At 63.6% G+C, this 110,978-nt stretch carries 113 protein-coding genes, 1 tRNA gene and 2 pseudogenes (1 of these 116 running past the window's edge); 71 read left to right on the top strand and 45 right to left on the bottom strand.

Annotated elements, in window-relative coordinates; translation table 11 throughout:
• Positions 1-35: 35 nt before the first annotated feature.
• The 5 genes from pcaF to OJJ21_RS22445 all read right to left on the bottom strand — a co-directional run bounded on the left by pcaF (position 36) and on the right by OJJ21_RS22445 (position 6,103).
• Positions 36-1,238, bottom strand: coding sequence for a 3-oxoadipyl-CoA thiolase (gene pcaF / locus OJJ21_RS22425; RefSeq protein ID WP_297690061.1), 1,203 nt, complete (start codon positions 1,236-1,238; stop codon positions 36-38).
• Positions 1,239-1,288: 50 nt separating this feature from the next.
• Positions 1,289-2,296, bottom strand: a complete 1,008-nt coding sequence (locus tag OJJ21_RS22430) for a threonine/serine dehydratase (protein WP_297690063.1) — start codon at positions 2,294-2,296, stop codon at positions 1,289-1,291.
• A gap of 90 nt (positions 2,297-2,386) precedes the next feature.
• A complete protein-coding gene (locus OJJ21_RS22435) occupies positions 2,387-3,250 on the bottom strand; it encodes an alpha/beta hydrolase (protein ID WP_297690065.1) in 864 nt (287 codons plus the stop codon).
• On the bottom strand, positions 3,247-3,933 hold the full coding sequence (locus OJJ21_RS22440) for a haloacid dehalogenase type II (protein ID WP_297690067.1): 687 nt from the start codon (positions 3,931-3,933) through the stop codon (positions 3,247-3,249). Before OJJ21_RS22440 ends, OJJ21_RS22435 begins: the two co-directional genes overlap by 4 nt.
• A gap of 4 nt (positions 3,934-3,937) precedes the next feature.
• A complete protein-coding gene (locus OJJ21_RS22445) occupies positions 3,938-6,103 on the bottom strand; it encodes a lytic transglycosylase domain-containing protein (protein WP_297690069.1) in 2,166 nt (721 codons plus the stop codon).
• Positions 6,104-6,244: 141 nt separating this feature from the next.
• Between OJJ21_RS22445 and dapA the strand changes: the two genes are divergently transcribed.
• The 4 genes from dapA to OJJ21_RS22465 are packed head-to-tail and all read left to right on the top strand — an operon-like array spanning position 6,245 to position 9,400.
• A complete protein-coding gene (gene dapA / locus OJJ21_RS22450; RefSeq protein ID WP_297690071.1) occupies positions 6,245-7,192 on the top strand; it encodes a 4-hydroxy-tetrahydrodipicolinate synthase in 948 nt (315 codons plus the stop codon).
• Between the two features lie 5 nt (positions 7,193-7,197).
• On the top strand, positions 7,198-7,659 hold the full coding sequence (gene smpB / locus OJJ21_RS22455; protein ID WP_297690073.1) for an SsrA-binding protein SmpB: 462 nt from the start codon (positions 7,198-7,200) through the stop codon (positions 7,657-7,659).
• 28 nt (positions 7,660-7,687) lie between these two features.
• Complete coding sequence (locus OJJ21_RS22460; protein ID WP_297690074.1) at positions 7,688-8,359, top strand: sulfite oxidase-like oxidoreductase; 672 nt, start codon at positions 7,688-7,690, stop codon at positions 8,357-8,359.
• A gap of 36 nt (positions 8,360-8,395) precedes the next feature.
• Positions 8,396-9,400, top strand: a complete 1,005-nt coding sequence (locus OJJ21_RS22465; RefSeq protein WP_297690076.1) for a zinc transporter ZntB — start codon at positions 8,396-8,398, stop codon at positions 9,398-9,400.
• On the opposite strand, the gene OJJ21_RS22470 is transcribed toward OJJ21_RS22465, so the two are convergent.
• Together OJJ21_RS22470 and OJJ21_RS22475 are read right to left on the bottom strand one after the other, a co-directional pair.
• Positions 9,401-10,282 (bottom strand): hypothetical protein, encoded by an 882-nt coding sequence (locus OJJ21_RS22470; protein WP_297690077.1) that lies wholly within the window; start codon positions 10,280-10,282, stop codon positions 9,401-9,403. It lies immediately after the preceding gene.
• Between the two features lie 107 nt (positions 10,283-10,389).
• On the bottom strand, positions 10,390-11,904 hold the full coding sequence (locus tag OJJ21_RS22475; protein ID WP_297690079.1) for a M81 family metallopeptidase: 1,515 nt from the start codon (positions 11,902-11,904) through the stop codon (positions 10,390-10,392).
• Positions 11,905-11,995: 91 nt separating this feature from the next.
• Here OJJ21_RS22475 and OJJ21_RS22480 point away from each other — a divergent pair, with 91 nt between their 5' ends.
• Complete coding sequence (locus tag OJJ21_RS22480) at positions 11,996-13,585, top strand: ABC transporter substrate-binding protein (RefSeq protein ID WP_297690080.1); 1,590 nt, start codon at positions 11,996-11,998, stop codon at positions 13,583-13,585.
• Positions 13,586-13,620: 35 nt separating this feature from the next.
• Here OJJ21_RS22480 and OJJ21_RS22485 read toward each other — a convergent pair whose 3' ends face one another.
• On the bottom strand, positions 13,621-14,268 hold the full coding sequence (locus OJJ21_RS22485) for a uracil-DNA glycosylase (protein WP_297690082.1): 648 nt from the start codon (positions 14,266-14,268) through the stop codon (positions 13,621-13,623).
• Between the two features lie 18 nt (positions 14,269-14,286).
• A complete protein-coding gene (locus tag OJJ21_RS22490; RefSeq protein WP_297690084.1) occupies positions 14,287-14,967 on the bottom strand; it encodes an NYN domain-containing protein in 681 nt (226 codons plus the stop codon).
• A gap of 92 nt (positions 14,968-15,059) precedes the next feature.
• Here OJJ21_RS22490 and folK point away from each other — a divergent pair, with 92 nt between their 5' ends.
• From folK to era, 9 genes are all read left to right on the top strand, one after another.
• On the top strand, positions 15,060-15,584 hold the full coding sequence (gene folK / locus OJJ21_RS22495) for a 2-amino-4-hydroxy-6-hydroxymethyldihydropteridine diphosphokinase (RefSeq protein ID WP_297690266.1): 525 nt from the start codon (positions 15,060-15,062) through the stop codon (positions 15,582-15,584).
• Between the two features lie 116 nt (positions 15,585-15,700).
• Positions 15,701-16,102: a DNA-directed RNA polymerase subunit omega gene (gene rpoZ / locus OJJ21_RS22500; RefSeq protein WP_297690086.1), complete on the top strand. Its 402-nt coding sequence runs from the start codon at positions 15,701-15,703 to the stop codon at positions 16,100-16,102.
• Positions 16,103-16,231: 129 nt separating this feature from the next.
• Positions 16,232-18,397, top strand: a complete 2,166-nt coding sequence (locus tag OJJ21_RS22505) for a bifunctional (p)ppGpp synthetase/guanosine-3',5'-bis(diphosphate) 3'-pyrophosphohydrolase (RefSeq protein ID WP_297690088.1) — start codon at positions 16,232-16,234, stop codon at positions 18,395-18,397.
• A 33-nt stretch (positions 18,398-18,430) separates the two neighbouring features.
• A complete protein-coding gene (gene pyrE, locus OJJ21_RS22510) occupies positions 18,431-19,018 on the top strand; it encodes an orotate phosphoribosyltransferase (protein WP_297690090.1) in 588 nt (195 codons plus the stop codon).
• 11 nt (positions 19,019-19,029) lie between these two features.
• Positions 19,030-19,782, top strand: coding sequence for a pyridoxine 5'-phosphate synthase (locus OJJ21_RS22515; protein WP_297690092.1), 753 nt, complete (start codon positions 19,030-19,032; stop codon positions 19,780-19,782).
• Positions 19,779-20,189 (top strand): holo-ACP synthase, encoded by a 411-nt coding sequence (gene acpS / locus OJJ21_RS22520; RefSeq protein ID WP_297690095.1) that lies wholly within the window; start codon positions 19,779-19,781, stop codon positions 20,187-20,189. The genes OJJ21_RS22515 and acpS overlap by 4 nt, the downstream gene beginning before the upstream one ends.
• Before the next feature lie 111 nt (positions 20,190-20,300).
• Positions 20,301-21,059: a signal peptidase I gene (gene lepB, locus OJJ21_RS22525; protein WP_366093590.1), complete on the top strand. Its 759-nt coding sequence runs from the start codon at positions 20,301-20,303 to the stop codon at positions 21,057-21,059.
• A gap of 7 nt (positions 21,060-21,066) precedes the next feature.
• On the top strand, positions 21,067-21,819 hold the full coding sequence (gene rnc, locus OJJ21_RS22530) for a ribonuclease III (protein WP_297690099.1): 753 nt from the start codon (positions 21,067-21,069) through the stop codon (positions 21,817-21,819).
• Positions 21,816-22,742: a GTPase Era gene (gene era, locus OJJ21_RS22535; protein WP_297690101.1), complete on the top strand. Its 927-nt coding sequence runs from the start codon at positions 21,816-21,818 to the stop codon at positions 22,740-22,742. The genes rnc and era overlap by 4 nt, the downstream gene beginning before the upstream one ends.
• Before the next feature lie 4 nt (positions 22,743-22,746).
• On the opposite strand, the gene OJJ21_RS22540 is transcribed toward era, so the two are convergent.
• Complete coding sequence (locus tag OJJ21_RS22540; RefSeq protein ID WP_297690103.1) at positions 22,747-23,667, bottom strand: AEC family transporter; 921 nt, start codon at positions 23,665-23,667, stop codon at positions 22,747-22,749.
• A gap of 57 nt (positions 23,668-23,724) precedes the next feature.
• Complete coding sequence (locus OJJ21_RS22545) at positions 23,725-24,096, bottom strand: hypothetical protein (RefSeq protein ID WP_297690105.1); 372 nt, start codon at positions 24,094-24,096, stop codon at positions 23,725-23,727.
• Positions 24,097-24,221: 125 nt separating this feature from the next.
• Here OJJ21_RS22545 and OJJ21_RS22550 point away from each other — a divergent pair, with 125 nt between their 5' ends.
• From OJJ21_RS22550 to OJJ21_RS22575, 6 genes are all read left to right on the top strand, one after another.
• Complete coding sequence (locus OJJ21_RS22550; RefSeq protein ID WP_297690106.1) at positions 24,222-26,276, top strand: AsmA family protein; 2,055 nt, start codon at positions 24,222-24,224, stop codon at positions 26,274-26,276.
• Between the two features lie 8 nt (positions 26,277-26,284).
• On the top strand, positions 26,285-27,148 hold the full coding sequence (locus tag OJJ21_RS22555; RefSeq protein ID WP_297690108.1) for a YihY/virulence factor BrkB family protein: 864 nt from the start codon (positions 26,285-26,287) through the stop codon (positions 27,146-27,148).
• Positions 27,149-27,263: 115 nt separating this feature from the next.
• On the top strand, positions 27,264-28,988 hold the full coding sequence (ilvD, locus tag OJJ21_RS22560; RefSeq protein ID WP_297690268.1) for a dihydroxy-acid dehydratase: 1,725 nt from the start codon (positions 27,264-27,266) through the stop codon (positions 28,986-28,988).
• A 255-nt stretch (positions 28,989-29,243) separates the two neighbouring features.
• On the top strand, positions 29,244-30,764 hold the full coding sequence (locus tag OJJ21_RS22565) for a M81 family metallopeptidase (protein WP_297690110.1): 1,521 nt from the start codon (positions 29,244-29,246) through the stop codon (positions 30,762-30,764).
• 639 nt (positions 30,765-31,403) lie between these two features.
• Positions 31,404-32,369 carry a fatty acid desaturase family protein gene (locus OJJ21_RS22570; protein WP_297690111.1) on the top strand — a complete coding sequence of 322 codons (966 nt, stop codon included), beginning with the start codon at positions 31,404-31,406 and terminating at the stop codon, positions 32,367-32,369.
• Positions 32,370-32,416: 47 nt separating this feature from the next.
• Positions 32,417-33,052, top strand: coding sequence for a hypothetical protein (locus tag OJJ21_RS22575; protein ID WP_297690113.1), 636 nt, complete (start codon positions 32,417-32,419; stop codon positions 33,050-33,052).
• Here the strand turns inward: OJJ21_RS22575 and OJJ21_RS24440 are convergent.
• The 5 genes from OJJ21_RS24440 to OJJ21_RS22595 all read right to left on the bottom strand — a co-directional run bounded on the left by OJJ21_RS24440 (position 32,983) and on the right by OJJ21_RS22595 (position 37,828).
• Positions 32,983-33,423, bottom strand: coding sequence for a branched-chain amino acid ABC transporter permease (locus OJJ21_RS24440; protein ID WP_366093595.1), 441 nt, complete (start codon positions 33,421-33,423; stop codon positions 32,983-32,985). The two genes, OJJ21_RS22575 and OJJ21_RS24440, sit on opposite strands and share 70 nt — an antisense overlap.
• A gap of 225 nt (positions 33,424-33,648) precedes the next feature.
• Positions 33,649-35,799, bottom strand: coding sequence for a catalase/peroxidase HPI (katG, locus tag OJJ21_RS22580; RefSeq protein WP_297690115.1), 2,151 nt, complete (start codon positions 35,797-35,799; stop codon positions 33,649-33,651).
• Between the two features lie 149 nt (positions 35,800-35,948).
• Positions 35,949-36,509, bottom strand: coding sequence for a GNAT family N-acetyltransferase (locus OJJ21_RS22585; RefSeq protein ID WP_297690117.1), 561 nt, complete (start codon positions 36,507-36,509; stop codon positions 35,949-35,951).
• Positions 36,510-36,667: 158 nt separating this feature from the next.
• Positions 36,668-37,096, bottom strand: a complete 429-nt coding sequence (locus OJJ21_RS22590; protein WP_297690121.1) for a GFA family protein — start codon at positions 37,094-37,096, stop codon at positions 36,668-36,670.
• A 117-nt stretch (positions 37,097-37,213) separates the two neighbouring features.
• A complete protein-coding gene (locus OJJ21_RS22595) occupies positions 37,214-37,828 on the bottom strand; it encodes a TetR/AcrR family transcriptional regulator (protein WP_297690122.1) in 615 nt (204 codons plus the stop codon).
• A 181-nt stretch (positions 37,829-38,009) separates the two neighbouring features.
• Here OJJ21_RS22595 and OJJ21_RS22600 point away from each other — a divergent pair, with 181 nt between their 5' ends.
• The 3 genes from OJJ21_RS22600 to OJJ21_RS22610 all read left to right on the top strand — a co-directional run bounded on the left by OJJ21_RS22600 (position 38,010) and on the right by OJJ21_RS22610 (position 40,460).
• A complete protein-coding gene (locus tag OJJ21_RS22600) occupies positions 38,010-39,227 on the top strand; it encodes an MFS transporter (RefSeq protein WP_297690123.1) in 1,218 nt (405 codons plus the stop codon).
• A 32-nt stretch (positions 39,228-39,259) separates the two neighbouring features.
• Positions 39,260-39,937: a glutathione S-transferase gene (locus tag OJJ21_RS22605; protein ID WP_297690124.1), complete on the top strand. Its 678-nt coding sequence runs from the start codon at positions 39,260-39,262 to the stop codon at positions 39,935-39,937.
• Between the two features lie 97 nt (positions 39,938-40,034).
• Positions 40,035-40,460 (top strand): DUF427 domain-containing protein, encoded by a 426-nt coding sequence (locus OJJ21_RS22610; protein ID WP_297690126.1) that lies wholly within the window; start codon positions 40,035-40,037, stop codon positions 40,458-40,460.
• Between the two features lie 19 nt (positions 40,461-40,479).
• On the opposite strand, the gene OJJ21_RS22615 is transcribed toward OJJ21_RS22610, so the two are convergent.
• Genes OJJ21_RS22615 through erpA form a run of 5 tightly spaced genes read right to left on the bottom strand, consistent with a single transcriptional unit; the run spans position 40,480 to position 43,597 of the window.
• Positions 40,480-41,388, bottom strand: coding sequence for an FkbM family methyltransferase (locus OJJ21_RS22615; protein ID WP_297690127.1), 909 nt, complete (start codon positions 41,386-41,388; stop codon positions 40,480-40,482).
• Positions 41,389-41,398: 10 nt separating this feature from the next.
• A complete protein-coding gene (locus OJJ21_RS22620) occupies positions 41,399-41,809 on the bottom strand; it encodes a response regulator (RefSeq protein WP_297690129.1) in 411 nt (136 codons plus the stop codon).
• Positions 41,802-42,575, bottom strand: coding sequence for an exodeoxyribonuclease III (gene xth / locus OJJ21_RS22625; RefSeq protein WP_297690131.1), 774 nt, complete (start codon positions 42,573-42,575; stop codon positions 41,802-41,804). Before xth ends, OJJ21_RS22620 begins: the two co-directional genes overlap by 8 nt.
• A 28-nt stretch (positions 42,576-42,603) precedes the next feature.
• Positions 42,604-43,173, bottom strand: a complete 570-nt coding sequence (locus tag OJJ21_RS22630) for a cysteine hydrolase family protein (RefSeq protein WP_297690133.1) — start codon at positions 43,171-43,173, stop codon at positions 42,604-42,606.
• A gap of 40 nt (positions 43,174-43,213) precedes the next feature.
• Entirely contained in the window at positions 43,214-43,597 is a 384-nt protein-coding gene (gene erpA / locus OJJ21_RS22635) for an iron-sulfur cluster insertion protein ErpA (RefSeq protein ID WP_297690135.1), read from the bottom strand.
• A 188-nt stretch (positions 43,598-43,785) separates the two neighbouring features.
• Here erpA and argS point away from each other — a divergent pair, with 188 nt between their 5' ends.
• The 15 genes and pseudogenes from argS to OJJ21_RS22710 all read left to right on the top strand — a co-directional run bounded on the left by argS (position 43,786) and on the right by OJJ21_RS22710 (position 57,240).
• Positions 43,786-45,525 carry an arginine--tRNA ligase gene (gene argS, locus OJJ21_RS22640; RefSeq protein ID WP_297690137.1) on the top strand — a complete coding sequence of 580 codons (1,740 nt, stop codon included), beginning with the start codon at positions 43,786-43,788 and terminating at the stop codon, positions 45,523-45,525.
• A 4-nt stretch (positions 45,526-45,529) separates the two neighbouring features.
• On the top strand, positions 45,530-46,384 hold the full coding sequence (locus OJJ21_RS22645) for an SPOR domain-containing protein (RefSeq protein WP_297690139.1): 855 nt from the start codon (positions 45,530-45,532) through the stop codon (positions 46,382-46,384).
• On the top strand, positions 46,371-47,414 hold the full coding sequence (gene nagZ / locus OJJ21_RS22650) for a beta-N-acetylhexosaminidase (RefSeq protein ID WP_297690141.1): 1,044 nt from the start codon (positions 46,371-46,373) through the stop codon (positions 47,412-47,414). The genes OJJ21_RS22645 and nagZ overlap by 14 nt, the downstream gene beginning before the upstream one ends.
• A gap of 8 nt (positions 47,415-47,422) precedes the next feature.
• Positions 47,423-48,106, top strand: a complete 684-nt coding sequence (locus OJJ21_RS22655) for a site-2 protease family protein (protein ID WP_297690143.1) — start codon at positions 47,423-47,425, stop codon at positions 48,104-48,106.
• Between the two features lie 75 nt (positions 48,107-48,181).
• The gene (locus OJJ21_RS22660) at positions 48,182-49,063 is read left to right on the top strand and encodes a ScpA family protein (protein WP_297690145.1); all 882 of its coding nucleotides are present in this window, start codon (positions 48,182-48,184) and stop codon (positions 49,061-49,063) included.
• 6 nt (positions 49,064-49,069) lie between these two features.
• Positions 49,070-50,176 carry an SMC-Scp complex subunit ScpB gene (gene scpB / locus OJJ21_RS22665; RefSeq protein ID WP_297690146.1) on the top strand — a complete coding sequence of 369 codons (1,107 nt, stop codon included), beginning with the start codon at positions 49,070-49,072 and terminating at the stop codon, positions 50,174-50,176.
• Positions 50,169-51,236 (top strand): ABC transporter ATP-binding protein, encoded by a 1,068-nt coding sequence (locus OJJ21_RS22670; RefSeq protein WP_297690148.1) that lies wholly within the window; start codon positions 50,169-50,171, stop codon positions 51,234-51,236. The genes scpB and OJJ21_RS22670 overlap by 8 nt, the downstream gene beginning before the upstream one ends.
• Before the next feature lie 120 nt (positions 51,237-51,356).
• On the top strand, positions 51,357-51,605 hold the full coding sequence (locus OJJ21_RS22675; RefSeq protein ID WP_297690150.1) for a twin-arginine translocase TatA/TatE family subunit: 249 nt from the start codon (positions 51,357-51,359) through the stop codon (positions 51,603-51,605).
• A 62-nt stretch (positions 51,606-51,667) separates the two neighbouring features.
• Positions 51,668-52,135, top strand: coding sequence for a Sec-independent protein translocase protein TatB (gene tatB, locus OJJ21_RS22680; RefSeq protein WP_297690152.1), 468 nt, complete (start codon positions 51,668-51,670; stop codon positions 52,133-52,135).
• Entirely contained in the window at positions 52,132-53,004 is an 873-nt protein-coding gene (tatC, locus tag OJJ21_RS22685; RefSeq protein ID WP_366093604.1) for a twin-arginine translocase subunit TatC, read from the top strand. Before tatB ends, tatC begins: the two co-directional genes overlap by 4 nt.
• Positions 53,005-53,030: 26 nt before the next feature.
• Positions 53,031-53,351, top strand: a pseudogene (locus OJJ21_RS22690) (serine--tRNA ligase); the annotation flags it as partial.
• A 534-nt stretch (positions 53,352-53,885) separates the two neighbouring features.
• Positions 53,886-54,494 (top strand): annotated as a pseudogene (serS, locus tag OJJ21_RS22695) (serine--tRNA ligase); the annotation flags it as partial.
• Positions 54,494-55,249, top strand: a complete 756-nt coding sequence (surE, locus tag OJJ21_RS22700; protein ID WP_297690154.1) for a 5'/3'-nucleotidase SurE — start codon at positions 54,494-54,496, stop codon at positions 55,247-55,249. The pseudogene serS and the gene surE, both read left to right, overlap by 1 nt.
• On the top strand, positions 55,246-55,896 hold the full coding sequence (locus tag OJJ21_RS22705; RefSeq protein ID WP_297690271.1) for a protein-L-isoaspartate(D-aspartate) O-methyltransferase: 651 nt from the start codon (positions 55,246-55,248) through the stop codon (positions 55,894-55,896). Before surE ends, OJJ21_RS22705 begins: the two co-directional genes overlap by 4 nt.
• Positions 55,897-55,959: 63 nt before the next feature.
• A complete protein-coding gene (locus OJJ21_RS22710) occupies positions 55,960-57,240 on the top strand; it encodes a LysM peptidoglycan-binding domain-containing M23 family metallopeptidase (protein WP_297690155.1) in 1,281 nt (426 codons plus the stop codon).
• Here the strand turns inward: OJJ21_RS22710 and OJJ21_RS22715 are convergent.
• Positions 57,237-58,169 (bottom strand): ATP-binding protein, encoded by a 933-nt coding sequence (locus OJJ21_RS22715; protein WP_297690157.1) that lies wholly within the window; start codon positions 58,167-58,169, stop codon positions 57,237-57,239. The genes OJJ21_RS22710 and OJJ21_RS22715 overlap by 4 nt on opposite strands.
• 143 nt (positions 58,170-58,312) lie before the next feature.
• Here OJJ21_RS22715 and OJJ21_RS22720 point away from each other — a divergent pair, with 143 nt between their 5' ends.
• The gene (locus OJJ21_RS22720) at positions 58,313-59,746 is read left to right on the top strand and encodes an NAD-dependent succinate-semialdehyde dehydrogenase (RefSeq protein WP_297690158.1); all 1,434 of its coding nucleotides are present in this window, start codon (positions 58,313-58,315) and stop codon (positions 59,744-59,746) included.
• A 132-nt stretch (positions 59,747-59,878) separates the two neighbouring features.
• On the top strand, positions 59,879-60,643 hold the full coding sequence (locus tag OJJ21_RS22725; protein WP_297690160.1) for a hypothetical protein: 765 nt from the start codon (positions 59,879-59,881) through the stop codon (positions 60,641-60,643).
• A 3-nt stretch (positions 60,644-60,646) separates the two neighbouring features.
• Here OJJ21_RS22725 and chrA read toward each other — a convergent pair whose 3' ends face one another.
• From chrA to OJJ21_RS22755, 6 genes are all read right to left on the bottom strand, one after another.
• Complete coding sequence (gene chrA, locus OJJ21_RS22730; protein WP_297690162.1) at positions 60,647-61,969, bottom strand: chromate efflux transporter; 1,323 nt, start codon at positions 61,967-61,969, stop codon at positions 60,647-60,649.
• Between the two features lie 16 nt (positions 61,970-61,985).
• Positions 61,986-62,786, bottom strand: a complete 801-nt coding sequence (locus OJJ21_RS22735; protein ID WP_297690164.1) for a chromate resistance protein ChrB domain-containing protein — start codon at positions 62,784-62,786, stop codon at positions 61,986-61,988.
• A 134-nt stretch (positions 62,787-62,920) separates the two neighbouring features.
• Positions 62,921-64,036: a DNA-processing protein DprA gene (gene dprA, locus OJJ21_RS22740; RefSeq protein ID WP_297690166.1), complete on the bottom strand. Its 1,116-nt coding sequence runs from the start codon at positions 64,034-64,036 to the stop codon at positions 62,921-62,923.
• On the bottom strand, positions 64,011-64,655 hold the full coding sequence (gene plsY, locus OJJ21_RS22745) for a glycerol-3-phosphate 1-O-acyltransferase PlsY (RefSeq protein WP_297690273.1): 645 nt from the start codon (positions 64,653-64,655) through the stop codon (positions 64,011-64,013). Before plsY ends, dprA begins: the two co-directional genes overlap by 26 nt.
• An 8-nt stretch (positions 64,656-64,663) precedes the next feature.
• Complete coding sequence (pyrC, locus tag OJJ21_RS22750) at positions 64,664-65,968, bottom strand: dihydroorotase (protein ID WP_297690168.1); 1,305 nt, start codon at positions 65,966-65,968, stop codon at positions 64,664-64,666.
• Positions 65,969-65,979: 11 nt separating this feature from the next.
• Positions 65,980-66,987 (bottom strand): aspartate carbamoyltransferase catalytic subunit, encoded by a 1,008-nt coding sequence (locus tag OJJ21_RS22755; protein WP_297690169.1) that lies wholly within the window; start codon positions 66,985-66,987, stop codon positions 65,980-65,982.
• Between the two features lie 85 nt (positions 66,988-67,072).
• Here OJJ21_RS22755 and OJJ21_RS22760 point away from each other — a divergent pair, with 85 nt between their 5' ends.
• The 14 genes from OJJ21_RS22760 (at position 67,073) to OJJ21_RS22825 (ending at position 81,604) form a co-directional block, all read left to right on the top strand.
• A complete protein-coding gene (locus tag OJJ21_RS22760) occupies positions 67,073-67,621 on the top strand; it encodes a hypothetical protein (protein WP_297690171.1) in 549 nt (182 codons plus the stop codon).
• Positions 67,622-67,644: 23 nt separating this feature from the next.
• Positions 67,645-69,438 carry a tetratricopeptide repeat protein gene (locus OJJ21_RS22765; RefSeq protein WP_297690173.1) on the top strand — a complete coding sequence of 598 codons (1,794 nt, stop codon included), beginning with the start codon at positions 67,645-67,647 and terminating at the stop codon, positions 69,436-69,438.
• Between the two features lie 65 nt (positions 69,439-69,503).
• Positions 69,504-71,060, top strand: a complete 1,557-nt coding sequence (gene metG, locus OJJ21_RS22770; RefSeq protein ID WP_297690175.1) for a methionine--tRNA ligase — start codon at positions 69,504-69,506, stop codon at positions 71,058-71,060.
• Between the two features lie 7 nt (positions 71,061-71,067).
• Positions 71,068-71,871, top strand: a complete 804-nt coding sequence (locus tag OJJ21_RS22775; RefSeq protein ID WP_297690275.1) for a TatD family hydrolase — start codon at positions 71,068-71,070, stop codon at positions 71,869-71,871.
• 13 nt (positions 71,872-71,884) lie between these two features.
• The gene (locus OJJ21_RS22780) at positions 71,885-72,640 is read left to right on the top strand and encodes an MBL fold metallo-hydrolase (protein ID WP_297690177.1); all 756 of its coding nucleotides are present in this window, start codon (positions 71,885-71,887) and stop codon (positions 72,638-72,640) included.
• A 21-nt stretch (positions 72,641-72,661) separates the two neighbouring features.
• Positions 72,662-73,651, top strand: coding sequence for a mitochondrial fission ELM1 family protein (locus OJJ21_RS22785; protein WP_297690179.1), 990 nt, complete (start codon positions 72,662-72,664; stop codon positions 73,649-73,651).
• A 170-nt stretch (positions 73,652-73,821) separates the two neighbouring features.
• Entirely contained in the window at positions 73,822-74,508 is a 687-nt protein-coding gene (locus OJJ21_RS22790) for a MotA/TolQ/ExbB proton channel family protein (RefSeq protein WP_297690181.1), read from the top strand.
• Positions 74,509-74,520: 12 nt separating this feature from the next.
• Positions 74,521-74,979 carry an ExbD/TolR family protein gene (locus OJJ21_RS22795; RefSeq protein WP_297690183.1) on the top strand — a complete coding sequence of 153 codons (459 nt, stop codon included), beginning with the start codon at positions 74,521-74,523 and terminating at the stop codon, positions 74,977-74,979.
• 6 nt (positions 74,980-74,985) lie between these two features.
• Positions 74,986-75,711: a TonB family protein gene (locus tag OJJ21_RS22800; protein ID WP_297690185.1), complete on the top strand. Its 726-nt coding sequence runs from the start codon at positions 74,986-74,988 to the stop codon at positions 75,709-75,711.
• A gap of 37 nt (positions 75,712-75,748) precedes the next feature.
• On the top strand, positions 75,749-77,029 hold the full coding sequence (locus OJJ21_RS22805) for an imelysin family protein (RefSeq protein WP_366093612.1): 1,281 nt from the start codon (positions 75,749-75,751) through the stop codon (positions 77,027-77,029).
• Entirely contained in the window at positions 77,001-78,440 is a 1,440-nt protein-coding gene (locus tag OJJ21_RS22810) for a di-heme oxidoredictase family protein (RefSeq protein ID WP_297690186.1), read from the top strand. Before OJJ21_RS22805 ends, OJJ21_RS22810 begins: the two co-directional genes overlap by 29 nt.
• A gap of 14 nt (positions 78,441-78,454) precedes the next feature.
• The gene (locus OJJ21_RS22815; RefSeq protein WP_297690188.1) at positions 78,455-79,537 is read left to right on the top strand and encodes an imelysin family protein; all 1,083 of its coding nucleotides are present in this window, start codon (positions 78,455-78,457) and stop codon (positions 79,535-79,537) included.
• Position 79,538: 1 nt separating this feature from the next.
• A complete protein-coding gene (locus OJJ21_RS22820; protein WP_297690190.1) occupies positions 79,539-80,636 on the top strand; it encodes a DUF1513 domain-containing protein in 1,098 nt (365 codons plus the stop codon).
• Positions 80,637-80,881: 245 nt separating this feature from the next.
• Positions 80,882-81,604, top strand: a complete 723-nt coding sequence (locus tag OJJ21_RS22825; RefSeq protein WP_297690192.1) for a helix-turn-helix domain-containing protein — start codon at positions 80,882-80,884, stop codon at positions 81,602-81,604.
• A 130-nt stretch (positions 81,605-81,734) separates the two neighbouring features.
• Here OJJ21_RS22825 and OJJ21_RS22830 read toward each other — a convergent pair whose 3' ends face one another.
• Genes OJJ21_RS22830 through OJJ21_RS22840 form a run of 3 tightly spaced genes read right to left on the bottom strand, consistent with a single transcriptional unit; the run spans position 81,735 to position 84,095 of the window.
• Positions 81,735-82,088 (bottom strand): response regulator, encoded by a 354-nt coding sequence (locus OJJ21_RS22830; protein WP_297690194.1) that lies wholly within the window; start codon positions 82,086-82,088, stop codon positions 81,735-81,737.
• A gap of 56 nt (positions 82,089-82,144) precedes the next feature.
• Positions 82,145-82,792, bottom strand: coding sequence for a response regulator FixJ (gene fixJ, locus OJJ21_RS22835; protein WP_297690196.1), 648 nt, complete (start codon positions 82,790-82,792; stop codon positions 82,145-82,147).
• Positions 82,785-84,095 (bottom strand): PAS domain S-box protein, encoded by a 1,311-nt coding sequence (locus OJJ21_RS22840; RefSeq protein WP_297690198.1) that lies wholly within the window; start codon positions 84,093-84,095, stop codon positions 82,785-82,787. Before OJJ21_RS22840 ends, fixJ begins: the two co-directional genes overlap by 8 nt.
• A 237-nt stretch (positions 84,096-84,332) precedes the next feature.
• Here OJJ21_RS22840 and OJJ21_RS22845 point away from each other — a divergent pair, with 237 nt between their 5' ends.
• The 4 genes from OJJ21_RS22845 to OJJ21_RS22860 all read left to right on the top strand — a co-directional run bounded on the left by OJJ21_RS22845 (position 84,333) and on the right by OJJ21_RS22860 (position 87,904).
• On the top strand, positions 84,333-84,545 hold the full coding sequence (locus OJJ21_RS22845; protein WP_297690200.1) for a hypothetical protein: 213 nt from the start codon (positions 84,333-84,335) through the stop codon (positions 84,543-84,545).
• 221 nt (positions 84,546-84,766) lie between these two features.
• Complete coding sequence (locus OJJ21_RS22850; protein ID WP_297690202.1) at positions 84,767-85,417, top strand: RMD1 family protein; 651 nt, start codon at positions 84,767-84,769, stop codon at positions 85,415-85,417.
• A gap of 37 nt (positions 85,418-85,454) precedes the next feature.
• The gene (speB, locus tag OJJ21_RS22855; RefSeq protein ID WP_297690203.1) at positions 85,455-86,339 is read left to right on the top strand and encodes an agmatinase; all 885 of its coding nucleotides are present in this window, start codon (positions 85,455-85,457) and stop codon (positions 86,337-86,339) included.
• A 335-nt stretch (positions 86,340-86,674) separates the two neighbouring features.
• Positions 86,675-87,904 carry a type III PLP-dependent enzyme gene (locus tag OJJ21_RS22860; protein WP_297690205.1) on the top strand — a complete coding sequence of 410 codons (1,230 nt, stop codon included), beginning with the start codon at positions 86,675-86,677 and terminating at the stop codon, positions 87,902-87,904.
• 39 nt (positions 87,905-87,943) lie between these two features.
• Here the strand turns inward: OJJ21_RS22860 and OJJ21_RS22865 are convergent, their stop codons facing one another.
• Positions 87,944-92,596 (bottom strand): calcium-binding protein, encoded by a 4,653-nt coding sequence (locus OJJ21_RS22865; protein WP_297690207.1) that lies wholly within the window; start codon positions 92,594-92,596, stop codon positions 87,944-87,946.
• 230 nt (positions 92,597-92,826) lie between these two features.
• Between OJJ21_RS22865 and mazG the strand changes: the two genes are divergently transcribed.
• From mazG to OJJ21_RS22890, 5 genes are all read left to right on the top strand, one after another.
• Positions 92,827-93,651 carry a nucleoside triphosphate pyrophosphohydrolase gene (mazG, locus tag OJJ21_RS22870; protein WP_297690209.1) on the top strand — a complete coding sequence of 275 codons (825 nt, stop codon included), beginning with the start codon at positions 92,827-92,829 and terminating at the stop codon, positions 93,649-93,651.
• Positions 93,652-93,916: 265 nt separating this feature from the next.
• Positions 93,917-94,153, top strand: coding sequence for a CsbD family protein (locus OJJ21_RS22875; protein ID WP_297690279.1), 237 nt, complete (start codon positions 93,917-93,919; stop codon positions 94,151-94,153).
• A gap of 82 nt (positions 94,154-94,235) precedes the next feature.
• Positions 94,236-94,508: a CsbD family protein gene (locus tag OJJ21_RS22880; RefSeq protein WP_297690211.1), complete on the top strand. Its 273-nt coding sequence runs from the start codon at positions 94,236-94,238 to the stop codon at positions 94,506-94,508.
• Positions 94,509-94,551: 43 nt separating this feature from the next.
• Positions 94,552-94,866, top strand: a complete 315-nt coding sequence (locus OJJ21_RS22885) for a hypothetical protein (protein ID WP_297690213.1) — start codon at positions 94,552-94,554, stop codon at positions 94,864-94,866.
• Between the two features lie 15 nt (positions 94,867-94,881).
• Positions 94,882-95,292: a hypothetical protein gene (locus OJJ21_RS22890; RefSeq protein ID WP_297690215.1), complete on the top strand. Its 411-nt coding sequence runs from the start codon at positions 94,882-94,884 to the stop codon at positions 95,290-95,292.
• A gap of 69 nt (positions 95,293-95,361) precedes the next feature.
• On the opposite strand, the gene ssb is transcribed toward OJJ21_RS22890, so the two are convergent.
• Positions 95,362-95,853, bottom strand: a complete 492-nt coding sequence (ssb, locus tag OJJ21_RS22895; protein WP_297690216.1) for a single-stranded DNA-binding protein — start codon at positions 95,851-95,853, stop codon at positions 95,362-95,364.
• 110 nt (positions 95,854-95,963) lie between these two features.
• Between ssb and uvrA the strand changes: the two genes are divergently transcribed.
• The 5 genes from uvrA to OJJ21_RS22920 are packed head-to-tail and all read left to right on the top strand — an operon-like array spanning position 95,964 to position 102,065.
• On the top strand, positions 95,964-98,852 hold the full coding sequence (gene uvrA / locus OJJ21_RS22900; protein ID WP_297690218.1) for an excinuclease ABC subunit UvrA: 2,889 nt from the start codon (positions 95,964-95,966) through the stop codon (positions 98,850-98,852).
• Positions 98,853-98,873: 21 nt separating this feature from the next.
• Positions 98,874-99,278 (top strand): heme-binding protein, encoded by a 405-nt coding sequence (locus OJJ21_RS22905; protein ID WP_297690220.1) that lies wholly within the window; start codon positions 98,874-98,876, stop codon positions 99,276-99,278.
• A 12-nt stretch (positions 99,279-99,290) separates the two neighbouring features.
• Positions 99,291-99,875 (top strand): regulatory protein RecX, encoded by a 585-nt coding sequence (locus tag OJJ21_RS22910; protein WP_297690222.1) that lies wholly within the window; start codon positions 99,291-99,293, stop codon positions 99,873-99,875.
• Positions 99,862-101,217 (top strand): methylenetetrahydrofolate--tRNA-(uracil(54)-C(5))-methyltransferase (FADH(2)-oxidizing) TrmFO, encoded by a 1,356-nt coding sequence (trmFO, locus tag OJJ21_RS22915; protein WP_297690224.1) that lies wholly within the window; start codon positions 99,862-99,864, stop codon positions 101,215-101,217. The genes OJJ21_RS22910 and trmFO overlap by 14 nt, the downstream gene beginning before the upstream one ends.
• Entirely contained in the window at positions 101,214-102,065 is an 852-nt protein-coding gene (locus tag OJJ21_RS22920) for an NAD(P)H-binding protein (RefSeq protein ID WP_297690226.1), read from the top strand. Before trmFO ends, OJJ21_RS22920 begins: the two co-directional genes overlap by 4 nt.
• Here the strand turns inward: OJJ21_RS22920 and OJJ21_RS22925 are convergent.
• Together OJJ21_RS22925 and OJJ21_RS22930 are read right to left on the bottom strand one after the other, a co-directional pair.
• On the bottom strand, positions 102,062-102,889 hold the full coding sequence (locus OJJ21_RS22925; protein WP_297690228.1) for a squalene/phytoene synthase family protein: 828 nt from the start codon (positions 102,887-102,889) through the stop codon (positions 102,062-102,064). The two genes, OJJ21_RS22920 and OJJ21_RS22925, sit on opposite strands and share 4 nt — an antisense overlap.
• Positions 102,886-103,083 (bottom strand): hypothetical protein, encoded by a 198-nt coding sequence (locus OJJ21_RS22930; RefSeq protein WP_297690230.1) that lies wholly within the window; start codon positions 103,081-103,083, stop codon positions 102,886-102,888. The genes OJJ21_RS22925 and OJJ21_RS22930 overlap by 4 nt, the downstream gene beginning before the upstream one ends.
• Between OJJ21_RS22930 and OJJ21_RS22935 the strand changes: the two genes are divergently transcribed.
• Positions 103,082-103,660 carry a urate hydroxylase PuuD gene (locus tag OJJ21_RS22935; protein ID WP_297690232.1) on the top strand — a complete coding sequence of 193 codons (579 nt, stop codon included), beginning with the start codon at positions 103,082-103,084 and terminating at the stop codon, positions 103,658-103,660. The genes OJJ21_RS22930 and OJJ21_RS22935 overlap by 2 nt on opposite strands.
• 72 nt (positions 103,661-103,732) lie before the next feature.
• Here the strand turns inward: OJJ21_RS22935 and OJJ21_RS22940 are convergent, their stop codons facing one another.
• The 4 genes from OJJ21_RS22940 to yajC form a co-directional block, all read right to left on the bottom strand.
• Positions 103,733-104,107: an Mth938-like domain-containing protein gene (locus OJJ21_RS22940; protein ID WP_297690234.1), complete on the bottom strand. Its 375-nt coding sequence runs from the start codon at positions 104,105-104,107 to the stop codon at positions 103,733-103,735.
• 16 nt (positions 104,108-104,123) lie between these two features.
• The gene (secF, locus tag OJJ21_RS22945) at positions 104,124-105,080 is read right to left on the bottom strand and encodes a protein translocase subunit SecF (protein WP_297690236.1); all 957 of its coding nucleotides are present in this window, start codon (positions 105,078-105,080) and stop codon (positions 104,124-104,126) included.
• Positions 105,081-105,090: 10 nt separating this feature from the next.
• The gene (gene secD, locus OJJ21_RS22950; protein WP_297690237.1) at positions 105,091-106,701 is read right to left on the bottom strand and encodes a protein translocase subunit SecD; all 1,611 of its coding nucleotides are present in this window, start codon (positions 106,699-106,701) and stop codon (positions 105,091-105,093) included.
• Between the two features lie 68 nt (positions 106,702-106,769).
• Positions 106,770-107,120 carry a preprotein translocase subunit YajC gene (yajC, locus tag OJJ21_RS22955; RefSeq protein ID WP_297690239.1) on the bottom strand — a complete coding sequence of 117 codons (351 nt, stop codon included), beginning with the start codon at positions 107,118-107,120 and terminating at the stop codon, positions 106,770-106,772.
• A gap of 245 nt (positions 107,121-107,365) precedes the next feature.
• Here yajC and OJJ21_RS22960 point away from each other — a divergent pair, with 245 nt between their 5' ends.
• The gene (locus OJJ21_RS22960; RefSeq protein WP_297690241.1) at positions 107,366-107,578 is read left to right on the top strand and encodes a heavy metal-associated domain-containing protein; all 213 of its coding nucleotides are present in this window, start codon (positions 107,366-107,368) and stop codon (positions 107,576-107,578) included.
• Here OJJ21_RS22960 and OJJ21_RS22965 read toward each other — a convergent pair.
• Entirely contained in the window at positions 107,575-107,988 is a 414-nt protein-coding gene (locus tag OJJ21_RS22965; RefSeq protein WP_297690243.1) for a hypothetical protein, read from the bottom strand. The two genes, OJJ21_RS22960 and OJJ21_RS22965, sit on opposite strands and share 4 nt — an antisense overlap.
• A gap of 131 nt (positions 107,989-108,119) precedes the next feature.
• On the opposite strand from OJJ21_RS22965, the gene OJJ21_RS22970 reads away from it, so the two are divergent.
• Positions 108,120-108,356, top strand: a complete 237-nt coding sequence (locus tag OJJ21_RS22970; protein ID WP_297690245.1) for a hypothetical protein — start codon at positions 108,120-108,122, stop codon at positions 108,354-108,356.
• Between the two features lie 22 nt (positions 108,357-108,378).
• Here the strand turns inward: OJJ21_RS22970 and OJJ21_RS22975 are convergent.
• The 5 genes from OJJ21_RS22975 to plsX form a co-directional block, all read right to left on the bottom strand.
• Positions 108,379-108,455, bottom strand: a tRNA-Pro gene (locus OJJ21_RS22975).
• A gap of 153 nt (positions 108,456-108,608) precedes the next feature.
• The gene (locus OJJ21_RS22980) at positions 108,609-109,088 is read right to left on the bottom strand and encodes a MerR family transcriptional regulator (protein ID WP_297690247.1); all 480 of its coding nucleotides are present in this window, start codon (positions 109,086-109,088) and stop codon (positions 108,609-108,611) included.
• A gap of 28 nt (positions 109,089-109,116) precedes the next feature.
• Positions 109,117-109,446 (bottom strand): integration host factor subunit alpha, encoded by a 330-nt coding sequence (locus OJJ21_RS22985; RefSeq protein WP_297690249.1) that lies wholly within the window; start codon positions 109,444-109,446, stop codon positions 109,117-109,119.
• 132 nt (positions 109,447-109,578) lie between these two features.
• Positions 109,579-110,550, bottom strand: a complete 972-nt coding sequence (locus OJJ21_RS22990) for a beta-ketoacyl-ACP synthase III (protein WP_297690251.1) — start codon at positions 110,548-110,550, stop codon at positions 109,579-109,581.
• On the bottom strand, positions 110,547-110,978 hold the 3' portion of the coding sequence (gene plsX / locus OJJ21_RS22995; protein WP_297690253.1) for a phosphate acyltransferase PlsX. It continues 660 nt past the right edge of the window; 432 of the gene's 1,092 nt are visible here — the last part of the coding sequence; the start codon falls outside the window, past its right edge; it ends in the stop codon at positions 110,547-110,549. Before plsX ends, OJJ21_RS22990 begins: the two co-directional genes overlap by 4 nt.

Here is a 110,978-nt window from a genome sequence, read left to right on the forward strand (position 1 = left end):
CCCGGGGCGGCCCTTTCGATTCCGGATACTGCCGGTCAGACGCGTTCGATTACCATGGCGATGCCCTGGCCGACGCCGATGCACATGGTGCAGAGGCCATAGCGGCCGCCAGTACGCTCCAGATGGTTCAGCGCCGTGGTGACCAGACGGGCGCCGCTCATGCCAAGCGGATGGCCGATGGCGATGGCGCCGCCATTCGGGTTCACATAGGTCGCATCGTCCGGCACGTTGAGCTGGCGCAGGACCGCCAGCGCCTGGGCGGCAAAGGCTTCGTTCAGCTCGATCACATCCATGTCGCGGATCGACAGACCGGCCTTGGCCAGCGCCTTCTCGGTCGCCGGCACCGGGCCGATCCCCATGATGCGCGGCGGTACGCCGGCCGCAGCGGTGGCAATGATGCGTCCGCGCGGGGTCAGGCCATGCTTCTTCGCAGCCGCCTCGGAAGCGAGGATCAGTGCTGCGGCGCCATCGTTGACGCCGGAGGCGTTACCCGCCGTGACGGTGCCGCCCTGGCGGAACGGCGTCGGCAGTTTGGCCAGTGCCTCCAGCGAGGTATCGCGCGGATGTTCGTCGCGATCCACCACCACCGGGTCGCCCTTGCGGCTCGGGATGGTGACCGGGGTGATCTCGGCTTCGAACAGGCCGAGTTTGATCGCGTTCAGGGCGCGCTGCTGGCTGCGGAGCGCAAAGGCGTCCTGGTCAGCGCGATTGATCTGATACTGCTCGGCCACGTTCTCGGCCGTTTCCGGCATCGAATCGACGCCAAATTTCTGCTTCATCAGTTTGTTGACGAAGCGCCAGCCGATCGTGGTGTCGTGGATTTCGGCGGTCCGCGAAAAAGCGCTTTCCGCCTTGGCCATCACGAAGGGCGCGCGGCTCATACTTTCGACGCCGCCGGTGATCACCAGGTCGAACTCGCCGGTTTTGATGCCGCGTGCGCCAGCACCGGTCGCTTCCAGGCCCGAGCCGCACAGACGGTTTACTGTCGCGCCCGGCACCTTATCTGGCAGGCCGGCCAGCAGCAGCGCCATGCGGGCAACGTTACGGTTGTCTTCACCCGCCTGGTTGGCGCAGCCGAAGATCACATCGTCGATGGCCTGCCAGTCGACGGCCGGATTGCGCTGCATCAGCGCCTTGATCGGCACCGCGCCCAGATCGTCGGCGCGCACGCCGGACAGCGCGCCGCCATAGCGGCCGACAGGCGTACGGATGGCGTCACAGATGAATGCCTCGGTCATATGTCTCTCCCTAAGGTCTCTCGGCCGAGTGGAACAAACGCCGCCAGGTTTCAGACCGGCGGCGTGCGGGCGATGATGGCGGAGTAGAGCGCGGAGTCAACATTTCCGCCGGAGCAGACGGCGACCACCGTGCGGTTAACGCACGACACCTTGCCATTCAGAACCGCAGCCAGTGCGGCCGCGCCACCAGGCTCGACCACCAGCTTGAAGTAGTTGAACGCAGTGGCCATCGCGGTCTCGACTTCGGCATCGGTGGCCGAAACAGCGCCAGTGAGGTTGGTGCTCATCACGCCGAAGGTGATGTCGCCAGGATGCGGTGCCATCAGTGCATCACAGAAAGTATTACCCTTGCCGGCATGACTGACGATCTTGCCAGCCTTGAGCGACAGATCGATGTCGTCGAACTGATCTGGCTCGGCACAGTAGACGGCGATGCCCGGCAGGCGATCCTTGACCGCCAGAGCGATACCCGAAATCAGGCCGCCGCCCGAGGCGGGGGCCAGCACCGCATCCGGTTTGATATCGCGCTCGGCGCATTGCGCGGCGATTTCAAGACCGATGGTGCCCTGGCCGCAGATGATGTAAGGGTCGTTGAAAGGCGGCACCAGGGTCATGCCGCGTTCGTCGGAATAGCGGCGGCCGATAGCTTCGCGATCTTCGTTATGGCGATCATACAGCACGACCTCGGCGCCATAAGCGCGCGTGTTGTTGATTTTGATCTTCGGTGCATCGCTCGGCATCACGATCACCGCAGGTGTGCCGCAGAGTTTCGCGGCCCAGGCGCAGGCCTGGGCATGATTGCCGGACGAGAAGGCGACGATACCGCGCTTGCGCTCATCGGCGGTCAGGCGGCTGATCCGGTTATAGGCGCCGCGGAACTTGAAAGAACCGCTGACCTGCAGCGGCTCGGCCTTGATCAGCAGCCGCCCGCCCAATCGCTCATTCAGATACTGGCTTTCCAGCAACGGTGTGCGAACGGCGATGCCGCGCAACTGGCGGGCGGCATCTTCAACGTCGCTGACGGTGGGCAGGACAGGCAGTTTGGCAGGCGCGTTCATCGGTGGCTCTCTATGGCTGAATCAACGGATGCAGCCGGGCCCCGATAACCCGGCAGCGAAGGGCCGGATTATAGCATGCAGGCTGCAGGGTTACAGGTCTGCGAGGAAGGCGTCTATGGCCGTTTCGGCGGCCGGCTCGTCCAGCATGGGTACATGACCGACATCGGGCACGGTAACGGCAATCATGCCGGCATGCTCGCGTTTCATGCGGATGAAAGTATCGGCAGTCAGGATATCGGACAGCGCACCGCGCAGGGCCAGCAGCGGCAGGGAGCGCAGGCTGCGGAACATCGGCCAGAGATCGGGCAACGGCCGTCTGGCCTGTTCCCGCAGCGCGGCGGCGATCCGCAGGTCATAGTCCAGGGTCACGCCGTCACGGGCCTTGTCCGCGGTAAAGGTGCCGCGTGCAATACGCTGCCAGCCGGCCGCATCCAGTTTCGGATAGGCGCCGGCATAGCCCTTGCGCATATAGTCCGTGGCGGCCTCCCAGGTGGGAAGTTGCACGGGCTGGCCGACATAGCCGGCGATGCGCTGGCGGCCGTCTTCCTTCACGTCGGGACCGATATCGTTCAGGATCGCGCCAACCAGCAATGTGGGGGCAGCTGCGGCCAGTGCCATGGTCATGATGCCGCCCAGCGATGTGCCCAGCGCGATCACCCGCCGGATATGCGTCACGGCAAGCAGATGCTGGATATCGTCAAGATAGACCGATGGATTGTAATGCATCGGATCTGGATCATAGGCCGAACGGCCGCGGCCGCGATAATCCAGGCAGATGACCCGGCGCGTCGCCGCATGACGGGACGCGAATTCATGGAAATCGTTCGAGTTGCGGGTCAGGCCGGTCAGGCAGAGCAGGGGCGTGCGAGCGGCATGACGGTCGCCATAAACCCGGTAATACAGCCGCAGGTCATCCTGGGCGTGAAAATAGCGCTCGCTGAATCCGGTTGTCATGGCACTGCGCCGAGGATCACCGGCACCTCGCCCAGGCTGCGCACCACGACATCGGGCGGGTTAGGCAGGCGTTCCGGCGGCTGGTCGCTGCGATTGATCCAGATGGCGAAAAATCCGGCTCGCTTGCCGGCATGGATGTCCCAGCCGTTGCTGCTGTGAAAGGCAATCGCCGCAGCCGGCAGCACCAGCCGCTCCATGGCCAGGCGATAGATGCGCGGATCGGGTTTGTAGATGCCGACCTCTTCGACCGAAATCAGGTGATCGATCAGATCGGCGATGCCCGATGAGCGGCAGGCGGCTTCCAGCATTTCCGGGGAGCCATTCGACAGGATGCCGGTCACCAGGCCGGCGGATTTCAGCTGGCGCAGCATGGCCGGCACTTCAGGGAAGCAGGCCAGATTGAAGTAGAGATCGAGCAGCCGCTGGCGGAGTCCGGGATTGCGGATGCCGCGTTCGTCGAGTGCGTAATCCAGCGCATCGGCCGTGACCTGCCAGAAATCGGCATGGGCCCCCATCAGGCTGCGCAGCCAGGAATAGTTCAGCTGCTTGGCGCGCCAGGTATCGGCGAGCGGCTGCCAATGCGGACCCAGCTCGTCGGACAGGGCACGCGCTGCTGCGCTGACATCGAACAATGTGCCATAGGCATCGAAAAGACAGGCCTTGATACCCGCTGTCCCTGCCATTGGATCAGCAGGGCGAGGTGCTGCAGGCCTGCCTCGGCAGGCCGCGCATATCGATATAGATGCGGTCGATGGCGCCGGGCTGGCTGTGCAGAAGGCTGCGATAAACCTGCACGCCTTCCAGCACGCGCTGCACATAATTGCGCGTTTCCGAGAAAGGTATCAGTTCGATCCAGTCGATCACGTCCACATTGGGCTGGCGCGGATCGCCCCAATCGCGAATCCAGCGGCGCACCCTCGCTTCGCCGGCATTGTAGCCGACCAGCGCCAGCACGTAGTTGTTGTCCCAGTTCTGCAGCAGGCTTTTGAGGTAATGCGCGCCAAGCTGCACGTTGTAGCCTGCATTCTGCGTCAGCTGTCCCTGGTCGAAGCCAAGCTTGAGATCCTTTGCCACGCCTTTGGCTGTGGCCGGCATCAGCTGCATCAGGCCGCGTGCACCGGCAGGCGATACGGCAGTCTGGTTGAATTCGCTTTCCTGCCGCGACAGGGCCAGCACCAGGGCTGTTTCCGGATTGTCGACACGCAGCATCGGCTCGACCAGCGGATAAGCTTCGTTCACCAGAATCACGCCCTGCCGTGCCGAACGCTTGCTGGAGGCGACGGCGAGATCGACGCGGCGCAGGTTGCGCGCCAGTTGCGCCACCAGCTTGTGGTCTTCCGGCGTATTGGCGGTGTTGACCAGGCGGATGATGAAGGGGCGCAGCCGTTCTTCCATATCCAGTTCGACCAGAATCTGCGCGGCGCGCACCACTTCGCGGCGCTGGAAATGCCGGGTCTGCTCGGCGGTCGGCCGGATTGGGTCGGGCAGGTCCAGAGGGGTTTTCGCATCCAGTTCATGGACCCCGAGCTGGCCGTAGAAGGTGGTGCCATGCTGGGCGGCCTGGCTGTACCAGTGCCGCGCCTGCTCGGCATCACCCAGTGCGGTATATGTGCGGCCAAGCCAGTAGGCAGCGCGCGACAGACTCACCGGATAGCGCACGGCATCCTGCAGGGCGACGAAATGCTTGAGCGCGGTCTTCGGCTCCTGCAAAAGACGCAGCGCGATCCAGCCAGCCAGCCATTCGGCTTCGGCCATCGCCGCACCGCCCTTCACGCCATGGCCGGCCGCCAGACGATAGGCTTCCGAAATGCGGCCTTCGGCCATCGCCTTGCGGGCGCGGAAATGCCGCTCGACCCACCATTTCTCGGCGCGGCCGAGATCCTCGGGGGCGTTGTAAAGCAGGGCCTCGACCACATCGTCCATGCCGCGTTTGCGCTGCCAGCGCAGACGGTCATAATTCAGGCCGCCATCATCGCGCAGATGCGCCGGCAGGGCCGCCACCAGTTTTTCGGCACCGGAGACATTGTTGGCGAGTGCGATACGGGCCTCGGCCAGTTGGCGGGCCTCGGCGTTCAGGCGCGGCAGCATGCGGCGCGCCGCCTCGATATTGCCATCCCATAACAGACGATCGGTGCGGGCCGCATTATCGGCTGCGCTGAAGCGGTCGCCGAATTCGGCCCAGAGCGTCTTCTCGTCGCGCAGGGCGAGATTACCATCGACCCAGGCGCGGCGCATCACCGGGAAAGCTTCCTTCTCACGGCCGAGCCGCAACAGGCTTTCGCCCAGCCGGAGCAGGCCAAGGCCGGTTTCCGGCGGGTGGGCATCGAACCATGCGATAATGCGGCCATCGCCGGTCGAGCCGTCCATGGCTTCCTCGGCGCGCCGCAGCAAAGCTTCGCGCGCCGGCCAGTCAGGCTTGGTCTCGATGAAGCTGGTGATCTCCTCGAACCCGGCACCGCTATTGGCGCTCTGCAGCCAGAGCCAGCGGGTCAACTGGGCGATCATCGGCTCGCGCGCCGTGGCGGCGATCCGCCGGGCGGCATCGAACCGGAGTGCGGCAGCTTCCTGCAGGGCCTTGCGGCCGATCTCGCGGTCGCTGGCGCTGAGGATTTCATGCTGGGCCGGCAGCTTGGTCTGCTCGGGTCTGGCCGGGGGCGTGCCGCGCCGCGGTTTGGCTGAAGGCAGCGGAGCGGCGGAGGTGGTGGAAGCCAGCTCGGGTGTGGGCTTGGTTTCGGGGGTGGGCTGCCGGGCCGCGGCGGTGAAACTCCAGCCGAGCGCGAGTCCGGTCGCCAGAACCAGTTTCAGGCCCCGGCGCCAGACGTCAGAGGGACAATCGATACAATCCTGAGGCACGGCGAATCTTTCGCAATTCCAGATAGATGATAGCAGCCTGCCGGCCCGGGCAAAAGCGCGGCTTGCCCTTGATGGGGGCTGCCGGCGCGAGTAAGGTCGCGGCACATCCATCTGGTAACGCGCAAAGGTAAAGGAACTACCATGTTCAAGGGCTCGTTCGTCGCACTGATCACCCCTTTCAGGAAGGGGAAGGTGGACGAGAAAGCGTTCGGCGATTTCGTCGAATGGCAGATTGCCCAGGGAACCCATGGCCTGGTGCCGGTCGGCACCACCGGCGAATCCCCGACGCTCAGCCATGACGAACACAAGCGCGTGGTCGAAATCTGCATCGAGGCCGCCCACGGCCGCGTTCCGGTGATGGCCGGCACCGGCTCGAACTCGACCGACGAGGCGATCGAGCTGACCCTGCATGCCCAGGAAGCCGGCGCCGATGCGGCCCTGATCGTGACGCCCTATTACAACAAGCCGACCCAGGCCGGCCTGTATGCCCATTACAAGGCGATCCACGACGCGACCAAGATTCCGATCTTCATCTACAACATCCCGCCGCGCTGCGTGATCGACATGTCGGTCGAGACCATGGCGGCGCTGTCCAAGCTGCCGCGCATCAAGGGCGTGAAGGATGCCACCGGCAATCTGGAGCGTCCGCTGCTGCAGCGCATCGCCTCGGGCGTGAAGTTCTGCCAGCTGGATGGCGACGACACCACTGCGCTGGCCTTCAACGCGCATGGTGGCACCGGCTGCATTTCGGTGACCGGCAATATCGCACCGAAGCTGGTGTCGCAGATGCAGGAAGCCAGCCTCGCCGGCGATCATGCCAAGGCGCTGGCGATCCAGGAAAAGCTGATGCCGCTGCATAAATCGCTGTTCGCCGAGACCAGCCCCGGCCCGGTGAAGTTCGCGGCCGAGATGCTGGGCATCTGCACGGCTGAACTGCGTCTGCCGATGGTGCCGCCGAGCAAGGCGACCACCGATCGCGTCAAGGCGCTGGTGAAGCAGCTCGGCCTGACCGGCCCCGGCAAGAAGTCTGGGGCCAAGGGCGGCAAGTCCGCCGCCAAGGCTAAGGGCGGCAAGAAAAAGAAGAAGTAGTTTTCATGGCTCAGCAACCGCGCACGGTGGCCGAAAACCGCCGGGCGCGCTATGACTATCATCTGGACGAAACCTTCGATGCCGGCGTCGCGCTGGTCGGCTCGGAGGTGAAGAGCCTGCGCGATGGCCGCGCCAGCATCCAGGATGCCTATGCGGCGGAGCAGGGCGGCGAAATCTGGCTGATCAACTCGCATATCCCGGAATATCACGGCGCCAACCGCTTCAATCACGAGCCGCGGCGTCAGCGCAAGCTGCTGCTCAAGCACCGCGAGATCGACAGGATGATCGGCGCGCTGAAGCGCGGCGGCGTGACTTTGGTGCCGCTCACCATATATTTCAACGAGCGCGGCCGGGCCAAGGTGAAGGTCGCGCTGGCACGCGGCAAGAAGCTGCATGACAAGCGCGAAACCGAGAAGGAACGCGACTGGAAACGCGAACAGCATCGGCTGCTGAAGACCAAGGACTAGCTGGCAAGATCCAGACGGAGGCGAGGCGATGAGCGACGAGTACAAACCCGGGTTGCTCGGCCAGATCAAGGACAAGCTGATCGCTTCCAAGCAACAATGGGCCAAGGACGGCCGCCTGCTGACCGGCGAGACTTCCTCGTCCGACAAACGCCGTCTGCCGCCGGGCCAGCGACTGACCCGCGACTGGCCGGTGCTCGATCTTGGCGTGCAGCCGAATATTTTGCTCGACCGCTGGCAGCTCACCGCCGGCGGCCTGGTCGAGAAGCCGGTCAAGCTGGACTGGAACGACTTTCTAGATCTGCCGCAGAGCGACAGCGTCTCCGACATCCATTGCGTCACCGCCTGGTCGCGTTACGACAATCGCTGGTCCGGTGTGCTGGCGCGCGATTTCCTCAAACTGGTGAAGCCCCGGCCGGAGGCGAAGCATGTCGTGTTTCAGTCCTATGACGGCTACGCCACCAATGTGACGATGGAGATGTTTGCCGCGTCCGATGTGTTGCTGGCGCATTCGTGGGAGGGCGCGCCGCTGACCCGCGAGCATGGCGGCCCGGTGCGCATCGTGATGCCGCAATTCTATTTCTGGAAATCGGCGAAGTGGGTTAAGCATATCGCGTTTCTGGATCGCGACGCGCCGGGCTACTGGGAAGTACGCGGCTATCACAATACCGGCGATCCGTGGAAGGAAGACCGTTACGGCTGAGCCTGCTCAGTGGACGGGCGTGCAGTCGGGGGGCGCATGGACCAGCAGCGCGGATTGATTTACGGCCAGCAGCCGGGCCTGCGGTTTGCCATCATTCTCGATGGCGCCGGCGGCGCGCGCGAGGTCGGCTGGGACGAAGTCCGGCACTGGCGGCCGGCCCAGGGCGTGATCTGGGTGCATCTCGAACGCGACGATCCGACAGCCGCGAAATGGCTGCGCGAGGAGAGCGGCCTCGATCCCGTGGTCTGCGACGCCTTGCTGGCCGATGAATCGCGACCGCGTATCCAGGAAATGACGAGCGGCCTGATCGGCGTGCTGCGCGGTGTCAATCGCGACCCGCATGAGAATACGCTTGATCTCGTGCCGATCCATCTCTGGGCCGACGAGACGCGCATGATCTCGCTGCGCGACAAGGACCATTACCTGCATGCGTTGCGCGATATCCGCGAGGAACTGCGCGAGGGGCAGGGGCCGCTGCATGTCGGCCATCTGCTGACCAAGATCGCACGTCGCATCTTTAAATATATCGAACCGATCCTCGAACAGCTCGAGGATGAAGTGGATGCCTTCGATCATCAGATCGAGGAATGCGATGCACGCGAAGCCCGCAGTGAATTGAGCGATATGCGGCGGCGCGTGATTTCTCTGCGCCGCTACATGGCACCGCAGCGCGAGGCGATGTTCCGGCTGCAGGGCGCCAATGTCGGCTGGATCATGCCGCGCGACCGCCAGCGTCTGCGTGAACTGACCGACAAGGTGCTGCGCAGCGTGGAAACGCTGGATGCGCTGCGCGACCGGCTCACCATTCTGCATGAAGACCTCACCGCCTTGATGAGCGAGGAGATCGCGCAGACCACCAACCGCCTGACCGCGCTGACCGCGATCCTGCTGCCGCCCAGCCTGCTGGCCGGTTTGCTCGGCGTGAATGTCGCCGGTATTCCCTTTGCCGATGAGCCATGGGCCTTCGGTGCCATTTGCGCCACCACCGTGACGCTGATCGTTCTGGAAGTCTGGCTGCTGCGCAAGATGAAGTGGTTCTGATCAGCGCTTGCTGCCGGCACGGATAAGCGGATGCGCCAGGCCTTCGGCGATCAGGTCATGCGGATGCACCTGCCCGAAATACGTATTCGGCGTCCAGGCATCGGCCTGCGGGTCGTAGTCGAACCACGGCGCCAACCCGACAACAAGATGGCAGCGTGACTGCGACGTCAGTCCGCCGGCAAACACCCGGTGCGGCATGTTGGTGTCCCAGGACCAGGCGAAACCATGTCGCAGGTGATGGCGCTGGATGGTCGCCGAACCAGCCTGGGGCTCCATCAATTCCGTTTCGATCTCCAGCAGATATTCCGGCGCGGTCCAGACCGGAATGTTGATGCGCAGGTTGTGGAAGACGCTTTCGTCGCGGTGCCAGCCGTAGCTGTCTTTCAGCGCCTCGGCATTGTTGCCGGGGATTACGCTCAGCCGCGAGCGGATCACCGGCAGGGTGAAGCTCTGCATCAGCTGCCCCAGCGCACCGTGCCGGGCTGCCGGCGTCAGCATACGGAAGCCGTAACTGTCGTAATAGTCGCCTTTCAGTTTCGGCATTTGTGCCCGGCTCTGGTCGGTGGCATAGAAATATTGCCCGTTGCGCAGATGCGCCGATCCCAGCGTGGCGCCATGCGGATCGCCGGGAACATCCGGGTTATAGGTCAGCGACAGTGAGCCATAGGTGGGTTCGGCCACGTCATCGGCGGTGTTGCGGAAGCCGCGCAGGCGATATTCGGCGATGACCGCCCGGCAGGCCTGCTCCAGCGCCGGCAGGTCGAAGGCGAGGTCGTAGCGCTGCAGCAGGGAGCGGCGGGCCATAAACGGTTGGATCGCCGCATCCAGATCGAATTTCCGGCTGAGGTGGCTGAAGACGGTTTCGGCGGCCGGTATGGCCATATTCGTTATATGTTCCATTATTATTCCGTAAGATATTGATTTCCTGTATGGGCTCTATTTTAGCACCTCTTTATATTGTTGCCAATATGTTCCAATGAGTGGGCGCCTCATGGCGCCCAGGTCATCTCCGGATCGAGCGGATAGATCGGTCGCGGCACCTGGCGCCAGGGCACGTTCTGCAGCACCGGCGTGGTCAGGCCGGGCACATCGACTTCGATGATGCGGTCATCGGGGAAGAAGATATCGAAGCCAGCGCGGAAGTGGCCGCGCGATTTCACCACCAGGCTGCGCAGGCTGGCGATGTCGATACCGAAGGTTTCGAAGAACATCGGGTCCAGTGCCTGGTGCCGGTTGGTGGTGACCACCACCTGAATGTCGCCAACCTGCACGACCGCGGCCGGCCCCATATTCAGCGTGCGCCCGGCTGCCATCCCGCGCCGGCCGACGAACAGCCCGTCGCTCAGCGCCACCACCTTGCCCGGGGCCGTGAAGGATTCGGAGAAAGTGGTGGTTTCATCGCGATTGAAGCGGGCCATGAAACCGGCGCCGACACCGAGCCGTTGCGCCTCGGCCGCCAGGGCCGGATCGTAGACCGGCCCGATGGCGCAGCCGCTGACGCCGGCCTTGTGGAACGCGGCAAGGATATAGCTGGTATTGCCACGTCCGCCGCCGCCTGGATTGTCGGCCACATCGGCGAAGAGCAGGGCGGGTTTGGACGGATCGCGGCCGCAGGCCAGTGCCATCTCTGTGCAGCGTTCCAGGCTGGTCAGGTTGGTGATGAACCGCTGGCGCTGGCTCCAGGCATGGGCAGCGACATTGCGCGCCACCGTTTCGGCCTGCGCCTTGTCCGTCGCGGTGACGATCACCGACATGCCGTTCTTTGGCGTATCGCCGAGCGAAAAGCCCGAGGATATCGAGACATCGAGCACACCATTACCGACCTGCTTCTGGCCGTAGGCGATCAGATCGGCATAGGGACCCGATTTGGTGTTCTGGCTGGTCGAAGGCGGAATGAAGGGCAGCTTTACGAAGGCAGTCTGCGGCTTCATGCCGCCGAGCATCGCCTTCAGATGCCGCGCGCAATCGGCACCGCGTTCGGGCATGTCGGTATGGGGATTCTCACGATAGGCGATCAGGATATCGGCCAGATCGACCATGGCCTGGCTGACATTGGCGTGCAGGTCGAGCGTGGCCACCACCGGCACATCCGGGCCGACAACCTCCCGCACGGCGCGGAACACTGTGCCATCGGGATCGATATCCACGGTTGCTGTGGCGGCACCATGCTGTGACAGGAAGACGGCATCCACCGGGCCGGCGGCGCGCAGCAGCTGCCGCATGCGCTCGACCACCTCTTCGAAGAAAGCCTGGTCTACCGGCCCCGAGGCGCCGACGGCAGCCATCACCAGCGGCACCCGTTCCCAGTCGGCCAGCCGATCCATTTCGGCGGTGAATCCGGTCAGCGTGGTCGGGCTGCGCGGATTGGCGCTGGCGAGATCGGCCAGCAGGGCATCGCCCTCCAGCAACACGCTGGCCTCGAACTCCTCGCGTGTCGAAACCGGCGCATGGCCGTTGCTTTCCAGCATGAAGCCACCAATGGCTATGCGATACCTGCGCGGCATGGTTCTATGTCACCCTGTCTGATTGACACTATAAGCGAAGGCGTTTGTTATAAGTCCGACACGACGTCAAAAACCAGAAGGATAAAACGGCATGCTCCCAGTTTCCCGCCGCCTGTTCATGGGTGGAACGCTTGCCACGCTGGCTGCCGCCGGTATCGGCTCTCGCAGCATGGCGCAGGGGGCGCCGTCGCTGGTGATCGGCACCAAGCTCGAACTCAATACGCTTGATCCGCATTTCTTCAACGGCTTCCCGCAGGCGTCGTCGCATTCGCTGATCTTCGATGCCCTGCTGGGTGTCGACAGCGGACTGCGCATTATTCCGGCTCTTGCCACGGCCTGGCGCAACATCGATCCGCTGACCTGGGAATTCGATCTGCGTCAGAACGTCAAATTCCATGATGGCTCGGCTTTCACCGCCGATGACGTGATCGCCACGCTGGAGCGCGTGCCGAAGGTGCCGAACAGCCCGAATCCCTTCACCCAGTTCACACGGTCGATTTCCGTTACCGAGAAACTGGGCGATCACAAGATTCGCTTCAAGACGGCAACGCCTGCGCCGACCCTGCCATCGGATCTGGCGCGCGTCTTCATCATTTCCAGGAAGCATGTTGCCGCCAGCACGGCCGATTTCAATGCCGGCGCCAGCGGCGCGGCCATCGGCACCGGCCCCTACAAGGTGGCGGAATGGACCAACGGCCAGGTGCTGGTTCTGAATCGCAACGATGCCTACTGGGACGGCAAGCAGCCCTGGGCCAAAGTAACCGAGCGCGTCATCAAGGGCGATGCCGGGCGCATTGCCGCGCTGCTGTCTGGCGATGTTGATGCCATCGACGAGGTGCCGACCATCGACATTCCGCGCATCAAGCAGGACAAGCGCTTCGCCGTCACCAGCGGCGCTTCGGCCACCGTGCAGTATATCGCCATGGATGCCGCGCGCGACGTCAGTCCCTTCATTTCGGCCAAGGACGGTCAGCCGGCCCTGCTGGGCAATCCGCTGAAGGACAAGCGGGTACGCAAGGCGCTGTCGCTCGCCATTAACCGCAAACTGATCGTCGACCGCATCCTGGATGGCTCCGCCACGCCGGCCTCGCAGTTCCTGCCGTCGCGGTTCGATGGCACCAGCACGAAGCTGAAGGTTGATCCTTACGACCTTGAAAAGGCCAAGGCGCTGCTGAAGGAAGCCGGTTATGCCAACGGCTTCAAGATCACGCTGCATGCCACCGGCGACCGTTATCCGAAAGACAAGGATATCGCCCAGGCGGTGGGACAGTTCTGGACCCGTCTCGGCCTGCAGGTGAATGTCGAGGCGATGCCCGGCACCGTCTTCTTCAGCCAGGCGACCAAGCAGGAATACTCGGCCTTCATGGCACAGTACGGCACCGACGAAGCCTCGATCGGCCCGCGTGCGCTGGTACATACACCGGGCGGTATCTACGGCACCGCCAACCGTACGAAGTTCTCGCATACCGACATCGATGCGGCGATCGAGAAGGCACAGGCGGAAATGGACCCGGTCAAGCGCAAGCCGCTGGTGCAGGCCGCCATCGAGATCACGATGGAGGAGCAGGCCATCATCCCGGTCTTCCATCCCAACGCGGAAATGGCCAGCAAGGCCGAGGTGGTCGTCACGCCCCGGCCGGAGCGGCGGTTCAACGCGCTGATGATGAGGCCGAAGGCCTGAACAGCGCGGTGGCCGGTCGTCGGCCGGCCACCCGCCTAGTGCGTCACGCGGGCGATCTTGTCGAACACCGCGTGGAACATCGGGGTGGTGAGGCGGCCGGTATTGGTGTTGTAGCGCGAGCAGTGATAGCTGGAAAACAGCGTCGCGCCGCTCGGCAGGCGATGCTCTGCGCCATGACCGAAGGGCGCTGCCGCACGCTTGATTTTCAGCACATCCAGCACCGCGACATGGGCGATCTGGCCCAGCACCAGGATGGCCTTCAGCCCGTCCATGGCGGCAATCTCGCCGGCCAGGAAACTCTTCATACAGGTCTTGGTCTCGGCCGGCGTCGGCTTGTTTTCCGGCGGCACGCATTTCACCGCATTGGTGATGCGGCAGCGCACCAGTTGCAGGCCGTCATTCGGATCGGCTTTGAATTCGCCCTTGGCGAAACCGTATTTGATCAGCGTGCTGTAGAGCAGGTCACCGGCATAGTCGCCGGTGAACGGCCGTCCGGTGCGGTTGGCGCCCTTCACGCCAGGCGCGAGACCGACGATCAGCAGTTGCGGCTGCGCCTCTCCCCAGGGCGGCACCGGGCCGTTGAAGAAATCGGGGAAAGTGGCGCGATTGGCCATGCGGTATTCGACCAGGCGCGGACAGAGCGGGCAATCGTGGCCCGGCAGCGCGGGAATGACGGCAGTCATGGGGCAGGGGCGGCCGGATCAGCGCAGGTGCTTGCGTGGATCGGCCGTGTCGATTTCATCGAAATCGTCCATCGCCTGGGCCGGGCTGGAATGCGCCACATTGCTGCGTTCATTCCCGCCGCTGCGCAGCGTCGCATGCACGCCGGCCGTGCGTGACTGATCGCGGGCGGCCTGGTCGCGCATGATCTTCGGCATCAGGTCCTGCAGCTCGATGAAGGTATCGGCCTGGCGGCGCAGTTCGTCGGCCACCATCGGCGGCTGGGTACGGGTGGAGCTGACTACGCTGACGCGCACGCCCTTGCGCTGTACGGCCTCGACCAGTCGGCGGAAATCGCCGTCGCCCGAGAACAGCACCACATGGTCGATATGCGGCGCCATCTCCATCACGTCGATGGCCAGCTCGATATCCATGTTGCCCTTCACCTTCCGGCGGCCCATGGCATCGGTGTATTCCTTGGCCGGCTTGGTCACCATGGTGAAGCCGTTATAGTCGAGCCAGTCGATCAGCGGGCGCAGCGGCGAGTATTCCTGATCCTCGACCAGCGCCGTGTAGTAGAAGGCGCGCACCAGATGCGATTCCTTGCGGAAAGAGTCGAGCAGGCGGCGGTAGTCGATTTCGAAGCCGAGGCTGCGGGCGGCGGAGTAGAGATTGGCACCGTCGATGAAAAGCGCCACGCGCTCCTGCTGATAAAACTTCATCAGTTATTCCTTTTCTGTATGACTTTTGCTCGAAACACGCTTACGCGGTATGTGAGTTCTTATGAGGCCAGTGTTTAGACTCTGTGGTCGCGATGGCAAGTGGAAATGTTGTAACAAAATCGGGGGGCATATTTATCGCGCTTGGTGCCAACCTGCCAAGCATCGATTACGGTGCGCCGCGCGCCACGCTTGAAGCAACACTGTCGCTGCTCGCTGGCGAGGATATTGCGATCCTGCGCCGCTCCTCCTGGTGGCAATCCGGACCGCAACCCGCCTCCGGTCAGCCGGACTTCGTCAACGGCGTGATCGAGGTCGATACGGCACTGCTGCCGGCCGCGCTGCTCGCGCGAATGCACGACATCGAATCGGCCTGTGGCCGGGTGCGGCAGGATCGCTGGGAGGCGCGGGTGCTGGATCTCGACCTGATCGATTATCGCGGCCGCTGCGAAATCGGCGAGGCAGGCGGCCCCAGCCTGCCGCATCCGCGGCTGGCCGATCGCCTGTTCGTGTTGCTGCCGCTGCAGGAAATCGCCCCGGATTGGCGTCATCCGATCACCGGCACGGATCTGGCGACCCTGATTCCCATGGCTCATCCCTTGAGAATCAACAGGTTATGAGGAATTTCTTGGCCCGGGCGCGGCTTTTCTGCTTGAATGGAGCCTTGCAACCGCGCCGAAACGCCCTTAATAACGCGCTTCCGCCGTTTTTCATCTGTTTTGCCCGAGGGTAAGCCATGGCCCGCGTTACCGTAGAAGATTGCGTCACCAAGATCCCGAACCGCTTCGAGCTGGTTCTGATCGCTGCGCAGCGTGCCCGTGCCATCGGCACCGGTGCGCCGCTGACTGTGGATCGCGATAACGACAAGAATCCGGTTGTGGCCCTGCGCGAAATCGCCGATGAGACGGTGGATATCGAAGGTCTGCGTCAGCGCATGATCGGCGACATGCAGGACAGCCCGGAAGTCGATGAGCCGGAAGAGGACAACATGGCCGCCCTGATGCAGTCGGGCGAGTGGGCCGGTGTCCCGCAGGACAACGAAGACCTCGCCGAAGGCATGTCGATTGACGAAGTCGACGGCGACGACGCTGATGAAGCTGAAGCGGAAGCCGCGCCCGAAGCCCCGGCCGAAGAGTAATCGGCGCCTAATTAACGTTTTTCCGCCCCCTGGGCTTGTCCCGGGCGCAATTTAGCTCAAAATAAGTCTTTAGGAACAACCGTTTGCCGGAGGGCGGAGAACGGACCAAAGACGATGCGCCCGCGTGTCATGCGTCAAGTTGAACTGCTGGAGAAGGTTCTCGCCTACGATCCCACTGCGGACGAGGACCTGCTGAACCGCGCCTATGTGTTCTCGATGAAGGCACATGGGGCGCAGAAGCGTGCCTCGGGCGATCCGTATTTCTCTCATCCTGTCGAAGTGGCCGGCATTCTTGCCGGCATGAAGCTCGACGCCACCGCCATCGCCACCGGCCTGTTGCACGACACGCTGGAAGATACGGTGGCGACGCCGGAAGAGATCCAGAAAAATTTCGGCGCCGATGTGCTGCGCCTGGTCGATGGCGTCACCAAGCTGTCGCGTATCGAACTGCAGTCCGACCGCACGCGCCAGGCGGAGAATTTCCGCAAGCTGCTGCTGGCGATGTCGACCGACATCCGCGTGTTGCTGGTCAAGCTGGCCGACCGGCTGCACAACATGCGCACGCTGCATTTCATCAAGGACCCGGACAAGCGCCGCCGCATCGCCAAGGAGACGATGGAAATCTACGTCCCGCTTGCCGACCGCATCGGCATGCAGGATTTGCGCGAGGAACTGGAAGACCTGGCCTTCGCCGAACTGAACGGCGATGCGCGCGCCTCGATCATCGCGCGTCTGGACCAGTTGCGTACCGAAGGCGGCAGCCTGGTCGATCGCATTGTCGACCGCCTCAAGCGTACCCTGGCGGAAAGCGGTGTCGAAGCCTGGGTATCCGGGCGCGAGAAGCGGCCATTCTCCATCTGGGAGAAGATGCAGCGCAAGAATATCGCCTTCGAGCAGCTTTCCGACATCATGGCCTTCCGCATTGTCGTGGCCGATGTCGCCACCTGCTATCACGCGCTCGGCGTGGTGCATCAGACCTGGCCGTCGGTGCCGGGCCGTTTCAAGGATTATCTGTCGACGCCGAAACAGAACGGCTATCGCAGCCTGCACACCACGGTGATCGGTCCGGAAAACAAGCGTATCGAAATCCAGATCCGCACCAATGAAATGCATGCCATCGCCGATCTCGGTGTCGCCGCGCACTGGCAGTACAAACAGAATGGCGGCAGCCATGCGCCGGCGCCGGAAGCCGAGGCGCGGCAATACCGCTGGCTGCGCGAACTGCTGGAAATTCTCGAGCAGACCTCCGATCCGGAAGAATTCCTTGAACATACCAAGCTCAATATGTTCCAGGATCAGGTTTTCTGCTTCTCGCCGAAGGGCGATCTGATCGCCCTGCCGCGCGATGCCACGGTGGTTGATTTCGCCTATGCGGTACATTCCGATGTCGGCGATACCGCCGTCGGCGCCAAGGTGAACGGCCGTGTCGTGCCGCTGCGCACCGTGCTGCGTAACGGTGACCAGGTCGAGATTCTTCGTTCAAAGGTCCCGGCACCCAATCCGACCTGGCTGAATTTCGTCAAGTCGGGCCGTGCCAAATCCTGCATCAACCGCTTCATCCGCCAGCAGCAGCGCGGTCAGTATCACGAACTGGGCAAGGCCATCCTGGTCAAGGCATTCAAGGAGCACGACACCGCCGTCAACGACAAGGTGCTGGAGCCTGTCGTGAAAGTGCTGAAGCTGCGCAATGCCGATGATGTTTTCGTCGGTGTGGGCGAGGGCAACTTCACCGCGCGGCAGGTGGTGAACATCGTGTTCCCCGGCCAGAAGGGCGATGAGGCCGACAAGGCGCCGCCGCTGCCGCGACCGCATCGCCAGTCCGATCACGGCAAGGCCGGCGGCATCCCGATCCGCGGCCTGATCCCCGGCATGGCGATGCATTTCGCCGGCTGTTGCCATCCGCTGCCCGGCGACCGCATCGTCGGCATCGTTACCACCGGCAAGGGTGTCACCATTCACACCATCGACTGCGAGACGCTGGAGCAGTTCGCCGAGCAGCCGGAGCGCTGGATCGATCTGGCCTGGGATCCGCCTTCGGACGGCGAGAAGACTCACGGGCATGTCGGTCGCGTCAACCTGCTGATCAACAACGAACCCGGCGCACTCAGTGCGGTGACCACGATCATCGCCAAGCACAAGGGAAATATCACCAACCTGAAGATCACCAACCGCACCACCGATTTCTTCGAGATGTTCGTCGACATCGAGGTACGCGACCTGAAGCACCTGACCAACATCATCGCCGCCTTGCGGGCAACCTCGGCCATCAGTTCGGTGGAACGCGCCCGCAGTTAAAAATCGCTGACCCAGAAAAGAGACCGACAGACCATGAATCGTGAGGACGTGCTGCAGCATTACCGGGAATCCGGCGCCCTGCTCGAAGGCCATTTCCTGCTGACCTCGGGACTGCACAGCCCGGTCTACATGCAGTCGGCCCGCGTGCTGATGTATCCCGAACGCGCCGCCGCCCTGTGCAAGGCATTGGCCGACAGGCTGCGCGCCGAATTCGGCGCCAGGCCGGTCGATCTGGTCTGTTCGCCCGCCATGGGCGGCGTGGTGGTCGGCTACGAACTGGCGCGCCAGCTCGGCGTGCCGGCGATCTTCGCTGAGCGCGTCGATGGCAAATTCACGCTGCGCCGCGGCTTCGATATCCCGAAGGGCGCCCGCGTGCTGATGGCGGAAGACGTCGTCACCACCGGCAAGTCGAGCCGCGAATGCATCGATTGCATCGCCGAGCATGGCGGCGTGACCGTGGCGGCCTCCTGCATCGTCGACCGCTCAGACGGCGAGGTCGATCTCGGCGTGCCGCTGTTTGCGCTCTGCGGCTTCAAGGTGCCGGCCTATCGCGAGGATGAGCTGCCGCCCGAGCTGCAGAAGATTCCGGCGATCAAGCCGGGCTCGCGTGGCCTGAAATAGGAGTCCCTGCCATGACTGCACGCATGCTCCGTCTCGGCGTCAACATCGATCATGTCGCCACCATCCGTAACGCGCGCGGTGGCAAGCATCCCGATCCGGTACGCGCCGCTAAGATGGCGGCCGCGGCCGGCGCCGATGGCATCACCGCGCATCTGCGCGAAGATCGCCGACATATTTCCGACAGCGATATCGACCGCCTGATGGCCGAAATCAGCCTGCCGCTCAACCTGGAAATGGCCGCCACCGAAGAGATGCTGGCGATTGCGCTGCGCCACCGGCCGCATGCCGCCTGTATCGTGCCGGAGCGCCGCGAGGAACGCACCACCGAAGGCGGCCTGGATGCCGCCGGCCAGCACAATCATCTCAAACCGATGATCGCCAAACTGTCGGATGCCGGCATTCGCGTCTCGTTATTTATCGAAGCTTCTGAAAGGCAGCTCGATGCCGCCCGGGCGCTCGGCGCACCGGTGATCGAACTGCATACCGGCCGCTATTGCGAAACCGAGGGCGACGAACAGGCCGCCGAGCTGGAGCGCATCCGCAGGGCGGCCGCCCATGCCGAAACGCTTGGCCTGGAATGCCATGCCGGCCATGGCCTGAATTTCGATACTGTGGCGCCGGTTGCCGCGATCCCCACCGTGGTCGAACTCAATATCGGCCATTTCCTGATCGGCGAGGCGATTTTCGGTGGTCTCGATGGCGCCATCCGCCGCATGCGCGCGCTGATGAACGATGCGCGCGGCGTCGCTGCGAAATCGGCATGATCATCGGCCTGGGCTCGGACCTGATCGATATCCGGCGGATCGAGAAGACCATCGCCCGCTTCGGTGATCGCTTCCTCGACCGCATCTTCACGCCGGTGGAGAAGGCGCGCTCCGACCGCCGGCCGCTCACCCGCATTGAATCCTATGCCAAGCGCTATGCGGCCAAGGAGGCCTGTTCCAAGGCGCTTGGCACCGGCTTCCGTAAGGGCGTGTTCTGGCGCGATATGGGCGTGGTGAATCTCGCCGGCGGCAAACCGTCGATAGCGCTCACCGGCGGGGCGCTGGCGCGGCTGGAGAGCCTGTTACCTGCGGGTTACGAGGCTCAGATCGAGGTCTCCCTCACCGACGAACCGCCGCTTGCCCAGGCCATTGTCATCATCTCGGCCCGTCCCAAATCCCCTGTGTAATCAGGCCTCTAGCCAGCGCTTGACTTTGCCCGGCGGTTATCGGCTTGATGCCGGTCCGGCGGACCGGAAATGGCGCGTAAGGGATTGATTTATATGGATCGGGAGCAGGCGGTGGCGAAGTCTAAGACGCGTGGCGCAGACATCTGGGACAGCCTGCGCACGCTGGTCTACGCCGTGCTGATCGCCGTCGGTATCCGCACCGTCGCCTATGAGCCCTTCCATATTCCATCTGAATCGATGCTGCCGACCCTGCTGGTCGGCGATTATGTCTTCGTATCGAAATTCGCCTACGGCTACAGCAAGTATTCGGTCATCTTCAGCCCGCCGATCTTTGAGGGCCGCATCCTTGGTTCGGCGCCCAGGCGCGGCGATGTCGCGGTGTTCCGCTGGCCGCGCGATCCATCCATCGACTACATCAAGCGCGTGATCGGCCTGCCGGGCGACCGCATCCAGATGCGCGACGGTGCGCTGTATATCAATGGCGAGCCGGTGAAGCGCCGCCGCATCGAGGATTTCGAACGCCGCGACCGCTTCGGCAATGTGCAGGAGCGCGTCGAACAGTGGGAAGAAACCCTGCCCAACGGCGCGAAATACGTCACTCTCAATCTTTATAATTATAATGCCGGCGACAACACCGGCGTCTATACCGTGCCGGCCGGGCATTATTTCATGATGGGCGACAATCGCGACAACTCGCAGGACAGCCGCGTGCCGGTTGAAGTCGGCGGCGTCGGATATGTGCCGGCCGACCATCTGATCGGCCGCGCCGAAGTGCGCTGGATCTCGATCGACCAGAGTGCGTCCCTGCTCAAGCCCTGGACCTGGTTCAGTGCCCTGCGCTGGAATCGCATGTTCACCGGTATCGACTGAGGCCGGCGTGACTGCGGAATCCCGCAAACCGGCACTCGAGCAACTGCAGCAGGCGCTGGGCCACAAATTCGCTGACACCAAGGTGCTGGAAGAAGCCCTGGTGCATCCGTCGGCCAACCCGCGCCGCAGCCGCGCCAAATCGGCGCGCGCGAAAACCCCCGCGGAAACGCCACAGGCCGTGCGCGATTACAACCGTCTGGAATTCATCGGCGACCGCGTGCTGGGTCTCGTTGTCGCCACCCTGCTGGCCGAACGGTTCCCGCAGGCTGAAGCCGGCGAACTGGCGCTGCGCTACAACGCCCTGGTCAAGCAGGAAAGCCTGGCGCGTTTCGCCCAGTCGCTGGGGCTCGGCGATTTCATTCAGCTCTCGCGGTCCGAACGCGATTCCGGTGGTGCCGGCAAGCCGGCCATCCTGGCTGATGCCTGTGAGGCCGTGGTTGCGGCGCTCTATCTGGATGGCGGGTTGAAGGTGGCCGAGCGTTTCGTGCGTCGCTACATGGAGCCGATGCTGGGCGAGGTGACCAACGGCGCCGCCAAGGATCCGAAGACGGCCCTGCAGGAATGGGCTGCCGCGCGCGGCATGGCCGCGCCGCGCTATGAAATCGTCAGCACCGAAGGCCCGCCGCATGAACCGCGCTTTACTGTCGCGGTGAAGCTGGGGAACGGCGATCCGGCCAAGGGGCAGGGCGGCTCGAAACGGGCCGCTGAACAGGAAGCAGCCGGTCGTTTGCTCGACCGGCTCGTCACCGAGAAAGCATGACAGAAGAAACCAGAGTTACACCGGCGTCACCGCATTGCGGTTACGTCGCCATCGTTGGCGCCCCCAATGCCGGGAAATCGACGCTGCTCAACAGGATCGTCGGCGCCAAGGTGTCGATCGTTTCCAAAAAAGTGCAGACCACGCGCGCGCGCATCACCGCCATCGGCATGGAAGGCGATACGCAGATCATCTTTCTGGATACGCCGGGCATCTTCGAGCCCAGGCGCCGGCTCGACCGTGCCATGGTCAATGCCGCTTGGAGCGGTGTGGAAGAAGCCGATGTGGTGCTGCTGCTGATCGATGCCGAGCGCGGCTACGATGATGAAAGTCGCGCCATTGTCGAATCGCTGAAGGATCGCAAGCGCAGGAATGTGCTGCTGGCCCTGAACAAAGTCGATGCCGTGCAGCGCGAAAAGCTGCTTGGCCTGGCCAAGCAGCTGAGCGAGGCCTACGATTTCGACCGCATCTTCATGATTTCGGCGGAGAAGGGCACTGGCGTCGATGACGTGCGCGCCGATCTGGCCACCCGCATGCCGGCCGGGCCGTGGCTGTATCCGGAAGACCAGCTGGCCGATGTGCCGATGCGTTTCCTGGCGGCCGAGATCACCCGCGAGCAGGTCTATCGCAGCCTGCATGACGAGCTGCCTTACGCGATCACGGTGGAGACCGAGGACTGGAAGGACCAGAAGGACGGCTCCGCCCGCATCGATCAGGTGATCTATGTCGAGCGCGACGGCCAGAAGAAGATCGTGCTCGGCGAAAAAGGCCAGATGATCAAGCGCATCGGCGCCTTCGCCCGCAAGATCATGGAAGAACAGTTCGATCGCCGCGTGCACCTGTTCCTGTTCGTCAAAGTGCGCGAGCACTGGGGCGACGATCCCGAGCGCTACGAGGCCATGGGGCTCGATTTCCCGAAGCTGTGACGGCCTAGACGCCGAGCAGCAGCATGAACAGCGGCACGGTGACGAAGGCGAGGATCGTGCTGACCGTGACGATGGCGGCTGCCAGCGGCGCGTCGCCGCCCATCTGGCGCGCCAGGATATAGCTGGCGCTTGCCGTCGGCATGGTGCCCCACAGTACCATTACCTTGGTTTCCAGCGGTCCGAGGCCCCAGAGCCGGGCCGCGCCGAACAGCATCAGCGGATAGACCAGCAGCTTGAGCGCGCAGGACAGCAGCACGGCACGGCCGCCGCTGCGCGCCGCCTCCCACTGCAGCCCGGCGCCGACCGTGAGCAGGCCCATCGGCGCCGCCATGCTGCCCAGCATCTTGAACACCGGCTCGATGCCGCGCGGCAGCGTGATATCGGCGAGGTTCATGACGATGCCGATCAGGCAGGCAATGATCAGCGGATTTTTAGCCAGGAACAGGGCCTGACCCCTGAAGCTGGTGCTCTGGCCATGGGCGCCGTAGCGCGCCAGCGTCAGCACGCACAGCACGTTCAGCACCGGGATGGCGAGTGCGATGGCCACGGCAAACAGCGTGATGCCGGCGCCACCTTCCAGGGCTGCCACGGCGCCAAGGCCGACAAAGGTGTTGAAGCGGATCGCGCCCTGGAACACCGAGGTGAAGCCCGGCCCATCCACCCGCGCCAGCGGCCGCAGCAGGTAAACCAGCGCGGCCTGCAGCAGGATCACGGCCAGCAGCGCGCCCAGCATACCGGTGGGATCGAGGTTGCCCAGCCGTGCGCTGCTCAGGTTGTCGACCAGCAGGGCCGGGAAGAAGATGAAATAGGTCATCTTGTCGGCCAGCGGCCAGAAGGCGTCGCCGGGAAAATTATAACGCTTGAGCGCACCGCCGAGCGCGATCAGCAGGAAGATCGGAATGATGGCAAAGATGACGGTGAGCATGCGGCGGGACTCGGACGGGACACTGTCCGGGAGTCTAACCCAACGGTTCAGCCGAAACTAATGCTGTGCCAGCAGGATCAGCAGGTCCATGGCGCGGGTGGCGAAGCCGAAACCAAGATACAGCGCCAGCGCCCGCAATCCGGCATCGCGCCAGGCCTGGTACTTGTCGGGCATGGAATGGCGGCGCGCGGACGTCAGCGGCACAGCCGACACCGTGACCGTCACAGGCATCGGAACGGAGGCCTGCACTTCCTCGGGGATCAGGAATTCGGCAACGCGGGTGCGGTCGGGACCATAGATGCGGCGCCAGCGGAACGCCTCGGCCTCGGCCCGCTCGACATCGCCATGGGAGGCGCGCGGAATCCAGCTGTCGGCCAATCGCGTCAGCACGACATAGCGCGGAATAATGATCTCCGTCTGCACGCCCATGTAACGGAGTGTGTCAGTACACAATTAACGAATCTTAAACCCCGGTTAATTTTTCCGTGATGCCGGGATTTCCGATGGAACCAGAAGGACATAACAACGGTTTCCTTTTCCTACTGGAGATTGTCATGCCTAAGCCGGAGGAATTGGGAAAAACAGCAGAATCGCAGGAAAAAAACCGCCAAAGACCGGTTTGGCACTGGATACTGGGCGGCTTTGGCCTGGTCATTGCGATTCTGGGTGTTGCGGCGGCGCTGTTCGACTGGAACTGGCTGCGCAATCCGGCCCAGAGTTTCATCACCGCCGCCACCGGCCGGCAGACCGTGATCAATGGCCGCATGGATGGCGAATGGTCGCTGACGCCCCGTTTCGTTATCGAAGACCTTCATATGGCCAATGCCGACTGGGCCCGCGAGAAGGAGTTGCTCAGCTTCGAGCGTGTCGAGATCGTGGTCGATCTGCGCCAGCTGCTGCGCGGTCGCACCGTGTTGCCGGAAATCCGCCTGGTGAAACCGCAGATCGCCCTTGAGCGCCGTGCCGATGGCGAGGGCAACTGGACCTTTGCCGTGACGGCTGCGAAGGATGTGGCCGCGCCGGAAGATCGTACGGAGATGCCGCTGATCGGCCGGCTGCGCATCGAGAACGGTCGCTTCCGTTATCACGATGAAAAGGCCGGTGTGGATATCGATGCCGAAGTGGCGACGGTGTTCGGTGCAAATAACGAGGGCCGGGACCGTGTGCGCCTCGGCGGCCGCGGCACCATGCATGGCGAGCCGTTCCGGCTGCGGCTGACGGGCGGCTCACTGTTGTCGTTACGGGAAAACGATGAGCCATATCCCCTGACCGTTGAACTCACCGTAGACCAGACGGTGGGACGCATCACCGGCACCCTGGCCGATCCGATCAGGTTCGAGGGGCTGGATCTGGAGGTTGCATTGAGCGGCCCGGATCTCGGCAAGCTGCAGACCATCACCGGCGTGCCGCTGCCGATGACGCCGCCCTATGATCTCAAAGGCCGGCTGCAGCGCGATGGTGCCGTGTGGCGCATCGAGACTATGGCCGGACGGGTCGGCAACAGCGACCTTGGCGGCGCCATCATGATCGATGGCGGCCGTGAGCGGCTGTATATCGAGGCTGACCTGCGCTCGAAGGTGCTGGACTATCGCGATATCGGGCCGCTGATCGGTCTCAAGCCGGAAGAGGCTCTGCCGCCCAATATGGCGGCTGCAACGGCCAGCGAGAAGCAGGCTGCAGAATCCAGGGCCAGGGAGCCGGCCGAGCCTGTTGCCAGGGGGCCGCCGCCGCGCGTGTTGCCGGACGCACCGCTGGCGATCGAACAACTGCGCCAGGTCGATGCCAGGGTGAAATTCCACGGCGACAAGGTCGAGGCGCCGAACACGCCGCTCAGCGGGGTCGATCTCGACCTGCTGCTGGAAAACAGCGTGCTGCATCTGCGGCCGCTGAAGCTCGGCGTTGCCGGCGGCCTGGTCGATGCCGATATTCGCATCGATGCCAGAACCGATGCGGTGCTGACCCAGTATGACGTGAAGCTGAACCGCTTCCGGCTCGAGCGTTTCCTTGAAGCGGCCGGGTTGAAGGATACCGGCAGCGGCCAGATCGATGGCCGCATCCGGCTGGTCGGCTACGGCGATACGGTGCAGAAGTCGCTCGGCAGCGCCAATGGTGACATCCGGCTGCATATGAATGGCGGCACGTTGTCCAATCTGGCTCTGGAACTGGTCGGCCTCGATGTCGCCGAAGCGGCGCGGTTCTGGGCTGGCGGCGACCGTACTGTTCCGCTACGCTGTTTTGTCACCGATTTCAATGTCGAGCGGGGCGTGATGACACCGCGCGTCTTTGTGCTGGATACCACCGATACGACCGTGACAGCGGAAGGCAGCATCAGCCTGACCGACGAACTGCTTGGCCTTACGGTCAAAGCGCATCCCAAGGATGCCAGCATCCTGTCGGCGCGGACCCCCATCACTATCAGCGGCGCTTTCAGCCGCCCCAGCGTCGGCATCGATGCCGGACAGCTGGCGGCGCGTACCGCAGGCGCGATTGCGCTTGGTGTGCTGCTGACCCCGCTGGCGTCCATTCTGGCTTTCATCGAACCGGGCCTGGAAGGCGACAGCGATTGCGTCGCACTGCTGCAGCAGGGACAGGCAGGCAAGGGCGGATGAAGTCCCGCATGCTGAATACCGGCCGGCTGCTGTTCAGCGCCGGCCGCGCCATGGTCAACAGCCTGTCCTTCGAGCTCGCGGGCCATATCGCCTATACCGGCCTGCTGGCAATTTTCCCTTTCCTGATTTTCCTGGCGGCGCTGGCCGGTTTCCTTGGCACCTCCGCCGGCGGGCTGGCGTCGGTGCAGAGCATGCTCGACCTGCTGCCGCAGGATGTGGCCAGGACCCTGGCCCCCGTAATCCATGAAGTGCTCGATACGCGCGATGGCGGCCTGCTGACGCTCGGCCTGCTCGGCGCGCTCTGGGTCGCCTCCAACGGTATCGACGCGCTGCGCATCGCGCTCAATACGGCCTACGACATCGAAGAGGAACGGCCCTGGTGGCTGATCAAGCTGGGCAGCATCGGTGCCATCATCGTCGGCGGCATTGTCTTCCTGATGCTGTCGGTTCTGGTGGTGCTGGGGCCGGTGATCTGGAAGGGGCTGCTCTGGCTCTTCCCGCTCGGCGAGGCCGACCGCTGGGCCTTTGGCACCTTCCGCTACCTGCTGGCCGCCCTGGTGATGCTGGCCGGCCTGCTGGCGCTGCATCGCTGGCTACCCGGCAAGCAGCTTCCGGTGCTGGCGCTGCTGCCGGGGGTGATGGCGACCACCGCCCTGTGGCTGGCTGCCGCCAGCCTGTTTTCGCTCTATGTCGCCGAACTGGGCAGCTACAGCGCCACCTATGGCAGTCTCGGCGGCGTGATCATCACCCTGGTCTTCTTCTATGTCTCGGCCGTGCTGTTCATCTTCGGGGCCGAGCTGAATGCCGCCCTGTTGCGGCGCAAGAGCAAAAAACCGCCGTCGCCACCGGCCGAGGCTCTGGCCGACCGCTGATCCGCTGGATATGCTCCGGACCCTGTGTTTTTTGCCTCGAGGGAACGGACCAGCAATCATGGCAACCAAGAAAAAGAAGACGGCGGCGCGCGCAGCCACCAAGCGGCCGAGCGTGATGAAGGGCGGGAAGATCGACAAGTCCATGCTGCCGAGCCGGCATGTGACCGAAGGCCCCGAGCGGGCGCCGCATCGCAGCTATTATTACGCCATGGGGCTGACCGAGAAGGAAATCCACCAGCCCTTCGTCGGCGTCGTCACTACCTGGAACGAGGCCGCGCCCTGCAACATCACGCTGGGCCGTCAGGCCCAGGCGGTGAAGAAGGGCGTCAAGGCCAATGGCGGCACGCCGCGCGAATTCACCACCATTACCGTCACCGACGGCATCGCCATGGGCCACCAGGGCATGAAGTCGTCGCTGATCAGCCGCGAAGTCATTGCCGACAGCACCGAACTGACCGTGCGCGGCCACTGCTATGACGCCATCGTCGGCCTCGCCGGCTGCGACAAGTCGCTGCCCGGCCTGATGATGGCCATGGTGCGGCTCAACGTGCCCTCGATCTTCATGTATGGCGGCTCGATCCTGCCCGGCCGGTTCCGCGGCAAGGACGTGACGGTGGTCGATGTGTTCGAAGGCGTCGGCCAGCATGCCGCCGGCAAGATGAGCGACAAGGACCTGCATGAGCTGGAATGCGTCGCCTGTCCCTCGGCCGGCAGCTGCGGCGGCCAGTTCACCGCCAACACCATGGCCTGCGTGTCGGAAGCCATCGGCCTGGCGCTACCCGGTTCGGCCGGCGCGCCGGCGCCCTACGAGACCCGCGACCAGTATGCCGAGGCCTCGGGCAAGCAGGTGATGGAGCTGATCAAGCTCGGCATCCGCCCGCGCGATATCGTGACCCGCAAGGCGCTGGAGAATGCCGCCCGCGTGGTCGCCGCCACCGGCGGTTCGACCAACGGCGCGCTGCATCTGCCGGCCATCGCCCATGAGGCCGGCATCCGGTTCGATCTGGACGACGTCGCCAAGATCTTCAAGTCGACGCCCTATATCGCCGACCTCAAGCCGGGCGGGCGCTATGTGGCGAAGGACATGTACGAGATCGGCGGCGTGCAGGTGGTGCTGAACGAGCTGCTGAAGGGCGGCTATATCCACGGCGACTGCCTGACCGTCACCGGCAAGACCATCGAGCAGAACCTGAAGGGCGTCACTTTCCCGAAGAACCAGGATGTGGTGCGGCCGATCAGCAACCCGATCACGCCGACCGGCGGCGTGGTGGGGCTGAAGGGCAATCTCGCGCCGCGCGGCGCCATCGTGAAGGTGGCTGGCATGGCGCGGCTGAAACATGTCGGCCCGGCGCGGGTGTTCGATTCCGAGGAAGCCGCGTTCGAGGCGGTGCAGAAGAAGAAGTACAAGGACGGCGATGTGATCGTCATCCGCTACGAGGGTCCGAAGGGCGGCCCGGGCATGCGCGAGATGCTGTCGACCACCTCGGCCCTCTACGGTCAGGGCGCCGGCGACAAGGTGGCGCTGATCACCGACGGGCGGTTCTCCGGCGGCACGCGCGGTTTCTGCATCGGCCATGTCGGGCCCGAGGCGGCGGTCGGCGGGCCGATCGGCTTGATCAAGACCGGCGACATCATCACCATCGATGCGGTGAAGGGGATTCTCTCAGTGGATGTTTCCGCCAAGGAATTCGCCGCGCGCAAGAAGAAGTGGAAGCCGCGCAAGACCGAATACCAGTCGGGCGCGCTGTGGAAATACGCCCAGACCGTGGGCGACGCCCATGACGGCGCGGTGACGCATCCCGGCGGGGCCAAGGAAGTGAAGGAATACGCAGATATCTGAATCTGCATGGTCCTAATACCTGTCATGGCCGGGCTTGGCCCGGCCATCCACGTAGATGGGTTCGGGCCATCGTTGCCCTGCGTGGCGACGACAGTAAGGCGTGGATGGCCGGGTCAAGCCCGGCCATGACAACTGTGGTGTGGAGAGAAGGGCGCTCACTTGCGCCCTTTCTTTTTGCATGGACAGGATTTCCGCATCCTGTTTAAGCTTACGCAGCGTCCACAAAATAAAAACCCCAGCCCCCAGAGCATAACCATGACCTATCGCATTGCTATTGCCGGCTTCCAGCATGAGACCAATACCTTTGCGCCGACGCGCGCCACGCTCGACCTGTTCATCAAGGGCGAGGGCTGGCCGCCGCTGACCGAGGGCAAGGCGATCTTCGATGTGTTCGGCCCGATGAACATTCCCATCGGCGGCTTCATCCATGCCGCCAGGCCGAAGCAGTGGGAGCTGCATCCGATCGTCTGGGCCGCCGCGGCGCCGTCGTCCTACGTCTCCACCGAGGCCTTCGAGTATGTGGCGAAGAAGATCCTTGACGGCATCAGTGCGCTGAAAGGCCGCATCGACGGCGTCTATCTCGACCTGCACGGCGCCATGGTGACGGAAGCGCATGAGGACGGCGAGGGCGAGCTGCTGCGCCGCGTGCGCGCGCTGGTCGGCCCCGACATGCCGATCGGCGTCAGCCTCGACCTGCATGCCAATGTGACGCCGGAGATGGTGCAATACAGCGACGTGCTGATCGCCTACCGCACCTATCCGCATCTCGACATGGCGGTGACCGGCGCGCGCGTGCTGCACCATATGGAAGAGCTGCTCACCGGCGAGCGCAAATGCCAGGCGAAAGCCTTCCGCCAGCTGCCGTTCCTGATTCCGCTGACCGCGCAATGCACCTTCATCGAACCGTGCAAGAGCCTGTACGACCAGATGGGCGACATGGAGCACAGCGCCGCCTATCCGGGCCTCAGCAGCATGAGCTTCAGCCCCGGCTTCCACCCGGCCGACATCCACCATTGCGGGCCGAGCGTGATCGCCTATGCCGACACGCAGGCGATGGCCGACAAGGCCGCCGACGATTTCACCCGCGCCATCGTCGAGCGCGAGGCGGAATTCAAACTCAATCTTCTCTCGCCCGTCGATGCCATCGAACAGGCGCGCAAGCTGATCCTGGCCGGCGCCAGCAAATCCATCGTGCTGGCCGATGTGCAGGACAATCCCGGCACCGGCGCCACCAGTGACACCACCGGTCTGCTGGCGGCGCTGATTGCCGAGCATGTGCCCGATGCGACGCTCGGCCTGCTCTATGATCCCGAAGTGGCGATGATCGCGCACCAGGCCGGCGAGGGCGCCGAGATCGAGGTGAGCGTCGGCGGCAAGCTGCTCGATGTCGAGGGCGCGCGGCCCTACCGCAACCGCTTCAAGGTTGGAAAACTCGGCGACGGCAAATTCCTCTGCACCGGGCCGTTCTACAAGGGCACGCAGATGGCGCTCGGCCCGATGGCGCGGCTGCAATGCAATGGTGTGGACCTGGTGATCGCCTCGGCGCGGGTGCAGGCTGCCGACAAGGACCAGTATCGCCATGTCGGCATCGAGCCAGGCGAACGCCAGATCGTCGGCGTGAAAAGCACGGTGCATTTCCGCGGCGACTTCACCGACATCGCGCATGACATCCTCAATGTCGAAAGCCCCGGCGCCTTCATCGAACGCGCCGAGACGCTGCCCTACAAAAACCTGCGTCGCGGCATGAAGCTCAGCCCGAAGGGGCGGGCGTTCTAGCGCCGGCCAGCCGCCTGCATACAGGACGATGCGGGTTTGGGCCGGGCCCGTTCGGTGTCGAATGAGTCCCGTTCGGTGCTGAACCGTGCCCATTCAGTGCTGAAAGCGTCCCGTTCGGGTTCGTTTGAGTTCGTTGCGGTTCGTTTGGCGCCGTTTGATGCTCGTTTGCGTTCGTTCGGCTTCGTTCAGGTTCGTTGGCGTTCGCTGCGCTTCGTTCGCTTTCTCCTTGTCCGGGCGGGCATGATTGCCCGTGCCGCAGGCGTGCATACGAATGCATGCGGCTGGCGGCAGCCCAACAGGAACATATGTGGAACTGACGGGTAGATTTCAAGTCCCGGCCGCATTTCACTCCACCGTCATGCCCGGGCTTGACCCGGGCATCCATCCCGACCATCGGCGCTTCAGGCCTCTCCGGCATGGCCCGGACCCATCGGCAAATGGATGCCCGGGTCAAGCCCGGGCATGACGGGTGGGGTAGGCAAGGGGCGGCGCCGTCTTTTCAGCCGTCGTCCTCGGGCTTGACCCGAGGACCTGTCGCAGTCCGGCCTGAGATGCCCGGCTCAAGGCCGGGCATGACGTGTGTGGGTGGGCGCGCTAAACTGCCTGCAATCACAGACGCGCATCGAGGGAGGCGCCGCCGTGCAGGCGAGGGAGGTTTTCACCGCCGACGAGATCAGACGGCTGAGCCGGCGCTCCGACCTGATCGGCGCTGCGCTGGTGCTGCATGCCTGGGCGCTGATAACTGGTGCCATGGCGCTGGTCGTCTGGCTGCCCAATCCGCTCACCTTCATCCTGGCCGTGATGGTGATCGGCGGGCGGCAGCTCGGGCTGGCCATCCTGATGCATGATGCGGCCCATGGCCTGCTGTTCCGCACGCGGCGGCTGAACGAATTCGCCGGGCAATGGCTCTGCGCATTCCCCGTGGGCACCGACCTGCTGCTCTATCGCCCCTATCACCTGAAGCATCACCGCTTCACCCAGCAGGAAGACGACCCCGACCTGGTGCTCTCGGCGCCATTCCCGATCAGCAGGGCCAGCCTGAAGCGCAAGGTGTGGCGCGACATCACCGGGCGCACGGGATACACGCGGCGCAAACAGCAGATCATGGCGACATGGGGCCAGGCGGGACTCTCATGGCGCGAACGCCGGGCGCGGCTGCAGCAGGGCGGGCTGGTGGGATTCGCGATTGTGAATGCAGTGCTGTGGGCCGCGCTGACGGTCGCGGGCCTGTGGTGGCTGTATCCGGCTTTGTGGCTGCTGCCGCTGCTCACCTGGTATCAGCTGATCAGCCGCATCCGCAACATCGCCGAACATGCCGTGGTGCCCGACAACGACGACAGCTTACGCAACACGCGCACGACGCTGGCCGGCATCTGGACGCGCCTGCTGCTGGCGCCCTACTGGGTGAACTACCATCTGGAGCATCACCTGCTGCTCAGTCTTCCATGTTGGAAGTTACCTGCTGCACACCGATTGCTGATGGCGAAAGGCCTGCGCGACCGGATGGAAGTGCGCGACAGCTATGCCGAGGTGCTGCGCATGGCGACGAGCGCGGCGAGCGATGGCGGCGGCGCGACAGGCGCGGCGAAGCCGGTGCATATTTGAAAGCTTATGAAATTTAAAAAATAAACGACGATTTTAAAGAGAGACGGATGCAATCTGACCGTACAGGAAGGCTTACAATTCTCGCTGTTAGAGCCGATGCGCTGCGACGTGCTATGGAAGCAGTCATGAACGGTAGTACTCCAGACCATGCGAAGTGGGGAGCGTTTAAAAGCTATGCTCGAACATATAACAAAATGGCAGAGGAATACTCGTCACTATCGCAAACGAGCGGAACTGTTTTCAATGTAGAAGCAATGAAAGGGTCTATGGGTACAGTATGGCCAGTTCAGAAAGAGATTTTTGATATGGTCTATGCTGAGGTCTTGATGTTATCCGGTGTGCTTAGTGGCGCCACTACGGGCATAACCGCGTCCATATCAGAAATACAGGATTTGCTTGTCGCAAATTTAAGGCAGGTGATTTTTAGGAGGCCAGAAAAAGAATTCGAAGTTCAGAATGCAATTGAATCTCTTTTGATTGGGAGAGGATACCAAAAGCCGATCAGCTACGATCGTGAGGCAGGTAAGTTTAAATTCTCCGGAAGAGAGTATATTCCAGACTTTGTCTTTCATAACTTAAAGTTAGCGCTTGAGATTAAGCTCATACGTGAGCGTCAGCATGTATCTGCATGTATCGAAGAAATGAGCGCGGATATTGCCGTGGCTGCGACAAAGACCCGATAGATCGGAAAATTGGTCCCGAAAATCTCGAATGCTGCTCCGGTCAATTCTGGTGGTGCACGATATGCCACAGGAAAGTTCCCGTAGAAGACCTTGACCAGTTCGTCGAAGACAAACGCGACACCAAAGGTAAGCAGCAACTGCTGAGAATGGCCAAGGGAGTGAACCCGGCGAAGCATGTACCGCTCAATGAAAATTCCGATGATCGCGACCAAGAATGGTGCGATCAACAGAGCCCACCAGAAGCTGGTAACACGGCTGATGGAGAACGATAGGTAAGCGCCCAGCATGTAGAACGAGGCGTGTGCGAAATTTACGACACCCATCATGCCAAATATGAGCGTAAGGCCCGCAGATACCATGAACAGCAACAAGCCATAATTGCATAGATCCGTCCCTATTTCTTGTAATCCACCATTTGAGAGGGTGCTCTAACAGCTTTACCAAACCAGTATTAAATGCAGTACAAATATTATGTGTATCTTTGCGTAATCTGGAAATATGCCGCGCTGATTCAGCTAGTAGGGGCCGGTTGAAACAGCCCACTCGGAGCCGCAATGCTGCGGCCCCGAGTGAGGTAGGAAGGTGCTGCGGTTACCTCACGCCAGATCAAACCGATCCGCGTTCATCACCTTGGTCCAGGCGGCGACGAAGTCGCGCACGAACTTCTCCTTCGCATCGTCCTGGGCATAGACCTCGGCATAGGCGCGCAGCACCGAGTTGGAACCGAACACCAGGTCCACCCGCGTGGCGGTCCATTTCACCTGGCCGGTCCTGCGGTCGCGAATCTCGTAGAGATTCTTGCCCGCCGGCTTCCAGGTGTTGGCCATGTCGGTCAGGTTGACGAAGAAATCATTCGTCAGCGCGCCGACGCGGTCGGTGAACACGCCATGCTTCGCGCCGCCATGGTTGGCGCCCAGCACGCGCAGTCCGCCGACCAGCACGGTCATTTCCGGCGCGGTCAGCCCCATGAGCTGGGTGCGGTCGAGCAGCAGCTCTTCCGCGCTCACGGCATAGTCCTCCTTCTGCCAGTTGCGGTAGCCGTCATGGATCGGCTCCAGCACCGCGAACGAGTCCGCATCGGTCTGCGCGTCGCTCGCGTCGCCGCGGCCGGGCGCAAAGGGCACGGTGATGGTCTCGAAGCCTGCCGCTTTCGCCGCCTGTTCGATGCCCACATTGCCGGCCAGCACGATGGTATCGGCGAGGCTGGCGCCGCTGTCACGCGCAATGGCCTCCAGCACGCCGAGCACCTTGCTGAGCCGCTTGGGCTCGTTGCCGGCCCAGTCCTTCTGCGGGGCCAGCCGGATGCGCGCGCCGTTGGCGCCGCCGCGCATATCCGAACCACGATAGGTGCGCGCGCTGTCCCAGGCGGTGCTGACCAGCTCGGCGATGCTTAAGCCGCTGGCGGCGATGCGCGTCTTCACATGGCCGATGTCGTACTGCGTGCTGCCGGCCGGGATCGGGTCCTGCCAGATCAGGTCTTCCCGGGGCACGTCGGGGCCCTGATAGCGCACCTTCGGGCCCATGTCGCGATGGGTCAGCTTGAACCAGGCGCGGGCGAAGACATCCGAGAAATACGCCTGGTCCTTGGCGAAGCGCTCGGAGATTTTCCGGTAGGCCGGATCGACTTTCATCGCCATGTCGGCATCGGTCATGATCGGCATGCAGCGGATGCCGGGGTCTTCCACATCCACCGGCATGTCTTCCGGTTTGATATTCACCGGCTGCCACTGATGCGCACCGGCCGGGCTCTTTTTCAGCTCCCACTCATAGCCGAGCAGCAGCTTGAAATAGCCGTTGTCCCATTTGGTGGGATGCGTGGTCCAGGCGCCCTCCAGGCCGCTGGTGACGGTGTCGCGACCGATGCCACGGCTGGTCTTGTTGAGCCAGCCCAGCCCCTGGTCTTCCACCGGGCCGTCTTCCGGGCTGGGGCCGAGTTTCGCCGCATCGCCGTTGCCATGGGTCTTGCCGACCGTGTGGCCGCCGGCGGTGAGCGCCACGGTTTCCTCATCGTCCATCGCCATGCGGGCGAAGGTGAGGCGCACATCCTGCGCGGTGCGCAGCGGATCGGGCTTGCCGCCGACGCCTTCGGGGTTGACGTAGATCAGGCCCATCTGCACGGCGGCCAGCGGATTGGCCAGCGACTGGCGGTCGTCGCCGTCATAGCGGTCGGAACCCAGCCATTCCTTTTCGGCGCCCCAGTAGACGTCTTTCTCGGGGTGCCAGATATCGGCGCGGCCGAAACCGAAGCCGAAGGTTTTCAGGCCCATGGATTCATAGGCGATGGTGCCGGCCAGGATGATCAGGTCGGCCCAGCTGATGCGGTTGCCGTATTTCTTCTTGATCGGCCAGAGCAGGCGGCGCGCCTTGTCGAGATTGGCGTTGTCGGGCCAGGAATTCAGCGGCGCGAACCGCTGGTTGCCGGTGCCGCCGCCGCCACGGCCATCGGCCATGCGGTAGGATCCGGCGGCATGCCAGGCCATGCGGATCATCAAGCCGCCGTAATGGCCCCAGTCGGCCGGCCACCAGTCCTGGCTGGTGGTCATCAGCGCGGTGAGGTCGGCCTTCAGCGCGGCGACATCGAGCTTGCGCAGCTCGTCGCGATAGCTGAAGCCGCGGCCGAGCGGATCGGTCTTGGTATCGTGCTGGTGCAGGATGTCGAGGTTCAGCGCGTTGGGCCACCAGTTGGTGACGGTGGTGCCCGCGGCCGTGACCCCGCCGTGCATCACGGGGCATTTGCCTTCACTCATGGCGTCTCTCCTGTTTCGGTTGTCCGGGTCAGCCGGCCGCCGGCGGCGCGCAGGCCTGACTGTAGCGACGTTACTGCCGCGCTACTCAGAGAGGAAATTGATTATAATGGTGATTGTGATCGGTTTATCCGATCATGCGGCGAGACGGCTTACGCCAGCGTCTTCTCGAAAAACGCCAGCCGCTCCGGCAGGTCGTCGGGGTCGGTGTAATAGGGCGCGATGCGGGTGAAGCCGGTGCCGACGAACAGCCGCATCGCCTCGACCTGGCGCAGGCTGCAATCCAGCCGCAGGCGGCGATGCCCGAGCGCCCGCGCCGTGGCGATCATCCGTTCGGTCAGCAGGCGGCCGATGCCGAGGCCGCGACAGGTGAGCGGCACGAACAGCCGCTTCAGCTCGCACAGGCCATCGCCCAGGCCGCGCAGCGCCACGCAGCCCGCCGCCCGGCCGCCGTTATAGGCGAGCAGCAGCGCGCCTTTCTGTTGCGTCGCATAGGCGCCGGGCAGGCCGGCCAGTTCGGCCTCGAAATGCTGCGGCGCGAACCAGCGGTCGGTGAGGGCATCGTCCTCGGCATGGCATTCGCGGTGCCAGGCCAGGTTGGCGCGCATCAGCGCGCGCACCTCGTTGAGCTGCGTCGGCGTCGCCGCCGGCAGGATGGTGGCGGCCGGACGGGTGCCGGTACGAAGCAGCGTGGCGGGACGGACAACACTCATGATGCGGCACCAGCCTAGCACAGCGGGCGTAGCCCTGCGCTAATCCCGCGGGGTTAGGGCCTGCCCGGCGGTTACGGGGGTGCGTGCCGCCGGGCAGGGTGGGTTCGGCCCCGCATCGCTGCGGGACCGACAGGGGCCGTGGCCGCTTTGGCCGGCGGCTATTCCGGGATGGCGATGCCGCTGCCGCCGAGTTCGGCCGGGAAGTCTTTCAGCTTCGGCAGGCCGTCTTTCATCGGCAGCACGGTTTCGGCGTAGTTCACATGCACGCCGGGCGCGAAGGCCAGGCTGGGCAGGATGGCGGCATAGACATCGACGAGGCCGAAGCCGGGATGGCCGGTCATCACATGGCCGCCGCAGGCGGTGCAGAACTGGCGGTCGCTTTTTTCCGTCTTCATGAAGCGGGCGAGGAACTGCTGCCCTTTGGTCACCCGGACATTGCCGGGCTTCCACAGCGTGAAGGCATTCACCGGGCCGGCCGACCAGGCGCGGCAGGAGGCGCAGTGGCAGTAGCCCATGGCTTCGGGTTCGCCGGTGGCTTCGATCTCGACGGCGCCGCAGAAGCAGGCGCCCGTATGGGTCGTGGTCATGGATATGGTCCTGACAGTCGTTGCGTGGATGCGGTGAGGGGAACGGCGCAGCGCGGCTGCGCGGTCGTCACGTCGACATGCGGTCTGATCGCCTTTCCTGGTCCCCTGTCCTCATCGTCACGCCGGCGCGGGCCCTGAACCGCTTGCGGCCTGTCTGTGCGGCTGTTGAGTCTCGATGCCCGCCAGCACGGATTCGAAGGCGGCCAGCACCATCGCCTTGCGCTCCATCGCCCAGCCGACGAAGGTGCCGCCCTCCAGCGTGCTGAGCAGCAGCAGCGCGAGATGGCCGGGCGCGGCGCGCGTCGCCAGTTCGCCGGCGGCGCGGCCGTCCTCCAGCACGCCGCCGAGCCAGTCGAGATGCAGCTGGAAGAAGGCCTGGATCGGGCCATGCATGGCGATCGGCAGCGCCGACCGCTCGGCCGAGAGCGCGCCGCAATAGGGCAGCATGCCCTGTTCGAAGCCGGCGAGGAAAAGCTGGGCATAGGCGCGCAGCCGGGCGCCGGCGGTGGCATGCCGCGCGAGGATGCGATCGAGCGCCGCCCGGAAGCGCGTCACGTAATCCTCGGTCAGCTGCAGCACGAGGTCTTCCTTGGCCGGGAAATAGTAGTGGATGCTGGCCTTGGTGACGCCGATCCGCCCGGCCAGGTCGGCATAGGAGAAGGCGGCATAGCCGCGGGTGCGGATCAGCACCTCGGCTTCCTGCAGGATGATCTGGCGGGTGTGCGAATTCATGGTTGTCGACTTACCAACTGGTAGGTAAGAGAGTCGATGGGGATCGTGACACCCTCACAGGGTTGTGATGCCGGCGGCGGAGTCGCTCGTAACGTGCAGGGCCTGCAGCGGGGCCGGGCGACTGGACGGCGGCGCCGGACCCGCTATTCAGACTGAAGGGCCTGCAGTGAACCGAGGCGGCATGGACGACAGCGGCACAGGAGCACGACGAGGGCACGGCCGCGCGCTGGCGCTGCTGGTGGTGGCCGAGTTTTTCGGCACCTCGCTGTGGTTCTCCTCCAATGCCGCCGCCGTCGAGCTGCAGGCGCTGCTCCGCCTCTCGGCCGGCGATATCGGCTGGCTCACCAATGCCGTGCAGGCCGGCTTCATCGCCGGCACGCTGCTGATCGCGCTCAGCGGCCTGGCCGACCGCTTCCGCGCCAGCCGCATCTTCTTCGTGAGCTGCCTGGCGGGCGCCGCCGCCAATGCCGTCTTCCTGCTCGCCTGGCGCGATTTCGGCGCGGCACTGGCGCTGCGCTTCGTCGTCGGGCTGGCGCTGGCCGGCATCTATCCGATCGGCATGAAACTGGTGATCGGCTGGACGCGCGGCCATACCGGCGGCACGCTGGCCTTGCTGGTCGGCATGCTGGTGCTCGGCACGGCGTTGCCGCATGGCATTCGCGGCGCCGGCGCGGGACTCTCCTGGGAAGTCGCAGTCGGCGCCGCCTCGGGGCTGGCGCTGCTCGGCGGCGTCGCGGTGCTGTGGCTCGGCGACGGGCCGTATCTGACGCGCGGGCCGGCAAAAGCTCTCAGTGCCACGCTGAGCACCGGGGCAGTCTTGCTCGCCTTCCGCCGCCGCGATTTCCGCGCCGCCGCGCTCGGCTATTTCGGCCATATGTGGGAGTTGTATGCCTTCTGGACGATTGTGCCGTTTCTGCTGCTGCTGGCGCGGCCGCAGCTTGCAGCGGCCGAGGTGTCGCTGCTGAGTTTCTGCATCATCGGCATCGGCGCGGCGGGCTGTGTCCTCGGCGGCGCTCTGAGCGGCAAGCTGGGCAGCGCGCGGGTGGCGGCGCTGGCGCTCGCCACATCGGGCGTGCTCTGCCTGCTGTATCCGCTGCTGGCCGATGCGGCCGCAGCCTGGCCGCTGCTGCTGGCGGCGCTGTTGCTCTGGGGCCTCGCCGTGGTGGCGGACTCGCCGCAATTCTCGTCGCTGTCGGGCCGGGCTTGTCCGCCCGAGGCGGTGGGCAGCGCGCTGGCGATCCAGAATGCCATCGGCTTCGCCATCACCACGGCGGCGATCGCGCTCGCCACGCAGCTGCTGCCGGTGCTGGGCGCCTGGGTCGGGCTGCTGCTGCTGCCGGGGCCGCTGCTCGGTCTGCTCGGGCTGGCGCCCCTGTTGCGGCGCGCGGAAGTCCGCTAGATTCGGCCAATCATCGCACAGGAAATCCCGCCATGCTCACCGTCCACCACCTGAACAATTCCCGTTCGCAGCGCGTGCTCTGGCTGCTGGAGGAGCTGGCTGTGCCGTATAAAGTCGTGCGCTACGAGCGCGACCGCGCCACCATGCGCGCGCCGGCCGAGCTGCAGAAGATCCATCCGCTCGGCAAGTCGCCGGTGATCGAGACCGAGGAGGGCGACCGGTTCGCCGAAACCGGCGCGATCATCGAATACCTGATTGAACGCTACGACACCGGCCGCCTGCTGGTGCCGCCGCCGGGCACGCCGGAGCGCCGGCAATGGACCTACTGGCTGCATTACGCCGAAGGATCGGCCATGCCGCTGCTGCTGCTCAAACTGGTCTTCATGCGCATGCCGCATGGCGTGCCCTTCTTCCTGCGGCCGCTGGTGAAGAAGATCGCGCGCACGGCGCAGGCCAAGGTGACCGATCCGCAGCTCAGCCAGCACATGCTGTACTGGGCCGATGCGCTGCGCCAGGGCAACGGCTGGTTCGCCGGCAAGGCCTTCAGCGCCGCCGACATCATGATGAGCTTCCCGCTCGAGGCCGCCGCCGCCCGCATCGGCCTGGGCGAGGGCCACGGCCCGATCAAGGATTTCCTCGAACGCATCCATGCGCGGCCGGCCTTCCTGCGCGCGCTGGACACCGGCGGGCCGTACGAACTGCTGCGCTAGACTTTCTCCGGAGTGACCGAGGGTATTCGTCGCGGCACCGGTTGACCGGTCCGGGCGTTGTCCTAGCTCACCGGCAGTACAGCCGCAGGAGGGAGACATGACCACAGCAACGACCGCAGCCGGCGTGACGGCAACGGCGGAAGCCAGGGTGGGAGGGCGTGTGCGGCGCGAGCCGGGACCGGACCATCCGATCGCACTCGCCGACTATCCCGGCCGGGTGCGCGTCACCTTCAACGGCCGGCTGGTCGCCAACAGCGCGCGGGCCGTGAAACTGCAGGAAGCGGATTACCCGCCAGTCTATTATATCCCGCGCGCGGACTGCGCCTGGGCGTATTTCACGCCGGGCGATCATACCAGTTACTGCCCCTACAAGGGCGAGGCGGCGTATTTCACGCTGGCTGTCGATGGCCGGCGCGCGGAGAATGCGGTCTGGAGCTATGAGGATGCCTATCCGGCAGTGGCGCGGATCGCCGGGCTGGTCGCCTTCTACCCGGACCGCGTCGACCGCATCGACGCGGACTAAGGGATCGGCGTCCGGCGTCCTAGCGAATGGGCTTGAGCGGCATCGACCACGACTGCAGTGTCGCGGTCATTGCCGGCGGCGGCGCCACCTTGCGGTTCTGCAACTCGAAATATTTCTGCGGCGTATCGGCCGGCAGAAGGCCGCGCGCAATCAGCTCCATCAGCGCATGGACGCAGAGATCGAAACTGGCGAAACAGTAATGCGCGATCAGCGCCAGCTTGCGCAACTGGTCGTCGCTGTATGCCGCCAGTTCCAGCGGGTTCCTGACGTAGACGATATCGGCTTCGAGCAGCTGGTTGAACGGTTTGCGAAAATCGCCGTCGCGCTTGGTCGGCGCGATCGACCAGCGTTTCACATCCAGGAAGCAGTGCGGCGCGAAACCGTGCTGCCGCATCCACAGATCGACTTCGCCGAAACTCGGCTGGTTTTCGTACAGGCAGATGAACGAGACTTCGAGTTGCAGTGCCACGCAGTCCTTCAGCGTGCGGGTGCCGTTTTGCAGCACGCTCAGCTCCGACCCCTGGATATCCATCTTCAGCATGTCGATGGCGGGCAGGCCGGCGACATCATCCAGCCGCCTGGTGCGGATCGTCATGGTGTTGTGGATCTTGCCGAAATTTTCGAAGCCGTTGAAAAACTTCAGCGCCGTCGGATCGGGTTTGAGCAGCGAGGTCATGCCGCTGGCCTCGGCGGCGAGATACAGCGTCTGCTCGCTGCCGTCGGACAGGAAATCGGTGAAGACGGTCGCCTTGTCGCCGAAGGCCGCCCTGATCTTCTCGATCTGGCGCTCGTCGCCTTCGAAGGCATTCAGATGGCCGAGATTCTGGTCCAGCAGCTTGCGATAGGCCGGGGTTTCATTGATGCAGGACGCCCCGATATCCATGACATTGATCTGTCCGGTGAAACCCAGCAGGTCCTGCAGCGTCATCGTTTCGCCCCTAGCTCCTGATCCCCAGCGTCACCGCGATCTTCGTCTTCAGCTGGTCGGCCGAGAAGGGTTTGACGATATAGCCGTTCACCCGCGCGGCGCGCGCCGCCAGCACCAGCTCCTGGTCGGCATGGCCGGTCAGCATCAGGAAGGGCATCTGCGGGTGGTGCTCGCGCACCAGGCGCAGCAGCTCCAGCCCGTTGATGCCGGGCATGTTCCAGTCCGAGACGATCAGGTGAAACGGCTCGCGCGCCGCCGTGATCGCCTTCAGCGCTTCGGTGCCGTCGGGCACCGCCGTGACCTTGCGGATGCCGATACGCTGCAGTGTGGCGAGCGTCAGCTTGCGCGCGAAGGGTTCGTCCTCGGCCACCAGCAGCGACAGGTCGGCGAAGGTGAGCGGTGGCGGACCGGTTTCAGGCATCGCGGAGTTCGCACAGCACCGGCGTATGGTCCGATGCCTTGTCCTGGCCGCGCGGGCCGCGGTCGATCTCGCAGGATACCAGCCGGTCGGCGAGCACCGGCGAGAGCAGGAAATGGTCGATGCGCAGGCCGTTGTTGCGCGGCCAGCAGCCGGCCTGATAGTCCCAGAAGCTGTAGTCGATCTCGCGCGGATGCAGCGCGCGCCAGGCCTCGGTGAGGCCGAGGTTGCACAGCGCGCGCCAGGCGCGGCGGCTGTCGGGCGCGCAGAGCGCGTCTTCGGCGAAACCGACCGGGTCGAAGACATCGACGTCTTCCGGGCAGATGTTGAAATCGCCGGTCAGCAGGAAGGGCCGGTCGCCCTGCAGCAGGGCGATGGCGCGCTGGCGCAGGCGTTCCATCCAGCGCAGCTTGTACTCGTATTTCTCGCCTGGGCGCGGATTGCCGTTCGGCAGGTAGAGACCGCAGACCGTGATCCCGGCGATGTCGCCCTCGATATAGCGGGACTGTTCGTCGGCATCGTCGCCGGGAAGGCGGGTGCGCACGGCTTCCGGTTCGATCAGGCTGAGCAGCGCGACGCCGTTGTAGCTTTTCTGGCCATGGGTGAAGACGCGATAGCCCAAGCTTTCGAATTCCAGGCGCGGGAAATCCGCATCCTGGCATTTGATTTCCTGCAGCACGGCGACATCGGGTTTCACGTCGCGCAGCCAGCCGACCACATTGGGCAGCCGCGCCTTGACCGAATTGACATTCCAGGTGGCGAGTCTCATGGCCGGCAGTATCGGCGCATCCGCCGGCTCAGGCCAGTGCCAAGGCGGCGAGCACCGCATCGGTGGCGACCACCCGGGCATATTCGCCGTCCATATTCGCCAGGCTCATAGCATGCACCGTGGCGGCATCCTGCAGCACGCCGCGCCAGTCCCGGCGCGCGAAGGCGAAGCAGGCATCCTCCGCCAGCCAGGTGTCGAAGCCGAGATTGCCGGCCATGCGCACCGTGGCCTCCACCGAGTTGTTGGTGACGACGCCGGCGATCACCAGCGCGGCGATACCCTGCCGGCGCAGGTCGTCGGCCAGCGTGGTGCCGATGAAGGCGCTGTTGGTGCGCTTGGGCAGAACGGTTTCGCCGGGCAGCGGCGCGACCTCGGGCTTGAAGTCGTTGCCGGGCTGGCCGGGGCGATAGGCGGAGTCGGCGAGGACGGAATCATGCCGCACATGGATGATCGGCTGGCCGGCCTGGCGCCAGGTGGCCAGCAGGCGGGCCGCATTGGCTTCGGCCTGCGGATTGTTGCGCGGGCCTTCGACGGCGTGATAGGGCGCGTCGATGGCCTTCTGCAGGTCGATGATCAGCAGGGCCGCGGGTCGCGGCACTCGGGGCAGTCGGGACAGGGCAGGCAACGGCAGGGCCGCGTCAGACCGCGAAGGAGTTGCCGCAGCCGCAGCTGCTGGAGGCGAGCGGGTTGTTGATGCGGAAGCCGGCGCCGGACAGATCCTCGACGAAATCCAGTTCCGAACCGCGCAGGTAGTCCAGCGACACGGTATCGACCAGCAGGCGGGCGCCGTCGCGGCTGATCACCACGTCATCGGCGGTCGCGTCGGCATCGAGGGTGAAGCTGTACTGGAAACCGGAGCAGCCGCCGCCCGAGACGCTGATGCGCAGGCCGAGCGCCGGATTGCCCTCCGACTCGGCCACTTTCAGGATGCGCCGGGCCGCCGACGCGGTCAGACCGACCGGGTCGCCATTGAAGGTCGCCGGGGGCTGAACAGGAACGGTCTGGGTCGCGGTCTCGGTCATCTGCTGTTTACGCTTGGTTTACCAATAATTTGCCACATTCGATCAGCAATTTAGGGGCTTACGCGCGGAAGTCAATTTCGGAACACCCCGGAACGCCCGCGCCACGTTGCGGCAGGACTGTCATATGGCTACTTTCCGCCCCCTGTAAGGGGCAGTCCGCCCGGTATTTCGAGAAAAGTCTTGCCGAGATGAACGTTTTTACCGAATTCCGCCGCGATGTGATGCGGGCCGTCGAGAACCTGTCCCTGCCGGGCGAGTTGCCGCTCAAGGCCGTGACGGTGGAACCGCCGCGCGATCCGGCCCATGGCGACCTGGCCACCAATGTGGCCATGGTGATCGCCAAGCCGGCCGGGATGGCGCCGCGCGTGCTGGCCGACAAGCTGAAGCCGCTGCTGGAAGCCAATCCGCATGTCGCCGCCGTGGAGATCGCCGGGCCGGGCTTCATCAACCTGCGGCTCAAGCCGGATTACTGGCAGCGCCAGGTCAGCACCATCGTCAATGCCGGCAAGGCTTATGGCGACAGCGCGCTGGGGCAGGGCGTGAAGGTCAATGTCGAATACGTCTCGGCCAATCCGACCGGACCGATGCATGTCGGCCATTGCCGCGGCGCCGTGTTCGGCGATGCGCTGGCCGCCCTGCTGCACAAGGCCGGCTTCGACGTTGCCCGCGAATACTACATCAACGATGCCGGCGCCCAGGTGGATGTGCTGGCGCGCTCGGCGCATCTGCGCTATCGCGAGGCGCTGGGCGAAAGCATCACCATCCCCGAGGGCCTGTATCCCGGCGATTACCTGAAGCCGCTGGGCCAGCATCTGGCGCAGAAATACGACGCGAAATACCAGACCGCGCCGGAAGCCGACTGGCTTGTCCTGTTCCGCAAGGAAGCCACCGAGGCGATGATGGACATGATCCGCGACGATCTCGCCGCGCTGAACATCCATCATGCCGTCTTCACCTCGGAAAAGGCGCTGCATGAGAGCGGCGCGGTGCAGACCGCCTTCGATCGCCTGCAGCAGCGCGACCTGATCTATACCGGCGTGCTGGAGCCGCCGAAGGGCAAGCTGCCCGAGGATTACGAAACGCGGCCGCAGGCGCTGTTCAAGGCCAGCGCATTCGGCGACGATGCCGACCGGCCGCTGAAGAAATCCGATGGGTCGTGGACCTATTTCGGCGCCGACATCGCCTATCACGATGACAAATATCGCCGCGGCTTCAGCCAGATGATCGACGTCTGGGGCGCCGATCATGGCGGCTACGTCAAACGCATGAAGGCCGCCGTGAAGGCGCTGTCGGACGGCGAGGCGGAGCTGGACGTCAAGCTGGTCCAGATGGTCAACCTGATGGACGGCGGCGAGCCGGTGAAGATGTCCAAGCGCGCCGGCACGTTCGTCACGCTGCGCGACGTGGTGGATGAAGTGGGCAAGGATGTCGTGCGCTTCATCATGCTGACGCGCAAGAACGATGCCCAGCTCGATTTCGATTTCAAGAAGGTGACAGAACAGTCCAAGGACAATCCGGTCTTCTATGTGCAATATGCCCATGCGCGCATCTGCTCGGTGCTGCGCAATGCGAAGACCGAAGTGCCCGCTGTGGATACGACGGATGGCGCCCTGGCCGGGGCGGATATGACGAAGTTGTCACACCCGGCCGAGCTCTCCCTGATCAAGCTGCTGTCATCCTGGCCGCGGCTGGTCGATTCGGCCGCCGAGGCGCATGAACCGCATCGTGTGGCGTTTTTCCTGCAGGATGTGGCGGCGGCTTTCCACGGCCTGTGGAATGTGGGCCGCGACGATACCGGCATGCGCTTCCTGTTGCCCGAGGATATCGAACTGACCCGGGCGCGGCTGGCGATGCTGCGTGCCGTGGCGATGGTGATTGCTTCGGGCCTGGCCGTGATGGGCGTGACGCCCGTCGAAGAGATGAGGTGAGACCATGAGCGACCTGCGCGGCGACCGTAACATGCGTCCGGTTCCTGGCGAGTCCGCCAATCCCGGCATGCGCAGCCCGAAACGCCTGATCACCGCGGGCATCGCGCTCGGCGCGGTGGCTGCCTTCGGCATCGGCATCTGGTTTGCCTATGACCAGGGCGTGAAGCGCGGCGCTTCGGGTGCGCCGCCGCTGATCCGCGCCGACCAGGGGCCGGCCAAGGTGGCGCCGGAAAATCCCGGCGGCATGCAGGTGCCGAACCAGGACAAGCAGATCTACGAGCGTCTGCCGGGCAATTCGCCGGCTGGCAACACGGCGGGGACCGAAAAGCTGCTGCCGCCGCCGGAGCGGCCGACCGCAACCCCGACTCAGCCCGGCGTGGCGACCTCGCCGGCCGTGAATGTGCCGACGCGACCGGTGCAGACCGTACCCAACCAGTCGCCGAACCGCACGGACGCACCCAGCCCGGCGCCGATCCCGCCGGCGCCCGCTGCACCGGGCCAGCCGCAGCCGGTGGCGCCGCGCACGGCAACCACACCGGCAACGCCGGCACCGGCGGCCCAGACTCCTGCACCGGCGCCGGCCGCGCGCAGCGTCACGGCGACGCCCGGCGGCAGCGCCAAGATCCAGCTGGCCTCGCTGAAGGACCAGGCGGCGGCGACCGCGACCTGGAACCAGCTGCAGAAGAAATTCCCTGACGTGCTGGGCGGCCTGCAGCCGTCCTATGAGAAGGTCGAGATCGCCAACAAGGGCACGTTCATCCGCCTGCAGGCCGGTCCGCTGAAGGATCGTGCCGAAGCGACGGCCATCTGCAGCACGCTCGCTGCGAAGAACCAGGGCTGCATCGTTGTCGGACGTTAAAACAGTAGACTGGGGCACCTATGCGCCCGTCGTGGTGGGCTGCGCCGGCCCGCAGCTGACGGCGGAGGAGCGTGTGCTGTTCGGCGTGCGCAAGCCGCTGGGCCTGATCCTGTTTGCGCGCAACATCGTCGATCCCGCGCAGGTGAAGGCGCTGGTCGCCGATTTCCGCGCCATCGTCGGCAATGTTTACGCGCCGGTGCTGATCGACCAGGAGGGCGGTCGCGTCGCCCGCCTGAAGCCGCCGCACTGGCCGGCCTTTCCGCGTGGCGCCGTGTTCGGCCAGATGTATACCCGCGATCCGGCGGTTGCCGAGGAAGCCGCCTACCTGAACTATCGCTGGATCGGCGCCGAACTGGCGGCGCTGGGCATCGATGTTGATTGCGCCCCGGTGGCCGACCTGCCGGTGGAAGGCGCCCATGACGTGATCGGCGACCGCGCCTATGGCCGCGATGCCGATACTGTCAGCCTGATCGCCGAAGCGGTGATGCGTGGCCTGGCCGATGCCGGCGTGATGCCGGTGGTGAAGCACATTCCCGGCCATGGCCGCTCGCATACCGACAGCCACCTGGACCTGCCGGTGGTGGATACGCCGGCCGAACTGCTGGAGGCCAGCGACCTGCTGCCGTTCGTCGCCCTGCGCCATGCGCCCTGGGCGATGACCGCGCATATCGTCTACACCGCCTATGATGCCGTGCTGCCGGCGACGCTGTCGTCCAACGTGATCCGGCGCGTGATCCGCGAGCGTATCGGTTTCGACGGCGTGCTGATTTCGGATGACCTGACCATGAAGGCCCTGAAGGGCAGTCCGGCAGTCACCGGCGTGGCCTCGCTGCATGCCGGCTGCGACCTGGTGCTGCATTGCTCGGGCGATCTGCCGGAAATGCAGGCCCTGCTCGCCGCCCTGCCGGCCATGACAGGCGAGGCGGCCCGGCGCGTGGCCCAGGCCCGCGCTGCCCTGCCGGCTCCCAGGCCGTTCAGCGCCGCCGAGCGCCTGCGCTATCAGAGCCTGATGGAGCAGGTGCCGGTCTGAGTCCCGCCATGATGAGCGTGCTGTACACCGTTTCCACCTGGATTCTGCCCGCCCTGCTGGCCATTACCCTGCATGAGGCAGCGCATGGTTTTGTCGCCTGGCGGCTGGGCGACGACACGGCGCAGCGCGCCGGCCGGCTGTCGCTCAATCCGCTGCGCCATGTCGATCCCATGGGCACTGTGGTGTTGCCGGCCATGCTGCTGCTGGTGAAGGCGCCGTTCCTGTTCGGCTGGGCCAAGCCGGTGCCGGTCGACATGCGCAATCTGCCGTCGCCGCGCCGCGACATGGCGCTTGTGGCCGCCGCCGGACCGGGCAGCAACCTGCTCCAGGCCTATATCGCCCTGCTGCTGTTTCACCTGCTGCCGCTGTTGGGTGATCCGGTGGGGGGCTGGGTGGCCGATAATCTGGAAAATGCCCTTCAGATCAATCTGGTATTGTGTGTTTTTAATATGATACCTGTGCCACCGCTGGATGGCGGGCGGGTGGCGGTCGGATTGCTGCCGCTGGCGCTGGCGCGTCCCTTGGCCCGGCTGGAGCGCTATGGCATGGTGATGCTGCTGATTCTGCTGCTCGCCGTGCCCTGGGTGGCCAGTCAATTCGGCATCGACTGGAACCCGCTGTTCGCGCTGATCACGCCCATTGTGAACGGGCTGGCGGGCATCCTGCTTGCGTTGTCCGGGCATGGCGGTTAACAACCCCGACCTGTTCAACGCCAGGTCCGATTAAAGAGTTTGGTCTTCAAAGGTTTAGGCAAGGATTTAAAGGCATTGACCGAAGCCGCCGAGACATCTGCACCTGCCCCGGAAACCGTTCCCGGCACCGAGCCTTTCGAGGCCGCGCATCGCGACGGCCTGGATGAAAACGGCATCCGTATCGGCGAGCAGCTCATTCTCAGCCTGGATGCCTTCGAGGGTCCGCTGGACGTGCTGCTGGTGCTGGCCCGCGAGCAGAAGGTCGATCTGCGCAAGATTTCCATTCTGGCCCTGGCCGAGCAGTATCTGAAATTCATCGCCGAGCTGCGCAAGGTTCGCATCGAGGTCGCGGCCGACTACCTGGTGATGGCCGCCTGGCTGGCCTACCTGAAGTCGCGCCTGCTGATCCCCGAACCCGAGAAGGAAGGCGAGCCGTCAGGCGCCGACATGGCCGCCCGCCTGGCTCTGCAGCTGCAGAAGCTGGAGGCGATGCGCCGCGTTGCCGAGCAGCTGATGAACCGCGACCAGGTCGGCCTCGCCATGTTCCTGCGCGGCCAGCCCGAAGGCGTGCGGGTGATCCGCAAGTCGGTTTACAACAGCACGCTCTACGAGCTGCTCAAGGCCTATGCCGAATTCCGCGCCTCCAAGGGGTCGTCGGAAGTGCTGACCATGAAGATGGCGCGGCGCCGCATCGTCTCGGTGGAAGAGGCGCTGACCCGGCTGCGCAACATGATCGGCCAGATTCCCGACTGGGCGACCCTGCAATCCTTCCTGCCGGTCGATTCCGAAGATCCCTTCACGGTGAAATCGGCGCTGGCCTCGACTTTCAATGCCAGCCTGGAGATGGCCAAGCAGGGTCTGATCGAACTCAGGCAGGTGCAGACCTTCGGTCCCATTTATATCCGCCGCGGCCAGGGCAATATGCCGGTCGAGGCCGCCAGCAATCCGGAAGAGTAAGACGTGATGCAGTCCAACGACGCACTGCCGGCCGACGACGAGCGGCTGGACGACGAAACCAAGATCATCGCTGCCGCCGGAGACGAGGCGGAGGAAGAGGCGCTTGCCGCCGGCGCCGCGCCGAAGCGCCGCGACGACGATGAGGATGATGACGGCGACGACGAAGAGTCGGACGGCGACGACGATGACTCGGACGATGACGATGACGACGATGATGATTCGGACGACGACGACGAGTCCGACGATGATGACGAGGATGATGAGGACGACGAGGATGAAGACGAGGATGAAGACGAGGAGGAGGAGCTAGAGACCGCTCCGGCTCCCGCCAGGAAGTCCCGCGCCAAGGCCGTCAAGTCGGACGAGGAAACCGCCGAGGACGAGGGCGAAGCCGCCGATGCGGGCCTGAGCGATGCCGAGAAGGAAGCCGCCTTCGCGGCCGCCATCCGCATGGCCGAGGCGCTGCTGTTCGCCGCCGCCGAGCCGCTGGACGAGGCGACCCTGCGCAAGCGTCTGCCACGCGGTACCCGGGTGCCAGCGGTGCTGGCCGCCCTGGAAGACATCTACCGCAATCGCGGTGTGGCGCTGAAGAAGGTGGCCGGCCGCTGGGCTTTCATGACCGCGCCCGACCTGCAGCATATGCTGGAAGAGCATCGCCAGGTGCAGCGCAAGCTGTCGCGCGCCGCGCTCGAGACGCTCTCGATCATCGCCTATCACCAGCCCTGCACCCGCGCCGAGATCGAAGACATCCGCGGCGTCAGCTTGAGCAAGGGCACGCTGGACCTGCTGATGGAGATCGACTGGGTCAAGGTGCGCGGCCGCCGTCGCGTGCCGGGGCGCCCGGTCACCTATGGCACCACCGATGAATTCCTGGTGCATTTCGGCCTTGAAACCGTCGATGCGCTGCCGGGCATCGAGGAACTGCGCGCCTCTGGCCTGCTGGAGGCCCTGCCGGCGTCCGGCGGCATCCCGATGCCGGGTGAATCGCTCGACGAGGCCGGCGAGGACCCGCTCGACGAGAACGATGACGGCCGCGAATTCCTCGAACCGCTGATCGACGAAGAAGCGGACGAAAAGGCTGCCAAGGAAAAGCCCTCGTCCGACGATGAGTGAGCGGTCTGCCGCTGTCCGTCCGGGTGCCGGCCTGTCGCTGACGGGCGTCAGCCACGATTACGGCCGCCGCCGCGCCGTCGACAATGTTGACTTTGACGTTGCGCCGGGCGAGATCCTCGGCCTGCTCGGCCCGTCGGGCTGCGGCAAATCGACCACGCTGCGGCTGGTCGCGGGCCTGGAAGACCTGCAGCAGGGGGAAGTGAGGATCGGCGGCGAGGTCATGGCCGGCCGCAGCATCAATATTCCCACTGAACGCCGCCAGGTCGGCATGGTGTTCCAGGATCATGCGCTGTTCCCGCACTTGAGCGTGGCGCAGAATATCGTCTTCGGCCTCGGCCATCTGCCGGCTGCCGAGCGCGCCGCCCGGATCGAGCGCTGGGGCGGGCGGCTTGGCCTGACAAACCTGCTGCAATCCTATCCGCACCATCTCTCCGGCGGCGAGCAGCAGCGCGTGGCGCTGGCTCGCGCCATGGCGCCGGAACCGCGCGTCATGCTGCTGGACGAACCCTTCTCCAGCCTGGACAGCCGGCTGCGCGACCAGATCCGCGACGAGACGGTGGAGGTGCTGAAACTGGCCGGCACCGCCACGCTGCTGGTGACGCACGACCCGGAAGAGGCCATGCGCATGGGCGACCGGATCGCCATCATGCAGGCCGGACGCATCGAACAGATCGACACGCCGGCGCGCGTCTATGCCGCCCCGGCGACGCCCTTCGTGGCCCGCTTCCTGAGCGAGACCAACGAACTGCCGGTGCGGGTGAGCGGCGGCGCGGTGGATACGCCGTTCGGCCGGCTGCCGGCGCCGGCCCGGATCGCCGAAGGCAGCGCGGCGCTGCTGATGTTCCGGCCGGAAGCCCTGCAGGAATCCCAGCCGGGGCAGGGGGTGGCCGCCGTCACCGTGGAACGGGCCATGGCGCTCGGCGCCTACCGCCGGCTCGAAGTCGGGGTGGCGGGCCAGCGCTTTGCCGCCCGTCTGCCGGCCGGACCGCTGCCGGCCAGCGGCGCGGTGCTGCATTTCGGGCTTAACCCGGATTTCTGCTTCGTTTTTCCAGCCGCTTAGCGGCGGCGCGTCGAACGGAAGTTTGGGGGCGGAAGATTGCCTCGGCCGCACTATCTCTGCCATAGTGCGGCGCTACGGTAGCCGGGGCCCTGCGGGTCCTGACTTGAAGGAGATAAGGGTATGGGTAGCTTCAGTTTTTGGCACTGGCTGATCGTTCTGCTGGTGATCCTGATCATCTTCGGCGCCGGCAAACTGCCGAAGGTCGCCGGCGACCTGGCCTCGGGGATCAAGAATTTCCGCAAGGGCATGTCGGAAGAAGACAAGGACAAGGACAAGCCGGCCGGCGAGCCGCCGGTGATCAACCAGCAGAGTCAGCCGACCGGCGGGACCGCCACCGGCGCGCCGGCCGACAAGACCGCGCAGCATTGACTCCGGAGCGCCGGACGCTCATGCGCGCCCGGCCCACAGCAGCACGGATGGCGTAGGCGGCGATGTTCGACATTGCCTGGTCGGAACTTGGAGTGATCGCGGTGGTGGCGCTGGTCGTCATCGGCCCGAAGGACCTGCCCAAGGTGCTGCGCACCATCGGGCAATGGACTTCGAAGGCGCGATCCATGGCGCGCGAATTCCAGAGCGGCATCGACGACATGGTGCGTGAGGCCGATCTGGACGAGTTGCGCAAGGCCGCGAAACAGGTCAGCGATTTTTCCATCGAGAATGAAGTGAAAAAGACCTTCGATCCCGACGGCTCGCTGGAAAAGCAGTTCACCGAGCATAACCAGGCGATCATGGATGCCACGTCTGATCTGAAGGGCGAGACGACGACGACCAGGATCGCCGATCCGGGGCCGGACGCGGCACCTGCCGAGCCGGCCAATCCGGTTGTGGTTGAAGCGCCGGCCGTAGAGACTCCCGCTGCCGCGACGCCTGAGGTCGACAAGACCGGGACCAAGTCGTGAGCGACGCACAGACCGAGGCCAAGAGACCGGAAGACGAGGTCGAAGCCTCCCGCATGCCGCTGCTCGATCATCTGGTCGAACTGCGCAATCGCCTGATGTACTCGATCGGCGCCATCTTCATCGCCTTCGTGATCTGCTATTTCTTCGCCGGCCAGATCTACAACATCCTGATGCATCCGCTGGTCGAGGCGCTCGGCACCGAAGGTCGCCGCATGATCTTCACGGCGCCGCAGGAAGCTTTCTTCACCCAGGTTCGCCTGGCCTTCTGGGCGGCGGCGCTGCTCAGCTTCCCGGTGATCGCCACCCAGGTGTGGATGTTTGTGGCGCCCGGCCTGTACAAACACGAGAAGAAGGCCTTCATGCCCTTCCTCGTCGCAACCCCGGTGCTGTTCGCCATCGGCGGCAGCTTCGTCTACTACTTCATCATGCCGCTGGCGCTGAAATTCTTCGCCGGCTTCGAGACGGTGGGTGGCGACGGCGTGCTGCCGATCCAGCTCGAAACCAAGGTCAGCGAATATCTCTCGCTGGTGATGACGCTGATTTTCGCCTTCGGCATCGCCTTCGAGCTGCCGGTGCTGCTGACCCTGCTCGGCCGCGTCGGCATCGCCAGTTCGGCCGGTCTGGCCGCCAAGCGCAAATATGCCATCGTCGCGATGTTCGTGTTTGCCGCGGTGGTCACGCCGCCGGATGTGATCAGCCAGGTCGGCCTCGCCGTGCCGCTGATCCTGCTTTACGAAATTTCCATCCTTTCGGTGAAAATGATCGAACGCGACCGCGCCAAGCGCGAGGCCGCGGAAAAGGCGGCCGAGGACGCGGAAAACAAGACAGAACCGGCGAAAGAAGAGCCCTATACGCCGCCAGCGCCCTGAAGGCGGCGCCCTGAAGGTAACGCGTCATGCATGACATTAAACTGATCCGGGACAATCCGGAGGCTTTTGAAGCTGCACTACGGCGCCGCAGTCAAAGTTATTCGGGAATAGCTCAAAAACTAATTGATATAGATAAAGAGCGGCGTGAAACACAAACGCTGTTAGATGAGCTTAAATCTCGTAAGAATGCTATTTCGAAAGAAATTGGTATTGCTAAAAGCAAAAAAGACGAAGCTCTAGCAAATGAGTTGCTGAAAAAAGCAGATATTGAAAGAGCAATTAACGATACCCTTGAGGCAAAGCTCAGTTCGCTCGAAACTAAACTAAAAGATGAACTTTCAAGGTTACCGAATCTTCCATTTGATGAAGTACCAGATGGCGTAGACGAAAAGTCCAATGAACTTGCCAAGAATAAAGACGGCACTCCTAGGCAATTTGGTTTAATCCGAAGCTTCTCGTATCCTCCAAAAGAGCATTTTGATCTCGGTGAAAGCCTAGGCTACATGGACTTCGCCAGCGGTGTGAAGCTGGCCGGTGCCCGCTTTACCGTACTGAGGAGTCAGCTGGCCCGGCTGGAACGTGCGCTCGGGCAATTCATGCTCGACCTGCACACCACCGAATTCGGCTATACCGAAATGCAGCCGCCGATGCTGGTGAACGATGCCACCGCCTTCGGTACCGGCCAGCTGCCGAAATTCGGCGACGACCTGTTTCGGACAATTAATTATTCATCTGTTAGAGATGAGCTAACGCGCATCCATGATGATTTTACCCAACAGGGTAAAACTATCCTTAGCGACATGGATGATTGGTTTAAGGTTCTGGAGCGTGAAGTTTTCCTCAAAAGCAATGAGGTATTGAACGATCCGCGCTTTCGCTACTGGCTGATCCCGACCGCCGAAGTGCCGCTGACGAATCTCGCGCGCGACCTGATCATCGACGAGGCTGAGCTGCCCTGGCGCTTCACCGCGCTGACGGCCTGTTTCCGCTCGGAAGCCGGCGCCGCCGGCCGCGATACGCGCGGCATGATCCGCCAGCACCAGTTCAACAAGGTGGAACTGGTCAGCATCGTCGCGCCGGAGAAATCCGTTGAGGAACACGAGCGCATGACCGAGGCGGCCGAAACCGTGCTGAAGCGGCTGGAGCTGCCGTTCCGCACCATGCTGCTCTGCGCCGGCGACATGGGCGGCGCGGCGCGCAAGACCTACGATCTGGAAGTCTGGCTGCCCGGCCAGGACCAGTATCGCGAGATTTCCTCCTGCTCGAACTGCGGCGACTGGCAGGCGCGGCGCATGAATGCGCGCTGCCGCGTCCCGGGCGAGAAGCAGACCCGTTTCGTGCATACGCTGAACGGCTCGGGTCTTGCGGTCGGCCGCGCGCTGATCGCGGTGATGGAAAACTATCAGAACGAAGACGGCAGCATCAGCGTGCCGGATGCGCTCAGGCCCTATACGGGCGGGCTGACCAAGATCGAGAAGGCGGGCAAGTAATGCGGATTCTGGTTTCCAACGACGACGGCATCCATGCCCCGGGCCTGAAAATCCTGGAGAAGATCGCGCGCTCGCTGTCGAAGGACGTGTGGGTGGTGGCGCCGGAATACGAACAGTCGGGTGCCTCGCATTCGCTGACGCTCACGCTGCCGCTGCGCCTGCGCAAGATCAATGCCCGTAAATATGCCGTGCGCGGCACCCCGACCGACTGCGTGATGATGGCGATGCACGAAATCTTCAAGGACAAGCGGCCCGACCTGCTGCTGTCCGGCATCAACCGTGGCGCCAATCTGGGCGAGGACGTGACCTATTCCGGCACCGTGGCGGTGGCGATGGAAGGCTCGCTGCTCGGCGTGCCGTCGATCGCGCTGAGCCAGTGCTTCCAGCATGGCCATCCGGTGAAATGGGCGACCGCCGAACATCACGCGCCGAAGGTGATCAAAAAGCTGATCAAATCCGGCTGGCCCCAGGATACGCTGATCAATATCAATTTCCCCGATGTGACGGCCGATGCCGTGACCGGCGTGGAAGTGGTGAAGCAGGGCAAGCGCGACCTGACCGACCTGCTGCTGGATGCGCGTGTCGATGCGCGCGGCGTGCCGTATTACTGGATCGGCTTCCGCCGCCAGAAGAACAAATCCAAGCGCCAGACCGATCTGGGCGCCACCGAGAACGGCGCCATCTCGGTGACGCCGCTGCAGCTCGACCTGACGCATGACGCCAGCATGAAGGCGTTGAAATCGGCCCTGCGCTGATCGTGGATACCCGCGTCATCCAGTTGCTGATGGAACTGCGCAAGCAGGGCATCAGTGACACCCGTGTGCTGGCGGCGATGGAACGGGTGCCGCGCGAACAGTTTGTCGCCGAGCAGTTCCTCAAACACGCTTACGACAACATCGCGTTGCCGATCACCCAGGGGCAGACGATCAGCCAGCCCTATGTGGTCGCCTATATGACCGAAGCGTTGCAGCTCGGCGACCGCATGAAGGTGCTGGAAATCGGCACCGGCTCGGGCTACCAGACCGCCGTGCTGGCCCGGCTGTGCCGGCGGGTCTACACCATCGAGCGCTATCGTTCGCTGCTGACCACCGCCGAGAAGCGGCTGGACGCGCTGAAGATCACCAATGTCGTCACCAAGCTGGGCGACGGCCACAAGGGCTGGCCGGAACAGGCGCCGTTCGACCGCGTGCTGGTCACGGCGGCGGCCGATACCCGGCCCGATGCCCTGATCGCCCAATTATCGCCCCATGGCGGCATCATGGTGGCGCCGGTGGCGGTGAATGCCACCGAACAGGATGTGATCCGCTACACCCGCGAGGGCGATGCGGTGCGCGAAGAGCGCCTGCTGCCGGTGCGTTTCGTGCCGCTGCTGCCCGGAATCGCCCGGGAAGCCGCCACCTAGCCGGCCGAACGCATTGACGGCCTGCGTTGTCGTGAACCGGGAAGGGCCGTAGACTCCGCCATCATGCTTCGGATTCGCGTTATTGCCGTGATCGTCCTGACCGGGCTGGTCGCCGCCTGCGGCGAGCAGGCACCGGCGCCGGTGGTCTTCGGCCATCGCGGCGAAATCCCGGCCGTGACGCCGGGCACGCCGCCGCCCGGCGGGCAATCGAGAGGGGCTGCAGGTGCCGTGCCGCTGCCGGCCCCGCAGGGCAGCGTGCAGATGGAGCAGCTGGCACCGCCGGGCGGCGGCGCGAGCGGCCGGCCGGCACCGAATGCGGTTCAGCAGGCCGTCCCGCAGCAGGCCGTCTCGCAGCAGACTGCGGCAGCCGACGCCGTGATCGTGCAGCCGGGCGATACCGTCTATGCGCTGTCGCGCCGCTATAACCGGCCGGTCCGCGCCATCATCGAGGATAACAACCTGCAGCCGCCTTATGCGCTGCAGTCGGGCCAGCAGCTGCGTCTGCCGCAGGGGCGCTTTCACACGGTGCAGCGCGGCGAAACGCTGTACAGCATTTCGCGCGGCACCGGCGTCGACGTCTACAGCCTGGCGCAGGCCAACGACCTGCAGCCGCCATTCGGCATCAGTGTCGGCCAGCAGCTGAAGGTGCCGTCGCCGACCGGCTATGCCGTCGCCTCGGCGCCGGCGCCGGACAGCCCGAGCGCGCCGCAGGAGCCGGCGCCGCGCGGCTATCAGGCCGATACCCTGCCGGTGTCGCCGGGTGTGCAGCCGCCGCAGGCCGAGGACACTAACAGTGCCGGTTTGCCACCTGTGCCGCAGGCACCGCTGCCGGAGAGCGATGTGCCGGCACGCGGCACTGCCACGCCGCAGGCCGAAACCGAGGCCGTGGCGACAGCGTCGCCACCTCCGTCTTCCGCTCCGGTGGCCGATCCGAAACAGGATACCGTGCTGCCGCCGCGCTCGGGCCGCACTTTCTCATGGCCGGTGCGCGGCCGCGTGCTGGCCGGCTTCGGCCCGACGCCGGACGGGCTGCATAACGACGGTATCAACATCGCCGCGCGGGCCGGCGCGCCGGTGATCGCGGCCGAGAATGGCGTGGTGGTCTATGCCGGCAGCGAGCTGAAGGGCTTCGGCAACCTGCTGCTGGTGCGCCATGCGGATGGCTGGATGACGGCCTATGCCCATCTCGACAAGGCGCTGGTCAAGAAAGGCCAGAAAGTCACCAGGGGCCAGGCCATCGGCACGGTGGGCAGCACCGGCGGCGTCGGCCAGCCGCAGCTGCATTTTGAAATCCGCCGCGGTACCCAGGCGGTCGATCCGGCCAAGTTCCTGTCGGTGGCCTAAGACTTCAGCGTCCTGATCGGCTGGCCGAGGCGGCCGGCGAGATCCTGGATGAATTGCCAGGCGACGCGGCCTGAGCGTGCGCCGCGCGTCATCGACCATTCCACCGCTTCGGCGCGCAGCTGCGTCTGGTCGATCTTCAGGCCATAGGCTTTGCTGTAGCCATCCAGCATGGCGAAGAAATCTTCCTGGCTGCAGGAATGGAAGCCGAGCCAGAGGCCGAAGCGGTCCGACAGCGAGACTTTCTCTTCCACGGCTTCATGCGGATTGATCGCGGTCGACTTCTCGTTCTCCATCATGTCGCGCGGCAGCAGGTGGCGGCGGTTCGAGGTGGCATAGAGGATCACGTTGTCCGGCCGGCCTTCGATGCCGCCATCCAGCACGGCCTTCAGCGACTTGTAATGCTGGTCTTCCGCATCGAAGGAGAGGTCGTCGCAGAACAGCACATAGCGGCGCTTTGAATCGCGCAGCAGGGTCAGCAGGGCGGGCAGGGTGGGAATATCCTCACGGTGGATTTCCACCAGCGCCAGCGCCCCAGTCTTTCCTGGCTGCTTCTTCGCGTTGATGGCGCCATGCACGGCCTTGACCAGCGAAGACTTGCCCATGCCACGCGCGCCCCAAAGAAGCGCGTTGTTGGCCGGCAGGCCCCTGGCGAAACGCTGGGTGTTGTCGAGCAGGATGTCGCGCACGCGCTCCACGCCCTGCAGCAGGCGGATCGGCACGGCATTGATGCTGGGCACCGGGGCCAGCCAGCCGGGCGCGGGCTCGGCATGCCAGATGAAGGCATCGGCCGCCGTCTCGTCGAAAGCCGGCGCCAGCGGCGGGGCGAGCCGTTCCAGCGCCGCCGCGATGCGCAGCAGGGTGGTTTCGTGCAGGTTAGCTGCAGGCTTTGCTTTGGGGCGGGTGGCGGGTTTTACAGGCTTCTTCGGCATGCTTGTCACGGAACGATACGAGTGAAAGACCGGGCTATTCTGGGGATGCCAAAGCCGGGGCGCAACCGGTAGCGGGACCCTGGTGTTTGCGCCATAATCCGGCCCCGAAATCGACCAAGCGCAGCTTATATTGTGGAGGCCATATGTATCCCGAAGTGCAGCTTTACATCGACAACGCCTGGACCAAGGGTGCCGGCGGCAAAACCATCCCGGTGCTGAACCCGGCCACCGGCGAGGAAATCGGCAAGGTCGCGCATGCCGAAAAGGCCGATCTCGACCGCGCGCTGGCTGCTGCCGACAAGGGCTTCAAGGCCTGGAAGAAGGTCTCGCCGTTCGACCGCTATAAGGTGCTGCGCAAGGCCGCCGACATCATCCGCAGCCGCGCCGACGACATCGGCAAGATCATGTCGATGGAGCAGGGCAAGCCCTTCATCGAAGCCAAGGGCGAGACGCTGCTGGCTGGCGACATCATGGACTGGTTCGCCGAAGAAGCGCGCCGCACCTATGGCCGCATCGTGCCGCCGCGCGCCGAGGGTGTGTACCAGCTGGTGGTGAAGGAGCCGGTCGGTCCCGTCGCCGCCTTCACGCCGTGGAATTTCCCGATCAACCAGGCGGTGCGCAAATGCTCGGCCGCGCTGGCGGCTGGCTGTTCGATCATCCTGAAGGGTCCGGAAGAGACGCCGGCATCCTGCGCCGCGCTCGTTCAGGCTTATGTCGATGCCGGCGTGCCGGCCGGCGCGATCCAGCTGGTCTACGGCATTCCGTCGGAGATTTCGGAATACCTGATCCCGCATCCGGTGATCCGCAAGATCACCTTCACCGGCTCGACTCCGGTGGGCAAGCATCTCGCCATGCTGGCGGGCCAGCATATGAAGCGCATCACCATGGAACTCGGCGGTCATGCCCCGGCCATCGTGTTCGACGATGCCGATGTGGACACCGCCGTGAAGGTGCTGAGCGCCAACAAGTTCCGCAATGCCGGCCAAGTCTGCGTGTCGCCGACCCGCTTCCTGGTGCATGAATCGGTCTATGGCAAATTCGTCGAGGGCTTCACGGCGTTTGCCAAGTCGCTCAAAGTGGGTGACGGCATGGACAAGGAGACCCGCATGGGTCCGCTGGCCAACGACCGCCGCGTGCAGGCGATGGAGATGTTCGTCGCCGATGCCGTGTCGAAGGGCGCCAAGGTCGAGACCGGCGGCAAGCGCATCGGCAACAAGGGTAACTTCTTCGAGCCGACCGTGCTGACCGGCATCAACACCGACATGCGCATCATGAACGAGGAGCCGTTCGGCCCGCTGGCGCCGATCATCCCGTTCTCGAATTTCGATGCGGTGGTGGAAGAGGCCAACCGTCTGCCCTTCGGCCTGGCGGCCTATGCCTATACCAGGTCGGCCAAGACCGCGGCTGCCATCGGTGCGGCGTTTGAATCCGGCATGGTGTCGATCAACCACCATGGCCTGGCCCTGCCGGAAGTGCCGTTCGGCGGCATCAAGGATTCGGGTTACGGTTCGGAAGGCGGCTCGGAAGCCATCGAATCCTACCTGAACACCAAGTTCATCACCCAGGTCGGCCTTTAACCGCCACCGCCGCCATGATTGAAAAGGGGGCTTTGGCCTCCTTTTTTGTCCGCACAGAGATTTATAACCATCTATGCGAGTAAATGCCGGAGGTGTACACTAAAAACGATACTTTTTAGCGGAGGGATGGTCATGACGGCCGATGGCTGCTCCAATATGCGCAACCTGCTGCTGCTGCTCGCGGCGGTTTTTGTCCTCTGCATCCTTGCCGTTTTCATCGGCGCCGGCTGTTTCGTCATCGGCGCATTCATCGGCTGGGTATCCGGACTGACATGGGTAGCCAGCCTGTTCAGTGCCGGCTTCCTCGCCGTGATCGCGACTATCGGCAGTGCCATGATGGCGATCGGTCTTGCGATCATGGCTATTGCCGGCGTGGTCGCCGCGCTGGTGGCGCTGATCGCTTTCTTTGCGGTGCCAACCTATATCGTCATGGGCTGTACCGGCGCACAGGGCGGCGCCGGTACAGCCGCTGGTTTCGGCAATTTCGGCGGTGCGCAATGGCCTTTGCCGATCCCGCCGTTTCCCGGCCTGCCGCCGCTGCCGGCCGGTGTCGACCCGGCCAAGTTCATGCAGTGCCTGATGGCCGCCACTGGCGCGAGCTGCTCCTGTGGTGACAAGGGCAAGGACCCGGCCGCAGAGGCATGGTCGCTGCTGCAGCCCTTCATCGCATTCCTCGAAGATAAGGTGCGCGAGGCCAAGGAGCAGCAGGCGCAGTTGCAGGCCTATATCGACATGCTGCCGGGCAGCGCCGAGGGCAAGGCGGCCGCCGAGGAGGTGCGCAAAAAACTGGATGAAGCCAAGCGCCGGGGCGAGACCATGTCCTCCACCCTGAACACGGCACGGGCGGCCAGCGGCCAGATGCTGAGCAATGCCGGGAAAGGCCTCGGCGTCGGCTGAGCGCTAAAGAAACAGCCGCAGCACCATCCCGGCCAGTGCCGCGCCACCGAGCAGCCAGGCCAGACTGAGATGGAAGCGGAAGACGGCGATGATCGCCGCCGCCGACAGCAGCGCCATCCAGGGATCGAGGCTGGAGAGCACCGGCACGTCCCAGCTCAGCGGGCCGAACGACAGGCTTTCCATCCGCTTGAACAACACATGCAGGCCGAACCAGATGGCGAGGTTGAGGATCACGCCGACCACCGCTGCCGTGATCGCCGCCAATGCATGGCTGAAGGCGCGCACATGGCGGATGCGCTCGATATAGGGGGCGCCGAGGAATATCCATAAAAAGCACGGCACGAAGGTGACCCAGGTAGCGAGCAGGCCGCCCGCCACACCGCCGAGCAGCGGGTCGAGGCCACCGAAGCGGAAGCCGGCGATATAGCCGACGAAGGTGAGCACCAGGATCAGCGGGCCGGGCGTGGTCTCGGCCAGGCCGAGGCCATGCAGCATCTCGTCCGGCCCGAGCCAGCCATAGATCTCCACCGCCTGCTGGCCGACATAGGCGAGCACCGCATAGGCGCCGCCGAAGGTGACCACCGCCATCTTGCTGAAGAACACACCGATCTGGCTAAAGACGTGATCGGGGCCGAAAGCGGTAAAGCTGTAAAGCACCGGTCCGGCCCAGAGCAGCGCGAAGAGGGCGAGGATGCCGATGTTGCGCTGCCAGCTGGGTGCCACGCTGGGCAGCACATCGGCATCGTGCTTGGCCTGCGCACCGATCCAGTCGGGCTTTGCTTTGCCGATCCGCCAGCCGAGCAGGCCGGCACCCAGCACGACCAGCGGGAAGGGAATCTGCAGGACGAACAGCCCGATGAAGGCTGCGGCACTCAGGCCGAGCAGGAAGCGGGTCTTGATCGCGCGTTTGGCAATGCGCTGCATCGCCTCGAACACGATGGCCAGCACGGCGGCCTGCAGGCCGAAGAACACGCCGCTGATCACCGGCACCTCGCGCCACAGCACATAGATGGTGCTGAGGCCGAGGATGACGGCGAGGCCGGGCAGGATGAACAGCAGGCCGGCGGCGAGGCCGCCCTTCCAGCGATGCAGCAGCCAGCCGATATACACGGCGGTCTGCTGCGCTTCCGGTCCGGGCAGCAGCATGCAGAAATTCAGTGCATGCAGGAACTGCGGCTCGCTGACCCACTTTTTCTCGTCAACCACGATGCGATGCATCATGGCGATCTGCCCGGCCGGGCCGCCGAAACTGAGCAGGCCGATCTTCGCCCAGGTACGGAAGGCCTCGGCGAACGAAGGAACTGCGTTTGGAGTCGGGTTTTGCATGATTTTTTCTACCCGTTCATGCCGCCGGAGGCCAGCCATGACGTTCGTCAATCGCGCTGGCGCACCAAGCATACAGCGCATCGTAGATGAGCATGCCGCGCTCCAGCATGATGTCATCGTCCTGCAACATGGCCGACAGACCAAGCGAGATGGCGAGCAGGCCGGGGGCCTGCGGCGCCAGCTCTGGGCGGCCGGTATCGGCGGCGCGCACGATCAGGGCCAGTTGCGCCAGCGCCGGATCATCGCCCAGGTCATGCTTGGCGATGAAGCAGTCGAAGCTGCACAACGCGCCGTCATGGCTGTAGGCCGCGCCCGGGATATCGTAGGGCGTCGCCTGCCACTCCGTGGCGTGGGCAAAGACCTGGTCGCCGGGCACATAGAGGAAGCGTGCATCGGCATCGATGAAGCGGCGCACCAGCCAGGGGCAGGCGATACGGTCGATCTTCGGCCGTTCGCGGGTGATCCAGCGGCTGGGCTCCGCCGGCGGCTTGGCCTGCATCGGCCCGCTGGCGGCCAGCCAGCCTCCGATGCCGTCGACCAGATAGCGGGCGCGAAAACCACGACGCAGCAGTTCAGCTGTCGCATTCTGGCTAACCTCATGGCCATGCACACAGGCCAAGATAATCTCGGCCTCGCGCGGCAGGTCGGCGGCCCATTGTGCCAGTTGCTCCGGCCGCCGGCGCCGTGCGCCACGAATGGTGCTGGTGGCTTCGGCATAGCGCTCCTCGCGCCGCACGTCGAGCAGCACGGGAAAGCGTCCGGCAGCATGGTCGTGCGCCAGTTCAGTGATGGAAATAGAGGGAAGAGGGGTATCCATAAGGCACTCCTGTCGTGGGTCACGACTGCAGGAGCGGCACTTGGATACCTTGTGGCATCTGCATCGGGGAGACCGCATTGTCCCCGTGACCGGAGACTTATCGCCGGCCGGGCGTGAAGGCAAGCGGAAATTTTTCAGGCTGTCGAGACTTTCCCGCCGGGATGACGCTGCACACGGCCGGCCAGTTCCTTCTCGGTCAGCACCATGTTCACCGTTGCGGCCGTCAGGCCGCTGACCCGCACCAGTTCGTCAATCAGCACAGGGCTTGGCGACAGCAGGCGTTCGATTTCGGTATGGGCGCGGGCGAGATCGTCATCACCGACCGGCGTTTCCTTCGGCATGGCCGGTACGACGGCGACACGGCGTTCCTGCTGCGGCGCCAGGATGGCGAGAATATCGTCGACGCTTTCGATCAGGGCGGCACCGTCCCGGATCAGGCTGTTGCTGCCGCGACAGCGCGGATCGAGCGGCGAGCCGGGCACGGCCATCACCTCGCGGCCCTGTTCGGCCGCCATCCGTGCGGTGATCAGCGAACCGGATTTCAGTGCCGCCTCGACCACCAGCACGCCGGCAGAGGCGCCGGAGATCAGCCGGTTGCGGCGCGGGAAATGCTGCGCCAGCGGCGGCGAGCCCGGCGGCATTTCGGCAAAGACGGCGCCGCGTTCGGCGATCTCGTCCTGCAGTTTGGCATTCTCGGGCGGGAAGCTGATATCGATGCCGGTACCGATGAAGGCGCCCGTTTTTCCTTCTGCACCAAGCGCGCCTTCATGGGCGGCTCTGTCGATGCCGCGCGCCAGACCCGACAGGATGGCAAAACCGCGCTGTGTGAGGGCCGCCGCAATATCGCGGGTGAAACGCTGGCCGATGGCCGAGGCATTGCGCGCCCCGACGATGGCAATGCCGGGCAGGGCGGTGATGGATTCCGGATCGCCTTTGACCGCCAGCAGGGGCGGCGCGTCTTCGAGCTGCATCAGGCCAAGCGGATAACCCGGTTCGCCCCAGGCGAGCAGTCTGGCATTGCAGGCCTTCAGCGCCTTCAGCTCAGTCGTAACGGTTTTCTCGTCGGCCAGGTCGATGCGGCGTTTGGCACCGCCACGCTGTGCCATTTCGGGCAGGCGCGCGATCGCCTCGGCCGCGCTGCCGTAATACCGGAGTATGTGATGGAAGGTGATCGGTCCGAGATGGGCACTGCGGATCAGCCGCAGCCAGTCGCGCTTGTCCTGTTCAGGCAATAGGCGGCTGCGCGGCATCCTCGGGCTTCTTCTTGCCGATCCTGGGTTCCTCGCCCCTGAGCAGGCGGGCGATATTCTGGTGGTGGCGGATATAGACCAGCACGGCCATCAGCGCGGCCAGCGCGGCGACATCCGGCCCGATCAAAAACCAGGCGACAACCGGCGAGGCGGCGGCGGCGATCAGCGCCGAGAGTGAGGAATAGCGCAGCGTGAAGGCCACGGCGAGCCAGCAGAGGATAGCGAACACGCCGACCGGCCAGGCGACGCCAAGCATGACGCCGAGATAGGTGGCAACACCCTTGCCGCCATTGAACTTGAGCCAGACCGGAAACAGATGGCCGAGGAAAGCGGCGAAGGCCGCCACCAGCATCACGTCGGGGCCGTACCAGGCGCCAAGCAGGGCCGCCGCTGTGCCCTTGCCGCCGTCGAGCAGCAGGGTGGCCGCCGCCAGATCCTTGCGGCCGGTGCGCAGCACATTGGTGGCGCCGATATTGCCCGAGCCGATGCTGCGGATATCGCCGAGGCCACTGAGCCGCGTCAGAACCAGGCCGAACGGAATGGCGCCGAGCATGTAGCCCAGCACGGCAGCAGCAACGTAATAGGGCAGCGGGGAATCCCAGGCCACCGGATCCATCATCATGATACTCAGCTTTCGCGTTTACGCTGGAAGACCGTTTCGCCGGCCACCACGGTGCGGAGCGCATGGCCCTGCACGCGGCGACCATCATAAGGCGAGTTCTTGGCCTTGGAGCGGAATTTCTTTTCATCGACACGCCAGGGCGTATCGGGATCGAAGATCAGCAGATCGGCCGGTGCACCGGGCGCCAGACGGCCGCTGTCGAGCTTGAGCAGCCTGGCCGGATTGCAGGTCAGGCAGGCAAGCAGACGCAGCAGCGGCACCGAGCCGTTGTGATAGAGCTCCAGAGTGAGCGGCAGCAGCGTTTCCAGACCGATCATGCCAAATTCGGCCTGGGCAAACGGCAGCCGCTTGCTTTCCGGATCCTGCGGCGCATGCGCCGAGGAGATCACGTCGATGGTGCCGTCGGCGATGGCATCCACCACGGCCTTGCGGTCGCTTTCGACGCGCAGCGGCGGCTTCACCTTGGCGAAGGTGCGATAGTCGCCGACATCGAATTCATTGAGCGAGAAGTTATGCGGCGCGGCGCCGGCGGTGAGGCGCAGGCCGCGCTGCTTGGCGCGGCGCACCACATCCAGTGATTCTTCGGTGGAAAGATGCGAGGCATGCAGGCGGCCATTGGTGGCTTCCAGCAGGCGCACATCGCGTTCAAGCAAAATCACCTCGGCCATCGCCGGGATACCCGACAGGCCAAGACGGGCCGCGACCTCGCCTTCGTTCATCACGCCGCCCCTGGCCAGCGAATGATCCTCGCAATGCTGCATCAGCAGCAGGTCGAAGGTGGTGGCATACGAGAGCGCGCGGCGCATCAGGCGTGGCGAGGAGATCGCCCGGTCGCCTTCGGTGAAGGCCACAGCCCCGGCCTGGGCGAGCAGGCCAAGCTCGGTCAGTTCTTCGCCCTTCGTACCCCTGGTAATCGCAGCTGCCGGCAGGATGCGGACCACGGCAGTGTCCATAGCCCGGCGGGCAACGAATTCAACCAGTGCCACTTCGTCGATGGTCGGCTCGGTATTGGGCATCGCCACCATGGTGGTGACACCGCCGGCCGCCGCCGCACGTGCGCCGGTTGCCAGGGTTTCCTGGTGCTCGGCACCGGGTTCGCGCAGCCAGACATGCATGTCGATCAGGCCGGGCGACAGGCAATGCCCCTGGCAGTCGATCTGTTCGGTATCGCCGGCGAAGCTGCCGCTGGCCAGCTTGGGGCCAAGATCGACGATGCGGTCGCCTTCAGTGAGCAAAGCGCCTTTCACATCGAGACCGGAGGCGGGATCGAGCAGGCGGGCGTTGGTGTAGAGCTTGCGGCGGCGGGCCATGGGACTGGGACTCATGCTCCGGCCGGTGTGCTGTGGCGCCAGTTCGGCAGATGCTGGGCCAGCAGTTCGAGGCAGGCCATGCGGACGGCAACGCCCATCTCGACCTGTTCGTGAATGACGCTGCGGTGAATGTCGTCGGCCACCTCGGTATCGATCTCGATGCCGCGATTCATCGGGCCGGGATGCATGATCAGTGCATCGGGCTTGGCGAAGCCGAGCTTTTCGTAATCGAGGCCGTAGAAATGGAAATACTCGCGCGTGGACGGCACGAAGGAACCGTGAAAGCGCTCCATCTGCAGGCGCAGCATCATCACGATGTCCACGTCGGTAAGGCCCTTGCGCATGTCGTGATAAACCTCGACGCCAAGCCGCTCGGCATAGGCCGGCATCAGGGTGGGCGGGGCGATCAGGCGCACGCGGGCGCCCATGGTATTCAGCAGGTGGATATTCGAGCGTGCCACGCGGCTGTGCAGGATGTCGCCGCAGATGGCGACCAGCAGCCCCTCAAGGCGCCCCTTGCGGCGGCGGATGGTGAGGGCGTCGAGCAGCGCCTGGGTCGGATGTTCGTGGCTGCCGTCGCCGCCGTTGATGACGCCACAGCCGACCTTTTGTGCCAACAGGGCGACCGCGCCGGAATCCTGGTGCCGCACAACCAGCAGGTCCGGATGCATGGCATTCAGGGTGATCGCGGTGTCGATCAGGGTTTCACCCTTCTTCACCGAGGAGGTGGCGACCGACATGTTGATGACGTCGCCGCCGAGTCGCTTGCCGGCCAGTTCGAAACTGGTGCGGGTACGGGTCGAGTTCTCGAAGAACAGGTTAATGATGGTCCGGCCGCGCAGGGAGCTCTGCTTCTTCTCGACCGCCCGGTTCAGATCGACATAGCGGTCGGAATGATCCAGCAAAATCTGGATATCCTGGGCGGAAAGCCCTTCGATTCCAAGAAGATGGCGATGGGAAAAGGGCGGCAGCGGCCGGAGGCCGGCTGATTCGGCGGGGGTGGCGCGACTCACAGACATTAAAGAAGCACCATACATAAAGGGTCGCCGCCGGGCAATGAGCCGGCTGGCAAAGCTTTAACCAATTTCTGCTTAGCTGGCTTCGATGATGCAGGACTATAGCCAGAATCAGGTCGATGTGGCCGGCGTCGAGAATGCCGCGGGGCAGGCCGTGCGCCTGCTGCAGGTGCTGAACGGCCGCGCCGCGGAAGTCCAGGCCATCACCGGGCGGATGTTCACGCTGGCCACCATCCTGCCCTTTGGCGATTATGCCGACGGCTTCCGCCGCACCCAGGAATTCCTGTCCTTCTGCGATGTAATCGAAAGCAAGCTGGAGAATTTGCCGCCGGCGACGCGCGAGCCGATCCTGCATGAAGTGACCGCCGTGAAGGTGCGCGCCTTTCATGCCCTGCTGAAAGCGATGGGCGCCCATCTGATCGCCCTGGAAAAGCGCGACATGATCAATTTTTTCGCCCAGGCGGTTTTCCTGATGCAGCAGGATGTGCTGGTCCAGTTCGCCGCAGATGTCATGCCGGGTGTGCCGGAACAGCTGGTACCGGAAGCGATGCCAGCCCTGTGCGATGAAATCCTGGAGCGGCTGAAACGGCTGCTCGACCGCTGCGTCGACGTTCCTGATTTCCGTTTCGAGACATGAATGCGCCGTCGCCCCCCGATGTCATGCCGCCGGGATCTGCGCTGTCTGTGCTGCAGAACCTGCAGGCCGGACTGGATGCGCATCGCCGCGGCGACCTGAGCAGCGCGGAGCAGCATTATCGCGCCGTTCTGCTGGCGGCACCCGATACCCTCGATGCCTACAACCTGCTCGGCCGCCTGCTGGTGCAAAGCGGGCGGGCCGGCGATGCCGTGCCTCTGTTGCGCCATGCGATCGACCGTGCCGCCGCGCAGGCTCCTCTGTGGGTCAGCTACACTGAGGCGCTGCTGGCCTACGGTGCCATTGCCACCGCCCGCGAGGCGGCGGAAAAGGCCCGCCAACTGGCCCCGAAGGAAGTCGACGTGCTCTACATCTGGGCCGAAGCCCAGCGCGTGGCCGGCGCCTGGGTGGCGGCCGCAGACGGCTACCGCGCCCTGCTGGCCGCGCAGCCGGGCCATGCCGGTGCCTGGCTACAACTGGCGAGCTGTTTGCAAGCGATGGGCGATCTGCCCGGAGCGCGACAGGCCGCCCAAAGCGCAGTGCAATACGCCCCGCAGGCGCCGGAGTGTCATAACAACCTGGGCAGCCTGTTCGCCGCCGGCGACGAGCATGCCGTGGCGCTGGCACATTTCGACCGCGCTCTGGCACTGAGGCCGAACTACGCCGCCGTCTTGATCAACAAGGCCGCTTCACTGCGCGAGACAGCCCGCGCCACAGAAGCCCTGCCGCTGCTGGAGCAGGCTCTGGCCCTGACACAGGGACACGCGCAGGCCTATGCGGGTCTGGCCCTGGCCCGCCACAGCCTGGGGCAACTCGATGCGGCCCGCGCGGCCTATCGTGAGGCGCTGCAGCGCCAGCCACAGGATGCCGAGACGCAGTGGAACTATGCTCTGGCCAGCCTTGCCGTCGGGGATTTCGCCGGCGGCTGGCAGGCCTATGCCTGGCGCTGGCGCAAGGCCGCGCCGCCATTGCCGCAACGCGCCTGGCCGTGGCCGATCTGGACCGAGAATGATGTGGGCGGCAAAAGGCTGCTGATCTGGGGCGAACAGGGGCTGGGCGACCGGCTGCTGCTGCTGCAGTTCCTGCCGAGCCTGATCGAGGCCGGAGCCAAGGTGACGCTGGAAACCGATCCGCGCCTGATCCCGCTGCTGCAGCGCAGCTTTGCCGATGTCGATTTCGCGCCCGAAGGCACACATGCCGATCCTGCGCTGCTGCTGCGCCGCTTTGACGGCCACCGGCCGCTGGGCGATCTGGCCGTAACGGTGCCGCCGGGCAAACCGCTGCTGCAGGCGGATGCCGCGCAGGCCGTCCTGCTGGCCGGACAATACCGGCAGGGCAGCAAGGACAAACTGATCGGCCTGTCCTGGCGCAGCGCCAATCCGACGCTCGGTGCCGCAAAGTCGCTGCGACCGGCCGACCTGGCACCGCTTGCCGATATCCCCGGACTGCGCTTCGTCTGCCTGCAATACGGCGCCACCGCGGAAGAGCATGCCGCGCTGCGCGGCCTGTTCGGCGACCGGTATATCCACGATCCGGCGATCGACGCGCAGAACGATCTGGCCGGGCTGGTCGACCAAATTGCCGCACTGGATCTGACCGTCACGGTTTCGAATGTCACGGCACATCTGGCCGGGGCGCTGGGCCGGCCGGTCTGGCTGCTGGCGCCGCCAGCCGGCCGCAGCCTGTTTTTCTACCTGATGGCAGCAGGCGAGGGCACACCCTGGTATCCCGGCATGCGGATTTTCCGGCGCCGTCATGCGGAGGGACCGGAAAGCCAGCTTGCGGCGGTCGCCAAGGGGCTCGAATTGCTGGAAAAATAGCCCAGCGGGTGTTAGCAAAAGGCCCGCCGCTGGCACTGCCGGCGTTCAGACCCTAGTTTAAGCCCATGACCCGCAAAAGCTATTACATCACTACGCCGATCTATTACGTCAACGACAAGCCGCATATCGGGCATGCCTACACCTCGCTCGCCTGCGACGTGTTGGCACGCTTCAAGCGGCTGGACGGCTATGACGTGATGTTCCTCACCGGCACCGACGAGCACGGGCAGAAGGTGGAGAAATCGGCCGAGGTTGCCGGCATCGATCCGAAGAGTTTCTGCGACACCGTCAGCCAGACCTTCCGCGATCTGGCCAGGGCGATGAATTTCTCCAACGACGATTTCATCCGCACCACCGAGCCGCGGCATGTGACTGCCGTGCAGGCGCTGTGGCAGAAACTGGTTGCCACAGGGAATATCTATCTCGGCGATTATGCCGGCTGGTATGCCGTGCGCGACGAGGCCTTCTACCAGGAAGACGAGCTGACAGATGGCCCGAACGGCCAGAAGCTGGCGCCATCCGGTGCGCCGGTGGAGTGGGTGAAAGAACCATCTTACTTCTTCCGCCTGTCGGCCTGGGGCGACAAACTGCTTAAATTCTACGAAGAGAATCCCGGCTTTATCCTGCCGGCCAGCCGCCGCAACGAAGTGATCAGCTTCGTGAAGGGCGGGCTGAAAGATTTATCGGTGTCGCGCACCACCTTCAAATGGGGCATCCCGGTGCCGGGCGACGAAGCGCATATCATGTATGTGTGGCTGGATGCGCTGACCAATTACATCACCGCCGCGGGCTATCCGCATACCGAGAGTGAGAAATACACGCGCTACTGGCCGGCCGACCTGCATATGGTCGGCAAGGATATCCTGCGCTTCCATGCGGTCTACTGGCCGGCCTTCCTGATGGCGGCCGATGTTGCTGTGCCCAGGCGCGTCTTCGCGCATGGCTGGTGGACCAACGAAGGCCAGAAGATTTCCAAGTCGCTGGGCAATGTGATCGACCCGCTGGCCCTGATCACCGAATATGGCCTCGACCAGACGCGCTATTTTCTGATGCGCGAGGTGCCGTTCGGCAATGACGGCGATTTCCGCCGTGCCGCGATCATGAACCGCATCAATTCCGAACTGGCCAACGGCTTCGGCAACCTAGCGCAGCGCACGCTGTCTTTCTGCGCCAAGAACACCAATGCCTCGGTGCCGACGCCGGGCGCCCTGAGTGAGGCCGACGAGGCGCTGCTGGCCCAGGCCGACAGTCTGGTGGAACAACTGCGCGCCACGCTGGATGACCAGGCGATACACACAGCACTGCAACAGTGGTTCGACCTGGTCGATGCCGCCAACAAGTATATCGATGTCGAAGCGCCGTGGACGCTGCGCAAGACCGATCCGGCCCGCATGCAGACTGTGCTGTGGTGCCTGCTGGAGGCGATCCGCCAGCTTGCCATCCTGGCCCAGCCCATCATGCCGCAATCGGCCGCCAGGATGCTGGATCAGCTCGGCGTTTCGGAAGCCGCGCGCAGCTTCGCGCATCTCGGCGAACCGGGACGCCTGCGTGCCGGCACGCCGCTGCCGACGCCGCAGGGCGTGTTCCCGCGCCATGTGGAAGCGAAAGCAGATGGCGCTTAACATGGCGTTGCTGATCGACAGCCATTGCCACCTGGATTTCCCGGACTTCGCCGAGGAACGCGATGCGATCATCGCCCGCGCGCGGCAGGCCGGCGTCGGACTGATGCTGACCATATCAACGCGGCTCGATCAGTTCGACCGCGTGCTGGCGGTGGCCGAGGCCTATCCGGATGTCTATTGCACGGTCGGCATCCATCCGCATGAAGCCGACGACCATGTCGATGTCGCCGCCGCCAGGCTGATCGAGCTGACCAAGCATCCGAAAGTGGTCGGCATCGGCGAGACCGGCCTCGATTACTTCTACGAACACAGCGACCGCGCAGCGCAGCAGGCCTGCTTCCTGGCGCATATCCAGGCTGCGCGCGAAACCGGCCTGCCGGTGGTAATTCATACCCGCGACGCGGACGAAGACACTGCCGCGATTATCGAGGCCGAAATGGCCAAGGGCAGGTTCAAGGGCCTGTTGCATTGCTTCTCGTCCGGCCATGCGCTGGCCGAACTGGCGGTGAAGCACAATATGATGGTGTCGTTCTCCGGCATTCTGACTTTCAACAAGGCGCGTGCCGTTCAGGAGTCTGCCCAGGCCCTGCCGATGCAGAACCTGCTGGTGGAAACCGACGCGCCGTATCTGGCTCCCGTGCCGCTCCGCGGCAAGCGCAACGAGCCATCCTATGTGGCCCACACCGCCGCATTCCTGGCCAAGCTGAAAGGTGTCAGTACAGCCGAGATCACCGCGACAACGACGGCAAACTTCCTGCGCCTGTTCAACAAGGTGCCGGCCGAGGCGGTCAGCGACCGCCGCGCGGCCTGACGGACTCCCGCCGATGCGCATCACCATTCTCGGCTGCGGCGGATCGGTCGGCGTACCGCGCATCGACGGCAACTGGGGCGCCTGCGATCCGAACGAGCCGAAGAACCGGCGCAGCCGCGGCTCCATCGTGATCGAGCAGGGCGAGACGCGCCTGCTGATCGATACCAGCCCCGATCTGCGCAGCCAGTTCCTGGCCAATGGTTTTCATTGGGTCAGCGCCGTGGCCTGGACGCATGACCATGCCGACCAGACCCATGGCCTCGACGACCTGCGCACGCTGGCCTATATCTCGCGCAAGCGTATCGAAGGCTATGCCGACGCCTTCACCCATGAACGACTGGCCCGCAAGTTCGCCTATTGCTTCGAGAAGATGGCCGATGGTTATCCGCCGATCATCGAGCCGAAACTGATCGACGGTCCATTCGCTGTCGGCGAGATCGAGGTGATTCCGTTCCGCCAGCAGCATGGCGCAATTCACTCGCTCGGTTTCCGCTGCGGCGACTTTGCCTATTCCAACGATGTGGTGGCACTCGACGAAGAGGCCTTTGCCACTCTGGACGGCATCAAGCTCTGGGTGGTCGACGCGCTGCGCTACGAACCGCATCCGACCCATAGCCATGTCGAACAGACGCTGGGATGGATCGCCCGCCTCGGCGTCGAGCGCGCCGTATTGACCAATCTGCATATCGATCTCGATTACACCAAGCTGAAAGCCGAATTGCCGTCCGGGGTCGAGCCGGGCTATGACGGCATGGTGCTGGAATGCTGATGCAGGATCGCTGACGCCTCCATGCTGAAAACCATCTGGGCGATCTGGGAGCGTGGTGCCGCCGGCATGCAGAGCCAGGCGCTTGGCCTGGCTGAGGCACTGTTCACCACCGAAGGCTTCGCCCTGCCGGTAGGCTTCGAGGTGGCGCTGCGTGCACCGCATACATGGCTGCCGATGCTGCCGGCCTTTGCCAGTCTCTCGGCGCTGACCCCGGATACGCTCAAGCCTCTGCATGAGCTGGCCAAAGAGCAGGGCTGGCCTGACCTGCTGATCGCCAGCGGCCGCAAGGCCGCGTTCGCCGCCCTGGCGATCAAAAAGGCGAGCGGTGGCAAAACCCGCACGGTATTGACCCAGGATCCGCGCAGCAATCCGCGCAACTGGGATCTGCTGGTGGTGCCCGAGCATGACCGCGTGCGTGGCCCGAATGTGCTGCTGACCCATGGTGCGCTGCATCGGGTGACCAAGTTCAAGCTCGACAGCGGCGCCCAGTCGCTGCGTGCCGAATGTGCCATGATCCCGACGCCGCGCGTGGCGGTATTGGTCGGCGGCAACAACCGCAACTACACGCTGGACGAAGAATGGATGCGCGATTTCGTCGGCCAGCTGCGCCGCATGGTGGAGCGCTCCGGCTGCGGCATCATGGCCACGGTGTCGCGTCGCACCGGCGAAGCTGAAACCAATATCCTGCGCGGCGGCCTGGCCAGCCTGCCGGCCATCCTGTGGGACGGGAAGGGGCCGAATCCCTATTTCGGCTTCCTCGGCATCGCCGATGTCATCGTGGTGACCTGCGAATCGATCTCGATGATTTCCGAGGCCTGCTCGACCGGCAAACCAGTGCTGGTGGCACGGCTGCCCGGCCGCTCTAAACGCTTCGAGCAGTTCTATGACAGCCTTCTGCAGCGCGGCCTGATCCAGTGGTTCGACGGCCGCCTGATGCTTTGGGAAAACAGCCGGATCGACGATATGGACCATATCGCCCGCGATATCCGTGACCGGCTGGGCTGGGCCTGATCCGCCGTCTCCCGCCCTGAGGCGGATTGTCGCGTTACCCGACTTATTGATGATATAATATAACATTCTTGGCTCTGGCCGCTTTATTTTGCAAGCGGTTCTCATTATTAATAGGCCGCCTCACAGACGACATCCGCGCGCAGACGCGGCGAACCCGGAGTAAGATTCTGATGAACCATGAGCTTTCCTTCATGGCGCTGGTCCTGAATGCCGACCCGATCGTCCAGGGCGTGATGGCCATCCTCGTCCTTACCTCGGTCACCTGCTGGGCCATCACGGTCGAAAAACTGGTGCGGTTCGGCACGCTGCGGCGCGCAGCACGCAGTTTCGAGGCAGCAGTGAAGGCCGATGCCCTGCTGAGCAACCCGGCCAAGGCAGGTGAGGGCATCCAGGCGGCCATCCTGACCGCTGCGGCGCGCGAGAAGCGCGACGGCATCGATGCCGGCGAAAGCCGCTACGAGTTCCGTGTCCGCCTGGAAATGGTGATGCGTCAGGCGATGGCACAGCAACTGCGTCAGGTTGAGCCTGGTCTGCCGTTCCTCGCCACGGTCGGCTCAGCAGCGCCCTTCATCGGCCTGTTCGGCACTGTCTGGGGTATCATGAACAGCTTCACCGCGATTGCCGGTTCCAACGACACCAGCCTGGCCGTGGTTGCGCCTGGCATCGCCGAGGCGTTGTTCGCCACCGCACTCGGCCTGGTCGCCGCCATTCCGGCCGTCGTGCTCTACAACAAGTTCAGCACCGATCTCGGCCGCCTGGCACAGCGTTTCAACGTTGCGATCAACGAGGCCGCGCGCCAGTTCTCGCGCAGCGGCCCGCAACCATTGGCGCGCCCACTGGCGGAAGCCGGCCAGTAAAGGGCGTAGATCATGGCCATCTCACCGATCGGTACCGGCGGCAACGATTACAGCAACGACGGTTTCGACGGCTACAAGCCGATGTCGGACATCAACGTCACCCCGTTCGTCGACGTGATGCTGGTGCTGCTGATCATTTTCATGGTTGCGGCACCGCTGATGATGGTGGGCGTACCTTTGCAACTGCCAAAGACAACCGCCGCGAAGGTGACGCCGCCGAAAGAACCACTGGTGATCAGCATCGACAAGGACGGAAAACTGTTCATTCGCAAGGATCCGGTGGAAGAGGTGGAACTGGCCGCCCGCCTGAAGGATCTGCATGGCAGCGAGCCCGATACTGTCGTCTATGTGCGCGGCGACAAGGCGCTCGAATATGGCCGGATCATGGATCTGATGAGTCTGGTCGGGCTGGCCGGCTTCGGCAAAATCTCGCTGGTCGCGGAAGGCGCGACGGCGAAAGCCGCGCAGTAACGGCGCATGCGCGCGAAACTCTCATCCTGGATCGTATCGGTCGGCGTGCATATCGCCGCGATCGCCTTCCTGTTCTTCGGATTTCCGTATTTCCAGAAGCCGATCCAGGCCGAGGAGAAATTTCAGGGCATCGAGGTGCTGCTGCTGGCCGCCGAGCCACCGCAGCCGGTGGCGGTGCATACGCCGCCACCTCCGCCTCCGCCGCCACCGCCGGAACCTGATCCAATCGTTTCCAAATCCGCTGAGCCGGATATTGAGGTGGCGCCGCCGCCCAAACCCAAGCCGGTGGTACAGCGGCCACCGAAGCCACCGCCGCCCAGGCAAGAGCCAAAGCCGGTGGTCGAAACACCGCCGCAGCCAGGGCCGCCCGTGCCGCAGCAGCAGGTGGCCGTGGCGCCGCCAGCACCGGTGTCCTCGGCGCCGCGCGTGATCGCCAATCCGAATGCCGAGGCGAACTATTACGCCACGCTGCTGGCCTGGCTGGAAAAGAACAAGGAATATCCGCGCCGGGCGCAGTTGCGCCGCATGGAGGGGGTTGCGCATCTGCGCTTCACCATCGATGAAACCGGCCGCGTTATCGCGCACCGGATCGAGCGCAGCTCCGGACATGAGACACTGGATGATGCCGTCGAACGCATGATCGCCAAGGCGTCGCCATTGCCGCCGATCCCGCCGAGCCTGGGTAAATCCAGTCTCGATATCGTGGTGCCGGTACAGTTCTTTTTGAAGTGATCAGACAGAGAGTCGAGAAAGGCCAATGATGCGATCGATGTCCAGCCGGATCGTGACCGGGATCGTCAGCCTCGGTCTGCTGTTTGTCATCAGCACGGCGACAGCTGCCGAAACTGACAAGGCCAAAGCCGCCACGCTGAAAACCTACGCCGATATCGCCCAGGCGGTGTATGAGGATTCCACAACGACGGCGCGCAGCCTGCAGAAGGCCGTGACGGCGCTGATCGCCAAGCCCTCGGATGCCACGCTCAAGGCGGCCCGCGACGCCTGGATCGCCGCCCGTGTGCCGTATCAGCAGTCGGAGGTCTTCCGCTTCGGCAATCCGGTGGTTGATGAGTGGGAGGGGCGGGTGAATGCCTGGCCGCTGGATGAAGGCCTGATCGACTATGTCGACAGCGGCAGGTATGGCGAGGAGTCGGACGAGAACCCGCTCTATACCGCCAATGTGATTGCCAACAAGAAACTGAAATTCGGCGGCAAGACGCTGGATACCGGAAAGATCGACTGGCGCCTGCTGCGCAGGCTGCATGAAGTCGGCGGCGTCGAAGCCAATGTGGCAACCGGTTACCATGCCGTGGAGTTCCTGCTCTGGGGCCAGGACCTGAACGGCACCGGCCCGGGTGCCGGCAACCGGGCCTGGACCGATTTCGCCAGACAGGGCTGCACGAACGGCAATTGCGACCGGCGCGGGCAGTATCTGATAGTCGCGACGCAGATGCTGGTGGAAGATCTCGCCTTCATGACGAAGCAGTGGGGGCCGGATGGCGCCGCGCGCAAGGTGCTGACCGCCAAGGGCGTCGACAACGGCATCAGCGCCATGCTGACCGGCATCGGCAGCCTGTCCTATGGCGAACTGGCCGGCGAGCGCATGAAACTCGGCCTGCTGCTGCATGATCCGGAAGAGGAGCATGACTGCTTCTCCGACAACACGCACAATTCGCACTACTACAATGTAGTCGGCATGCTCAATGTCTATGGCGGCGAGTATACCCGCGTGAACGGCAGCGTGGTGAAAGGCCCCGGCCTGACCCAGCTGGTCCGTGCCGCTGCACCGGAACTGGACGGCGAAATGCGCGGCAAGCTGAAGGCGACGCTGGATGCCATGACGGCCATCAAGCAGCGCGCCGAGAGCAAGGAAGCCTACGACCAGATGATCGGAGACGGCAACACCGAGGGCAATGCGGTGGTGCAGGCCGGCATCGACCGCCTGACCGATCAGACCAGAATGTTGGAGCGGGTAGTTGCCGCGCTGAAGCTGAAAGTGACGTTCGAAGGGTCGGACAGCCTCGATGCGCCTGACAAGGTCGGCAAGAAATAAGCGTGCTGTCGCGCTTGCCGTTCTGCTGACGGCGGGCGCGGCACAGGCGGCGGATGAGGGGCCGCAGAACGGCCTGCTGGCCGGCGCGGCGACCGGTCGGCGTTTTGACGCCACGGCTTTTTCCCAGCCGTCCGCCAATATGAGCTTCGAGCGTCAGCTCGACTTCAAGGTTGGCGATGGCATCTTCCGCAAGCTCTGGGTACCATCGCCCAGTTCGACGAAATCATCGGACGGCCTCGGCCCGCTGTATAATGCGCGCAGCTGCCAGTCCTGCCATATCCGCGACGGGCGCGGCCAGCCGCCGGCGACTGGCGAAGCGGCAGTGTCGATGGTGCTGCGGCTGAGTATTCCGCCGCGGAGCGACGACGATCGCCGCGCGCTGTCCAGCTTCATGCGCAGCGTCACGCCCGAACCCGTCTATGGCGGCCAGCTGCAGGGCTTCTCGGTCAATGGACTGCTGGCTGAAGGCCGCATGACCATAGACTACAGCGAGCATCCGGTAACCCTGGCCGACGGCGAGGTGATCCTGCTGCGCCGGCCGCGCTATGGTGCGGTTGGGCTGAACTACGGCCCGCTGCATCCGCAGACCATGCTGTCGTCCCGCGTGGCGCCACCGATGATCGGGCTCGGCCTGCTTGAGCTGATTCCGGAAGCGGCGATCCTGCAGCACGCCGACCCGGAAGACAGCAACGGCGACGGCATCGCCGGCAAACCGAACCGGGTGTGGAGCCATGCCGAAGGCCGGGCCATGCTGGGCCGTTTCGGCTGGAAGGGCGGCATGCCCACGGTGGCAGACCAGGTGGTCGATGCCTTTGCCACCGATCTCGGCCTGTCGACGCATCTGGTTCGTGCCTCGCATGGCGATTGTACGACGGCACAGAAGGATTGCCTTGCCCTGCCGACCGGCGAGGATATGCGCGAGAGGGTCGAAGTGTCGCGCAAGATGCTCGACCTGGTGATTTTCTACGCCCGCAACCTCGCCGTTCCCGCGCAGCGCCATCCGCGCGATCCCGCCGTGCTGCGTGGCCAGGCGCTGTTTGCCGCCGTCGGTTGCAGCGGCTGCCATGTCCCCGGCTTTGTCACCGGCAGCGACCCGGGCCGACCGGAGCAGTCGGCCCAGACGATTTTCCCCTATACCGATCTATTGCTACATGACATGGGCGAGGGGCTGGCGGACGAACGGCCGGAGGGGCAGGCCAATGGCCGGCAGTGGCGCACGCCGCCGCTCTGGGGGATTGGCATGACCTGGACCGTCAGCGGCCATGATGCCCTGCTGCATGACGGCCGTGCCCGCGGCGCACTGGAAGCCATCCTGTGGCACGGCGGCGAGGCCGAGGCGGCGCGAGCGCGGGTGCAGCGCATAAGTCGCTCGGAACGTGCCGACCTGCTTGCCTTTATCCAGTCGCTTTAATTCCGGAGTCCGTCATGCGTTTCATTGCATCCGCAGCCCTCGCTGCCCTGCTGGCCTTTGCGGCCGCGCCCGTCCGGGCCGTCGAGGCCGATACCTACGCCGCGCTGAACAAAGCTGCCGTCGAAACCCATATCCTGCCGCGTTACGACGCCCTGGTGACGGCGACGGCTGCGCTCGATGGTGCGGCAAAAACCTATTGCGCAGCGCCGGCCGCCAAGCCTATTGCCGATCTGCAGGGTGCCTTCGGCCAGACAATGGATGCCTGGCAGGATATCCAGCATGTGCGTTTCGGACCGGTCGACTGGTTCTTCCGCAGCCAACGCTTTGCCTTCTGGCCCGATCCGCGCAACACCATCGGCAAGCAGATGGCGGAACTGCTGGCCCGGCATCAGGCGGGATCGGTCGATGTCGAACTGCTCGCCAGAGGCAGCGTCGCGACACAGGGCCTGCCAGCACTGGAGCGCCTGATTTTCGGTGATGATGCCGGCAAACTGAAAACGGGTCCCGAAGCCGCGTATCGCTGCCGTTATGTCGAGGCGATTGCCGCCAATCTGGCGCAGATGGCGAAAGAGACACGCGCCGGCTGGCGCGATGGTGGCGACAAGGCTTTTGCGGCGGTGATGCTCGATACCAGCAAGCCGGATGCGCCATATCGCGAGGCGCAGGAAGCTACTCTGGAGCTGTTCAAGGCACTGTATCTTGCCGTGGAGCTGGCGTCCGATCACAAGCTGGCGCGACCGCTGGGCGCTGCAATCAAGGATGCGCGGCCGCGACTGGCTGAATCCTGGCGCAGCCAGCGCTCGCTGCGCAACATCCGGCGCAATATCGCAGCGGCACGCGATCTTTATCTGACCGGATTTGCAGCCGGCATTTCCGACCAGGCCCTGGACGCCACCATCCGCGATGGTTTTGCCAAGTCGCTTGCTGCGGCGGATACGCTGAAGCAGCCCCTGGAAGTTGCCGTCGCAGACAGGGCGGGCAGGCCGCAGGCCGAGAAACTAGCGGCCGAGCTTGTGGCACTGAAGAAACTGCTCGGCGACCGGCTGCCGGCGGCACTGGATATTCCAGTTGGCTTCAATGCGCTGGATGGCGACTGAGATGATCACGCGACGCACTGCATTCACGCTTCTCGGCGCCACGGCACTGCTGCCGCTGACCGCGCATGCGAAAATCACCGACCGGCTGTATCTGAATGCCTATGGCGACAAAGGCGGTTTCGGTCTGGCCGGTTTCGATGCCGATGGCGCGATCCGCTACCGGTTGCCACTGCCGGGCCGCGGCCACAGTTTCGCGCGCCGTGCCGATGGCCGACTGGCCGTGGCGTTTTCGCGGCGGCCGGGCGATTACGCACTGGTCTTCGATCCGATGGCCGGCGCGGCCACGCATCTGATCCTGGCGGCCGAGGATCGCAATTTCTGCGGCCACGGCGCCTTCACGCCGGATGGAAAACTGATGTTCGCCACGGAAGCCATCGGCTCCACCGGCGACGGCGTTCTGGGCGTGTATGATGCCGCCGACGGCTGGAAACGGGTCGGCGAATATTCCACGCACGGCCTGGATCCGCATGAGGTGCGCCTGATGCCGGATGGCCGCACGCTGGCGGTCGCCAATGGCGGTATCCTGATGCGGGCGGACATGCCGCGGCTGAAGCTCAACATTCCGAACATGGACCCGTCGCTGGTCTACCTGGATGCCCGGGACGGCAGCGTGATCCGGCAGGTCCGGCCGGCGCATGACCTGCGCCAGCTCAGCATCCGCCATATCGCTATCGACCGGCGCGGCCGGGTTGCCGTGGCCATGCAGTATGAAGGGCCTGAACAGGACGAGGTGCCGCTGGTGGCTCTGCATGACGCGCCGGCGGGTGCCGGCCAGTTCCGGTATCTGCCGATGCCGGAGGCGCAGCGGACGGCCATGCGGCAGTATTGCGGCTCAGCCGCCATGGACGCCGGCGGACGCTTTCTGGCGGTCAGCAGTCCGCGCGGCAACCGGGTGCTGGTCTGGGACCTGGAGCGACTGGCACTGACGCAGGTGGGCGAGGCCCGTGATGTCTGCGGCATTGCCGCCCAGACGGAAGCCGGTTTCGTTGTGTCGAATGGTCTGGGAGGTTTATTCAGGCTGCAGAACAATGGCGGGATGGAGACTCTGGCCAATGCCAGCCGATTGCAGTGGGACAATCACATGATGGCCATTACTTGAAGCCTAAATGCTGAATTTCCCGGAAAACCGATAATATATATTTTCCATAATATACATTATCCGATAATAAGATTACAGTCACGCTGTTGGACCGGCGCATCCCTGCAGATTCAATCCGGCCTCCTGGCGCGAAATACGGACGGATCGGCTCACTAGGTAAATCCCCTTAGGTATAAGACCCAAATATTCGAGCCGCCGCTTTGCCAGTACACCTCTGCCAACGCATTCACGGGTGGAGAATCAAAATGGCGACCGCACAAGCAGCTCTGCAGACCGAAGGCTTCCAGCGCGCCCTGCCTGCCAATCTCACGACCCGCCGCTATCCCGCAGCCCGCAGCACCGATGCTGTCGTTGCCCTGCCCGGGATCGCCGGCCCGCTGCAGCAGCTTGGTCAGACCATGCATTACATGCGCAGCGAGGTCGTCGAGGACGCCGGCGATCCGGCCGACTATGTCTACAAGGTGGTTAGCGGCACCCTGCGCGCCGTGCGCCTGCTGGCTGACGGTCGTCGCCATATCGCCAAATTTCTCACCGCCGGCGATTACTTCGGGATTGCCGAAGGTGACGACTATACCAGCGGCCTGGAAGCCATCACCGACTGCACCCTGATGCGGTATCCGCGTAACAAATTCCAGACCACCCTTGAATCCGATGCCGCAGCCGGCCGCCAGCTTTTTGGCCAGATTTGTCGTCAGCTGGAGGCCAGCAACCATTTGCTGCTGCTGCTGGGTCGCAAGACGGCGGCCGAACGCCTGGCCAGTTTCCTGCTGTCCTTCTGCCAACACGGCAATTCGGAAATCTGCCTGCCGATGTGCCGCAGCGATATTGCCGATCACCTCGGCCTGACCATCGAAACCGTCAGCCGGGTCATCACCAAATTCAAGCAGCAGCGCTGGATCAGCATGCAGGATGCCAGCCATATCCGCATCACCGCTCCGGACAAGCTTGAGGCACTCGCGGCGAACTGAAGCCAGCGAGCGCAATCACCCTCTTCCTCCCCCTGTCGCAAGACAGACCTTGAGGCCGGCAGCCCCCCCCCCGCTGCCGGCCTATTTTTTACTGGGACAGAAATGGCGTAATCAGATCGGGATGCAGGTGTCAGGAACGGCGCAGGGCCTGCTCGATGGCACCGAACAGCTGGGTGTGCGAGAGCGGCTTGTCGATCAGCGCGAGGGCGCCGAAGGCACTGGCCTGTGCTTCGATCTGGCTGTCGCGGCGGCCGGTGATCAGGATCACCGGTATGGTGACGCCACGTTCGCGGAGTCGCCGCAGAACCTCGGTTCCCGGCAGACCCGGCATATGCACGTCCAGAATGACACAACCGTCAGCCAGGTCGAGTTCGCTCAGAAAATGATCGCCGGATTCGAAATCGCTCACCTGATAGTTGCTGACTTCCAGCAGGGCGCGCAGCGAATCGCGAACGACATCGTCGTCATCGACAACATAGATCATGGGGGCGCCTGCAGTGCTCATCGTGAAGTAATGCGATACTGCAGCACATGTTGCAATTAAGGGGATTCACCTAAGGCAGATGCCGTCCCCTCGTCGCTGCCGACGCCAACCGCAAGTGCCATCCGTACAAGATGGGACAGGCTCTCGGCATTCAGCTTTTTCATCACATTGGCCCGGTGTATTTCCACCGTCCGCGGGCTGATGCTCAACTGGAACGCGATGATCTTGTTCGGATGCCCAATCACCAGCAGACGCAGAACATCACGTTCCCGGGCCGTCAGCGAGGCAACACGATTGCGGGCATCGGTCTGGTCGATCTGCCCCAAAGCCCCTGCCCTGGCGCTGTCCAGCGCGCGTCGGACCGCATCCTGCATGGCCGCCGTGGTGTATGGTTTCTCGATGAAGTCGACGGCGCCGGCCTTCATGGCGCGTACGGCCAGCGGCACATCCGCATGGCCGGTTACTACGATGACAGGCAGATTCACTCCCTTGCTGCGTAGATGCTCGAGCAGGGTCATGCCATCCATGCCTGGCATGCGCAGATCGATGATCGCACAGGACACTTGGACCGGTGTGTAGCCGAGGAGAAAAGCTTCTGCTGAGGCAAAGGCGATGACATTCAGGCCCGTCGACATCAGCAATGCGCTCAGCGACTCGCGCACGGCCTCATCATCATCGACAATAAAGACGGTCCCTTCACTCATTGACCGCATCTCCGGATACATGCGCCGGCAGGCGGAATTTGAAGATAGAACCGCCGCCCGGATTTGGTTCGGCCCAGAGATGTCCGTTATGCGCGGCAATGATCGACCGGCTGATGGACAGACCGATGCCCATGCCGTCCTTTTTGGTGCTGACAAATGCGGTGAAAAGCTTATCGGCAATGCCTGGTGCAATGCCTGGTCCGGTGTCGCGTACCGCGACCTCTTGCCCGCCATGATAACCGGAGGTCTGAATCAGCAATTCACGCCGCTCAGCATCGCGCAGGACTTCGACGGCGTTGCGCACCAAGTTGACCACGACCTGCTGAATCTGAACCTTGTCGATACTGATCGGCGGCAACGTTTCGTCGAGATCGAACTGCACCTTGATCCCATCGATCCGGGCGCCAACGGTGGCCAGATTGCTGGCTTCGATGATGATTCGGTTGAGCTCTTCCTGACTCCGCTCTGCGGTGCCTTTTTCCACGAAGTTGCGGAGCCGCCGGATAATCTGTCCGGCGCGTTCGGCCTGACTCACGGTCTTGCCGAGAAACTCGCTCACCTTGGACGGAACCGCGAGGCCGGAGATTTCCAGCATCTGTCGCGCCGCTTCAGTGTAATTCATGATCGCCGTCAGCGGCTGATTGAGCTCATGCGCCAGCGAGGATGACAGTTCGCCCATGGCGCTCAGTCGCGAGATATGCACCAGTTCGGCAGTCAATTCGCGAACCTGCCGCGCAGAGTGATGGCGTTCTGTTGTATCCCGGATTACGCCGATGAAGCCGCGCTGACCGCTGCTGCGCATCTCGCCGATCGACAGGTCGATGGGAAATACCGTGCCATCCTTATGTCGGGCTTCGACCTCGCGCCCGGTACCGATGATTTTGGCCTTTCCGGTGGTGATGTAGTTGCGGAGGTAGCCGTCATGCTCGCCATGATAAGGCTGCGGCATCAGCATATTGACATTCCGCCCGATCACTTCGGCGGCGGCATATCCGAAGATACGTTCGGCCGCCCGGTTGAACATTTCGACACGCCCCTGGGTATCGATTGCGATAATTGCGTCATGGGCATTGTCGATGACGGCGCGGAAACGTTCGCCGGACTGCCGCTGTGCCCGGATGGCTTCGCGATAGGAGAATCCGACGGCCATCACCAGAACCAGCGTGATGACAAGAACAATCGCAGGCCCCTGCCATTCGTCGGTGATCTCAAAGATGGCAAAAGACAGGGCAAGGCCAGAGATCGCGAGGGTCGCGATGACGAAAACTTCCAGCCACCTAGCCATTATAAACGGTCGCGTCATGAATCGGGCCTGAACATCCGGGATACGCTACTCGCTATGCTATTGACTCGATAGCAATTTGCGAAGGGGGATTCTGGGAGTATTTTCCCGATTTGGCGAACCTGCCCGCCGGGCGAGCCATTTCCGCCCCATCTCTGTTCGAAGATTTTTTGGTTCACTGAGCAAAACCTTCAAACTGTCACACAAACTCATCACTATTGCAGTGGCTGATTTCCTGCAGAGTGACAGGGTGTGTGGATGCCGGGTAAAAACAGAAAGACGACCATTGTTGCGGTCAGCGAAGCAGATCTGCTCGCCTATTCCTCGGGGCTGCTGAAAAGCTACGGTAAATCCGCCCATGGCTATGCCCGCCGACGCGCTGTGGATTTAAAGAATTGCGGTGATATCGAAGGCGAAGCCGTATGGCAAAATCTCGCCGGGATACTCGAGCGCGAAGGCAATCGCAGCTAAAATCGCAATCACCCGATAATTCATTTCATCCCCCGGCCGCTGATCGGGCCGGGGTTGCCATTGGTTTTACCGTGACCAATTCCTCTTCTTCCCCACCGGCCTTTCAGCAGCGCCTGACGATCCGCGCCCTGTTGCTGGGTGAGCGTATCGATACGGCCGGACTCGAGCGTTCCGATACAATCTCGACAAATCCGTTCGCCTTTCGCATCGGTGGGCAAGGTATGGCAGTGTTCTTCCGCTACGGCGCGGTTGTTCTGGCCGGATTATCCCCGCTGGAGGAAGACGACCTGCTGCGTCAGCTCGCGCCCCGCATCAACGGCGCATTTCAGCCGGTCGAGGATGAAATTGCCACTGTGGTACTGCAGATCGAGGGCGACGACAGCATCCCGCCCGGCGGTCCGATGCAGTTGCGCGAACTCACGCCGGAGCGTTTCCTGATCATTGCCGATGCGATGGCCAAAAGCGTCGCCCTGGCCCATAACGAGCGTCAGCTCAGCGTGGTGTTCGATGTCATCGATCCGCTTGCCCGCGCCATGGCAGGAAACGGCAGGGTGCCCGGCAACCGCAAGCAGCTGCTGCGGTTGATAGGCGAAGCCCTGCTGGTCGAGCACCGCATGGCCGGCCGCGTCGCCGTGGAAGACAAGCCCGACGTACTGTGGGACCGGCCGGAGCTTGAGCGCCTGTTCAACCGCCTGCAGGACGAGTATGAGCTAACCGAGCGCGCAGCCGCCCTGTCGAACAAGCTGTCCGTGATCCAGGCCACCAGCCGGGCGCTGACCGACCTGATCGATGCCCAGCGCAGCCTGCGACTGGAAATGGCGATCGTGCTCTTGATTGTATTTGAGATCGCCCTCACCTTGGCGCATTGGTAACCGGGCCTCCAGCCCGTCAAACGGAGCGGGTGACAGGATGAGCGGACAGCCGACCTTTGCCGTCGCAGGCGGATTCCTCGGTGCTGCCGGCGGCACCGGCAAGACCGGTATCGCCATCGCCGGCATTCCCTTCGATATTGCCACCACCAACAGGCCAGGCGCTCGTTTCGGCCCTGAGGCAATCCGCCGTGCCAGCAAGATGCTGGTCGATGGCGATCATCCCACTCTGCGGCGCGACCTGACCAAGGGACTGACCGATGCCGGCGATTTCGCCATAGCGCTGGGTGACGTACCGGCCAGCCTGGCGCTGATCGAACAGCAGGCCGCGCAATTCGCGCATCTCGTCACATTGGGCGGCGATCATTCAATTGCCCTGCCGCTGCTGCGCGCTCTGCGCAAGCGGCTCGGTGGTCCGCTTGGACTGGTGCATTTCGACGCCCATGTCGATACCTGGCCGGACAGTTTCGGACAGCCCTACGGCCACGGCTCATGCTTCTATCATGCCATCAACGAAGGCCTGGTCGATCCGCGCCGCATGATCCAGATCGGCATCCGTTCGCCGGTCCAGACCGACGTACTGGACTGGACACTGAGCCAGGGAGTCACCATCGTCAGCGCGCAGGATGTGCATGAGCGCGGCATCGAAGCAGTGGCCGCGCAGATTCGCCAGACTGTCGGCGAGGCGCCCAGCTATCTGAGTTTCGATATAGATGCGCTCGATCCTGCCTTCGCGCCCGGTACCGGCACGCCGGAGATCGGTGGACTTGCCACCTGGCAGGCACAGGCGTTGCTGCGACGGCTGGGTGGCCTGAACTTCGCCGGCATGGATATGGTGGAGGTGGCGCCCGCCTACGATCACGCCGAACTGACGGCGCTGGCGGCGGCTACTCTCGTCTACGAGTATCTCGCGCTGCGCACCTAGAATTATGACATTTTGCCCGTAATCGAAATTTCCTCTTGCATCGCGGCGCATTTGGTTTAAATGCCTGCATCAAGACGCAGGTCGCACGTGCCCTAGGCCAATATCGGTCAAGCAACGACGCACGCGTCCTTTTCGGAGAGCCAGCCGCGTGGGCTGGCGCCTTGAAGGAGCTGACGATGTTGTTCAGGCACATTCGGAGCTTGGTTTAGCTCCCGGCTTGCCGATCCCAGGTGATGACCCGCGCAAGCGGCGAGCCGGATTGGCAGCATTCCACCAAAATTCGCTTTACCCACCGTTTTCCAGCGGTGTGGTTTGACGTCTTGGAGGATCTGCGGATGACCGCGTCCAGCCTGCGTGTTGCCGTCACTCCGCTGCGCCGCGATCCGTCGCGACGACGCGGCGTTGCACCCCTGCCCTCGGTCGATGCCGTGGTCGCGTCGCTGCGCCCGGAAGAGCCGCTGCATTGCCTGCGTCCGGCCGCGATCACCGCGGCGGCGCGCTCCTTCGTCGAAGCTTTCGAGGGTCGCACGCTCTATGCCGTCAAATGCAATCCGGAACCGCGCGTGCTGTCGGCCTTGTGGCGCGGTGGCGTGAAGGCCTTCGACTGTGCCTCGCCGGCCGAGATCGCCGTGGTCCGGCACGTGTTGCCTGAGGCCACCATTCACTACATGCACCCGGTCAAAGCCCGTTCGGCTATCCGCACGGCCTGGCGGCAGCATGGCGTGCGCGATTTCGCCATCGACAGCGAAGCCGAGCTGGAGAAAATCTTCGCCGAAACCGGTGCGACCAGCGATCTCGGCCTGATCGTCCGCATCGCGCTGCCCAAAGGCAAGGCGGCACTGGATCTCTCGGGCAAGTTCGGCATCGCCGCCGAAGCGGCGCCGGCGTTGCTATGTCGCGCCCGCGCGGCGGCGCAGCGCCTTGGTATTTCGTTCCATGTCGGTTCGCAGTGCAGCGATCCGGCGATGTGGTCAGCCGCCATCGCGCGCGCTGGCGATATCGCTGTGGCGGCCGGCGTGAAGCTCGACATCCTGGATGTTGGCGGTGGCTTTCCTGTCGCCTATCCGGGCGACGACCTGCCGCCGCTGGCCGCCTTCATGGCGGAGATCGACGCCGGCGCTGATGCGCTGCGCGAACGTCTCGGTGCAGCGGCGCCGGAGCACATCTGGGCCGAGCCCGGCCGTGCGCTCGTGGCACAGGGTGCCTCTGTCGTCGTGCAGGTGCAGGCACGCCGCGATAGCAGCCTGTACATCAATGACGGCGTCTATGGCAGCTTGGCCGATGCCGGCACGCTGGCCTGGCGGTTTCCGCTGCGCCTGCTGCGTGCCAGTACCGCGTCAGAACGCGTTTTCACGCTGTTCGGCCCGACCTGCGACAGCCTGGACCGCATGGATGGCGGCTTCAGCCTGCCCGCTGACGTGACCGAGGGCGACTGGATCGAGATCGGCCAGCTTGGTGCCTATGGCGCCACGCTGCGCACGGCTTTCAACGGCTTCGATCGCGGCCAGTTGGTCGAGGTCAGCGACGCCCCGCTGCTGCGTACGCCGGGATATGCGGTGATCTGAAAGGCCGGGGGCGCTGTGTTTCGGCGCCCCTGCCATTCCTCAGGCCCAGGTCGTGGCAAACACAGAAGCCAGGTCACTTGCCGTCGTCGGATCAAGCACGAACTGGCCCATCGGCGGTGCGGTATAGAACGCCATCGCATCGACCAGAGCCTGTACATTGGCAGCAGACAGGCTATGGCTGCCGTCCATGGTCTGGATACTGTCGACCCGGCGGGTACTATCGGTATACCAATCCTTCAGTAGCACCGTACTGGACGCTTCTCCGATCACATCGATCTGCAGGTCGTTACCGGTATGGCTGAACCATAGCTGGTCATACCCCACCCCGGTCATGAACTTGACGATATCGGTGGTGGTGGATGGATCCGAGATACCAGCCTGGACGATGCTGTCGACACCATCGCCCCGAGTAACTTGATAGAGATCGCCGCCGTCGCCGCCGTCCAGTGTGTCATTGCCGGTTCCGCCGATCAGCGTGTCATTCCCGGCCTCGCCAGTAAGGGTATCATTACCGCCACCGCCATCGAGACGATTGGCGCCAGTCGTGCCCTGCACGCCGTCGTCAAATGCCGTCAGAACGGCATTCTCAATGCTGGCCAATGTGTCGTTGAGTGCGGCGCCGCTACCATTGCCATTCAGCAGGCTGATCGCCACGTAGCTGTCCAGCCCGCTGTAGTCCACCGTGTCGATGCCCGAACCACCATCCATGCTGTCACCGCCGCCGCCGCCGATCAGCCAGTCATCGCCGCCTTCGCCGAACAGCTGGTCGGCCCCGGCGCCACCATCGAACCGGTTGGCGCTGTTGTCACCACGCGCGGTATCGTCGAAGGCAGACAGGATGATCGTCTCCACGCCGGAGAATGTATCGCCGGCAGCATAGCCACCGGCATTGTTGGCCAGCAAGTTAACCGCAACCATGCTGGTCGCTCCGCTGTAATCGACGGTGTCGGTATTGGCCCCGCCATTATAGGCATCCGCACCGGCCCCACCGATCATCCAGTCATCGCCATTGCCGCCGGTCAGCGTATCGTTGCCGTCACCGCCGATCAGAATGTCGTTCCCGCCCTCGCCCAGCAGCGAGTCATTGCCAGCACCACCCTCAAGGCGGTTGGCACCAGCAGTACCCTGAACACTGTCGTCGAAAGCCGACAGGATAGCATTCTCGATGCCATTGAAGGTGTCGCCCGCGGCATAGCCGCCGCCATTGCCAGCCTGCAGGCTGATCTGCAACGCTGCAGTCGCACTACTGTAGTCGGCCGTGTCGACACCATTGCCACCAACCATGGCATCGGCGCCCAGGCCGCCAATCAGGATGTCGTCGCCATCGCCGCCATTCAGCTGGTCATTACCCGCACCTCCGGACAAAGTGTTGGCATTGGCATCGCCAGTCAGGATATCGACGAAGGCAGAACCCGTCAGGTTCTCAATGCCAGTGAGCGTGTCGCCCGCCGCATCACCACCGGTATTGACCCCGGTGGCAAGATTGACCGTGACGCCTACAGCCGAACTGGCATAGCTGGCGGTATCGATGCCGCCGCCGCCATCCATGACGTCGGCGCCAGTCCCGCCTTCTATGATATTATTGCCGGTGTTGCCGGTCAGCGTATCGGCATTCGTCGAGCCGACGAGATTTTCAATGCTGGTATACGTATCGCCGGCTGCATCGCCGCCGGTTGCAATGCCGGTGTCCAGGTTGACCGTAACGGCAGCAGCAGAGCCCACATAGCTGGCCGTATCGCTGCCGTTGCCGCCATTCAGCGTATCGGTACCCGCGCCACCGATCAGGATATCGTCGCCATTCTCGCCCAGCAGCGTGTCATTGCCAGCACCGCCATCAAGACGGTTGGCGCCAGCGGTGCCCTGCACGCTGTCGTCAAACGCTGTCAGAACCGCATTCTCGATATTGGTGATCGTATCATAGAACGCCGCCCCGCTGCCGTTGCCATTCAGCAGGCTGATCGCGACATAGCTGGCGAACCCACTGTAATCCACCGTGTCGATGCCGTTGCCGCCATCCATCGTATCGCCGCCACCACCACCGATCAGCCAGTCATCGCCGCCCTCGCCCAGCAGCAGGTCTGCGCCAGCGCCACCATCGAGGCGGTTAGCATTATTGTCGCCCTGTGCGGTATCGTCGAAAGCCGTCAGGATCACATTTTCGATGCTGGTATAGATGTCACCGAAGGCATAGCCACTGGGCGAACCTGCCAGCAGGCTGATGAATGCAGCACTGGTGCCTTCGCTGTAGGAAACCGTATCAATTCCCGCCCCGCCATCCAGGGCATCCGCGCCCGCACCTCCGATCAGCAGATCGTCGCCATTACCGGCTGTCAGCGTATCGTTGCCATCGCCACCAATCAGGACATCGTTGCCGCCTTCGCCCAGCAACGTGTCATTGCCGGCGCCGCCCTCAAGGCGATTGTTGCTGGCGTTGCCCTGCACACTGTCATTGAACGCAGAGAGAATGGCATTCTCGATTCCGCTGAAGATGTCGCCTGCCGCATAACCACCGCCGTTGCCGGCCTGAAGACTGATCTGCAGAGCGCTGGTGGCCGTGCTGTAATCCACTGTGTCGATACCGTTGCCACCGACATGGCTGTCAGCGCCCAGGCCGCCGATCAGCCAGTCGTCCCCATCGCCGCCAGTCAGTGTGTCGTTGCCGGCACCGCCGTTCAGGATGTTATTGCCGGCATCACCCGTAAGGGTATCGACAAAGGCCGAGCCGGTAATATTCTCAATGCCGCTCAGCGTATCGCCTGCCGCATCGCCGCCCGAACCGGTTCCAGTGGCAAGGTTGACCGTGACGCCAGCCGAGGAAGCAGCGTAACTGACGGTATCGGTGTCGGCGCCGCCATCCAGCACATCCGCACCCGCTCCACCATCGATCAGGTCATTTCCATCAGCGCCGGACAGGGTATTGGCGCCAGTATTGCCCGTCAGTATGTCATTGAAGGATGACCCGGCCAGGTTCTCGATGCTGCTGAAAGTATCGCCCGCCGCATCGCCGCCGGTCGCTGTGCCGGTTGCCAGATTGACGGTGACTGCGACAGACGAACCGGTATAGCTCGCCGTATCGCTGCCATTGTCGCCTGTCAGCACATCCGCGCCGACACCACCGATCAGCGTGTCGTTGCCATCGGCACCATTCAGCGTGTCGCTGCCTGCGCCACCGTTCAGCAGGTTTGCGCCGGCGTCACCGGTCAGCGTATCGGCATTCGCCGAGCCGATAACATTTTCAATACTGACAAGGACATCGCCCTGCGCGTCGCCACCCGTGTTGTCCCCCGTCGTCAGGTCGACGATCACCCCTGCCGAGGACGCTGCATAGCTGACCGTATCGACGCCATTGCCGCCATCTAGCGTGTCGGCACCGGCACCGCCAACAAACAGGTCATCGCCATCGCCGCCGCTCAGACTGTCGGCATTGGCGGACCCTGTCAGTTGGTCGGAAAATGCCGAGCCGATGATCTGCTCGATGCCGACCAGCATGTCGCCCTGCGCAGATCCGCCACTGCCGGTCCCTGCTGCCAGGTTGACGGACACGCCGGCCGTGGAGTCCGCATAGGACACGACATCGGTATCCGCTCCGCCATCGAGATAATCGGCGCCGTCAGCACCCGCCAGCGTATCATTGCCGGCACCGCCATACAGGCTGTTGGGGCCGGCAGAGCCCGTCAGGCTGTCATTTCCGGCCGAACCGATCACCGTCTCGATGCTGCTGTAGGTATCGCCCTGGGCATCGCTGCCTGTGCCGCTGTTGGCGGCAAGGTTAACGGTCACAGCACCGGACGCGCTGGCATAGGTCACGGTATCGGTGCCACCGCCGCCGATCAGGTTATCGGCGCCCGCGCCACCATCCAGAATGTCATTGCCGTTGCCGCCGTCCAGGACATTGCTGCCCGCATCGCCGGTCAGCGTGTCGGCCTGGCCGGAGCCGAAGAGATTCTCGATACCAGTCAGCGTATCGCCCTGCGCATCGCCGCCCGCGCCCGTGCCGGCTGACAGATCGACCGTCACGCCGGATGCGGAGCTGCTGTAACGCGCGGTATCCGTGCCGTTGCCACCGACCAAGCTGTCGGCGCCAGCCCCACCGATCAGTGTATCGTTGCCATCGCCGCCATCCTGCGTATCGGCGCCGGCACCGCCAGTCAGACTGTTATTCCCCGCATCGCCAGTGAGCACATCATCGAAAGCGGAACCGCTCAGGTCCTCAATGCTGACAAGAGTATCGTTCTGTGCATCGCCGCCGCTGCCGGTACCCGTCGCCAGGCTGACGGTTACACCGACCGAGGACTGCGCATAGACGGCAGTGTCTGCCATACCATCGCCGCCAATGAGGGTATCCGCACCGGCACCGCCGATCAGCGTGTCATTGCCGTCACCGCCGTCCAGAACATTGTCGCCAGCATCGCCGATCAGCAGATCGTTGTAGGCTGAGCCGGTCAGGTTCTCGATGCTGCTGAGCGTATCGCCGGCCGCTTCGCCAACATTGACGATGCTGTTGTCGAGGCTGACTTGAATGGACGATGCCGCACCGGCATAGCTCGCGGTATCCGTGCCATCGCCGCCATCCAACATGTCGGCGCCACCGCCGCCCTCCAGTGTGTCATTGCCTGCCAAGCCGGAAATCTGATCTGCGTCGGACGTGCCGTTCAACGTGTTGTCGAGGGCATCGCCTGTGATGATTGCCATGGCTTGCAGTCCCTTTTTCTAAGGAGAATCGCGAAAATTACAGTCCTCACAGATTCCGCAACCTGGAATATCGTGTCAATTACCTTTGCGAGCCTATGTGGATAAATTTATGTATTTATAGTTGAAGTATTATGATTGTATCGTGGTACAGACATGTGCCTGCCAAAGGGGCCGGTAGCCGCACATTGCCCTTTCCGGCATGCTTGCCGGGCTGATTCCCGAGGGCCCGCATGACAACTCCCCACGACCTCTCCAGCCTGGCCGAACTGCTGCGCATCATGGCGCGGCTGCGTGATCCGGATGGTGGCTGCCCCTGGGACCTGGAGCAGAATTTTGCCACCATCGCGCCCTATACTATCGAGGAAGCCTACGAGGTCGAGGATGCCATTGCGCGCAACGACCTGCCGGCCCTGAAGGATGAGCTCGGCGATCTGCTGCTCCAGGTGGTGTTCCACGCGCGCATGGCCGAGGAAGCCGGCCATTTCGCCTTCCCCGATGTTGCCGCCGGCATTGCCGACAAGATGATTCGCCGGCACCCGCATGTTTTCGGCGACGTCGATGCGCAGCACGCCGATACGGTCTCGGCCAATTGGGAAAGCATCAAGGCCGCAGAGCGTGCGGCCAAGGCCGATACGGCAATGGAACAGGGGCTTTCTCCTGTGCTGGCTGGCGTAACCGCCGGACTTCCGGCGCTGCTGCGGGCGGTGAAGCTGCAGAACCGCGCCGCACGGGTGGGCTTTGACTGGCCCGATAAGCGCCCCGTTCTGGCCAAGATCCGGGAAGAGCTGGCCGAGCTGGAAACGGAGATCGATGCCGGCAACATCGCAGGTATTGACGAAGAGTTCGGCGATTTCCTGTTCGTTGTCGCCAACCTCGCCCGGCACCTGAAACTCGACCCGGAAGCCTCGCTGCGTGCAGCCAACCGGAAATTCGAAGGTCGCTTCAGCAAGATGGAAGCAATTTTGCTTGCCGATGGCAAACAGCTCGCGGATTGCGACCTGGTCACTATGGATGCCGCCTGGGACAGGGCAAAAGCCTTGGGAAAAAAGCCCTGACGCCACTTTCTCCACACCGTTGCGTTGTCCGATTCAGCTGCATCGGCGCGCCACATCACCGTCTAGGGGCGGCATAGCTTCGCCTACGCGAGTCTCAAGCGAATCAGGGGTTTGCCTTGTGACCAGGAACCGATAACCGCGTCTTGGGCGGAACTTTTCGCAACTGCAAACGGTTACTTGAAGCCTTCCCCAACACAGGAGGACTTCAGCCATGCGCAAGATCGCAATCGCCGCCGTTTCCGCTTTCGCGCTACTCGCAACCATCATGCCCCCAGCCGCCTATTCCGCCAGCAGCGGCACCTGGGATCAGGTCGAAGGCAACTGGAACCAGTTCGCCGGCAAGGTGAAGCAGCGCTGGGGCAAGCTGACCGATAACGACGTCACCGTGATCAATGGCAAGCGTCAGGAACTGGTCGGCAAGATTCAGGAGCGCTACGGCATCGCCAAGAAGGAAGCGGAGAAGCAGGTCGAGGAATGGGAGAAGACCCAAGCCGTCCGCTAGCGCTTCCCCATCAGATGAAGACGGGCGGCCGGCATTTCGGCCGCCCGCTTTTTCCCGCCATCCCTATCACAACGGAGCTGACATGAAGGACCACCTTGAAACCAATGTGAAAGCCGCCCTGCCGTCCTGGGACCGGATCGAGGGAAACTGGAAGCAGTTCTCCGGCAAAGTCCGCGAACGCTGGGGCGAGCTGACTGACGACGATCTGGATGTGATCGCCGGCCGTCGCGAACAGCTCGTCGGCAAGATTCAGGAACGCTACGGCATCATCACCGACCAGGCCGAGCGTCAGGTTGCGGCCTGGATGAACGAACTGTCCGACACCGGCCGCAGGTCCAAGATCAGCAGGCACTGAACGGTGCACCGCACCGCCTGAAACACACAAAAGGAGTTTTACCATGGCAACCGCAACACGCACCCGCCGCCGCATCCGCTCCCCCGAGGCCGAACTTGCCGAACTCCGCGGCCAGGTCCTTGATCTGGGCAGCGAGCTTGGCGCTCTGGTTTCCCGTGCCAAGACCGATGGCACGGCACTTGCCGAGGCCGAACTGTCGCAACTGCAGAACCGGATCATCGAACTTGGCGGTGATCTGAAGGATCGCGGCCGCGAAGCAATCGACCGCATCGAGGAAACCGTGCAGGAGCATCCGGCGACCAGCCTGCTGGCAGCTTTTGCCGCCGGCGCCATGATCACTCTGCTGCTGCGCAAATAGCATGAGCATCTCAATATGAGTAGTTTGGCGACACTGCTGCCCGGCTTGCTGCTCAGCGGGCTGCAGGCGGCGGCATCGAAACGACAACGGCGACGGCTTGTCGTCGTCGCCGCTCTGGGCATCGTTGCATTTGCCGTGCTGTCCGCCAGCTGCATCCTGTTCGGCTGGGGATTGTTCCTGGCCTATGGGGCCACCATGGCCCCGCATTGGGCTGCGGTCGCCGCCGGTGGCACCCTGCTCGGTTTCATCCTCGTCCTGGGGGTTGCGGCCGCGCTGGTCTGGACCTACTGGCCGAGCCATGGCCTGCAGGACGAGATCAACAAGATCAAGGATGAGATCGAACCCCTTGCCCGCAAACATCCGCTGGCCAGTGTCGGCGTCGCAGTCGGACTGGGGGTATTGCTGACGTCGCTGCTGAAACGCTGATCATCCGACCATGAAAAAAGGCGCAGCCCGCAAGCTGCGCCTTTTTGCTGTCCAGAAACCTGAAATGGCTCAGAATGGAATTTCGTCGTCCATGTCGTCGCGACGCGGAGCAGAACCGCCGCCCCCGCCCGACCGGCCACCGGAGGAGCCACTGCCTCCGCCGTAATCATCGCCACCGCTGCTGAAGCCACCACCCCCGCCGCCGCCTTCACGGCCGTCCAGCATGGTCAGTTCGCCACGGAAGCGCTGCAGTACCACCTCGGTGGTGTATTTCTCGGCGCCGTCCTTGTCGGTCCATTTGCGGGTCTGCAGCGAGCCCTCAATGTAGACCTTGGAACCCTTCTTCAGGTACTGCTTGGCGACCTTGACCAGATTCTCGTTGAAAATCACGACCCTATGCCATTCGGTGCGCTCCTTGCGCTCGCCCGAGGCCTTGTCGCGCCAGGTTTCCGAGGTGGCCAGGGACAGCTGGGCGATCTCTTCGCCCGATTGCATGCTGCGAATTTCGGGGTCACGCCCTAGATTACCGACCAGGATCACCTTGTTGACGCTGCCAGCCATATCTTAACCCCTATCCGTTCACGAAGTGATCTTATATCATGAGTCGGGCGTATAATGAAAGCCCGGCCCGAAAAGCGCAATAATCGGCCCCCCAGATACGGCGTTTATCCATGCAGAAGTTCATCTCGGTTCGCGGTGCCCGCGAGCACAATCTGAAGAATGTCGATGTCGACATCCCGCGCGACAAGCTGGTCGTCCTGACCGGCCTGTCCGGCTCGGGCAAGTCATCGCTTGCCTTCGATACGATCTATGCGGAAGGCCAGCGGCGCTATGTCGAATCGCTCTCGGCCTATGCCCGTCAGTTCCTCGAACTGATGCAGAAGCCCGATGTGGATCATATCGATGGCCTCAGTCCGGCAATCTCCATCGAGCAGAAGACGACGTCAAAAAATCCGCGCTCCACCGTTGGCACCGTCACCGAGATTTACGACTACCTGCGCCTGCTGTTTGCCCGTATCGGCGTGCCTTACTCGCCGGCCACCGGACTGCCGATCGAGAGCCAGACAGTCAGCCAGATGGTGGACCGCGTGCTGGCGATGCCGGAAGGCACCCGCCTGCTGGTACTCGCGCCCATCGTGCGTGGCCGCAAGGGCGAATACCGCAAGGAATTGCAGGACCTGCTGAAGCGCGGCTTCCAGCGCGTCAAGGTCGACGGCAAGCTGCATGAGATCGCCGAGGTGCCAGCGCTAAACAAGAAGCTGAAACACGATATCGAAGTGGTGGTCGACCGTGTGGTAGTGCGCGAGGGTATCCAGACCCGACTGGCGGATTCCATCGAGACGGCGCTCAATCTTGCCGACGGGATTGCCTTCGCCGAAAATGCCGACAAGGACGAGCGCACCATTTTCTCGGCCAAGTTTGCCTGCCCGGTCTCAGGCTTCACCATTGAGGAGATCGAGCCGCGGCTGTTTTCTTTTAACAGTCCGCATGGCGCCTGCCCGACCTGCGATGGACTCGGCTCGAAGATGTATTTCGACGCCGCCATGGTGGTGCCGGAAGAAGGCATCAGCTTGCGCGAGGGTGCCATCGTGCCGTGGTCGCGCGCCGCCACGCCATCGCCCTATTATCTGCAGACACTGGAAGGGCTGGCGAAGTTCTACAAATTCTCGCTGAACACTAAGTGGAAGGAACTGCCGGCGAAGACCCGCAACGCCATCCTGCATGGTTCGGGCGATGATGTCGTGCCGATCAGCTACGACGACGGCATGCGCACCTACACGGTGAAGCGGCCCTTCGAGGGCGTGCTGCCCAACCTGGAGCGGCGCTGGCGTGAAACCGAGTCCGACACGATCCGCGAGGAACTGTCGCGCTATCAATCCGCCACGGCCTGCGAGACCTGCAATGGCTATCGCCTCAAGGCCGAGGCGATGGCGGTGAAGGTCGGTGGCCTGCATATCGGCCAGGCCTGCGAATTCTCGATCCTGGAAGCCCGCCAGTGGTTCCTTGATCTGACCAAGAAACTGAAGCCCAAGGAAAAGGACATTGCGGCGCGCATCCTGAAGGAGATCAATGACCGACTCGGCTTTCTGGTCAATGTCGGCCTTGATTATCTGTCGATGTCGCGCTCGTCCGGCACGCTGTCAGGTGGCGAAAGCCAGCGTATCCGGCTGGCCTCGCAGATCGGCTCCGGCCTGACCGGTGTGCTCTATGTGCTGGACGAACCTTCCATCGGTCTGCACCAGCGCGACAACGCCAAGCTGCTCGAGACGCTGGTGCATCTGCGTGACATCGGCAACACGGTGCTGGTGGTCGAGCATGACGAGGAAGCGATCCGGCAGGCGGATTATGTGATCGATATGGGCCCGGCGGCCGGCGTGCATGGCGGCGAGATCATCGCCGAGGGTACGCCCGCCGACATCATGGCCGCGAAGAAATCGGTCACCGGCCAGTATCTGACTGGCGCCCGCTCGGTGGCGATCCCCAAGCAGCGGCGCAAGCGCGTCAGCAATAAGCAACTCAGGTTGGTCGGCGCCAAGGCCAACAACCTGCAGAATGTCACGGTCGAATTCCCGCTGGGCCTGTTCACCTGTGTCACCGGCGTATCGGGCGGCGGCAAGTCGACGCTGACCATCGAGACGCTGTACAAGGCGCTGTCGCGCAAACTGAACAACAGCCGCGAGCTGCCCGGTGCACATGAGCGGATCGAAGGACTGGAATGGCTCGACAAGATCGTCGACATCGACCAGTCGCCGATCGGCCGCACGCCGCGCTCCAATCCTGCCACCTATACCGGCGCCTTCGGTCCGATCCGCGACTGGTTCGCCGGTCTGCCGGAAGCCAAGACGCGCGGCTACGCGCCCGGCCGTTTCTCGTTCAACGTCAAGGGCGGCCGCTGCGAGGCCTGCCAGGGCGACGGTCTGATCAAGATCGAGATGCATTTCCTGCCCGACGTCTACGTGCAGTGCGACGTCTGCAAGGGTAAGCGCTACAATCGCGAGACTCTGGAAATTCACTATCGCGACAAGTCGATTGCCGATGTCCTGGACATGACGGTGGAGGACGGCGCCGAGTTCTTCAAGGCGGTGCCGACCATCCGCGAGAAACTGGAAACGCTGAACCGCGTCGGCCTCGGCTATATCAAGATCGGCCAGTCGGCCACCACGCTTTCGGGCGGCGAAGCCCAGCGCGTCAAGCTGGCCAAGGAATTGTCCAAGCGCGCCACCGGCCGCACGCTTTACATCCTCGACGAGCCGACCACCGGCCTGCATTTCGAGGATGTGCGTAAGCTGCTTGAAGTGCTGCACGAGCTGGTCGATTCCGGCAACACTATGATCGTGATCGAGCATAATCTTGAGGTCATCAAGACCGCCGACTGGATCGTCGATATGGGGCCGGAAGGCGGCAATGGCGGCGGGCGCGTCGTTGCCGTAGGCACGCCGGAAGATGTGGCCAAGGTGAAGGACAGCTATACCGGCCAGTATCTGAAAGAGTATCTCAAGCCGGCCGCGCAGCGCAGCGAGCCATCCACCAAGAAATCGCGCCGCGATGCGGCGGAGTAACCACCAGAGGGGAAGTCATCGATGATTACGCGTAAAGCCCTGACACTCGCCGATGTGCAGGCCATTGCCGCTGGCGCCGAGGCTGAGGCCAGGAAGAACGACTGGAAGGTCAGCATCGCTATCGCCGATGATGGCGGCCATCTGCTGCATTTCCAGCGTCTCGATGGTGCGCCGGTACAGTCGACCTTTATCAGCCAGGGCAAGGCCAAGGCGGCCGCGTTCTCGCGCAAGCCGACCAAGGCCCTGGAAGAGATCGTCGGCAATGGCCGCAATGCCTTCCTCTCCGTGCCAGATCTGGTGCTGCTGGAAGGCGGCGAGCCGATCATCGTGGATGGTGTCTGCATCGGCGCCGTGGGCGTTTCAGGCGTGAAGTCGAGCGATGATTCCGTGATCGCCCGCGCCGGCATTGCCAAACTCGGCGTCTGACGCAGTTATCCCATGACCGGCGGCCGCCAGCGGAAAGTCCCGAAGAAGATCACCCCGGGATACCTGGAAAAAGCGGCCCTGTTCTATCTTGAACGCTACAGCAGCTCGGCGGGTAATCTCCGCCGGGTGCTGGATCGCAAGATCGGCAACTCGATCCGGGAACATGGCACGCCCACCAAGGAAGAAGCCGCCGGCTGGGTTGTCGAGCTGATTGCCAAGTTGCAGCGCAGCAAGCTGCTGGATGACCGGGCCTATGCCGAAAGCCGGGTGCGCCGGCTTTATGCCGAGGGCAAGGCGCTCGGGCGTATCCGTCAGACCCTTGCCGTGAAGGGCGTGGGTCAGGAAGATGTCGCTGCAGCCTTGGAGCGGCTGCAAGCCGAGTCTGATGCCCCGGTTTCCGATCTCCCCGCCGCAGCAGCCTTCGCGCGGAAACGTAAACTGGGGCCCTATCGCAGCGATGCAGATGAGCGTCGCGAGATGCGGCAGAAGGATCTTGGTGCACTTGCCCGCCGGGGCTTCAGCCAGGCCATTGCAATGAAGATTTTGAGCGTCGACAGCGTCGCCGCGCTCGAGGAGATGATCCATGACGCAGACTGAATCCGTTCACGTGATTGGCGGCGGCCTGGCGGGCTCGGAAGCCGCCTGGCAGATCGCCCGCATGGGCGTCCCCGTGGTGCTGCATGAGATGCGCCCGGTACGTAAGACCGATGCGCATCAGGGTGAAGGGCTGGCCGAACTGGTCTGCTCGAATTCCTTCCGCTCCGACGATGCCGAGAGCAATGCCGTCGGGTTGCTGCATGAGGAGCTGCGCCGTTGCAACTCGCTGATCATGCGCGCGGCCGAGGTGGCCAAGGTGCCCGCCGGCGGCGCGCTGGCTGTCGATCGCGATGTGTTTTCCGGTGAAGTGCAGAAGGTCATCGAGGCCGAGCCGCTGATCGAGTTGCGCCGCGAGGAAATCGCCGGTCTGCCACCGACCGACTGGGACAGTGTCGTGGTCGCCACCGGGCCTCTGACCTCGCCACCACTGGCTGAGGCTATCCGCACGCTGACCGGCGAACAGAGCCTTGCCTTCTTCGATGCCATTGCCCCCATCGTCCATCGCGACAGCATCGACATGGACAAGGCCTGGTTCCAGTCGCGCTATGATAAGGTCGGCCCTGCCGGCGATGGCGCCGATTACATAAACTGCCCATTCGAGAAGCCCAACTACCTCGAATTCCATGCCGCCCTGCTGGCGGCGGAAAAAACCGAATTCAAGGAATGGGAAAAGAACACGCCCTATTTCGAGGGCTGCCTGCCGATCGAGGTGATGGCCGAGCGCGGTGCGCGCACCCTCACCTTCGGTCCGATGAAGCCGGTCGGCCTGACCGATCCGAAAACCGGCCGCAAGCCCTATGCCGTGGTGCAGTTGCGCCAGGACAACAAGCTCGGCACGCTGTTCAACATGGTCGGCTTCCAGACCAAGATGAAGCATGGCGAACAGACCCGCATCTTCCGCATGATCCCCGGGTTGGAGAATGCGCAATTCGCGCGGCTCGGCGGCATCCACCGCAACACCTTCCTTAACAGCCCCAAGTTGCTGGACGCACAACTGCGTCTGAAGGCGATGCCCAGCCTGCGTTTTGCCGGTCAGGTGACCGGTGTGGAAGGCTATGTGGAAAGCACAGCTATCGGTCTGATCGCCGGCCGCATGGCAGCCGCGCAACGCCTGGGATACGAGCAGACCCCGCCGCCGCCAACCACAGCACTAGGCGCCCTGCACAGCCACATCACCGGTGGTGCCGATGCCAGGCACTTCCAACCGATGAATGTGAATTTTGGCCTGTTTCCACCGCTTGGCAATGACGTCAATCGCAACGAACGCAAGCCGGCAATGAGCCGCCGGGCATTGCGCGATCTTGCCAATTGGCTCGGAAGCACCGATGCTGCGGCGGCATGAATGAATCCACGGTCACCATCGTCGGCGCCACCAGCAAGCTGGGACAAAACCTTATCCGCAGACTGACTGCGCAAGCCCGCGGGGTTATTCCCCTGGCTCGCCGCGTCGCGGCCCTACCCGAAGCACAACAGGCCGCTGCACGACATTTCGACCTGGAGCAGCCAGGAACGCTGCAGGCTGCACTCAAGGATGCAGAATGCGTCGTCTCCTGCGTACCTGCGCACGAAGGGGGTGCCGTTATTGCGGCCCTGCCGGCCCAGACCAAGCGTATCGTGCTGATGGGATCAACACGCATTTTCACCCGTTATCCCAACCGGAATGTCGAAAGGCAGAAGGAAGTCGTCGCAGCCCTGGCCCGTTCCGGCATCCCCGGTGTCGTGCTGCATCCGACCATGATTTATGGCGGTCCGACAGACGCCAATGTGCAGCGGATTGCCGCCTATATCCGCAAATTCGGTGTTGTGCCCCTACCGGCTGGCGGCACCGCTCTTCTTCAACCGATCCACAGTGACGACATGGTTTCCTGCATCGAGGCAGCCCTGGACCGCGACAGCGCCCTCGGCGACCCAATCATCGTTGCCGGCCCAGAGGTCATCACCTATCGCGATCTTGTGCAGGCGGTTGGCCGCGCCATCGGCAAGGCACCTGTTGTTCTCCCTGTGCCAGGCCTGCTGTTGCAGATGATTGCCGTGCTGACCACTGTTGTCCCCGGCCTGCCAACCATCAGGATCGATGAAGTGCGGCGTCTGAGCGAGAACAAGACCTTCCCGATCGACGAGATGCGCCGCCGTCTCGGCGTCGATCCGATGGCGATTGCGGCAGGTCTCAGCCGCACCTTCGCCGGCTAGAGGTGTCCCAACAGGCTGGCCCGGAGCAATGCCATCTGACGCCGCAAGGGTGTGATGCGGGTTTCGGCAGCAATCGGATCATAGCCGCTGCGTCTGAGGGCATTCAATGACAGGCCCGCGAGGGTGACCGGCAGCAGAGCAGGCAAGGCCGCGCGCGCCGTTTTCTGGCCTTGCGCCGTTCGTAACAGCATCCTGGCTTCCGCAGCGACGTCCGCGATCACCGGCCGCAGAGCCGGACCGCATTCGGTCTGATACGTAGCTTCCGGCGTCAGGCTCTGGTCGGCCAGAAGATCGACCGGCAACATCACCCGCTGGCGCGCCAATAGATGCGGCGTGGCGCGCAGGATACCGGTCAGGGCATAGGCCGTGCCGGCAGCTTCTATGACCTCAGGCGCTGTGGATGCACCGAGATGCTGCGCTGCCAGTTTCATCACGGGCACCGAGGTCGCAAATGCATAAGCGCTCAGTTCGGCAAGCGTGGCAAAGGGGGCCTCATCCATGTCGCGTTCTCGCGCATCGATCAGTGCCAGCACGGTCTCCGGATCGAGAGCGCGACAATGCTCATGCAGCGCCAGCACGACCGGATGCTGGCGCGGTTTGCCGGCCCGGATGCCCTCCCAGGCCTCGCGCCACCATTGCAGACGGATCTGGCCGATCATCGGCTGGCTGACAGTCTCGCGGGCACGGGCGATTTCGGTATTGAACGCGTAAAGCGCGAACAGGCCGGGCCGCCGGTCATCCGGTGCGAACAGTGCGGTGAGCCAGCGATCCGGATCAAGTCGCTGAAGGTCGCGACCGCATTGTTCAGCCGGCGAGACGCTCATCGGGAAACCTTGCGAATCCGGGAAGATTGCTTGTCGCTACCATGTTTTATGGTAGCCTCACGGCTGCGAATCAGGCTGATGTGCGCAGACACGGTGATCGATTCGTCCTTCCCCTGCCCTTGCTTCATCAAGGGTGCGTCGCGGACCAGCATAACAAGCAAAGCCTGAACAAGAACAACAAGGACCCGCATCATGGCAAAGATTCTTGAAAACCTCTACAAGGCGCTCGGCGCGGGTGTCGTGCTCGCCCTGGTCGTCTTCTTCCTCGTGCACCGCAGCTTCGACCCTGCCTTCTGGTCGTTCTTCTTCCGCTGGCTACACGTGCTGTCCGGCATCCTGTGGATCGGTCTGCTCTGGTACTTCAACTTCGTGCAGATTCCGACCATGCCGAAAATCCCGGCCGAACTGAAGCCCGCCATCGGCAAGTTCATCGCTCCCGAAGCGCTGTTCTGGTTCCGCTGGTCTGCGCTGGCCACTGTGGTGACCGGTTTGGTGCTGTCGATCCTGAACGGCTACGGTCACCAGGCCTTCGCCATGCAGGAAGGCAGCCGCACCATCGGCATCGGCATGTATCTCGGCCTGTTCATGGCCGCCAATGTCTGGTTCATCATCTGGCCGAACCAGAAGAAGGCGCTCGGCATCGTACCGGCCGACGACGCCGCCAAGGCCAAGGCAGCCCGCGTTGCCATGCTCGGTTCGCGCACCAATTTCATGCTATCGATCCCCATGCTGTATTGCATGGTGGCGCAGCAGAATGGCGGCGCCTGGTAACAGGCCCGACCGGAAAACGAACGAGGGCGGCAGTCTCCTGCCGCCCTTTTTCTTTATCCGGAATTCCGGCCTCTAGACCGGAATCAAGGCGGCGGCAATGCGCCGCCCTTCGCCCATCAGTAGATTGTAGGTACGACAGGCGGCACCGGTGTCCAGCGCCTCGATCACCAATCCGCGGGCCCGGATTTCAGCCCGCACGGCCTTGTCGATAAAGACCATGTTCGGCCCGCAGCCGATCAGCAGCAGTTCGACGACTGGGTCCATGGTGAAGACCGCATCCAGCGACTGCGGCGTCAGCGCTGCAATATCGGCGATGCCCCAGGACAGGGTCTGCCCCGGGAATACCAGCACGGATTCCGTCCAATGCCTGCCGGTGATGCGGAATCCGCCATCGCCGTAGGCATTGATCACCTGGCGGTCGGCGGGAATACGTGGCAGCAGGTCCATATCCCGCCCGGCAGGCTTATGGACGCTGAGCTGCGGCCTTGGCCTCGGGCTGGTCGGCCGGCTGGCCACGGCGCAGGCGGTTCTCGCCGAGGAACAGCAGGATCGGTGCCGCGATGAAGATCGAGGATGATGTCGCCAGCACGATGCCGAACAGCAGCACGATGGCGAATTCGCTCACCGCCTCACCGCCGAACAGCGCCAGCGGAATGGTGGAGAGGAACACGGTCAGCGAGGTGTTGACAGTGCGGTTCAGCGTCTCGTTGATGCTCTTGTCGATCAGCGCGCGCAACGGCAGCGACTTATACTTGCGCAGATTCTCGCGCACGCGGTCGTAGACCACCACCTTGTCGTTGACCGAAAAACCCATGATGGTCAGCACCGCCGCGATGGCGACCAGGTTGAACTGGATGTCGGTGATGACATAAAAGCCAATTGTCTTGGTGACGTCGAGCACCAGGGTAACGATGGCGCCGATGCCGAACTGCCATTCGAAACGGAACCAGATGTAGATCAGCATGGCAACCAGGGCCAGTCCCATCGCCAGCATGCCATCACGGAACAATCCTTCGGAAACCGAGGCACCGACCGCTTCGACCCGGCGGATTTCCGTACCGGGATAAGCCTGCGTCAGTGTCGCACGCACCTTGTCGGCAGCGCGCTGGGCGGCCGCATCTTCGGTACCCTGACGTTCCAGGCGAATCAGCACATCATTCGGCGAGCCGAACTGCTGCAACGCTGCATGTCCCAGATCGAGATTGCCTATCAGGCCACGCAAAGCAGGGAAATCCGCCGGCTGCTGCAGCCGCGCCTCGATCACGATGCCGCCCTTGAAGTCGATGCCGTAATTCAGGCCGGGATAGAAGAACAGAATCACCGACACGACGGACAGGAAGGCCGATACGGCCAAGCCAATCACACGCCCCTTCATGAAGGGGTAAGCCGTGTTATCGGGAATCAGGCGGAGCTTATACATGTCCGTCTCCTTACACCGGCAGCAGGGTCGGCCGGCGCTGCCGCAGCCAGGTCACCATCATCAGGCGCACCAGCACGGTAGCTGTGAACATGGAAGTCAGGATGCCAATCGAGATGGTGACGGCAAAGCCCTTTACCGTGCCGGAGCCCAGTGCGTAGAGCAGCGCCATCTTGATCAGCGTGGTGACGTTGGCATCGAAGATAGTGCTGAAGGCACGGCTGAACCCGGCCGACATGGCGGCCATCGGCGATTTGCCGAGCTTGGTTTCTTCGCGGATGCGCTCGTTGATCAGCACGTTCGCATCGACCGACATGCCCAGCGTCAGCAGCAGACCGGCGATGCCGGGCAGCGTGAGCGTCGCCTGCAGCAGCGACATCGCGGCCAGGGTCATCACGAGGTTAACCAGCAGGGCGACGTCAGCGAACAGGCCGAACAGGCCATAGGCCAGCACCATGTAAACGACCACCAGCCCTGCCGCGACAGCAATCGAGATCAGGCCGGCGCGGATCGAATCCTCGCCCAGATCCGGACCGACGGTGCGCTCCTCCACCACCTTCAGCGGCGCAGGCAAGGCCCCGGCGCGCAACAGCACGGCGAGATCGTTGGCACCGGCGACAGTGAAGTTGCCGCTGATCTGCCCCGAACCACCGAGGATTGGCTCACGGATCACCGGTGCGCTCAGTACCTTGTTGTCCAATACGATGGCAAAGGGCTGGCCAACCGCCTGCTGGGTAATCTCGGCAAAGCGTTTGCCTCCAATGGTGTCGAAGCGGAAATTCACCACCGGCTGGCCACCGCGCTGGTCGTAGCCAGCCTGGGCATCGACCAGATTGTCGCCGGCGACTTCTACCTTGCGCTTGACCACATAGCGTTCAGCACGACCCTGGCTGCCGTCGCCCTCGAGAATCTCCGAGCCCGGCGGTGCCGGCGCATTCGGATCTGCGCCAACATCGACCATGCGGAAGGTCAGCTTCGCGGTGGTCCCAAGCAACCGTTTGATGCGTTCTGGATCGTCGACACCCGGCAATTGGACCAGGATCCGGTCTGCGCCCTGGCGCTGAATCGTCGGTTCGGATACGCCTGTCTGGTCGATACGGCGGCGCACAATCTCGATCGACTGCGTCACAGCATTGCGCGCCCGTTCCAGCAATGCCGCTTCAGACAGCGTCATGCGAATCTGGCCGTCCGGGGTGGCATTGACTTCCATGTCGGTCTGCGCAGCGCCAAACCCAATGCCGGCCGTGCTCTGCACCGGCAAAGCCAGCTTGATGAGCAACTGCCGGGCCTGCTCGGTTTGCGTTGCGTCGCGCAGGCGGAGCGTCACGCTGTTGCTGCCGGAGACGCCGAGATTGGTATAGCCGATGCGGGCCTGACGCAGCTCCGTGCGAGCGCCTTCAACAATCGCTTCCAGACGCTCGCGCAACACCACGGAGGTATCCACCTCCAGCAGCAGATGCGCACCGCCGCGCAGATCAAGGCCGAGGCTGACCTGGCGCTTGGGCAGCCAGTTGGGCCAGGTCGCGACCGTTGCAGCAGGGAAAAAGCTTGGAATGCTGAAGATCACACTGGCCAGGCAGGCCAGGGCGATCAACGCGATCTTCCAGGGCGCGAAATACATCATCGGCGTATCACATCATTCAGGTAATCAAATCGGGTGGCACCATGCCGGCGCCACCCGTCAATAGGCGATCAGCCGGCCTTGGCTTCAGCCTTGTCGTCGTCATCGACATCTCCGCCCTTGGAGCGGACTTCACCGATGGTGCTCTTCAGCACCTTCACCTTGACGCCGTCGGCGATCTCGATCTGCACGATGCCGTCTTCCTGCACTTTGACGATCTTGCCGATGATGCCACCAGCCGTGGTGACGACGTCGCCACGACGAACGGCTTCGATCATCGCCTTATGATCCTTCATCTTCTTCTGCTGCGGACGGATCAGCAGAAAATAGAAAACGACGAAAATCAGGACCAGCGGCAGCAGCGAGGTCAGCATATCGGTGGTGCCACCACCCGCCTGCGCGTAGGCCTCGGAAATCAGCATGAAAAACTCCCTGTCGATTGATTGGGGCCGCTGCGGCCCCTGTCGGTGATCGGGGCTGCGCGGCGCGAGAGCGGGACTATAGCCGGGGATGCTCCAATTGCAAGCGCCGGGGACATTGTCGCACCCATGGCATATGATGAAAAACCCTTCCAGATCAATCGCCTGCCCGTCCGTGCCACTGCGCGGGGATAGCCCGCAGGTCAGCCCCCTCCTATACTGGAACCGATCCCGTCCGGAGTTCGAGCATGTATGTCCTGAGTATCGAGGGTATGAGTTGCGAGGCCTGCAAACGGGCAATCAGCAACGCGATCAGTCTGGCTGTCCCCGGCACAGCTTTCGAGGTCGACCTTGCCCGCAAGCAGGTCCGGTTCAACACCCTGCCCGCCGACCAGTTTGCTCTGATCCGCAATGCGATCCGCGATGCCGGCTATGGCATCCTGGAGACCGGCAGCCGTTAGTGCGCCTGCAGCCAGGCCAGGGCTGACCGGCGATCAAGGAACAGGCGGTGCGTCGAGCGCGGGAACAGGATGCTCACCGCCTTTACCACCAGCGCAAAAAATCGATCAGGACTGATATAGGCGACACGCGACGGCATGTCGCCGCTACCGCCCCAGTCAGTGATCTGACTGAGCGCCTTGATCGCGGACCAGTCGATCTTGCCATGGAATCCGGAAACATCGACCAGTGTCGGCATCGCGGTGCCTATCCACCCACGCGCAAAGCCCTGCTGGATGCCCTGATAGATTTTTTCGGTGTCCGGAGCGCCGACTACCTCGACCAGCAGCATACCGTCCTCGGCGCGGATATCGACGAAATCCCCCCGGTCACCCAGTCGGACTTCAGTCTTCTCGGCAACGAGATTCGGCATCGGCATATCCCCTCAAGGTCCGGCAGAAGCGCCGGCCGATAGTGAGGAGCCTGTATGGTTAATATTGCATTAGACGCATAGGTAGTAGGTAGCCTGACATTGGGTTGTACAGGCATATTTGCAGCCTGGCTGTGGCCAAGCACGGGCATATTGCAGCGCAGCGGAACATCGTTTCCGCCAATCCGTTCGTCCCGCAGCGCAATCCTGACGCGGAGGATTCCATGCCAGCAGCAACCGAGTACAAGACAAATACTGCGGCGCTGCCGGATGAAGCTGAAAGAGAGCGCTGGTGGTGGGACGAGTTTGGCGTGCTGGTCGAGCACGAAATTTGGTATCTGCCCCGTCTGGCGGACGAGCAGGATGCATGAAACATGAATTATTGGAAAATAATGGTCGGACTGGCGGGATTTGAACCCACGACCCCTTGTCCCCCAGACAAGTGCGCTACCAGACTGCGCTACAGTCCGACCGAGCCTGGCAAGGCGGCCGGGTAAGCAGGCAGCCTTGCGAAGCGGCGCGCACTATAACCACCGCCTCCCCCCGGCGCAACCGCGCCAAATCCTTTGAAAATGGCGGCAGAAAAGCCTCTCAGTGGCAATCCGGGTATGGCCCGCGAGCCATCAGCGATTCTGGCGCGCCACGATATCGGCGTGGATGGTTTCGAGTTCCCTGAGACAGGTTTTGAGGGCCTGCTTCAAGCTGCCCATATCGCTGAGCAGATCGAACGGAATGCCAATCTGGCGCTGGTCAGCACCGGGCTTCTTGAAGGCCGCTGGTGCTGAGGTGGGGGCCGCCTTGCCACGGGCACGGACTGCCTTGGCCAGGCCGCCCTCACGCAGCAGCTTCTGCACACCCTTGATCGTATAGCCCTGCTCATGCAGCAGGGTGCGGATTTCATTCAGCAGGGCAATGTCTTCACCGCGATAGTAGCGGCGACCGCCATTTCGTTTGACCGGCCGGACCTGATGGAATTTCTTTTCCCAGAAACGCAGCACATGCTGCGGCAGCTCAAGCTGCTCGGCGACCTCGCCGATGGTGCGGAAAGCGGCGTCCGTTTTGGTCTTGCCGATTTTGTCCTGAGCGTCAGCCTGAGTCGCCATCAGCTAATCATACAGGAAAAACGATGGCTTACGAGCCGCTTTTAACCTGCTGTGTTGTGGCGTGCATACCGGCGTTGATCTTTTCCTTGAGCACGTGGCTGGCGCGGAAAACCAGCACTTTGCGCGGATCGATCGGCACTTCCTGGCCGGTTTTCGGATTGCGGCCCATACGGCCGCCCTTGGAGCGAACCTGGAAAGTGCCGAAAGAAGAGATTTTGACCATGTGGTCGGCAATCAGACTGTCGATGATCTCGTTCAGCACTGTTTCCACCAGTTGGGCGGACTCGCTGCGCGACAGGCCGACCTCCTGGTAGATCGCTTCACTGAGCTGCGCCCGCGTCAGGGTATTCTCGCTCATCGCCAACGCCCCGTTTTGTTAAATTTTATAGTGGCGACGCTAACTTAAGCCCTTGCAGCCGTCAACAAGACCTTGGACGTATCGCACCCCGAAATTGGGCCTGCCCCGCGAGGATGCTACCCTGAAACGAAATTACCAGCGCACCAGGGCACTACCCCAGGTAAAGCCACCGCCCATGGCCTCGAGCAGGATCACCTGACCAGGCTTGATCCGGCCATCCGCCGTAGCCTCAGCCAGGGCCAGCGGGACCGAGGCCGCCGAGGTATTGCCATGGCGGTCAACGGTCAGCACGACCTTGTCGGTGTTCATGCCCAGCTTGCGGGCCGTGCCGTCAATAATCCGCTTGTTGGCCTGGTGCGGCACCAGCCAGTCGATCTGGTCGGCCGTCATGTCCACTGCAGCCAGCGTTTCCTTCACCACATCGGCCAGGTTGACCACGGCATGGCGGAAAACTTCCTTACCCAGCATACGCAGCTTGCCGGTGGTCTGGGTACTGGACGGGCCACCATCGACATAGAGCAGATCATGGTGCCGGCCATCGGAATGCAAATGTGTGGTCAGCACGCCGCGATCTTCGGTCGTCCCCGTGCCTTCCTGAGCCTGCAGCACGATGGCGCCAGCGCCATCGGCAAACAGCACACAGGTGGTGCGGTCGGTCCAGTCGAGGATCCGCGAAAATGTCTCTGCACCGATCACCAGTGCGGTCTTGGCCTGACCGGCCTTGATGAAATTGTCGGCGGTCGCGAGCGCATAGATGAAGCCTGAGCAGACCGCCTGCACATCGAAGGCAAAGCCGTGCGTCATCCCCAGGCCGGTCTGCACGCGGCAGGCGGTGGCCGGAAAGGTTTCGTCAGGGGTCGCCGTTGCCAGCACGATGAGATCGACATCCGCAGCGGTAAGACCGGCATTCTTCAATGCAGCCTGAGAGGCCTTGAGCGCCAGGTCCGATGTCAGTTCGCCATCGGCGGCAATATGACGCTGCCGGATGCCGCTGCGTTCGACAATCCATTCATCGGAAGTATCGACCATCTGGGCGAGATCAGCATTGGTCAGAATCCGCTCGGGCAGATAGCTGCCGCACCCCACCACAACTGAGCGAATCATCCGGCCCTCGCACTCGACTCTTGTTCGTCTTGGGCCGCTTCGCTGTTCGCCGGGTGCTTCACCAGCGATTCGGCAAAGGCGCCGGAGAAATCAGCCTTGATACGGTCGATCAGGCGATCCTGCGCCATATCGATGGCCAATTCCAGTGCCGCGGCAAAGCCAACATCATCAGTACCGCCATGACTCTTCACGGTGATACCATTCAGTCCTAGCAACACGCCACCGTTGTAAAAGCGAGGATCCATGCGGTCCCGCAGCATCGACAGACCCGCACTTGCAAACAGATAGCCAATTTTGGTGAAGATCGAACGCTGGAAAGCCGAGCGCAGCAAAGAGGACATCAGCTTCGCGGTGCCCTCCACCGTCTTCAGCGCGATATTGCCGGTGAAACCGTCGGTGACAATGACATCGACATTGCCGCCACCGAT

The organism is Ferrovibrio sp., from assembly GCF_025869515.1.
Classification (GTDB): Bacteria; Pseudomonadota; Alphaproteobacteria; order Ferrovibrionales; family Ferrovibrionaceae; genus Ferrovibrio.

What these genes read in the sequence shown, in the direction of transcription:
- pcaF (WP_297690061.1), bottom strand. Translation starts at nt 1,238, where the DNA reads ATGACCGAGGCATTCATCTGTGACGCCATCCGTACGCCTGTCGGCCGC.
- OJJ21_RS22430 (WP_297690063.1), bottom strand. Translation starts at nt 2,296, where the DNA reads ATGAACGCGCCTGCCAAACTGCCTGTCCTGCCCACCGTCAGCGACGTT.
- OJJ21_RS22435 (WP_297690065.1), bottom strand. Translation starts at nt 3,250, where the DNA reads ATGACAACCGGATTCAGCGAGCGCTATTTTCACGCCCAGGATGACCTG.
- OJJ21_RS22440 (WP_297690067.1), bottom strand. Translation starts at nt 3,933, where the DNA reads ATGGCAGGGACAGCGGGTATCAAGGCCTGTCTTTTCGATGCCTATGGC.
- dapA (WP_297690071.1), top strand. Translation starts at nt 6,245, where the DNA reads ATGTTCAAGGGCTCGTTCGTCGCACTGATCACCCCTTTCAGGAAGGGG.
- smpB (WP_297690073.1), top strand. Translation starts at nt 7,198, where the DNA reads ATGGCTCAGCAACCGCGCACGGTGGCCGAAAACCGCCGGGCGCGCTAT.
- OJJ21_RS22460 (WP_297690074.1), top strand. Translation starts at nt 7,688, where the DNA reads ATGAGCGACGAGTACAAACCCGGGTTGCTCGGCCAGATCAAGGACAAG.
- OJJ21_RS22465 (WP_297690076.1), top strand. Translation starts at nt 8,396, where the DNA reads ATGGACCAGCAGCGCGGATTGATTTACGGCCAGCAGCCGGGCCTGCGG.
- OJJ21_RS22470 (WP_297690077.1), bottom strand. Translation starts at nt 10,282, where the DNA reads ATGGCCATACCGGCCGCCGAAACCGTCTTCAGCCACCTCAGCCGGAAA.
- OJJ21_RS22475 (WP_297690079.1), bottom strand. Translation starts at nt 11,904, where the DNA reads ATGCCGCGCAGGTATCGCATAGCCATTGGTGGCTTCATGCTGGAAAGC.
- OJJ21_RS22480 (WP_297690080.1), top strand. Translation starts at nt 11,996, where the DNA reads ATGCTCCCAGTTTCCCGCCGCCTGTTCATGGGTGGAACGCTTGCCACG.
- OJJ21_RS22485 (WP_297690082.1), bottom strand. Translation starts at nt 14,268, where the DNA reads ATGACTGCCGTCATTCCCGCGCTGCCGGGCCACGATTGCCCGCTCTGT.
- OJJ21_RS22490 (WP_297690084.1), bottom strand. Translation starts at nt 14,967, where the DNA reads ATGAAGTTTTATCAGCAGGAGCGCGTGGCGCTTTTCATCGACGGTGCC.
- folK (WP_297690266.1), top strand. Translation starts at nt 15,060, where the DNA reads ATGGCAAGTGGAAATGTTGTAACAAAATCGGGGGGCATATTTATCGCG.
- rpoZ (WP_297690086.1), top strand. Translation starts at nt 15,701, where the DNA reads ATGGCCCGCGTTACCGTAGAAGATTGCGTCACCAAGATCCCGAACCGC.
- OJJ21_RS22505 (WP_297690088.1), top strand. Translation starts at nt 16,232, where the DNA reads ATGCGTCAAGTTGAACTGCTGGAGAAGGTTCTCGCCTACGATCCCACT.
- pyrE (WP_297690090.1), top strand. Translation starts at nt 18,431, where the DNA reads ATGAATCGTGAGGACGTGCTGCAGCATTACCGGGAATCCGGCGCCCTG.
- OJJ21_RS22515 (WP_297690092.1), top strand. Translation starts at nt 19,030, where the DNA reads ATGACTGCACGCATGCTCCGTCTCGGCGTCAACATCGATCATGTCGCC.
- acpS (WP_297690095.1), top strand. Translation starts at nt 19,779, where the DNA reads ATGATCATCGGCCTGGGCTCGGACCTGATCGATATCCGGCGGATCGAG.
- era (WP_297690101.1), top strand. Translation starts at nt 21,816, where the DNA reads ATGACAGAAGAAACCAGAGTTACACCGGCGTCACCGCATTGCGGTTAC.
- OJJ21_RS22540 (WP_297690103.1), bottom strand. Translation starts at nt 23,667, where the DNA reads ATGCTCACCGTCATCTTTGCCATCATTCCGATCTTCCTGCTGATCGCG.
- OJJ21_RS22545 (WP_297690105.1), bottom strand. Translation starts at nt 24,096, where the DNA reads ATGGGCGTGCAGACGGAGATCATTATTCCGCGCTATGTCGTGCTGACG.
- OJJ21_RS22550 (WP_297690106.1), top strand. Translation starts at nt 24,222, where the DNA reads ATGCCTAAGCCGGAGGAATTGGGAAAAACAGCAGAATCGCAGGAAAAA.
- OJJ21_RS22555 (WP_297690108.1), top strand. Translation starts at nt 26,285, where the DNA reads ATGCTGAATACCGGCCGGCTGCTGTTCAGCGCCGGCCGCGCCATGGTC.
- ilvD (WP_297690268.1), top strand. Translation starts at nt 27,264, where the DNA reads ATGAAGGGCGGGAAGATCGACAAGTCCATGCTGCCGAGCCGGCATGTG.
- OJJ21_RS22565 (WP_297690110.1), top strand. Translation starts at nt 29,244, where the DNA reads ATGACCTATCGCATTGCTATTGCCGGCTTCCAGCATGAGACCAATACC.
- OJJ21_RS22575 (WP_297690113.1), top strand. Translation starts at nt 32,417, where the DNA reads ATGCAATCTGACCGTACAGGAAGGCTTACAATTCTCGCTGTTAGAGCC.
- katG (WP_297690115.1), bottom strand. Translation starts at nt 35,799, where the DNA reads ATGAGTGAAGGCAAATGCCCCGTGATGCACGGCGGGGTCACGGCCGCG.
- OJJ21_RS22585 (WP_297690117.1), bottom strand. Translation starts at nt 36,509, where the DNA reads ATGAGTGTTGTCCGTCCCGCCACGCTGCTTCGTACCGGCACCCGTCCG.
- OJJ21_RS22590 (WP_297690121.1), bottom strand. Translation starts at nt 37,096, where the DNA reads ATGACCACGACCCATACGGGCGCCTGCTTCTGCGGCGCCGTCGAGATC.
- OJJ21_RS22595 (WP_297690122.1), bottom strand. Translation starts at nt 37,828, where the DNA reads ATGAATTCGCACACCCGCCAGATCATCCTGCAGGAAGCCGAGGTGCTG.
- OJJ21_RS22600 (WP_297690123.1), top strand. Translation starts at nt 38,010, where the DNA reads ATGGACGACAGCGGCACAGGAGCACGACGAGGGCACGGCCGCGCGCTG.
- OJJ21_RS22605 (WP_297690124.1), top strand. Translation starts at nt 39,260, where the DNA reads ATGCTCACCGTCCACCACCTGAACAATTCCCGTTCGCAGCGCGTGCTC.
- OJJ21_RS22610 (WP_297690126.1), top strand. Translation starts at nt 40,035, where the DNA reads ATGACCACAGCAACGACCGCAGCCGGCGTGACGGCAACGGCGGAAGCC.
- OJJ21_RS22615 (WP_297690127.1), bottom strand. Translation starts at nt 41,388, where the DNA reads ATGACGCTGCAGGACCTGCTGGGTTTCACCGGACAGATCAATGTCATG.
- OJJ21_RS22620 (WP_297690129.1), bottom strand. Translation starts at nt 41,809, where the DNA reads ATGCCTGAAACCGGTCCGCCACCGCTCACCTTCGCCGACCTGTCGCTG.
- xth (WP_297690131.1), bottom strand. Translation starts at nt 42,575, where the DNA reads ATGAGACTCGCCACCTGGAATGTCAATTCGGTCAAGGCGCGGCTGCCC.
- erpA (WP_297690135.1), bottom strand. Translation starts at nt 43,597, where the DNA reads ATGACCGAGACCGCGACCCAGACCGTTCCTGTTCAGCCCCCGGCGACC.
- argS (WP_297690137.1), top strand. Translation starts at nt 43,786, where the DNA reads ATGAACGTTTTTACCGAATTCCGCCGCGATGTGATGCGGGCCGTCGAG.
- OJJ21_RS22645 (WP_297690139.1), top strand. Translation starts at nt 45,530, where the DNA reads ATGAGCGACCTGCGCGGCGACCGTAACATGCGTCCGGTTCCTGGCGAG.
- OJJ21_RS22655 (WP_297690143.1), top strand. Translation starts at nt 47,423, where the DNA reads ATGATGAGCGTGCTGTACACCGTTTCCACCTGGATTCTGCCCGCCCTG.
- scpB (WP_297690146.1), top strand. Translation starts at nt 49,070, where the DNA reads ATGCAGTCCAACGACGCACTGCCGGCCGACGACGAGCGGCTGGACGAC.
- OJJ21_RS22670 (WP_297690148.1), top strand. Translation starts at nt 50,169, where the DNA reads ATGAGTGAGCGGTCTGCCGCTGTCCGTCCGGGTGCCGGCCTGTCGCTG.
- OJJ21_RS22675 (WP_297690150.1), top strand. Translation starts at nt 51,357, where the DNA reads ATGGGTAGCTTCAGTTTTTGGCACTGGCTGATCGTTCTGCTGGTGATC.
- tatB (WP_297690152.1), top strand. Translation starts at nt 51,668, where the DNA reads ATGTTCGACATTGCCTGGTCGGAACTTGGAGTGATCGCGGTGGTGGCG.
- surE (WP_297690154.1), top strand. Translation starts at nt 54,494, where the DNA reads ATGCGGATTCTGGTTTCCAACGACGACGGCATCCATGCCCCGGGCCTG.
- OJJ21_RS22710 (WP_297690155.1), top strand. Translation starts at nt 55,960, where the DNA reads ATGCTTCGGATTCGCGTTATTGCCGTGATCGTCCTGACCGGGCTGGTC.
- OJJ21_RS22715 (WP_297690157.1), bottom strand. Translation starts at nt 58,169, where the DNA reads ATGCCGAAGAAGCCTGTAAAACCCGCCACCCGCCCCAAAGCAAAGCCT.
- OJJ21_RS22720 (WP_297690158.1), top strand. Translation starts at nt 58,313, where the DNA reads ATGTATCCCGAAGTGCAGCTTTACATCGACAACGCCTGGACCAAGGGT.
- OJJ21_RS22725 (WP_297690160.1), top strand. Translation starts at nt 59,879, where the DNA reads ATGACGGCCGATGGCTGCTCCAATATGCGCAACCTGCTGCTGCTGCTC.
- chrA (WP_297690162.1), bottom strand. Translation starts at nt 61,969, where the DNA reads ATGCAAAACCCGACTCCAAACGCAGTTCCTTCGTTCGCCGAGGCCTTC.
- OJJ21_RS22735 (WP_297690164.1), bottom strand. Translation starts at nt 62,786, where the DNA reads ATGGATACCCCTCTTCCCTCTATTTCCATCACTGAACTGGCGCACGAC.
- dprA (WP_297690166.1), bottom strand. Translation starts at nt 64,036, where the DNA reads ATGCCGCGCAGCCGCCTATTGCCTGAACAGGACAAGCGCGACTGGCTG.
- plsY (WP_297690273.1), bottom strand. Translation starts at nt 64,655, where the DNA reads ATGATGGATCCGGTGGCCTGGGATTCCCCGCTGCCCTATTACGTTGCT.
- pyrC (WP_297690168.1), bottom strand. Translation starts at nt 65,968, where the DNA reads ATGGCCCGCCGCCGCAAGCTCTACACCAACGCCCGCCTGCTCGATCCC.
- OJJ21_RS22755 (WP_297690169.1), bottom strand. Translation starts at nt 66,987, where the DNA reads ATGTCTGTGAGTCGCGCCACCCCCGCCGAATCAGCCGGCCTCCGGCCG.
- OJJ21_RS22760 (WP_297690171.1), top strand. Translation starts at nt 67,073, where the DNA reads ATGATGCAGGACTATAGCCAGAATCAGGTCGATGTGGCCGGCGTCGAG.
- OJJ21_RS22765 (WP_297690173.1), top strand. Translation starts at nt 67,645, where the DNA reads ATGCCGCCGGGATCTGCGCTGTCTGTGCTGCAGAACCTGCAGGCCGGA.
- metG (WP_297690175.1), top strand. Translation starts at nt 69,504, where the DNA reads ATGACCCGCAAAAGCTATTACATCACTACGCCGATCTATTACGTCAAC.
- OJJ21_RS22780 (WP_297690177.1), top strand. Translation starts at nt 71,885, where the DNA reads ATGCGCATCACCATTCTCGGCTGCGGCGGATCGGTCGGCGTACCGCGC.
- OJJ21_RS22785 (WP_297690179.1), top strand. Translation starts at nt 72,662, where the DNA reads ATGCTGAAAACCATCTGGGCGATCTGGGAGCGTGGTGCCGCCGGCATG.
- OJJ21_RS22790 (WP_297690181.1), top strand. Translation starts at nt 73,822, where the DNA reads ATGAACCATGAGCTTTCCTTCATGGCGCTGGTCCTGAATGCCGACCCG.
- OJJ21_RS22795 (WP_297690183.1), top strand. Translation starts at nt 74,521, where the DNA reads ATGGCCATCTCACCGATCGGTACCGGCGGCAACGATTACAGCAACGAC.
- OJJ21_RS22800 (WP_297690185.1), top strand. Translation starts at nt 74,986, where the DNA reads ATGCGCGCGAAACTCTCATCCTGGATCGTATCGGTCGGCGTGCATATC.
- OJJ21_RS22805 (WP_366093612.1), top strand. Translation starts at nt 75,749, where the DNA reads ATGTCCAGCCGGATCGTGACCGGGATCGTCAGCCTCGGTCTGCTGTTT.
- OJJ21_RS22810 (WP_297690186.1), top strand. Translation starts at nt 77,001, where the DNA reads ATGCGCCTGACAAGGTCGGCAAGAAATAAGCGTGCTGTCGCGCTTGCC.
- OJJ21_RS22815 (WP_297690188.1), top strand. Translation starts at nt 78,455, where the DNA reads ATGCGTTTCATTGCATCCGCAGCCCTCGCTGCCCTGCTGGCCTTTGCG.
- OJJ21_RS22820 (WP_297690190.1), top strand. Translation starts at nt 79,539, where the DNA reads ATGATCACGCGACGCACTGCATTCACGCTTCTCGGCGCCACGGCACTG.
- OJJ21_RS22825 (WP_297690192.1), top strand. Translation starts at nt 80,882, where the DNA reads ATGGCGACCGCACAAGCAGCTCTGCAGACCGAAGGCTTCCAGCGCGCC.
- OJJ21_RS22830 (WP_297690194.1), bottom strand. Translation starts at nt 82,088, where the DNA reads ATGATCTATGTTGTCGATGACGACGATGTCGTTCGCGATTCGCTGCGC.
- fixJ (WP_297690196.1), bottom strand. Translation starts at nt 82,792, where the DNA reads ATGAGTGAAGGGACCGTCTTTATTGTCGATGATGATGAGGCCGTGCGC.
- OJJ21_RS22840 (WP_297690198.1), bottom strand. Translation starts at nt 84,095, where the DNA reads ATGACGCGACCGTTTATAATGGCTAGGTGGCTGGAAGTTTTCGTCATC.
- OJJ21_RS22845 (WP_297690200.1), top strand. Translation starts at nt 84,333, where the DNA reads ATGCCGGGTAAAAACAGAAAGACGACCATTGTTGCGGTCAGCGAAGCA.
- OJJ21_RS22850 (WP_297690202.1), top strand. Translation starts at nt 84,767, where the DNA reads ATGGCAGTGTTCTTCCGCTACGGCGCGGTTGTTCTGGCCGGATTATCC.
- speB (WP_297690203.1), top strand. Translation starts at nt 85,455, where the DNA reads ATGAGCGGACAGCCGACCTTTGCCGTCGCAGGCGGATTCCTCGGTGCT.
- OJJ21_RS22860 (WP_297690205.1), top strand. Translation starts at nt 86,675, where the DNA reads ATGACCGCGTCCAGCCTGCGTGTTGCCGTCACTCCGCTGCGCCGCGAT.
- OJJ21_RS22865 (WP_297690207.1), bottom strand. Translation starts at nt 92,596, where the DNA reads ATGGCAATCATCACAGGCGATGCCCTCGACAACACGTTGAACGGCACG.
- mazG (WP_297690209.1), top strand. Translation starts at nt 92,827, where the DNA reads ATGACAACTCCCCACGACCTCTCCAGCCTGGCCGAACTGCTGCGCATC.
- OJJ21_RS22875 (WP_297690279.1), top strand. Translation starts at nt 93,917, where the DNA reads ATGCCCCCAGCCGCCTATTCCGCCAGCAGCGGCACCTGGGATCAGGTC.
- OJJ21_RS22880 (WP_297690211.1), top strand. Translation starts at nt 94,236, where the DNA reads ATGAAGGACCACCTTGAAACCAATGTGAAAGCCGCCCTGCCGTCCTGG.
- OJJ21_RS22885 (WP_297690213.1), top strand. Translation starts at nt 94,552, where the DNA reads ATGGCAACCGCAACACGCACCCGCCGCCGCATCCGCTCCCCCGAGGCC.
- OJJ21_RS22890 (WP_297690215.1), top strand. Translation starts at nt 94,882, where the DNA reads ATGAGTAGTTTGGCGACACTGCTGCCCGGCTTGCTGCTCAGCGGGCTG.
- ssb (WP_297690216.1), bottom strand. Translation starts at nt 95,853, where the DNA reads ATGGCTGGCAGCGTCAACAAGGTGATCCTGGTCGGTAATCTAGGGCGT.
- uvrA (WP_297690218.1), top strand. Translation starts at nt 95,964, where the DNA reads ATGCAGAAGTTCATCTCGGTTCGCGGTGCCCGCGAGCACAATCTGAAG.
- OJJ21_RS22905 (WP_297690220.1), top strand. Translation starts at nt 98,874, where the DNA reads ATGATTACGCGTAAAGCCCTGACACTCGCCGATGTGCAGGCCATTGCC.
- OJJ21_RS22910 (WP_297690222.1), top strand. Translation starts at nt 99,291, where the DNA reads ATGACCGGCGGCCGCCAGCGGAAAGTCCCGAAGAAGATCACCCCGGGA.
- trmFO (WP_297690224.1), top strand. Translation starts at nt 99,862, where the DNA reads ATGACGCAGACTGAATCCGTTCACGTGATTGGCGGCGGCCTGGCGGGC.
- OJJ21_RS22920 (WP_297690226.1), top strand. Translation starts at nt 101,214, where the DNA reads ATGAATGAATCCACGGTCACCATCGTCGGCGCCACCAGCAAGCTGGGA.
- OJJ21_RS22925 (WP_297690228.1), bottom strand. Translation starts at nt 102,889, where the DNA reads ATGAGCGTCTCGCCGGCTGAACAATGCGGTCGCGACCTTCAGCGACTT.
- OJJ21_RS22935 (WP_297690232.1), top strand. Translation starts at nt 103,082, where the DNA reads ATGGCAAAGATTCTTGAAAACCTCTACAAGGCGCTCGGCGCGGGTGTC.
- OJJ21_RS22930 (WP_297690230.1), bottom strand. Translation starts at nt 103,083, where the DNA reads ATGATGCGGGTCCTTGTTGTTCTTGTTCAGGCTTTGCTTGTTATGCTG.
- OJJ21_RS22940 (WP_297690234.1), bottom strand. Translation starts at nt 104,107, where the DNA reads ATGGACCTGCTGCCACGTATTCCCGCCGACCGCCAGGTGATCAATGCC.
- secF (WP_297690236.1), bottom strand. Translation starts at nt 105,080, where the DNA reads ATGTATAAGCTCCGCCTGATTCCCGATAACACGGCTTACCCCTTCATG.
- secD (WP_297690237.1), bottom strand. Translation starts at nt 106,701, where the DNA reads ATGATGTATTTCGCGCCCTGGAAGATCGCGTTGATCGCCCTGGCCTGC.
- yajC (WP_297690239.1), bottom strand. Translation starts at nt 107,120, where the DNA reads ATGCTGATTTCCGAGGCCTACGCGCAGGCGGGTGGTGGCACCACCGAT.
- OJJ21_RS22960 (WP_297690241.1), top strand. Translation starts at nt 107,366, where the DNA reads ATGTATGTCCTGAGTATCGAGGGTATGAGTTGCGAGGCCTGCAAACGG.
- OJJ21_RS22965 (WP_297690243.1), bottom strand. Translation starts at nt 107,988, where the DNA reads ATGCCGAATCTCGTTGCCGAGAAGACTGAAGTCCGACTGGGTGACCGG.
- OJJ21_RS22980 (WP_297690247.1), bottom strand. Translation starts at nt 109,088, where the DNA reads ATGGCGACTCAGGCTGACGCTCAGGACAAAATCGGCAAGACCAAAACG.
- OJJ21_RS22985 (WP_297690249.1), bottom strand. Translation starts at nt 109,446, where the DNA reads ATGAGCGAGAATACCCTGACGCGGGCGCAGCTCAGTGAAGCGATCTAC.
- OJJ21_RS22990 (WP_297690251.1), bottom strand. Translation starts at nt 110,550, where the DNA reads ATGATTCGCTCAGTTGTGGTGGGGTGCGGCAGCTATCTGCCCGAGCGG.